At 40.5% G+C, this 99,767-nt stretch carries 83 protein-coding genes and 1 pseudogene (1 of these 84 only partly in view); 45 read left to right on the top strand and 39 right to left on the bottom strand.

Annotated elements, in window-relative coordinates; all coding sequences use genetic code 11:
* Positions 1 to 123: 123 nt before the first annotated feature.
* From H5201_RS03625 to H5201_RS03610, 4 genes and pseudogenes are all read left to right on the top strand, one after another.
* Positions 124 to 834 (top strand): annotated as a pseudogene (locus H5201_RS03625) (IS3 family transposase); the annotation flags it as partial.
* Positions 824 to 1,441 carry a hypothetical protein gene (locus tag H5201_RS03620; RefSeq protein ID WP_182761393.1) on the top strand — a complete coding sequence of 206 codons (618 nt, stop codon included), beginning with the start codon at positions 824 to 826 and terminating at the stop codon, positions 1,439 to 1,441. The pseudogene H5201_RS03625 and the gene H5201_RS03620, both read left to right, overlap by 11 nt.
* Positions 1,442 to 1,477: 36 nt before the next feature.
* On the top strand, positions 1,478 to 2,875 hold the full coding sequence (locus tag H5201_RS23440; RefSeq protein ID WP_182783741.1) for an RHS repeat-associated core domain-containing protein: 1,398 nt from the start codon (positions 1,478 to 1,480) through the stop codon (positions 2,873 to 2,875).
* A complete protein-coding gene (locus H5201_RS03610) occupies positions 2,872 to 3,366 on the top strand; it encodes a hypothetical protein (RefSeq protein ID WP_182761392.1) in 495 nt (164 codons plus the stop codon). The genes H5201_RS23440 and H5201_RS03610 overlap by 4 nt, the downstream gene beginning before the upstream one ends.
* A gap of 100 nt (positions 3,367 to 3,466) precedes the next feature.
* Here H5201_RS03610 and H5201_RS03605 read toward each other — a convergent pair whose 3' ends face one another.
* Genes H5201_RS03605 through H5201_RS03595 form a run of 3 tightly spaced genes read right to left on the bottom strand, consistent with a single transcriptional unit; the run spans position 3,467 to position 5,795 of the window.
* Complete coding sequence (locus H5201_RS03605) at positions 3,467 to 4,654, bottom strand: VWA domain-containing protein (RefSeq protein ID WP_182783739.1); 1,188 nt, start codon at positions 4,652 to 4,654, stop codon at positions 3,467 to 3,469.
* Position 4,655: 1 nt separating this feature from the next.
* The gene (locus H5201_RS03600; RefSeq protein WP_182761390.1) at positions 4,656 to 5,504 is read right to left on the bottom strand and encodes a MoxR family ATPase; all 849 of its coding nucleotides are present in this window, start codon (positions 5,502 to 5,504) and stop codon (positions 4,656 to 4,658) included.
* A 51-nt stretch (positions 5,505 to 5,555) separates the two neighbouring features.
* Positions 5,556 to 5,795, bottom strand: coding sequence for a DUF1653 domain-containing protein (locus H5201_RS03595; protein ID WP_182767256.1), 240 nt, complete (start codon positions 5,793 to 5,795; stop codon positions 5,556 to 5,558).
* Between the two features lie 60 nt (positions 5,796 to 5,855).
* Between H5201_RS03595 and H5201_RS03590 the strand changes: the two genes are divergently transcribed.
* The 11 genes from H5201_RS03590 to rpoS all read left to right on the top strand — a co-directional run bounded on the left by H5201_RS03590 (position 5,856) and on the right by rpoS (position 13,508).
* On the top strand, positions 5,856 to 6,338 hold the full coding sequence (locus H5201_RS03590; RefSeq protein WP_182761389.1) for a DUF2947 domain-containing protein: 483 nt from the start codon (positions 5,856 to 5,858) through the stop codon (positions 6,336 to 6,338).
* A gap of 90 nt (positions 6,339 to 6,428) precedes the next feature.
* On the top strand, positions 6,429 to 7,058 hold the full coding sequence (locus tag H5201_RS03585) for a hypothetical protein (RefSeq protein WP_182731534.1): 630 nt from the start codon (positions 6,429 to 6,431) through the stop codon (positions 7,056 to 7,058).
* A gap of 61 nt (positions 7,059 to 7,119) precedes the next feature.
* Positions 7,120 to 7,410, top strand: a complete 291-nt coding sequence (gene ftsB, locus H5201_RS03580) for a cell division protein FtsB (protein WP_145235264.1) — start codon at positions 7,120 to 7,122, stop codon at positions 7,408 to 7,410.
* Positions 7,400 to 8,101 (top strand): 2-C-methyl-D-erythritol 4-phosphate cytidylyltransferase, encoded by a 702-nt coding sequence (ispD, locus tag H5201_RS03575; RefSeq protein ID WP_182761388.1) that lies wholly within the window; start codon positions 7,400 to 7,402, stop codon positions 8,099 to 8,101. Before ftsB ends, ispD begins: the two co-directional genes overlap by 11 nt.
* Complete coding sequence (gene ispF / locus H5201_RS03570) at positions 8,098 to 8,580, top strand: 2-C-methyl-D-erythritol 2,4-cyclodiphosphate synthase (protein WP_182761387.1); 483 nt, start codon at positions 8,098 to 8,100, stop codon at positions 8,578 to 8,580. Before ispD ends, ispF begins: the two co-directional genes overlap by 4 nt.
* Positions 8,577 to 9,626, top strand: coding sequence for a tRNA pseudouridine(13) synthase TruD (gene truD, locus H5201_RS03565; RefSeq protein ID WP_182783737.1), 1,050 nt, complete (start codon positions 8,577 to 8,579; stop codon positions 9,624 to 9,626). The genes ispF and truD overlap by 4 nt, the downstream gene beginning before the upstream one ends.
* The gene (surE, locus tag H5201_RS03560; RefSeq protein ID WP_145235272.1) at positions 9,607 to 10,371 is read left to right on the top strand and encodes a 5'/3'-nucleotidase SurE; all 765 of its coding nucleotides are present in this window, start codon (positions 9,607 to 9,609) and stop codon (positions 10,369 to 10,371) included. The genes truD and surE overlap by 20 nt, the downstream gene beginning before the upstream one ends.
* Positions 10,361 to 10,999, top strand: coding sequence for a protein-L-isoaspartate(D-aspartate) O-methyltransferase (locus H5201_RS03555; protein ID WP_145235274.1), 639 nt, complete (start codon positions 10,361 to 10,363; stop codon positions 10,997 to 10,999). The genes surE and H5201_RS03555 overlap by 11 nt, the downstream gene beginning before the upstream one ends.
* 9 nt (positions 11,000 to 11,008) lie before the next feature.
* Positions 11,009 to 11,587, top strand: a complete 579-nt coding sequence (locus H5201_RS03550; protein WP_182761386.1) for a YqaA family protein — start codon at positions 11,009 to 11,011, stop codon at positions 11,585 to 11,587.
* Between the two features lie 40 nt (positions 11,588 to 11,627).
* Positions 11,628 to 12,452, top strand: a complete 825-nt coding sequence (locus H5201_RS03545) for a peptidoglycan DD-metalloendopeptidase family protein (protein WP_182761385.1) — start codon at positions 11,628 to 11,630, stop codon at positions 12,450 to 12,452.
* Positions 12,453 to 12,512: 60 nt separating this feature from the next.
* Positions 12,513 to 13,508, top strand: coding sequence for an RNA polymerase sigma factor RpoS (gene rpoS / locus H5201_RS03540; RefSeq protein ID WP_145235280.1), 996 nt, complete (start codon positions 12,513 to 12,515; stop codon positions 13,506 to 13,508).
* Between the two features lie 100 nt (positions 13,509 to 13,608).
* Here rpoS and mutS read toward each other — a convergent pair whose 3' ends face one another.
* A complete protein-coding gene (mutS, locus tag H5201_RS03535; RefSeq protein ID WP_182739731.1) occupies positions 13,609 to 16,179 on the bottom strand; it encodes a DNA mismatch repair protein MutS in 2,571 nt (856 codons plus the stop codon).
* A gap of 21 nt (positions 16,180 to 16,200) precedes the next feature.
* On the opposite strand from mutS, the gene H5201_RS03530 reads away from it, so the two are divergent.
* Together H5201_RS03530 and recA are read left to right on the top strand one after the other, a co-directional pair.
* Positions 16,201 to 16,689, top strand: coding sequence for a CinA family protein (locus H5201_RS03530; RefSeq protein ID WP_145235284.1), 489 nt, complete (start codon positions 16,201 to 16,203; stop codon positions 16,687 to 16,689).
* A gap of 68 nt (positions 16,690 to 16,757) precedes the next feature.
* Positions 16,758 to 17,804, top strand: coding sequence for a recombinase RecA (recA, locus tag H5201_RS03525; protein ID WP_145235287.1), 1,047 nt, complete (start codon positions 16,758 to 16,760; stop codon positions 17,802 to 17,804).
* Positions 17,805 to 18,002: 198 nt separating this feature from the next.
* Here recA and H5201_RS03520 read toward each other — a convergent pair whose 3' ends face one another.
* Positions 18,003 to 19,166 (bottom strand): DcaP family trimeric outer membrane transporter, encoded by a 1,164-nt coding sequence (locus H5201_RS03520; protein WP_145235291.1) that lies wholly within the window; start codon positions 19,164 to 19,166, stop codon positions 18,003 to 18,005.
* A 307-nt stretch (positions 19,167 to 19,473) separates the two neighbouring features.
* Between H5201_RS03520 and acs the strand changes: the two genes are divergently transcribed.
* Both acs and H5201_RS03510 read left to right on the top strand, forming a co-directional pair.
* Positions 19,474 to 21,414 carry an acetate--CoA ligase gene (gene acs / locus H5201_RS03515; RefSeq protein WP_182783735.1) on the top strand — a complete coding sequence of 647 codons (1,941 nt, stop codon included), beginning with the start codon at positions 19,474 to 19,476 and terminating at the stop codon, positions 21,412 to 21,414.
* 97 nt (positions 21,415 to 21,511) lie between these two features.
* The gene (locus tag H5201_RS03510; RefSeq protein WP_145235295.1) at positions 21,512 to 22,165 is read left to right on the top strand and encodes a response regulator transcription factor; all 654 of its coding nucleotides are present in this window, start codon (positions 21,512 to 21,514) and stop codon (positions 22,163 to 22,165) included.
* Positions 22,166 to 22,241: 76 nt separating this feature from the next.
* Here H5201_RS03510 and purU read toward each other — a convergent pair whose 3' ends face one another.
* A complete protein-coding gene (purU, locus tag H5201_RS03505) occupies positions 22,242 to 23,072 on the bottom strand; it encodes a formyltetrahydrofolate deformylase (protein ID WP_182783733.1) in 831 nt (276 codons plus the stop codon).
* Positions 23,073 to 23,301: 229 nt separating this feature from the next.
* Here purU and H5201_RS03500 point away from each other — a divergent pair, with 229 nt between their 5' ends.
* The 3 genes from H5201_RS03500 to H5201_RS22945 all read left to right on the top strand — a co-directional run bounded on the left by H5201_RS03500 (position 23,302) and on the right by H5201_RS22945 (position 28,177).
* Complete coding sequence (locus H5201_RS03500; RefSeq protein ID WP_182783731.1) at positions 23,302 to 26,199, top strand: PKD domain-containing protein; 2,898 nt, start codon at positions 23,302 to 23,304, stop codon at positions 26,197 to 26,199.
* A gap of 207 nt (positions 26,200 to 26,406) precedes the next feature.
* A complete protein-coding gene (locus H5201_RS03495; RefSeq protein ID WP_182783729.1) occupies positions 26,407 to 26,676 on the top strand; it encodes a hypothetical protein in 270 nt (89 codons plus the stop codon).
* A 148-nt stretch (positions 26,677 to 26,824) separates the two neighbouring features.
* A complete protein-coding gene (locus tag H5201_RS22945; RefSeq protein ID WP_220496034.1) occupies positions 26,825 to 28,177 on the top strand; it encodes a PQQ-binding-like beta-propeller repeat protein in 1,353 nt (450 codons plus the stop codon).
* A gap of 47 nt (positions 28,178 to 28,224) precedes the next feature.
* Here H5201_RS22945 and H5201_RS03485 read toward each other — a convergent pair whose 3' ends face one another.
* From H5201_RS03485 to H5201_RS03470, 4 genes are all read right to left on the bottom strand, one after another.
* Positions 28,225 to 31,449 carry a serine/threonine-protein kinase gene (locus H5201_RS03485; RefSeq protein ID WP_182783728.1) on the bottom strand — a complete coding sequence of 1,075 codons (3,225 nt, stop codon included), beginning with the start codon at positions 31,447 to 31,449 and terminating at the stop codon, positions 28,225 to 28,227.
* 8 nt (positions 31,450 to 31,457) lie between these two features.
* Complete coding sequence (locus H5201_RS03480) at positions 31,458 to 32,027, bottom strand: sigma-70 family RNA polymerase sigma factor (protein ID WP_145235307.1); 570 nt, start codon at positions 32,025 to 32,027, stop codon at positions 31,458 to 31,460.
* Between the two features lie 68 nt (positions 32,028 to 32,095).
* Entirely contained in the window at positions 32,096 to 33,121 is a 1,026-nt protein-coding gene (locus H5201_RS23435) for an AraC family transcriptional regulator (protein WP_182783726.1), read from the bottom strand.
* Positions 33,118 to 34,038 (bottom strand): GGDEF domain-containing protein, encoded by a 921-nt coding sequence (locus H5201_RS03470; protein WP_182731521.1) that lies wholly within the window; start codon positions 34,036 to 34,038, stop codon positions 33,118 to 33,120. The genes H5201_RS23435 and H5201_RS03470 overlap by 4 nt, the downstream gene beginning before the upstream one ends.
* Before the next feature lie 335 nt (positions 34,039 to 34,373).
* Between H5201_RS03470 and H5201_RS03465 the strand changes: the two genes are divergently transcribed.
* The 4 genes from H5201_RS03465 to H5201_RS03450 all read left to right on the top strand — a co-directional run bounded on the left by H5201_RS03465 (position 34,374) and on the right by H5201_RS03450 (position 42,842).
* Complete coding sequence (locus H5201_RS03465) at positions 34,374 to 37,145, top strand: TonB-dependent receptor (RefSeq protein ID WP_182783724.1); 2,772 nt, start codon at positions 34,374 to 34,376, stop codon at positions 37,143 to 37,145.
* Between the two features lie 48 nt (positions 37,146 to 37,193).
* A complete protein-coding gene (locus H5201_RS03460) occupies positions 37,194 to 38,516 on the top strand; it encodes a metallophosphoesterase (RefSeq protein WP_182717232.1) in 1,323 nt (440 codons plus the stop codon).
* A gap of 203 nt (positions 38,517 to 38,719) precedes the next feature.
* Positions 38,720 to 40,084, top strand: coding sequence for a hypothetical protein (locus H5201_RS03455; protein ID WP_182739729.1), 1,365 nt, complete (start codon positions 38,720 to 38,722; stop codon positions 40,082 to 40,084).
* A gap of 106 nt (positions 40,085 to 40,190) precedes the next feature.
* Positions 40,191 to 42,842: a DUF2339 domain-containing protein gene (locus H5201_RS03450; protein WP_182783722.1), complete on the top strand. Its 2,652-nt coding sequence runs from the start codon at positions 40,191 to 40,193 to the stop codon at positions 42,840 to 42,842.
* 97 nt (positions 42,843 to 42,939) lie between these two features.
* Here H5201_RS03450 and H5201_RS03445 read toward each other — a convergent pair whose 3' ends face one another.
* On the bottom strand, positions 42,940 to 46,380 hold the full coding sequence (locus tag H5201_RS03445) for a PAS-domain containing protein (RefSeq protein ID WP_182783720.1): 3,441 nt from the start codon (positions 46,378 to 46,380) through the stop codon (positions 42,940 to 42,942).
* A gap of 389 nt (positions 46,381 to 46,769) precedes the next feature.
* Between H5201_RS03445 and H5201_RS03440 the strand changes: the two genes are divergently transcribed.
* From H5201_RS03440 to H5201_RS03420, 5 genes are all read left to right on the top strand, one after another.
* Positions 46,770 to 47,033, top strand: a complete 264-nt coding sequence (locus H5201_RS03440; protein ID WP_004586074.1) for a DUF4212 domain-containing protein — start codon at positions 46,770 to 46,772, stop codon at positions 47,031 to 47,033.
* Positions 47,034 to 47,043: 10 nt separating this feature from the next.
* The gene (locus tag H5201_RS03435) at positions 47,044 to 48,768 is read left to right on the top strand and encodes a sodium:solute symporter family protein (protein WP_149982128.1); all 1,725 of its coding nucleotides are present in this window, start codon (positions 47,044 to 47,046) and stop codon (positions 48,766 to 48,768) included.
* Between the two features lie 119 nt (positions 48,769 to 48,887).
* Complete coding sequence (locus H5201_RS03430) at positions 48,888 to 50,726, top strand: DUF294 nucleotidyltransferase-like domain-containing protein (protein ID WP_182783718.1); 1,839 nt, start codon at positions 48,888 to 48,890, stop codon at positions 50,724 to 50,726.
* A gap of 35 nt (positions 50,727 to 50,761) precedes the next feature.
* Positions 50,762 to 51,385, top strand: coding sequence for a 3'-5' exonuclease (locus tag H5201_RS03425; protein WP_182783716.1), 624 nt, complete (start codon positions 50,762 to 50,764; stop codon positions 51,383 to 51,385).
* Positions 51,386 to 51,587: 202 nt separating this feature from the next.
* The gene (locus H5201_RS03420) at positions 51,588 to 51,848 is read left to right on the top strand and encodes a hypothetical protein (RefSeq protein ID WP_145235329.1); all 261 of its coding nucleotides are present in this window, start codon (positions 51,588 to 51,590) and stop codon (positions 51,846 to 51,848) included.
* Positions 51,849 to 51,896: 48 nt separating this feature from the next.
* Here H5201_RS03420 and H5201_RS03415 read toward each other — a convergent pair whose 3' ends face one another.
* From H5201_RS03415 to H5201_RS03375, 9 genes are all read right to left on the bottom strand, one after another.
* Positions 51,897 to 52,388, bottom strand: a complete 492-nt coding sequence (locus tag H5201_RS03415) for a PaaI family thioesterase (RefSeq protein WP_145235331.1) — start codon at positions 52,386 to 52,388, stop codon at positions 51,897 to 51,899.
* A 23-nt stretch (positions 52,389 to 52,411) separates the two neighbouring features.
* Complete coding sequence (locus H5201_RS03410; protein WP_182783714.1) at positions 52,412 to 53,659, bottom strand: phenylacetate--CoA ligase family protein; 1,248 nt, start codon at positions 53,657 to 53,659, stop codon at positions 52,412 to 52,414.
* Positions 53,660 to 53,704: 45 nt separating this feature from the next.
* Positions 53,705 to 54,526 (bottom strand): ABC transporter ATP-binding protein, encoded by an 822-nt coding sequence (locus tag H5201_RS03405; RefSeq protein WP_145235336.1) that lies wholly within the window; start codon positions 54,524 to 54,526, stop codon positions 53,705 to 53,707.
* Positions 54,527 to 54,608: 82 nt separating this feature from the next.
* Positions 54,609 to 55,859, bottom strand: a complete 1,251-nt coding sequence (locus H5201_RS03400) for an ABC transporter substrate-binding protein (RefSeq protein ID WP_145235338.1) — start codon at positions 55,857 to 55,859, stop codon at positions 54,609 to 54,611.
* A gap of 96 nt (positions 55,860 to 55,955) precedes the next feature.
* The gene (locus H5201_RS03395) at positions 55,956 to 57,029 is read right to left on the bottom strand and encodes a branched-chain amino acid ABC transporter permease (RefSeq protein WP_149982122.1); all 1,074 of its coding nucleotides are present in this window, start codon (positions 57,027 to 57,029) and stop codon (positions 55,956 to 55,958) included.
* 68 nt (positions 57,030 to 57,097) lie between these two features.
* A complete protein-coding gene (locus H5201_RS03390) occupies positions 57,098 to 57,991 on the bottom strand; it encodes a branched-chain amino acid ABC transporter permease (RefSeq protein ID WP_145235342.1) in 894 nt (297 codons plus the stop codon).
* A complete protein-coding gene (locus H5201_RS03385) occupies positions 57,988 to 59,949 on the bottom strand; it encodes a long-chain fatty acid--CoA ligase (RefSeq protein WP_182761374.1) in 1,962 nt (653 codons plus the stop codon). Before H5201_RS03385 ends, H5201_RS03390 begins: the two co-directional genes overlap by 4 nt.
* Positions 59,949 to 60,755, bottom strand: a complete 807-nt coding sequence (locus H5201_RS03380) for an ABC transporter ATP-binding protein (RefSeq protein WP_182717177.1) — start codon at positions 60,753 to 60,755, stop codon at positions 59,949 to 59,951. The genes H5201_RS03385 and H5201_RS03380 overlap by 1 nt, the downstream gene beginning before the upstream one ends.
* Positions 60,756 to 60,895: 140 nt before the next feature.
* Positions 60,896 to 61,936 (bottom strand): DcaP family trimeric outer membrane transporter, encoded by a 1,041-nt coding sequence (locus H5201_RS03375; protein ID WP_145235348.1) that lies wholly within the window; start codon positions 61,934 to 61,936, stop codon positions 60,896 to 60,898.
* Between the two features lie 181 nt (positions 61,937 to 62,117).
* Between H5201_RS03375 and H5201_RS03370 the strand changes: the two genes are divergently transcribed.
* Complete coding sequence (locus tag H5201_RS03370) at positions 62,118 to 65,657, top strand: PAS-domain containing protein (protein WP_182767248.1); 3,540 nt, start codon at positions 62,118 to 62,120, stop codon at positions 65,655 to 65,657.
* Here the strand turns inward: H5201_RS03370 and H5201_RS03365 are convergent.
* Positions 65,654 to 66,316, bottom strand: a complete 663-nt coding sequence (locus tag H5201_RS03365) for a response regulator transcription factor (RefSeq protein ID WP_145235355.1) — start codon at positions 66,314 to 66,316, stop codon at positions 65,654 to 65,656. The genes H5201_RS03370 and H5201_RS03365 overlap by 4 nt on opposite strands.
* A 646-nt stretch (positions 66,317 to 66,962) precedes the next feature.
* On the opposite strand from H5201_RS03365, the gene epd reads away from it, so the two are divergent.
* From epd to H5201_RS03335, 6 genes are all read left to right on the top strand, one after another.
* Entirely contained in the window at positions 66,963 to 67,979 is a 1,017-nt protein-coding gene (epd, locus tag H5201_RS03360) for an erythrose-4-phosphate dehydrogenase (protein WP_145235357.1), read from the top strand.
* Positions 67,980 to 68,048: 69 nt separating this feature from the next.
* On the top strand, positions 68,049 to 69,224 hold the full coding sequence (locus H5201_RS03355; RefSeq protein WP_145235359.1) for a phosphoglycerate kinase: 1,176 nt from the start codon (positions 68,049 to 68,051) through the stop codon (positions 69,222 to 69,224).
* Positions 69,225 to 69,454: 230 nt separating this feature from the next.
* Positions 69,455 to 70,519, top strand: coding sequence for a class II fructose-bisphosphate aldolase (gene fba / locus H5201_RS03350; protein ID WP_145235361.1), 1,065 nt, complete (start codon positions 69,455 to 69,457; stop codon positions 70,517 to 70,519).
* A 625-nt stretch (positions 70,520 to 71,144) separates the two neighbouring features.
* The gene (gene phoB, locus H5201_RS03345) at positions 71,145 to 71,834 is read left to right on the top strand and encodes a phosphate regulon transcriptional regulator PhoB (RefSeq protein WP_145235364.1); all 690 of its coding nucleotides are present in this window, start codon (positions 71,145 to 71,147) and stop codon (positions 71,832 to 71,834) included.
* A gap of 71 nt (positions 71,835 to 71,905) precedes the next feature.
* The gene (phoR, locus tag H5201_RS03340; protein ID WP_182739720.1) at positions 71,906 to 73,213 is read left to right on the top strand and encodes a phosphate regulon sensor histidine kinase PhoR; all 1,308 of its coding nucleotides are present in this window, start codon (positions 71,906 to 71,908) and stop codon (positions 73,211 to 73,213) included.
* Between the two features lie 111 nt (positions 73,214 to 73,324).
* Entirely contained in the window at positions 73,325 to 74,293 is a 969-nt protein-coding gene (locus H5201_RS03335; RefSeq protein ID WP_145235368.1) for a PstS family phosphate ABC transporter substrate-binding protein, read from the top strand.
* 78 nt (positions 74,294 to 74,371) lie between these two features.
* On the opposite strand, the gene mdoH is transcribed toward H5201_RS03335, so the two are convergent.
* From mdoH to sfsA, 10 genes are all read right to left on the bottom strand, one after another.
* Positions 74,372 to 76,333, bottom strand: a complete 1,962-nt coding sequence (gene mdoH, locus H5201_RS03330; protein ID WP_145235370.1) for a glucans biosynthesis glucosyltransferase MdoH — start codon at positions 76,331 to 76,333, stop codon at positions 74,372 to 74,374.
* On the bottom strand, positions 76,305 to 77,969 hold the full coding sequence (locus tag H5201_RS03325; protein WP_259399649.1) for a glucan biosynthesis protein: 1,665 nt from the start codon (positions 77,967 to 77,969) through the stop codon (positions 76,305 to 76,307). The genes mdoH and H5201_RS03325 overlap by 29 nt, the downstream gene beginning before the upstream one ends.
* A gap of 334 nt (positions 77,970 to 78,303) precedes the next feature.
* The gene (locus H5201_RS03320; RefSeq protein WP_182717174.1) at positions 78,304 to 78,543 is read right to left on the bottom strand and encodes a hypothetical protein; all 240 of its coding nucleotides are present in this window, start codon (positions 78,541 to 78,543) and stop codon (positions 78,304 to 78,306) included.
* Between the two features lie 17 nt (positions 78,544 to 78,560).
* Complete coding sequence (panC, locus tag H5201_RS03315; protein WP_182717173.1) at positions 78,561 to 79,412, bottom strand: pantoate--beta-alanine ligase; 852 nt, start codon at positions 79,410 to 79,412, stop codon at positions 78,561 to 78,563.
* A complete protein-coding gene (gene panB, locus H5201_RS03310; protein ID WP_182783712.1) occupies positions 79,412 to 80,206 on the bottom strand; it encodes a 3-methyl-2-oxobutanoate hydroxymethyltransferase in 795 nt (264 codons plus the stop codon). The genes panC and panB overlap by 1 nt, the downstream gene beginning before the upstream one ends.
* Positions 80,207 to 80,237: 31 nt before the next feature.
* The gene (folK, locus tag H5201_RS03305; RefSeq protein WP_182783710.1) at positions 80,238 to 80,723 is read right to left on the bottom strand and encodes a 2-amino-4-hydroxy-6-hydroxymethyldihydropteridine diphosphokinase; all 486 of its coding nucleotides are present in this window, start codon (positions 80,721 to 80,723) and stop codon (positions 80,238 to 80,240) included.
* Positions 80,724 to 80,725: 2 nt separating this feature from the next.
* The gene (pcnB, locus tag H5201_RS03300; protein WP_404936353.1) at positions 80,726 to 82,165 is read right to left on the bottom strand and encodes a polynucleotide adenylyltransferase PcnB; all 1,440 of its coding nucleotides are present in this window, start codon (positions 82,163 to 82,165) and stop codon (positions 80,726 to 80,728) included.
* Positions 82,166 to 82,472: 307 nt separating this feature from the next.
* Positions 82,473 to 83,417 (bottom strand): tRNA glutamyl-Q(34) synthetase GluQRS, encoded by a 945-nt coding sequence (gene gluQRS / locus H5201_RS03295; RefSeq protein WP_182783708.1) that lies wholly within the window; start codon positions 83,415 to 83,417, stop codon positions 82,473 to 82,475.
* A 17-nt stretch (positions 83,418 to 83,434) separates the two neighbouring features.
* Entirely contained in the window at positions 83,435 to 83,878 is a 444-nt protein-coding gene (dksA, locus tag H5201_RS03290) for an RNA polymerase-binding protein DksA (RefSeq protein WP_145235383.1), read from the bottom strand.
* A gap of 225 nt (positions 83,879 to 84,103) precedes the next feature.
* The gene (gene sfsA, locus H5201_RS03285; RefSeq protein WP_182783706.1) at positions 84,104 to 84,820 is read right to left on the bottom strand and encodes a DNA/RNA nuclease SfsA; all 717 of its coding nucleotides are present in this window, start codon (positions 84,818 to 84,820) and stop codon (positions 84,104 to 84,106) included.
* A gap of 90 nt (positions 84,821 to 84,910) precedes the next feature.
* On the opposite strand from sfsA, the gene pepB reads away from it, so the two are divergent.
* A complete protein-coding gene (pepB, locus tag H5201_RS03280; protein ID WP_145235388.1) occupies positions 84,911 to 86,206 on the top strand; it encodes an aminopeptidase PepB in 1,296 nt (431 codons plus the stop codon).
* A gap of 234 nt (positions 86,207 to 86,440) precedes the next feature.
* Positions 86,441 to 87,007: a phosphoribosyltransferase gene (locus tag H5201_RS03275; RefSeq protein WP_145235390.1), complete on the top strand. Its 567-nt coding sequence runs from the start codon at positions 86,441 to 86,443 to the stop codon at positions 87,005 to 87,007.
* 73 nt (positions 87,008 to 87,080) lie between these two features.
* On the opposite strand, the gene H5201_RS03270 is transcribed toward H5201_RS03275, so the two are convergent.
* From H5201_RS03270 to H5201_RS03260, 3 genes are all read right to left on the bottom strand, one after another.
* Entirely contained in the window at positions 87,081 to 89,237 is a 2,157-nt protein-coding gene (locus tag H5201_RS03270) for a YjbH domain-containing protein (protein WP_149982110.1), read from the bottom strand.
* Between the two features lie 154 nt (positions 89,238 to 89,391).
* Complete coding sequence (locus H5201_RS03265; protein ID WP_182717169.1) at positions 89,392 to 91,290, bottom strand: hypothetical protein; 1,899 nt, start codon at positions 91,288 to 91,290, stop codon at positions 89,392 to 89,394.
* Between the two features lie 355 nt (positions 91,291 to 91,645).
* Positions 91,646 to 92,302, bottom strand: a complete 657-nt coding sequence (locus H5201_RS03260) for a Crp/Fnr family transcriptional regulator (RefSeq protein ID WP_145235393.1) — start codon at positions 92,300 to 92,302, stop codon at positions 91,646 to 91,648.
* 268 nt (positions 92,303 to 92,570) lie between these two features.
* Between H5201_RS03260 and H5201_RS03255 the strand changes: the two genes are divergently transcribed.
* Positions 92,571 to 92,798, top strand: coding sequence for a YgjV family protein (locus tag H5201_RS03255; RefSeq protein ID WP_145235395.1), 228 nt, complete (start codon positions 92,571 to 92,573; stop codon positions 92,796 to 92,798).
* A gap of 9 nt (positions 92,799 to 92,807) precedes the next feature.
* Here H5201_RS03255 and H5201_RS03250 read toward each other — a convergent pair whose 3' ends face one another.
* The 5 genes from H5201_RS03250 to H5201_RS03230 form a co-directional block, all read right to left on the bottom strand.
* On the bottom strand, positions 92,808 to 94,472 hold the full coding sequence (locus tag H5201_RS03250; protein WP_182739827.1) for an amidohydrolase: 1,665 nt from the start codon (positions 94,470 to 94,472) through the stop codon (positions 92,808 to 92,810).
* A 120-nt stretch (positions 94,473 to 94,592) separates the two neighbouring features.
* Positions 94,593 to 94,829, bottom strand: coding sequence for an EF-hand domain-containing protein (locus tag H5201_RS03245; RefSeq protein WP_149982107.1), 237 nt, complete (start codon positions 94,827 to 94,829; stop codon positions 94,593 to 94,595).
* 12 nt (positions 94,830 to 94,841) lie between these two features.
* Positions 94,842 to 95,078, bottom strand: coding sequence for an EF-hand domain-containing protein (locus H5201_RS03240; protein WP_149982106.1), 237 nt, complete (start codon positions 95,076 to 95,078; stop codon positions 94,842 to 94,844).
* A 110-nt stretch (positions 95,079 to 95,188) separates the two neighbouring features.
* Positions 95,189 to 95,416, bottom strand: a complete 228-nt coding sequence (locus tag H5201_RS03235) for a hypothetical protein (protein ID WP_145235404.1) — start codon at positions 95,414 to 95,416, stop codon at positions 95,189 to 95,191.
* 22 nt (positions 95,417 to 95,438) lie between these two features.
* Positions 95,439 to 95,666 (bottom strand): EF-hand domain-containing protein, encoded by a 228-nt coding sequence (locus H5201_RS03230; RefSeq protein ID WP_145235406.1) that lies wholly within the window; start codon positions 95,664 to 95,666, stop codon positions 95,439 to 95,441.
* A gap of 315 nt (positions 95,667 to 95,981) precedes the next feature.
* Here H5201_RS03230 and H5201_RS03225 point away from each other — a divergent pair, with 315 nt between their 5' ends.
* The 4 genes in view from H5201_RS03225 to H5201_RS03210 are tightly spaced (at most 8 nt apart) and all read left to right on the top strand, a layout consistent with a single transcriptional unit that may run on beyond the window.
* Positions 95,982 to 97,451 carry a HAMP domain-containing sensor histidine kinase gene (locus tag H5201_RS03225; protein ID WP_182739833.1) on the top strand — a complete coding sequence of 490 codons (1,470 nt, stop codon included), beginning with the start codon at positions 95,982 to 95,984 and terminating at the stop codon, positions 97,449 to 97,451.
* 1 nt (position 97,452) lies between these two features.
* Positions 97,453 to 97,995: a hypothetical protein gene (locus H5201_RS03220; protein WP_182761366.1), complete on the top strand. Its 543-nt coding sequence runs from the start codon at positions 97,453 to 97,455 to the stop codon at positions 97,993 to 97,995.
* A 2-nt stretch (positions 97,996 to 97,997) separates the two neighbouring features.
* On the top strand, positions 97,998 to 99,347 hold the full coding sequence (locus tag H5201_RS03215) for a sigma 54-interacting transcriptional regulator (protein ID WP_182783704.1): 1,350 nt from the start codon (positions 97,998 to 98,000) through the stop codon (positions 99,345 to 99,347).
* Positions 99,348 to 99,355: 8 nt separating this feature from the next.
* Positions 99,356 to 99,767, top strand: partial view of a DUF1543 domain-containing protein gene (locus H5201_RS03210; protein WP_145235413.1) — the 5' portion only. The gene runs 89 nt beyond the window's last position; the window shows 412 of its 501 coding nt (coding positions 1–412); it begins with the start codon at positions 99,356 to 99,358; its stop codon lies off the right edge, out of view.

Raw genomic sequence — 99,767 nt, 5'->3', positions numbered from 1 at the left:
CGACGGCGAGATTATTTGGAAGGACTAGCCTATTTCGTACAGGTAGTAGTGCAAATCGATTGGAAAAATATGGATGTGAGTGATGTAATTGAAACTTAATAATTATTTTTGGGGATCCCTTAGGTCAAAAAGGCTTTTGACAACAGCAAAGGCCGTGATGGTTCAAGGCGCATCCAGAAAGAGCTGGCAGAGAACGGTGATAGCCGTAATGTTAAAACCATTGCCGCTAGTATGAAGCGTCAGGATTTAACGCCGAAAGCGGCACGTAAGTTTAGGTGCACTACGGATAGCAAACATAAAATGCCAGTTGCTCCGAACCTGCTGGCTCAGGATTTTAACGCGGAGGCTCCGAATCAAAAGTGGGCGGGAGACATCACCTATGTTGCGACAAGTGAAGGCTGGCTGTATTTGGCGGTAATTATTGACCTTTATTCAAGGCAAGTAGTCGGCTGGTCTATGGATACCAGAATGACCGCAACACTGGTCTGCGATGCATTATCAATGGCCTTGTTCCGTCGTGGGTTCCCTGAGCAGGTGATCGTTCATAGTGACCGAGGTAGTCAGTACTGCTCAAAAGATTATCGAGACATCATAACCGCTTATAATCTAAAGCAAAGTATGAGTAGGAAAGGAAACTGCTGGGATAATGCTTGTGTTGAGAGCTTCTTCCATTCAATGAAGGTTGAAGCGATCCAATATGAGCCGATCATGACGCGAGACGAGATGCGTCAAACGCTCTTTGAATACATCGAGGTTGATTATAATCGGACAAGAAGGCACAGTGCTCTCGGGTATCTAAGTCCAGTTAACTTTGAAAATAAAAATGTCGCTTAATGAAGTGTCCAGTCTGGCTGGAGCAGATCAAAATGGTGTCGGACAGTTAACTAAAGTTACTGATTCTACAGGAATTACAGAGTATTTTTATACACCACATGGTGAGATAAAAGAAACAAAACACCTACCAACTGGCACAGACTTTGTACAGATCGTTAAATATAACTATAACAATGTTGGTGATTTATCGCAGCAAACATACCCAAGTGGAATGATTGTAAATTATAGTTATAACTCTATAGGGAATATAATTAGCGTTACTGCTCAAAAAAATAACACAAGCAATATTATTGCAACTAATCTTGATTACTTACCTTATGGCCCTTTAAGTCATTTAGAGTACGGAAATAGCCTAACCCTAGAACAAGGCTATGATAATGCTTATCGGCTGACTAATAAAAAGGTGACTGATACATTTGATAAAAAATATATTTATAACTACCTTAATATTCAGTCAATTGATGACTTATTGCATTCGAGTTTATCGCAAAGTTATGAATATGATTTGATTGATAGGTTAACAAACGCACAAGGCCGCTACGGTGACTTAAGCTACACTTACGACAGTATTAGCAATCGCACAAACAAAGTAGTTAATTCGGTATAAATACCATACACCTACAGCGATGGCGTATTAAACAGCGTGAATGGCGTAAATAGATCATATGATGCTATAGGAAATACGCTTAATGATGGCACAAGAACCTATCAGCACAATCAAGCTGGGCGTTTAATAAAAACTAAATCCGGTACAGTTGAATATGACTACCAATATAATTTTCTTGGTCAACGAACTAACAAACAATGGCAAACAGCTAACTCAAATCAAAACGACCACTGCAAAGTAGTTGAAGTCATTAAAAATGTGAAGGTTCGGTCTGAGCCTGATAAAAACAGTACAAAAGTTGGCTATATAAAAGTCGGGCAAAAGTATGTTGAAACCGGCCTGCAAGGAAATTGGCGACGTATTTGGTATCAAAATGAGCAACGTTGGGTATACGGAAGAGGATATTTAGAGGGATCTATAGAGCAATGTTTTGAAATTGCAAATACTAGAACAGGCAATGTTAATGTCAGAGCAAGTAATACCAGTAGCTCTGAGAAAAGAGGTACAGCACCAGAGGGTTCTATGTGGGTTTTAGATAACTCTCAAGGTGATTGGCTTAGCTTTTGGTATGGTGCAGAGCTCAGTTTTGTTCATAGTAATTATGCTGTTATAGATGAAAAAAACAGTAGTAATCAACGTTATTATCAATATGATTCATCAGGTATGTTAATTGCGGAATTGGATGGCAGTGGTAAACCGTTAATTGAATATATCTATTTAAATGGTAAGCGTATCGCATTTGTAACAGCGGATGAAATTTATTACATCCATACTAACCATTTAGATGCGCCTGTTGCAATAACTAACAGTAATGGCGAACCTGTTTGGACTGGTTACTATACACCTTTTGGTAAGTTAGTTGAAACTAAAAATGAGCTCTCAGAAGAAATGGCATTACACTTCCCTGGTCAATATGCCGATGCTGAAGCCGGTTTATATTACAACTACTTTAGGGATTACGATCCCGAATTGGGGAGATACATTCAGTCTGACCCGATTGGTTTAGCGGGTGGCATTAATACTTACGAGTATGTTAGTGGTAATCCGGTGAGCTTTATAGATCCATTCGGTTTAGCAAAAATATGTACAAGACCGTTAAATGGATTTAAAGGCTTTAGAACTAGTGGCGTATCAAACACTAATATAGGAATTTTTCATGAGCAGATTTTGTATAAGGATGGAACCAATAGTGGCTTTTCTGGTGATGGGTTGTTCGCTGATGGGTTCGCTTATACAGACTCTGAGACAAGTGCATATTCTTGCAAAAGCAAAGAATATGATGATGCTTTAATGAAAAAAGCAGAAGCTCGCGCTCAAATTTCATTTGACATGAAAAACTATAATGTTGTAGCTAATAACTGTCAGGATTACGTTGATGAAGTAATAAAACAATATTACAACGTGCTCGCTGATAAACAGAGAATGCAACGGTGAAAATAAAATATATTACACCAATATTGATTTTGTTGTTAATAATGGTACATCCTTTAAATATATATGCCAAATGGCATTTAAAAACATTTTCTGGTGGTTTTGTTTATACACTATTAAACTTAACTTATGTTCCGTATGACTATTATCGGCAAATAGGGGAAGTTTGGGTTGATACAGATGAAAGTAGAACCGAGTATTTAAATCTAAAGCATCGCTATAAAGGAAATTATGGAGTTTATATCGCTAGTGAAGCCGTTCGAAATAAAAATCATACTTTTTCGGCAACAATGAATTGTTTAGATAAAGCAATTGAGCTGGAATCTAGTTTTAGTAATCTTACTGATTTAAATAGAGAAAAAGCTACTTCACTATTAATTGGAATGTATAGCGTAGGTGATGAATTTTCTAGTGAAATTAAATGCTCAATATCAATTAGCGAGAAAACACAGGGCCAGTTTTTTGTCTTTGTTAAGAAGTTGATACATTACTAATAAAAGAAAAGTTGTTTGAATCTAAAGCCTCACTAGCCGACGCTGTTAGGCAAATTAACAATAGAAAGATTAAACTTCTCAGGATTGAGCCACATTAGTTTCAACTCAGCTCTTTAATCGCATTACTTATGCCATCTAAACTCAGTGGGTACATGCGGTTGTTCATTAGCTGCTTTATAAAATCAATTGATTGATAGTAACGCCAGTGTTCAACCGGTTGTGGGTTGAGCCAGGCGACTTTATCAAAGTGATTAGTGATACGGGCAAGCCAAACACTGCCGGGCTCTTCGTTGTAGTGTTCCACTGAGCCGCCGGGGTAGGCAATTTCATACGGGCCCATAGTGGCGTCGCCAACAAAGATCACTTTATAGTCACTAGTGAATTTGTTGATCAGCGTCATAGTGTCGATGACGTTGGAATGGCGGCGCTGATTATCTTGCCATACGTGTTCGTATAAACAGTTATGGAAGTAGTAAAATTCTAAGTGTTTAAACTCGCTATGCGCGGCGCTAAATAATTCTTCACAGGTGTGAATATAGTCATCCATTGAGCCGCCAATATCAAACAGCATCAATACTTTTACCGCGTTGTGGCGCTCTGGTGCCATTTTTACATCCAGCATGCCGCCTTGTTTGGCGGTAGCACGAATGGTCTCGTTTAAATCGAGGGTGTCACTGGCGCCAGTGCGAGCAAACTTGCGCAGTTTTTTAAGGGCGAGCTTAATAGTGCGTGAGCCAATTTCACGATCGGAATCTAGGTTACGGTATTCGCGTTTATCCCATACTTTTACTGCTTGGCGATTGCGGTTGCCGTCTTGACCAATGCGCACGCCCTCAGGGTTATAGCCATACGCGCCAAATGGCGATGTACCACCCGTGCCCACCCATTTATTGCCACCAGCGTGGCGTTTTTGTTGTTCTTCTAGGCGCTCTTTGAGGGTTTTCATTAGCTCATCAAGGCCGCCCATGGCTTTAAGTTGGGCTTTTTCTTCATCGGTTAGGTGTTTTTCAAACTCTTTGCGCAGCCAATCTTCAGGTAAGTTGTGCTGCTGTTTTAAGCTCTCGAGTAAGTCGATATCGGCAATGCCGCTAAAGTAATCAGCAAACGCTTTATCAAACCTGTCAAAGTGGGTTTCGTCTTTAACCATTATGGTAAGGGCTAAATAATAAAATCCGTCAACATCGGCAAATACCGCGCCTTTTTTTAGCGCGTTGATCAAATCAAGCAGCTCGCGCAAACTAACAGGTAAACGGTATTCACGCAGTTTGAAGAAAAACGCAACCAACATCTTAACGGCGACTCATAAAGGCAAGTTTTTCAATTAAGCTGATATCTTGTTCATTTTTAAGTAGTGCGCCAAACATTGGCATTAAACCGCCTTTTTGAGTTTTGTCATGCAGAGTTTTTGCATCGATGTCTTCAGCCATAAGCAGTTTTAACCAATCAAGTAACTCGCTGGTGGAAGGCTTTTTCTTAATGCCGTTGACTTCACGTAGATTAAAAAATACTTCTAGCGCTTGGCGAACTAAATCTTGTTTTACGTGTGGGTGGTGAACATCGATAATTTGCTGCATTTCGTCACTAGATGGAAAATCAATGTAATGGAAAAAACAACGGCGTAAAAAGGCATCGGGCAGTTCTTTTTCGTTGTTTGAGGTGATGATCACAATAGGGCGTTGTTTTGCGATTACACGCTCACCGGTTTCATAAACATGAAATTCCATTTTATCGAGTTCTAATAGTAAGTCGTTCGGGAATTCGATGTCGGCTTTGTCTATTTCATCAATTAATAATACCGGACATTTGTTATGTTCTTCACCATAGGTAAATGCCTGCCACAACTTGCCTTTAATAATATAGTTGCCAATGTCGTTTACCCGGGCATCACCTAATTGGCTGTCGCGTAGGCGTGATACCGCATCGTATTCATATAAGCCTTGCTGCGCTTTAGTGGTCGATTTGATATGCCATTGGATAAGTGTGGTGTCTAAGCTTTTAGCCAACTCCTCAGCCAGCATGGTTTTACCTGTGCCGGGCTCGCCTTTGATCAAAAGTGGCTTTTCCAGCAAAATAGCCGCATTAACCGCTTGTTTTAACGCTGAACTTGCGATGTAGTTATCAGTAGAATTAAATTGCACGTAAATACCTATCTGGTCTGAGCAGTAAACAATATGCCTATCATGCCATAGTTAATCGGCTTCACCAAGGTAGCTAAAGCGTGGAATAATTTGGCCGTCTTTTTCAATCGTTTCGCTAAACATACTAAGCGGTCTTGCCCAAATGCCAAACTCACCATACAAGGCTTGGTAAATAACTAATTGTTCGTCTGTTTCACTGTGAGTGGCGACGTACAGAACTTTGTACTTTGGGCCTTTGTAGTGTTGGTATATGCCTGATTTGAGGGTATGTGGTTTTATTGCTGTAGTCATGTTTTGATCTCTTGTATAATTTGTCTTTGCACTTTTAATGCTAACTAATTTGCCAATACTATGAACTATATTTCGTTAGATGATTACAAAAAAGCGTGGGTTTTTCGTCATAAAGATGCGCCAGTAACAGAACAAGACCTTGCCTTAATTAAACCTATGAGCCATGAGCGTGCCGCTGTTTTATGGAGCACCATGGTGAGCCGTGAACATGACCATCCTGATTTTTTTGAAAAAACAGACTGGTGTGGTAACGAAGACAATTTCTCGCAAATTATTCACTGGGAAGCAGCATGGGAAGCCGGCGCTGAGCAACTGCCAGCTGAGATCCTTGCGCACTTAGGTTGGCAGGCTAATACTACAGTGTATTTTTGTATCGCCCGCGATAATATTATCGAAACCAGCTTTGATGTGTTTAAACGCAATTGGCAAAATTTTATGTTTTTAGCTGATGGTAGTCTGTTATTAGGTAAGAAACGTGATGAAGTAGTGCAGTTTTTAGAAACTGGCGATGCTAAATTAGGTATAAAGTCACAAGTTAAGTAACCTGAGCTTTGCTTTTGTAAAGAGCAGAGCTTAAAAAGCAGTCAATACTGTGCTATAAAACAAGCAACTAGATGTTTTAGAGTATGATCGTTGGCTGCAAGCGACCCCTTTCAACAAGTCGATATTTGGCAATCAGATACACAACGTGTGCTATATGCACAGTTGTGCAATGCTTTTTATGCGCGGGAAATAGGTCAATTAGTTGTTGAAGTTAATGAACAGCGTTTACGCAAGCGATTAAAAAGTCTTCCTTATTATATAGAACGCGCAGCAACGGCCGTGGTAAATGGTCAAGTTCCTTTTCAGTTAGATCCGCACAATGGCTGTTGGCTTGATAAGCAAAAAGCTCAGCCTCCCAACGCAAAAAATAATGATGATTTTTATCAAACACATAAAAATGTAGGTTTAATTGTTCCGCTTTTACTCAATAGCGCAAATCAAACCCGTGTTGCAATAGACAGCATCGACCAAGTAAGCGACAATAAACTTCATTGTAATGAGCATGGTTGGTTTGACTGCCAAGGTCAGCCGCTTGAAGGGCAGTCGGTGGTGTTATTAAAGCCCACAAAGGCAACAATGGCCGCTGCTTGTTGTGGCCATCAGTGGTCTTTTGATAAACGCACTACACCGCGAACGTTATCACTGAGAGAAATGCTGCTAGCAGGCAATATCAATTGGCGTAATTTAAAACGTCCCCATGTTCGAGTTAAAAAAATATAATACCAGTAGCCTTAATCGCATTATAAATTTGTACTGGTAGAGTAAAATCAAGGAGTGTTTAATGCGACTGTTTCAATTCACGCTGCTGTGCTTAGCGTTATTTGTACAATATCGATTATGGTTTGGCCACAACGGTGTACAAGATTATAGTCGTTTAAAAGCTGCTGTTACTTCACATCACGATACTAATGCTCAATTGATCAAACGTAATAAAGTGCTTAAAGCCGATATTGAAGATTTAAAGCTTGGTCAAGAAGGTGTGGAAGAGCGCGCTCGAAATGAATTAGGGATGATCAAACCCGGCGAAACATTTATTCGTGTTTTACCTGGGCAGCAACAAAATGACAACTAATTATACCCTTGCAGCCATAGTCCCAGCCGCTGGCGTGGGAAGCCGAATGCAACATAGCGCACCGAAGCAATACATTCGCTTGGCTGGTAAAACAATTCTTGAACATACACTTGCTAAACTAGCGCAACTCAAACAGTTAACGACTATTGTAGTAGCCGTCAGCGATGATGATCCTTATTTTGCTGCGCTGGAGTTTATTGATCAGCGCATTGTCCGTGCAAGTGGCGGCAAAGAGCGAGCAGACTCGGTACTTAATGGCTTATTAGCGCTTGCAGATAACCCGCCTGATTGGGTGTTAGTGCATGATGCGGCAAGGCCACTGGTTACGCTGGCTGATATTGAGTGCTTACTTAGTGAATGTATTAACGCTGATGAGGGCGGTATATTAGCAAGCAAAGTGAAAGATACCATTAAGCGCGGTGCAACTCATAGCCAACAAACAGTGCCACGGGATGACTTATGGCAGGCGTTGACCCCGCAATTATTTAAGTACCACGATTTAACGCAGGCATTGCAAACTGCGCTTGCTCAGCAGGTTACGATCACCGACGAAGCATCGGCAATAGAATGGGCGAATAAGCCCGTAAAGCTAGTGGCTGGGCGTAGCGATAATATTAAAATAACCACTCCAGAAGATTTAGATTTAGCCAACTTTTTACTCCAAAAACAACACAGTGAGAATGCATCATGATTCGTATAGGCCATGGCTTCGATGTCCATAAATTTGGTGGCGAAGGCCCGTTAACTATTTGTGGTGAAAAGATTGCTTACCCACAAGGCTTTTTAGCGCACTCTGATGGTGATGTTGCGATCCATGCACTATGCGATGCTATTTTAGGCTCATTAGCAATGGGCGATATTGGCAAGCACTTTCCTGATACCGCCATTGAATATGAGAATATAGATAGCCGTATTTTATTACGCCATGTTGTTGATTTAGCTAAGCAGCAAGGCTATGTACTGGGTAATGCGGATGTAACGATAGTAGCGCAAGCGCCAAAAATGCTGCCGCATATTCAAGCCATGCGTAAGAATTTAGCCGCTGATTTAAATGCTGAACTGGACCAGGTAAATGTCAAAGCAACAACCACTGAAAAGCTCGGTTTTGAAGGGCGAAAAGAAGGTATTTCAAGTCATGCAGTGGTTATCATGAGCAAGCAATCACTATGAGCGAGTTAAATTATTTATACGGTGCACCACTATCTAAAGCTGATTTTAAAACCTGCGCTGAAGATTTTATGGTGGACGAAGACTTAGGCATCGAATTTACCGGCAGTGGTGAACACGTCTGTTTACAGGTCGTTAAAAAAGGCGAAAATACCCAATACGTTGCTAAATTACTTGCCCAAAAAGCGGGGATTTCGCCACGTGATGTCAGCTTCGCTGGTATGAAAGATCGCCACGGAGTATGTAGTCAGTGGTTTAGTGTGCCAGTACCCATTAAAAAAGACATTGATTTTACTGAGCTAAACAGTGAATCACTGTTTATCATTGCTCAGCAACGGCATAATCGTAAGCTGCGGACTGGCTGCCACAAAGGTAATAAATTCAGCATTATTCTGCGTAATGTAACTCATCCGTTAGACATTCTTTGTCGTATCAACGCGGTACGCGCCGGGGTGCCTAACTATTTTGGCGAACAACGCTTTGGTCACGATGGTCATAATTTAGTGATGGCTAAAAAGATGTTTGCCGGTGAGCGCATTCGTGACAAAAAACTACGTGGTTTAATTATCTCTGCTGCACGTTCTTATGTGTTTAATCAAATAGTGAATTTGCGTGTTGCTGAGCACGGCTTAGCTAAAACCATGCACCGTGAAGTGTTTATGCTCAGTGGTAGCAATGCATTTTTTGAAGATGCCATTAGCGATGAAAATATCGCTCGTCTTGCCTCTGGCGATATTATGATGTCTGCGCCATTGGTCGGCACTAGCGAAAAAGGTCTCACCGAACAAGAAAAAATATGGCTAGAGCCGTATCAAGATTGGTGTGAAGGGCTTGGTAAGTTAGGGCTGAAAAATGAGCGCAGAATGTTGCGTTTGATCCCACAAGATTTAACCGTTGAAACGATTGATGAAACTACCATTAAATTGAGCTTTGGTTTACCCAAAGGCACCTTTGCCACGGCATTGTTACGTGAGCTGGTGGATTACACAGATGCAAGCCCACGAGTACATAAAGAACAGGACGCTGAAAATGAAAATTCTTCTAAGTAACGATGATGGTGTTAATGCAAAAGGTATTGCAGTGTTGTATCAGGCATTGACGCAAATTGCAGACGTAACGTTAGTTGCACCTGATCGCAATTGCAGTGGCGCAAGTAACTCACTGACGCTACTTAATCCACTGCGTGCTACCACGCTAGATAACGGGTTTATTTCGGTCAATGGTACGCCCACTGATTGTGTACATTTGGGCGTGAATGAATTACTTAATGAAAAGCCCGATTTAGTTGTGGCTGGCATTAATCATGGCGCGAATTTAGGTGACGATACTTTGTACTCAGGGACTGTTGCAGCAGCAACCGAAGGACGTCATTTAGGCTTGCCCGCAGTGGCGGTGTCTTTGTGCTCAAAAGAAGGCAATCATTTTGAAACGGCAGCAGCGGTGACTGTCAGCATAATTAAAGAGCTGGCGTCACATCCATTGCCAAAAGATCAAATCATCAACATTAATGTGCCAGATATTCCGTTATCTGAGCTAAAAGGCGTGCAAGTAACGCGTTTAGGTGCGCGTCATAAAGCAGAAACCATGACTAAACAACAAGATCCATGGGGACGAGACATTTATTGGTATGGGGTTTTAGGTGCCGAAAGTGATGCCGGAGAAGGTACAGACTTTTATGCTATCAATAATGGCTATGCATCGGTTACGCCACTAAGTGTTGATATGACTGCGAAAGATAGTTTGGCTGCGGTTGGTGAGTGGCTTAAAACAATGGAGATCAACGGTGCTGGCTAATTATACTCGAAGTGCCCGTGCGCTCGCTGACCTATTACAGCGTGAAGGTGTTGAAGATAAATTGGTACTCAGCGCTATTGCTGATATTCCACGTCATGTATTTGTTGATGATGTACTTAAGCATAAAGCGTATCAAAATACGGCGTTGCCAATAGGTCAAGGACAAACAATTTCACAGCCATATATTGTTGCCCGTATGACCGAGTTACTGCGTTTGGCTGGCGTGCGCGATAAAGTACTTGAGATAGGCACGGGTTCAGGCTATCAAACAGCGGTGCTGGCGAAAACCTTTTCAAAAGTATTTTCGGTAGAACGAATTAAAGCGTTACAATGGCAGGCTAAGCGCCGTTTACATAACCTAGACTTATACAACGTTTCCATGAAACATGGCGATGGTTGGCAAGGCTGGCAGTCACAAGCGCCGTTTGATGGCATCATTGTAACCGCCGCTGCATCGCAAGTCCCGCAGGCATTACTTGATCAACTCAGTGATGGTGGGGTGATGATTGCGCCAATCGGTAATGAAGATCAACAACTGGTTATGGTTGTGCGCGAAGGCGAAAAATTTACTCAACATGTTATTGCGCCAGTTAGATTTGTACCTTTAGTCCCTGGCGACATTGAATAGGAAGTCACTTTGAAATTGTTTACTAAGTTATACGATATGGCATTAGTGTGGGCAAAACATCGCCACGCAGAGCGTTATTTAGCTGGGATGAGTTTTGCTGAATCGGTTATTTTTCCTATTCCACCCGATGTAATGCTCGCGCCGATGTCGCTTGCACAACCGAGCAAAGCATGGCGCTATGCTACTTTTGCTACAGTTGCTTCGGTGCTTGGCGGTATTTTAGGTTATTTGCTCGGATTTTGGTTGTTTGAACCTGTAGTAGAGCCATTAATAGCGCAAATGGGTTGGCAAGAAAAGTTTAATACCGCTTTAAGCTGGTTTAAAGATTATGGCGTATGGGTGGTGTTTTTAGCCGGTTTTTCGCCAATACCCTATAAAGTATTTACTATTGGTGCTGGGCTTTTGCACATGGCGTTTTTACCTTTTTTATTAGCTTCTGCTGTCGGGCGTGGTGCGCGATTCTTTTTAGTTTCAGCGCTAATGAAGTGGGGCGGAGTAAAAATGGAGCAAAAATTACGTCAATATATTGAGGTACTTGGCTGGGGGGTAGTGATTTTAGTGGTGGTTGCATACTTTTTATTACGTTAAGCATCTAAATAACTACTTTTAGCACAAGGAGCAAAACACCATGAATAAACAGTACGTCTTCTATGTTACTTTATTTACAAGTGTTTTGCTCAGTGCCTGCTCATCTCGACATGCCCCCGCTCCGGTCAGTAGTTTAAATACCAGTGTTAAACCTTATACTAGTAAAGTAAATATTAATGGTGACCGCTACACGGTTAAAAAAGGTGATACGTTATACTCGATAGCCTTTAGCGCCCAGCAAGATTTCCGCACGTTGGCAAAAAATAATGGCATACCAGCCCCTTACATAATCCAACCGGGGCAAACAATTTCTTTTAAAAATGTACCTGAAAAAATAAAAAAGCATAAAAAATATACGAAACCGAGTAAAAAGTCTACAAGTGACATACAAAAAAATAACAAAAAATTAAAGAAAGAGCTTGATCAGCCAAAACAACGAGAGTATGTTCAAAAACAAGCCAATAGGAAAATTAGTAAAAATAACAGTTTGTCCTCGACCCAAGTTAAGTGGTCGTGGCCAGCTAAAGGAACAGTAACTCAGCGTTTTTCAACCAAGGAAAGCGGTTATAAAGGGTTACAAATTACTAATAAAAAAGGTGTCGCTGTTTTTGCCGCAGCACAAGGGACTGTAGTTTATGCGGGTAATGCACTTAGAGGATACGGTAATTTAATTATTTTGAAACATAATGATGATTATCTTAGTGCCTATGCACATAACTCTAAGTTGCTAGTTAAAGAAAAACAGGATGTGAAAGCTGGGCAAAAAATAGCCGAGATTGGCAGTTCAGACTCTGAAGTGACGGCATTGCGTTTTGAAATCCGTTACCGAGGACAAGCTGTTAATCCTGAGAAGTATTTGCCTTAGCTATCGGTCGGGTATTGATCATAGTGATATAAGATCACTTGTTTGCTTGAGGGTACGCTCATGGGTAACACAGCAAAAATAGAAAAAACGAAAGATGCGATTGATGATAAATTTGATGATATAGCTGTCGCTGATACAGACTCTGAATTATTAGATGACGTCGATAAAGATGATGATAAAGAAGATGAAATATTTGCCAAAGAGGAAATCACTAAGAATTTAGATGCGACTCAGCTGTATTTAGGTGAAATTGGTTTTTCGCCATTATTAAGTGCTGAAGAAGAAGTCTTTTTTGCTCGCAAAGCATTAAAAGGCTGTAGCGCTTCTCGTAAACGAATGATTGAAAGTAATTTACGTTTAGTTGTTAAAATCGCCCGCCGTTATAATAATCGTGGCCTTGCGTTACTTGATTTAATTGAAGAAGGTAATCTTGGTTTGATCCGCGCCGTTGAAAAATTTGATCCTGAACGTGGTTTTAGATTTTCGACCTATGCGACTTGGTGGATCCGTCAAACAATTGAACGCGCCATCATGAATCAAACCCGCACAATTCGCTTACCAATCCATGTAGTGAAAGAACTTAACGTTTATTTACGCACCGCACGTGAACTAACGCAAAAGCTGGACCATGAGCCCACTGCCGAAGAAATTGCAGCGTGTTTAGACCGACCAGTTGAAGACGTAACTAAAATGCTGCGTTTAAACGAGAAAATCACCTCTGTAGATACACCTATTGGTGGTGAAAACGATAAAGCATTGTTAGATATTATTGCCGATGAAAAAGGCTTTGGCCCGGAAGGCGAAGTACAAAATAATGATATCAATAAGCACATTGTAGACTGGTTAGGTGAGCTTAATCCTAAGCAACGTGAAGTGCTTGCACGTCGTTTTGGTTTGTTAGGTTATGAGCCATCAACGCTTGAAGATGTGGGTCGTGAAATCGGTTTAACGCGTGAACGAGTAAGACAAATTCAAGTAGAAGCACTGCGCCGCTTAAAAGATATTTTGCAGCATGAAGGATTAAGTACTGATAGCTTGTTTGATCAGTTTTCATAATATTGATACAGCAATAGACGCAGCAACACAAACACACACAGAAAATAATTATTAAAAGCTGAGGAGCTAACTCTTCAGCTTTTTTTGTGCTTAAAGCATGCTACAGCAGCGATTTTAGCTTATATAGTAAATCTTGAGCTTGGCGTGGGCTTAAGTTATCTAGGTCAACCTCAGCGAGTTGTGCTTCTACCTGTGATGGTTCAGCTGCAAACAATGATGGCTGTACTGCATTGATATCAGCAGTGACTGGCTGATGATTCTCCAGCATTTTAAGCTTTTGTTTTGCCTGCTTTATAACTGCTTTTGGCACCCCAGCTAAGGCCGCTACTTGCAAGCCAAAACTTTTACTTGCGGCACCATCAAGTACGGTATGCATAAAGGCGATTGTGTCGTTGTGCTCTATCGCATCTAAGTGAACATTCACCAGCCCCGCTTGTTGCTCGGCTAGTTCGGTAAGTTCAAAATAATGGGTTGCGAATAAAGTTTTAGCGGATATTTTTGATGCTAAATGATCCGCTGTTGCATAAGCTAATGATAGACCATCGTAGGTACTCGTCCCTCGGCCAATTTCATCCATTAATACCAGTGACTGCGCGGTAGCATTGTTTAAAATAGTGGCTGTTTCGGTCATTTCGACCATGAAGGTTGAGCGACCTGATGCTAAGTCATCACTGGCGCCAATACGTGTAAATATACGGTCGATATTACCAATCTTAGCGCTGTCTGCTGGTACAAAGCTACCAATGTGTGCCATTAACACAATCAGTGCAGTTTGGCGCATATAGGTTGATTTACCGCCCATATTTGGCCCCGTAATGATCAGCATTTTACGCTGAGCATTAAGCTCTACAGGATTGGCAATGAAAGGGTCTTTCATTACTTGTTCAACAACTGGGTGGCGACCTTGCTTAATACTAATGTCATCGTTATCGCACAGTAGCGGTTTTGCATAGTTCAATGCAATTGCACGCTCGGCAAGGTTATTTAGCACATCTAAATCTGCCAGTGCTGCCGCCATTATTTGTAGCTGTTCAATGTGCGGGGCAATAAATTCAAACAGTTGTTCGTAAAGTTGCTTTTCAAGCGCCAGAGCTTTTGATTGGCTACCTAACACTTTATCTTCATGCTCTTTAAGCTCTGGAATTATATAACGTTCGTTATTTTTAAGCGTTTGGCGACGAATATAATCAGCGGGCACTAAATGTGCGTTGGCACGACTTACTTCAATAAAAAAGCCATGCACACGGTTATAACCGATTTTAAGGGTGCTAATACCGGTGCGTTCACGCTCGCGCTGTTCGAGTTGTTCAAGAATGTCGGTAGCACCTTGGCTGAGTGAACGCCATTCATCGAGTTCACGGTTGTAACCCGGTGCAATTACGCCACCATCACGAATAAGTACCGGTGGGTTTTCAATCACTGCTTGCTCAAGTAATTGCTGTAAATCAGGTAATTCAGGAGATTGCGCGATGATCTGACTAATGCGAGGATCGCTGGCATCGGTTAATAGCTCGTGCAGTGGAGCTAGGGCTTGTAGTGCGCTACGCAGACGGGTTAAATCGCGCGGACGAGCGGTCCACAATGCTAAACGAGCAATAACACGCTCAATATCACCTATTTGTTTTAACGACTCATGTAGCTCACCACACAGCTGTACACCGATAATGGCACTAATCGCATTAAGGCGAGCGTTAAGCTCAGGTTTAGAACGTATTGGTGTATGAATACGACGCTTTAATAGCCGTGAGCCCATCGCTGTTGCTGTTTTATCAAGTACTTGTGCTAAGGTGTTTTCAAAGCCACCAGAGAGGTTAACGGTCAACTCTAAATTTTTACGGGTGGCAGCATCTAAGATTACTGCATGTTCGTTATGTTCTAATGTGATGGCGCGAATATGGGGTAGAGCAATACGTTGCGTGTCTTTCACATATTGCATAAGGCAACCGGCGGCAACTAATGCAGCAGTTGCTTTATTAACCCCAAAACCGACTAAATCTTTGGTGCCAAACTGCTCGCATAACAAATGTTGTGCAGTGTCTAAGTCAAACTCCCATTCAGGACGACGGCGAATACCTTTGATATGCTCAATCAAATGAAAGTTGGCAAAGTCTTCGCTATAGAGTAACTCTGCTGGTGCTAAGCGTTGTAAAGTTGAACTAAATGCTTCTTCAGTATTTACTTCAACAATATTAAAACGGCCTGAGTTAATATCTAAGTAAGCAATGCCATACACGCCTTTTTTACTTTGCCAAACGCTGGTCAGTAAATTATCTTGGCGCTCTTGTAATAGTGCTTCATCAGAAATGGTGCCAGGGGTAACAATGCGTACAACTTTGCGCTCAACAGGTCCTTTGCTGGTTGCAGGGTCGCCTATTTGCTCACAAATAGCGACGGATTCACCCATTTGTACCAAACGAGCTAAATAGTTCTCTACCGCATGATAAGGGACGCCTGCCATAGGAATAGGATCGCCGCCGGCTTTACCACGGTGAGTTTGTGAAATATCAAGCAGTTGTGCTGCACGTTTTGCATCATCAAAAAATAGCTCGTAAAAATCGCCCATGCGATAAAACAGTAAAATATCACGATGCTCAGATTTTATTTTTAGATACTGCTGCATCATCGGAGTTTGTTGACTTATATTGTGCGGTGCATAAAGATCGAACGACATGTATTTACCCAAAGGCTGAATATGGAATTACATCAAGAGATTAAAACACTTGCTGCGCAGTTAGGCGCTATTTTAACGGATAAACGCTTATGGATCACTAGTGCTGAATCATGTACTGGTGGTGGAGTGAGTTATGCGTTAACAGATACCCCTGGCAGCTCGGCTTATATTGACCGTGCATTTGTAACATACAGTAATCAAGCTAAGCAGGATTTACTAGGGGTTACAGAGCAAACCTTAACTTTATACGGCGCAGTGAGTGAGCAAACTGTTTTGCAAATGGCCGCGGGTGCGTGTAAGGCCGCAGGGGCAGATATTTCGGTTGCAGTATCGGGTATTGCAGGTCCAGGTGGTGGCAGTACGGAAAAACCAGTAGGTTTAGTATGGTTTTGTATTCAAATTGGCGAGAAACAGTATCCGAGCCAACAGATATTCGCAGGCGATAGAGCGCAAGTTAGGTTGCAAGCTATTGTTTACTCATTAAAAACCATTATAGAAAAGATAAATTAATAAAATTAGCTTGATACTGTGATTTCATACAGTATACTTGTCTGCATTAGCCGGATTTGGAGAGTAAAATGAACGATAACAAACAAAAAGCGTTGGACGCTGCTTTATCTCAAATTGAACGTCAATTTGGTAAAGGCTCAATAATGAAATTGGGTGACAATAAAGCGTTAGATATTGATGCTATATCAACAGGCTCTCTGGGCATTGATATCGCATTAGGCATAGGTGGTTTACCTATGGGGCGTATTGTTGAGATATATGGCCCTGAATCATCAGGTAAAACAACGCTAACATTACAAGTTATTGCTGAAGCACAAAAAGAAGGTAAAACCTGTGCTTTCGTTGATGCTGAGCATGCACTTGATCCAATTTATGCCCAAAAATTGGGTGTAAATATTGATGAGTTATTAGTTTCACAACCTGATACAGGTGAACAAGCACTTGAAATTTGTGACATGTTAGTACGCTCAAGCGCTGTTGATGTGGTTGTTGTCGATTCGGTTGCGGCATTAACACCGAAAGCTGAAATTGAAGGCGACATGGGTGATTCACACATGGGCCTACAAGCACGTTTAATGTCACAAGCATTACGTAAGCTAACTGGTAATATCAAACGTTCAAACACTTTATGTATTTTCATTAACCAAATCCGTATGAAAATTGGTGTTATGTTTGGTAACCCAGAAACCACTACTGGTGGTAACGCACTTAAATTCTACGCGTCAGTACGTTTAGATATTCGTCGTATCGGTTCTGTTAAAGAGGGCGACGAAGTGGTGGGTAACGAAACCCGCGTTAAAGTGGTGAAAAACAAAGTTGCTCCTCCGTTTAAGCAAGCTGAATTTATCATCATGTATGGTGAAGGCATCTCTAAGCATGGCGAGCTAATTGACTTAGGTGTTAAGCATAAGCTAGTTGAAAAAGCAGGTGCTTGGTATAGCTACAATGGTAGTAAAGTTGGTCAAGGTAAATCAAACTCAATTAAGTTCTTGAAAGAGAACCCTGAGATCTCTAATGAGATTGAAGGTAAGTTACGTGATATGTTGCTATTAAAAGCAACAATTAAGCCTGACGATGTTGAAGATACAGTGTTAGCAGATGATGCTGAGCTTTAAAAGTATTTAATAAGCGCGATTTGACCCGCACTTAACATTAAAAAAGCCGCTAAATAATATTTAGCGGCTTTTTTGTATTTGTAACAGCCAATACCTTAAGCCAATTGGGTGTAGATAATTTAACTTTGATAAGGTATATCACAGGCATAAAAAAGCGGCCAAAGCCGCTTAAGGAAGTAATATAATTTTAGTTTTAGCTTAGAACGCGTATTTAACTGAGAACTGCAGGCGATCTAAATCACCATCAACGCCACTTTCTGTTTCACGTTCTGCATGCTTTAACTCAGCACCAAACGTTAAACGTTTAACTGGTGAGTATAAAATATTAGCGCTATAGCTTTGGCTAGATTCAGTTGGGTCACCGGTAATCGTAAGCAAATCAGTGTTATTGTCTGCTGAGAAGAACGAGTAAAGGAATGTTGAGCGCCATTGGTTATTCCAATTGTGCTGGTAAGCGATAAACCCTGATGTAGAGTCAATTGCATCTAGCTCATCACCATTAAGCACTGCACCATGCGCAACATTTAAGCCAACGTAACGACCTAAGCCTTTACCTTGGGTAAGCATAAATTTAACGTTGTCTTGGCCAACTTTAAACATACCTGATGCACTAATACCAATTGATGTTTCATCAGCGTCAAGGCCGCCCACTTTATAAGTAAGTTGACGAGCAAGCGCTGCAACCACTAAGTTACCCCAATCAGCAGTATGTGTGTAACGTGCTGTGAAATCCGGTAATGATGCATCATCGGTTACAGCCATACCATTTGAAGTTGTAATTGTACTTTCAGGGTTTTCTAACGAGAAAGACCATGCGCCAGTTGTGTATTTAACTTGTGCTTGGCGAACAAATACCGTGCCTTCAGCTGGACCTACAAAATCAAGAGTTTCAGGCAGTGCACCAACATTTTGGAAGTTTGACCATGTTTGACCAAATAACCAGCCGTCGTAAGAAATAAATGCGTGGCGAATACGTGGCGCGTATGAGTTAGATACGCGCTCATTACCGCCAGCAGCAGATGCTAAAAAGTCTATTTCGATTTTACTACTTATGGTTTTGCCGTTGTCTAGGAGTGTTGATGTGCCAAAATTAAAACGAGACTGACGTGCGTGCATATCAAATACAGCATCAGAGTTGTTGTCGGCACCGACTGTTAATGTACTTGGTACATAAAAGTCACGCCCTACATTTGTTCCTGCAGGCGCGCCAGCTGAATAATCACTCCACATTGCATCGAGTTTTATATAACCGCCATAAGTCACATCAGTGCCACCGATGGTTGCGGCTTGTGCTGTAGCTGAAAGCGCGCACAATACGGCTGTGGCAGTAAGTGTTTTTAATACTGTTGATTTTGTTGTCATAGTCAAAGTCCTATTCGGGGCTGCTTGTTGCATTATTATACTTGTGTTGTGATACCACTTTTGATTAAGTATGCTTTTTACTCAATTACCTATTGGTCTATTAGACTAAGGTGGCAAGCTTGCCATCTCAGTATAAACATATCATTAACATTTTGTATTGATAGCGTAAAATGATGAAATTTTAAAACAATTTGAGCGTACAGTGAAATAAATCAAAGATAATACAACTAAGGTCTAATACTTTCGCCCGCTATGCTGGGTGATCCTTAAGATAGGCCTTAGGCAAGTAATTAAAATGGAGACGACTATGTCACAAAGTATCTATCCAGTTCCTGCACATATCAAGAATGCAGCCTTAGTTGATAACGATAAATATAATACACTTTACAAGCAATCTATTGATGATCCAGAAGGTTTTTGGGCAGAGCACGGTAAACGTCTCGATTGGTCAACACCTTTTACTAAAGTAAAAAACACCTCGTTTGATAAAGGCCATATCAGTATTAAATGGTATGAAGATGGTGAGCTTAATGCTTCGTATAACTGTATTGACCGCCATCTGGCAACTAAAGCAGATAAAACGGCATTGATCTGGGAAGGCGACGATCCTTCGCAAAGTGAACATATTTCTTATCAACAGCTGCATGACGAAGTGGCAAAATTTGCCAACGGTTTGAAAAAACTCGGTGTTAAAAAAGGCGATCGTATTGCTATTTACATGCCTATGTCACCGCAAGCTGTTTATGCAATGCAAGCATGTGCGCGTTTAGGTGCAATTCACTCGGTAGTCTTTGGTGGTTTCTCACCATCAGCAATTGCTGATCGTATTAAAGATTCTGGTGCTAAAATTGTTATTACTTCTGATGAAGGGCGTCGTGCAGGCAATACAGTGCCGCTGAAAGCAAATGTTGATGAAGCCGTTGCACAACAGTCGGTCACTACCATCGAACACGTTGTTGTACATCAGTTAACGGGTGGCGAGGTACAATGGCATGAACATGATGTATGGTGGCATGATTTAGTTGCTGATCAAGCCCCAGACTGTGCACCAGAACCGATGAATGCAGAAGATCCACTCTTTATTCTTTACACTTCAGGTTCAACAGGTCAGCCTAAAGGGGTGGTTCATACGACTGGTGGTTATTTAGTATATGCATCGATGACTCACGAATATGTATTTGATCTAAAAGAAGATGATATCTTTTGGTGTAGCGCCGATGTGGGCTGGATCACAGGTCACAGTTACATTGCTTACGGCCCATTAGTTAATGGTTGTACGCAAGTCTTATTTGAAGGTGTACCCACTTACCCAACCGCAGGACGTATGGGTGAAGTAGTCGATAAGCATAATGTTACAATTTTATACACAGCGCCAACGGCAATTCGTGCACTGATGGCCAAAGGCGATGAACCAACAGCGACTTCAAACCGCGATAGCCTACGTATTTTGGGCTCGGTGGGTGAGCCAATCAACCCAGAAGCATGGACTTGGTATTACGAAAACATGGGTAAAAGTAACTGCCCAATTGTTGATACTTGGTGGCAAACTGAAACTGGTGGCATCATGATCACACCTTTACCAGGTGCAATTGATATGAAACCTGGTTCTGCAACCCGTCCATTCTTTGGTATTGCGCCAGCATTATTTGATGCTGAAGGTAATGCTCTGGAAGGCGCAGTTGATGGTAACTTAGTTATTCTTGATAGCTGGCCATCACAAGCTCGTACAGTTTACGGCGATCATGAACGTTTTGAACAAACTTACTTCTCAGCTTATCCGGGTGTATACTTTACTGGAGACGGTTGTCGTCGTGATGAAGATGGTTACTACTGGATCACCGGCCGTGTTGATGACGTATTAAACGTATCAGGACATCGCTTAGGTACTGCCGAGATTGAAAGTGCACTGGTTGCTCACCCTGCGGTTGCCGAAGCTGCTGTAGTAGGTTACCCGCACGATATTAAAGGCCAAGGTATTTATGTTTACCTAACGCCAAACGAAGGTATAACGGTCAGTGACGAATTAACCAAAGAAGTTCGTAACTGGGTTCGTAAAGAGCTTAGCCCAATTGCATCGCCAGATATGATCCAATGGTCACCAGGTTTACCTAAAACCCGCTCAGGTAAGATCATGCGTCGTATTTTACGTAAGATCGCTGCAAATGAGCACGAGCAATTAGGTGATACCTCAACACTTGCAGACCCTGGTGTGGTTGATGAATTAATCGAGAACCGATTAAATCGTTAAATATGCGTTAAAAACTTGATTAGAAGTTGATTCTAAACGTAGTATATCGGCTGTCAGCTATTTGATAGATGGCAGCCGAATTCATTAGGAGTGAACCATGAGTCAGTTTTTAATAGCGGATGACCACCCGTTATTTCGCGAAGCACTAAAAGGGGCATTAACGGCAAAGTTTGATGGTTTAGAGGTTTTTGAATCTGAAAATTTTGAAACTACATTGCAAGTGCTTAGTGAACAAGAAGATTTAGATATCTTACTACTAGACCTACATATGCCCGGCAGTGGCGATTTATATGGCCTAATTCGCATTCGTGAAGATTATCCAAGCTTGCCAATTGCTGTTGTCTCTGGCAGTGAAGATATCAATATTGTTTCAAAAGTTATGAGCTACGGGGCGATGGGATTCATTCCTAAGTCATCATCATCAGATGATATTGCCGGAGCAATTAATCAAATACTCGATGGCGATGTATGGCTACCACCTGAGCTTAAAGACAAAGTAGCGAGCGTTACCAATGAAGATAAAGAAATCGCCGCTCAAGTAGCCTCCCTTACCCCACAGCAATATAAAGTGCTGCAGTACTTGCACGAAGGTTTGTTGAATAAACAGATCGCTTATGAACTACATATTTCAGAAGCGACGATCAAAGCGCACATCACCGCGATATTCCGTAAGCTTGGCGTGTATAACCGTACGCAAGCGGTGTTAATAGCTGCAAAATTACAACTCGAACCCATCGAGCAAACACACTAAGTACAGTATAAAAGTAGTCAATAATAAAAAAAATAAAGAGGCGTTGAGCCTCTTCATTCTACTCTATTTCTAGAACCTAGCTAAATACGACGGTTCGATTACCATTAATAAATAGCTTATGTTCTGATGCTAATTGCAGTGCTTTACAAAACACTGTTTTCTCTACATCTTTGCCCATTTTAGCCATCATTTCAGCGGTGTTTGCATGGTTTACATGGGTGACGTCTTGCATAATAATCGGCCCTTCATCAAGCTCATTATTAACAAAATGCGCCGTCGCACCAATGATCTTCACACCCCGTTCAAATGCCTGATGATACGGTTTTGCACCGATAAAAGCAGGTAAAAATGAATGATGAATATTGATAATTTTACCGTCAAAACGGCCTACAAATTCAGGGCTTAAAATCCGCATATATTTGGCAAGGCCAATGATATCGGGATTGTAGCTGGCAATTAAGTCACCCACTTGCAGGTCGTGTTCAGCGCGTGATAACCCTTCATGGCTGACCACATGAAACGGCACATCAAAGCCCTTCGCCAATGGCGCTAAGTCAGGGTAATTAGCAATCACAGCCAATACTTCAATATTCAGTGCTTGCTCAAATTGCTTTAGCAATACGCCCCCTAAGCAGTGGGCTTCTTTAGTCGCTAGTAACACCACTTTAGTTTTCTCGTCAGTGTGCAGTGCTAATTGCGCGCCATCGGGTAACAAAGCTTGTAATTGATTTAAAAAATCTGGATGTGGTTGGCCCGTTAGTTCAGTGCGCATAAAAAAGCGCTGAGCATCTTTATCTACAAATTCATTATTGCGGGTAATATTTAAATTATGCTGATGACAAAGCCCGGTGATTTTCGCTATTAAGCCGACATCATCGGCACATTGCGTGGTTAGTATCGTGTTCATTTTTCCTCATTCTAATCCCGTGAACAGTGGCTCCATTATTTGTTAATTTGTCACAATAGCAAGGGCTTTATTGAGAAATTCAGTATTACCTAAATTGCTATAAGTGGAAAATAAAAAAATATTTTAATTTTGTGAGAAATTATTATACAGATTTCGTTATGGGTTATTTATTGTTCATTATCTTATTATCGTCAGGTAGACAAAATATAACAACGAAAGGGATAATTTTATGAATCTAATTAAATCAATGCTTGCGGCATCTATTTCGCTGGCTTTATTGTCTGGCTGTGAATCTGATTTTGTTGATCACCCTGATGAGCCTATAAATACCGCACCAGTTATTAGCGTAAGCGATACAGCAGTAGTTGAAAAACAAGCTATTTCAATCAGTGCCACAGTGCAAGATGAAGGCCCCGTTACTTATCTTTGGAGCCAAAATGCAGGGTTGTCAGTTGCATTAGAGAACACCAATACAGGGACTGTTAGCTTTATTGCGCCAAGTGTTAGCGAAGATAAAAAAATATCTTTAAATTTAACTGTTACAGACAGTGAAGGTTTAACGAGTGAAAAAAATGTTGTAGTTGATATTCAACAGCAGCTGGTTAAATTATCACTGGAAGGCATAGCAACAGATTCCCCCTTAATTGACGCGGCTATAAAAGCCAAAATAGGATCGCAAGAGTTCACGACAACGACAAATAGCGATGGTTATTATAGCTTAGAGTTAGCACTTGACGATGATGCTGATATGAGTCAATTGGTGACAATTGAAGTACAGGGTAAAGAGCAACAACAAGCCGCTTTGTTGCAGTCACGACTAATGAGCTTTGCAAGCTTAAAAACGAAAGCGGGCGATGACGCTGTACTTACTAATGACGAAGACTTTTCGGTAAATATTACTAATCTAACCACAGCAAAGTCGGCGCTTTTGGCGCGAGAAAATTTATTCGTAGACATTAAAAGCGAGCAAGACTTGAAACGCTTGTCGAATGAGATTAGTGCTGATGAGCTCGTTAAGGTTGCTACGACTATAAAAGTTATTTTGGACAAATCAACGAGCAATGAATTATTTGCTTTACCCGAGGGAGTAAATAATGTTTTAGAGCTGGCTTTAGATAATGAAAAAATGACTCAGTATATTAAAAAAGTGGAGCAAACGCCCGAGTTTAGCCAGGCCCAAGAAGAAATGCTAGCTGATGAGAAGGTTGTTCAGTCTACAAAGACTAATAACATTAAAACTTTTTACTATAATCGTGGCAATTTATCTATTAATCAAGTTATTGAATTAGATAACGACGGCACTGGTCGTTACCTTCTTCAAAATTATGATGGTCGCTTCGACTGGATATATCAAAACGATGTGTATACCTTAAATAATCCTGAAGGTTTTTATGCTTATCAGACTACTGCTGATATTGAAATTGGTGGTGAAACAAAGCGGGTTCGCCAAGAGGTTACTACTTATAAAGCAGAGCTAAAGTTAATTGCGGCAACTGAAAATGGTTTTTTAGTCAAAGAAACTGAGTATAAAAATGTAGAGTACCCAGATGGTGAGTTAGAAAATTATCAACTCACTAACGAGTCTATCCTTAAAGTATTCACTCAAAATGAGCAAGTTGATTTTACCTTCGCGCAAACTCAAAACCCTATTGCATTGCCTGCACCGCATATTTTCGTTGATCAAGTATCTCTTGGTGCGATTACGTTAATGTTAAATGACGATGGAACAGGTGCTGTTTCAGAGCTTGGAAATACGCCTATTACTTGGCGAATGATAGAAGATAATAACAAACAGTCATTACATATCACACTGAGTGATTACGATAATGAAACAATACTATTTAGGCAATTAACAAGTGATGGTGATATTGCAACGTTTGCTGCATTTAGTGAATTTGACGGAATTAAAAATGCGAGTGTAGGTACTGGCAGCATTATCGACGAATCAGAGACATTCAATATTGCAACAATCCCTGGAATATATAGCTACAACTTTGATGGTAAGAGTTTAGATGAGTTTTGGTTTGAGCTTTGGCCTGATGGCAAAGCTATTTCGATGAGTGTGTACGACAGCAATGAGGATGGGCAATTATCAGTTGCTGAAAGTCGAATTTATGCTGGTAACTGGCATCTTGATGATGACATTCTTACAATAACGCGAAACCTAAATGGACGAGATGATTGTTACTACGTTGAGCAAGATCCTAATTGCTGGTTGTGGAATACTCGGCAATGGAAGCTAATTGAACAGATCGAAGATACTATTTATGTAAATAACATGCATCAATTTACCTATAGCCAAGGTGAGGAACCAAGAGAGAAAACGTTCGATAATCGCAAGTTTAATCGAGCAACTGAGCGGCCTATTTCGTCTCCACTACCTGATGAAATTTTACAACAGATAGGCTATCAGCCCCCTGTTTCTTTGACTGGCCTAATTAGCCCTAATAACTACTTGGGTAAGCGTTTGTATTTTACAGATCATGATTATAAAGTGGAAGGCGAGCTTGGTTATTTTCAATTTGATGACAATAACTCATTTCAATATTATCAAGATAACAACCTATCAACAGGGACTTACCAGATATTTTCTGATAATCAATTAATATTACGCGATGGTTCATCATTAATGTATGGGGCTAATTATAGTTTATTAATTGGCTCGAGTAATGTGGTAATTGCTACTTTTGAAGAGCATATTTGGCCGCATTTTACTAGCGAAAACGATGCCAAAGAATACATGAGTATTGTTGCCGACAATAAACCAGTAAGTAACGTCGAACATTTAATCGGGCGCGATATATATATGGTCGACCGAGATCGAGATGATCAGTGGGTGGTTAGTTATTTGAAGTTTGATGAAGATAAAATCACAATTTATAGTGATGAAAGTTTCACAACCATTAATACAGAGCTTGATTACAGTGTTGATGACACAGGCATGATTAGCTTCCCGGATGATCAAAATACAATGTACTTATCGTTAGTGACTGATGAGTTTAATATTATTATTACTAATGATGTAGGAAATAGCAGTAAAGATTTTAACTATTTCTTATTTGATCAGCAAAAAGCAAAAGATTTTGTTAACAACACAAATGCATTAAGAGAAAGCGCACAGCGTTAACTCCACTTACAATCTTTTAGTTTTAACAAAAATAAAGCGCGATAATTTTTATCGCGCTTTTATTCGTTTTAGTGGCCTGCAAAATTACCGTCGCAGAGATTTTATATCACGTAAAATGTGTAAATGTTAGGTTATAAGGCCGACGCGGGGTAAACCCTTAAAAGAACGGGGGTAAACCCGCTGTTATGGTGTTGTATGGAGGTGATTGTGGCTCGTTTAATTTTTTGTTGTTTGATGGTTGGTGTTTTACCAGGGTGCGCGATGAGTGACCCATCTGCAGAGATTGATAAAAATCAGTATGTATATCCTTATAAATGTACACATAAAGGAGAGGTTGAATATCATTCAATCACGGCACGTGAGCCTTTAAGTAAAGCGTTTTTAGCTAAAATGCAAAATGCATTGCACGAGGGCTTTGAGCTAGATCCTAATAGTTGCGTGCCTGTAGAGGCAATACCAGACGCTAAGAATAAGTAATTCGTCTCAACGATTTAGTAACGCCATTAAGACAGATAAAAATATTTTAAATTTATGAGAAAAATTTAACTGCTATTCGTGTCTGTCATTGTTGTGATTTCTTCGTAAAATTTATTTAGCTATAAATAATAACTATCTAAGGAATTACATGAAGTTACAGTTTGAATCACCTAAAGTTAAAACATCAATTTTATTCACGTTCAGTCTTCTTCTATCTGCTTGTGGAGGTGGTAGCGATGACTCACAAACTACAAAATCTGATGCAGATAAACAGCCAGATAAAGTAGAAGCGTCGCGCTTAGTGTGGGAAAAATTATTACCAACAACAAGCTTTGCTTATTACTCGTCACCGGCACTTAGTGCTGATGAGCAAACAATTTATATAGGCACAGCTAAGAATGTACGCAATGACCCCGCAGGCAGTGATTTGATGGTAGCTTATAACCGCAATGGCAGTGAAAAGTGGCGTTACACTTTGCCTAATGGTGAAGAAGTGCGTTCAAGCCCTGTTGTACATAATGAAAATATTTATTTCACTGTTGATAAGCGAGTAGGTGAGTTTGAAAAAGCATATCGCGATTTAGTAGCTCTAAATAGTAGCGGCGAGCAAATGTGGCGTCAACGCGTATCTGATTATGGCTTTCAAACAGGTTCTGGTTTAACCAAGGTTGCGGCTTTTGAAGGCCAAGTTATATATACCGGTTTAGATATCCGCGCTTTTAATGCGCAAACGGGTGAGAGCTTGTTTGAGCGTTTATGTAACTGTGTAGAGCGACAAGACCGATTTGTAAATGGAGCGGTAAATCACAATGGAGAATTGGTATTTTATGATGAAGGGCGCGTACTTAAGCTTGATTTAAATAGTTATGAGTTAGTTGGCGAATTCAAAGATATAGACACCTTTGAAGGTGACTTGGTTTACTCTACTCCAGCTATTGATTCTAACAATAATATTTACTTTGGGTCTGAAGCCGGAGTTTTATACAGCTTTGATGATAATTTGGATCTTCGTTGGCAGTTTGAGTTAACAAACCCGCAGGTGTTCGAGGCGCCATACATTCGCTCATCGGTAGCGATAGATGAGTCGCGTAGTACGATTTATTTTGGTACAAAAAATAATGATGATAGTGAGTTTTACGCACTCGATATCAATGATAAAAGTATAAAATGGCAAGTGGCAATTACCGGTGATGTTTATGTGTCTCCTACCATTGGCGATAATGGTAATGTGTACTTTTCTTCAGAAAGTAATTTACTTTATACATATAAACCAGATGGCACGCTTGCATGGCAATATGATTTAAAAGCAAATGTAACTTGGTCTTCTCCAGCTATCGATAGTCAGGGGGTTTTATACATAGGTACTTTATCTGAAAGTAATGTATCGGCCGCAAGTGCAACAGGTAAGCTTGTGGCTATTCAAACCGACAGCACAGGTTTAATGCCTAATACTTGGTCTAAAATTCACCGGGATAATCAAAATAGTGGCGTGGTTAAGTAAAGTTAAAGTAAAGCAGTCGCACTAGTGTGCGATTGCTTTAACTAAAATTACAACGGGTTTACCACTGAGAACCGTTTATCAGAAACACTCCAGTAACCCAGATCAGAGACGATTAAAATTTTATAATTGTTACCTCGGCCATTAAAGAGTGCAGGGTCTAAGTTAAACTCTCCTGTATTTGGCAGTTCTTCAGCGAACTGGTACCAGCGCCTATTATTCACGATATTTAAATCCACTTGTTGCTTATCGCCAATTCCGCGAGAGTCATCATGCAGAACATACATAGCAACGGTTTGTCCGTAGAGTTTATTGGCGTTCCAGGTTATCGTTTTTTGCTGACCTACAGGGTAAATATCAAGGGCTTTAGGTGTGATAATAGTTGTAACCAATTTGTCTTTTAGTAAAAAGTGCTCTAAACCGTTATCAACAGTTTTACCTGAAGCAATACTAAAGAAACCATCAGATAGGCTCCAATAGCCTAAATCGCTGATGAGCATAAGTTTAAAGCGATTTGTGCCATTGGCCATAAAATGATAAGGGTCAATTTGGGCTGTTCCCGTGTTTTTTAAATTAGTTGCCGCTGGGTGCCAATCAATTTTCTTCAAATTATTAAAATCATCAAAGCTGTTAACTTTATAGTTGACGGTATGATTGACTAATACACTTATCGTATTGCCAATTAATCGTTTGCTATCCCATTCAATCGTAAATTCAGAGCCTATTTTTAGTTGGCTTGCATGTTTAGGGGCCGTGATCGAGCTAACTCGCTTTGTTTCACTTATCGCGTTGATATCTCTGGCAGGGCTAAATTGGTTCTTTGTGGAGTGTGATATATGGTTTTGCTTTTCGAGTTGTGCTAACCACTGTGTGTGTGGATTATTGTTTAGCTTATTAATAGTCGCTATTAATTCAAATGCCAAGGGAGAGTTTGATTTAGCATAAACAATGAGCTGCTGCATTTGCTGTGAAGTTAAAGTATTAAACATATTTGTTTTTATCACAAGCTCTAACCATTGAACTTGCTGTTGCTTGCTTAGTTGTGTTAGGTCAATATCAAATAATGCTGTTTTATTCAGTGTATTTTGTTCATATTGCGCCGTGTATTTTGCTAAGGTGATATCGTAATATTGGCTTGATTGTTGTGTACCATTGGCAAGCCATAGCTCTGCATTCTTTAAGGTTTGTGAGTACTTACGCAAACTTAAACCTAGCATGGTACTTTCATAACGCCCCTTCATGCATTTTTGATCACTTGTCGAACAATGTAGTAGCTGTTTATTTAAAAAGTTATTTGCTTGCAAATAATCACGTTCTTTTAGGTAATATTGATATTGCTCATATAGTACAGTACTAAGTTCATGTTCAAAGTTTGGGAGTAGCTGTTGATAGATAAACATGGCTTTATTCAGGGCTTGTTCTTGCGCAAGTTGTGCACCTGCTTGAGCATATAAATTTGCCGCAAAATGGTTTAATTTTGCGAGCTCACAATGTAGTGGGTGGTAGTTATTCGCAGCATTTTTTAATGTTGAGTCTAGTAACTTAATTGCTTGGTCTATTTGATTATCTTCTATCAGTAGGCTGCTTTTCATTAACGATTGCCATGCTTTTTGCGAGGCAGACGTTGCTGTCGTATTTTCATTCTCGAGAATTAATTGACGGCTGAGTATAGGGTGATTATCACGATGAGTAAAAATATGTATTAATAATTCCAGTTTTAGTTCGGATGCATCGCTATTTTGAAAAGCTATTTTGATCTGCTTTATGTCACCAGCTAAATAGCTATCTTTAGTAAGCCAACCAAGCAATTTAATGTTGCTGTTTTGAGGGTTTTGCTGCGATAGTTTTTGCCAAAGAATTCGTGCTTTTTGTTGTTGATTTAATTTAATTAAACTTTTAATTTTTAATATTTGCATGTCAATCGAACTATCGCACAACGCCAATATATCTAAAGCTGCTGTAAAATTTCCATGCAAGTATAAGCTTTGGGCAACGGTTAAGAGTACGCTTTGTTGGTTTTTTGGGCTTAATTGACTCTGCATTACTTGTTCAACACCAGCAAGTAACAAGGCCGATACCGACAGTTTTGCACCTTGCGGCGCTAGCGGTGTGCTGCTAATTAGTAAGTTTTGATAAAAGTTGAGCAGTTCATACTGTTGCTTTACGGCTTGCTTTTGTTTATCTTGATAAAGAAATAAGCTAATACAGGCGACACCCAAAAAAGCGATAGTTGAGGTTATTAGAGCAGCAGTAAGAGGGGAGCGTCTTATAAACTTACCTAATATATATGTTTTTGAGTGTTTAAACCAAAGTAATGGACGATGCGCCAGATAAGCGGCGATATTTTGTTTTAATGTATCTGCTGATGCAAAGCGTTGCTGTGGTAGTGGCGCCAGTGATTTATTGATGATTTCTTGAAGCTCTGTACTAATAGGTTGTATAAGTAGTTTTTCTAAAATACGCCCAAGGCTATAGATATCAGCTTGGGTTGTTAAGCTTTCACCAGCCAGTTGCTCTGGGCTTGCAAACTCGTGACTAAGCGCTTTTATATATGCGTTATGTAATGGTATTTCATGATTCATGGAACTGGAACGCGCAACCCCAAAATCAACAAGTTTAGGTTCACCATTGTTATCTACTAGGATATTTGAAGGCTTTAAATCTGCATGGATCACCCTATTTTGGTGAGCATACTCAACGGCATCACATACTTTTTGAAATACCTCTAACCTTGCTTTTTGCGAAAGGTTTTTTGCGTAGTTAATTAATGTATCACCGGCTATATATTGAATGATGATGTAAGTGCCAATACTGCATTTACCGACATCTAATACGCTAGCTATATTGGGATGTGATAATTTGGCAAGATATTGCGCTTCTTGTAAAACATGTTTTTGTCCATGTAATTGTACAATGGATGGATAAAATAACTTAATCGCTACCTTTTGATTTAACTGGCCATCATTTCTAGTCGCCAAGTAAACTGCACCCATTCCCCCATAGCCAATTAATTGCTCTAACCTAAAGTGACTTATTTCGCCGCCTTGCAGTTGTAAAAGCTGATGATCATTAGTAAGTAAATTTAATTGGCCATGTAATAAGTCATTAAACAATGAGCTTTGATCATTACTTGTATGTGCATTTATTAATTGCTTCACTTCAATGATGAATTGTTCATCAGATAGTTGTAATTGCAGCAATCCTGAGGTTAAGTTGTTGGCATGGTGTGTAAGTAAGTGTTCAAAACACGAAAGCGCGTCTTTAAATTGATTCATTAATTATCTTAATTTGTTTGAATACGCACTTTTATAAACGCTTTAGCAGCATCTAATTCGCGATAAATAGTAGCAAGTGAGACCTTGAATTGTTTAGCTAGCACTTTAGTATCTAGGCCCAAAAAGTAATGTTGAGAGAATATTTGAGCTTTTTGCGGATGATTTTTTTCTAGATGATTTAGGGCGCTATCTAATGCTAAAAAATCCTCTTGGTGTTTTAGTTGATCGTTTTGTTGCTGGATTTTTTCTGCGTTAGGAGTGCGTTTGAGAGTTTGAAACTTGCGAATTTCATCGCGTAAAATATTACGGATAAATACACTTAAATAAGTATTAAATTGTGTTTGGTGATTAATGCTTTGTTGTGGCGGGATTAATTCAATAAGTGACTGATGTAGTAGCGATCCAGTATGCGGTAAGTGCTGCAATACATAGGTTGAATCGATTTCATTACGGTAACCTTCTAAATGTACATGACAAACTTGTTTCAGGTGGTAGTAAAGCCGAGCTTTAAGTTCATCAGCACTTTGCGGGCAACCATTTTGCCAGCCATTGATTAGATCTTCTAATGATGCCTGCATCGATCTTCCTTATTTCGATATTTCAATTAATAAGGTACATTTGCGGGACTTTAATTACAAGTGTTAACTTAATGTTCGTTAATCAATTCTCTCAGCTGTGAGGGAGTCGTCCCAGTCCAGCGTTTAAATGCGCGGCGAAAGTTAGTTAAGTCGCTAAAGTTAAGTTCGCCTGCTAGGGTTTCGTTACTTTGCGCTAAAGTGGCGATATTAAACACCGCGGTTTGGCGATTGATACAATCTTGCAAGGCGCTAAAACGAGTATGATGTTGTTTTAGTTTTCGCTTAAAAGTGGCGGGGCTCATAGCGAAATGCTGGGCAACTGTTTCGAGGTTTTGTTGTGGTTGAGCGCCAATATGATTGCGCACTAATTGCAGCCAAGATGCCGCAGGTAAAGGGTGCTGCTTTATGGTTGCTAATGATTGCTGCAGCAGGCTCGGACAGCTATCTATTAAGTGTTTGTTATAAAGTTCATCACTAATACTGACCATAAATAATTGTTGTGAAAACTTGCAGTTGGCTTGTAGGTTAGTTTGATATTGCTCTATGTGTGAGGGCTGCGCATAGGGAAACGAAAAACATAAATCACTGTTATTACCTATTCGCCATTTACATGTTGCAGCGATAAAACTGGCAAATAATTCGCAGCAAAATTGTTCTACGGCTGCATTTATTGCCCCGAAGCTGAGGTTGATAATGAAGTAATGTCGGCCTTGATGGTATTTATGTTCGGCATTAAATAAGTTAAAGCCATGCAAAGGAGTGCGTGTGAGTAGTTTTTGCAGTGTGCGTAAACTTTCTGCTTGAGAAAATGCGCTATATAACGGATTGTGATTAAGTAGTTTTCGCCCTAGTAAAAAACTGAGTTGGTGTTGATTATCAAATTGACGACAGTTTTCTTGTAATCGATAAAATTGCTCAACACTGATCGAAGCCGTTCCAGCTGCAAAATCTTGATAAAATAATCGAGTTCCTTTGAGTAACTTATCAGGGTGTACCCCTCGGTGTTTGGCTAAATCAACTAATTGCGCTGCCCATGACTGTAAACCTTGATAAGGAGAGTCGATATAACTGCTGTTACTAAGGCTTGCACTCACGCAGTATGTCCATGTAAGTTTTTGTTCGTTAGTAATTTTTGATGCAATTGACTGAGTAAACCAGAGGTCGAATCACGGTGCGTTGCGGCTACTAAACTGGTGTGTACTTTTTGTTTGTAGCTCACTGCTTTGTCGCTGCTATTAAACGAAAACGCTTCTAAAGCACTGACTAACGATACGCTTAGCTGCTCTGCGACAGCGAGTTCGGTATTGGGCAACATGACAATAAAGCAATCACTGGCGTAACGGCAGACTAAATCTTGTTCACGTACATTCAAGGTGATCACTTGAGCAAACTCTTGTAACAGCTTATCGCCTTCTGCATCACCAAATTGACGATTAAACCGATCAAACTGAGCAATATCTAACATCAGTAATGAAAATCCATGCAGGCTATGGTGGAGCAAATTTAGCTCGCGGCTGATCTGGCTTTTCATATAATCGGCGCTAGCTAGTCCGCTGATAGCATCACTGAGTTGATGCTCTCGATAAAAGCGCTCGCGATTACGTAATTGTTGATTAATGGTCATTTGCTCTTGGTGCCAATGATACAAAGCCATGGTCATTAAAATCATCCCAAATGGTGCAGGAATGGATTCAATAGTACTGAGCCATGCTTGTTCATTGCTGTAATATACAAATTCATCAATAAAATCGAGGGTCATCGATAGATTCATAATCGCAAGGCCTGAGAATAATAAGTTAGTTACTCGTCCCTTTGGCCTACTTAATAGAATAAAAAAGATCCACAGCAGGGTCATGGCAGTAATACCGCCTTCGCCACCTACATCAAACCAATCGATCTGGCTATGGCCTTTATAGTGACCGTAGCTAAGTGTCAGGGTTAATACGCTGGTTAACATCACCACTAAGATAAGCAGTAATGAGCGATGTAATTTTAAAAACGATAAATTCATTGTCAGCTCAATAGGTATATTTGATAGCCAGAATAAGCAAACAGCTTAAACACCACTAGGGTCAGATTAGCTCACAGTGATGACATATTTTTTACGTTGGCAACTTTTCAAACGGATTATTGTTGATTTTTGAATTAAAAAACCATAAAAACAGGGGGTCAAATCAGCTCATTTTGCCGTATTTAACTACTTAAAATGCCCTTACAATGGCTAATTATCAAGGACGTAACGGGTACTGACATATTTCTTTCATGATTGCCCCTTAGGGTGTTGCTGCGAGCCAAGCATGGCCAAGTAAACAATCAAAATCATTAGCAGCAACCAAGAGAACAATTATGAACCCTTTTATCAAATCGAGTATTGCATTAGCGTGTTGTGGTATTTTATATGCGACCCCAGCCTTAGCGGATGGTCGTGTGCAAGGTCGCATCACTGATGCCAGCCAAAGTGTGTATTTTGGCGGCGCGAAAGTATCGGTTAAAGAGTTAAACTTAAATACGGTAAGTAACCGCGATGGTTCTTTTTCATTTAATAAGTTGCCAGCGGGTGATTACACCCTAGTGGTTGATTACATTGGTGCACCATCGGTAGAACAAAAAATTACGGTGGTTGATTCACAAGTTTTTACACAACAAATTATTATTGGTGAGCAACAAGAAGCCATCGACAATATCATTGTTTATGGCCAAAGTGCTGGCCAAGCAGGCGCAATTAACCGTCAAAAAAACGCAACTAATTTAAAATCGGTAGTCAGTGCAGACTCGATTGGCCAGTTCCCTGATCAAAACGCAGCAGAAGCATTACAGCGTTTACCGGGTATTTTTATCGCTCGCGACCAAGGTGAAGGGCGATTTGTTGGTATTCGCGGTATTGATCCAAATTTAAACAACGTTACGGTTAATGGCTTAAATGTGCCGTCGCCTGAGGCCGGTGTTCGCTCTGTGGCGATGGATGTATTGCCAAGTGAACTAATTCAAAGTTTAGAAGTAAGTAAAACTGTTACCCCAGACATGGATGCCAGTGCTATTGGTGGCTCTATCGAAGTAAAAAGCTTAAGTGCCTTTGATAAAGCAGGTGAAAGCTATAGTTTTACTGCGCAGGGCTCATATAACGAATTAGAGTCAAAAACTAGCCCGAAGCTTTCAGGTAGTTACACTAATGTTTATGAGCTTGATGGTGGTCTTGATCTAGGTGTAGCAACAGCTATTTCGTGGTTTAAGCGTGATTTTGGTTCACGTAATATGGAGACCGACGGTGGTTGGAGTGAATTTGATGTTGAAGATGCAGCAACTGGCGACAAGGTCTCATTATTTGGCGCTGAAGAAATTGAGCAACGCCAGTATCAAATTACCCGTGAGCGTTTAGGTGCAGCACTTAATTTAGATTTACACAGCGGCGCCACTGATAAATATTATTTACGCACACTATATAGTGACTTTTCTGATGATGAGTATCGCCAACGTAATGAGTATAAGTTTAGCGATGGCAAACTATTAGATAGCAACGAGAGCGGTGCAAACTTTAGTGGTGCAGAAATGGACCGCGATACCAAAGACCGTTATGAAGAACAAAGTATTCTTTCACTGGTACTTGGTGGTGAAAATCAATTAGATAATTGGTTTGTTGAATATAATGTTGGTTATTCTAAATCAGAAGAAAAAGAGCCAAACCGCTTAGATGTGACCTTTGCTGGTAAAGATATTGATATGGGCTACATTGCGCGCGTTGATACTCCATTATTAAGCCAATCGACTAATGCCCACGATTTAAGCCTGTTTGAGATGGATAAAATTGAAGCGGCCAATAACCTTAGTGAAGACGAAGAGCTTAGCTTTAAACTCGACTTCAGCCGTGATTTTGTGTGGCAAAATAATAATGGTGAATTTAAGTTTGGTTTTAAACATCAAAATCGCGAAAAGCGTAATGATGTAAAGGTTGCTATTTATGATGGCGACTTTTTAGATGCTCTTGGTAGCGACTTTGCCGCGCCTGCACCTGACTTTGATTTGGGAAGTTTTGGACCGGGCCTTGATCGCGGCGCGATTCAAGCCTTTGTGAGAAAAAATAAAGAGGCGTTTGCTTTCAATAGTAATGAGTCACAAGTTGAATCTGATGGTCAAAGTTATGTAAGTAATGAAGATATTACCGCCGCTTATGCGATGGTTAGCATGGATATTGATAAGTTACATGTTGTCGCGGGCGTGCGTTATGAAGGTACTAAGTTTGAAACGCAAGGTAACCAAGTTGACTTAGTAGTCGATAAAGTAAGTGATACAGAAACTGTTACCACCACGCCTTGGCAAGTAAATAAAGATTATGACTACTTTTTACCAAGCTTAAATTTACGCTATAACATCAGCGATAAACTAGTGACCCGTTTTGCTTACACCAATACTATCGCGCGGCCAACCTTTAGCGATTCGGCCGCTTACCAATTAATTGAAACTGAAACAGTTGAAGATGAAGGTGTAATGGTTACAGAGCGTAAAGCTGAAGTCGGTAATCCAGCTCTCGACCCTTATGAATCAATGAACTTAGACGCATCAATCGAATATTATCCTGGTTCCATTGGGGTGTTATCTGCAGGTGTTTTCTATAAAGACATCGACAACTTTATTATTCAACAAGAAGTACAAGATAACGGTGATTGGGATGGTTTTGACGAAGTAGTGCAAATGGTTAATGGCGGTAAAGCGTCATTAACGGGGATCGAGCTAAACTGGAACAAAACCTTTAAATCAGGATTTGTGCTTGGTGCAAACGGAACCTTTATTGATGCGGATGAAAAATTACCAAATCAAGCAGACACAGTGGCAAATATCATTGTGGGCTTTGAAAATCATGCTATTAGCACTCGTTTAAGCGCATCATATAAGAGTGAGAGTTTTCAGTTTGATGATGCTGATATGGCGGTTTATGAAGATAGCCACATGCAATTGGATTTCAGCAGTAAATATTACTTAAACGATAATATGAACTTGTATTTCAATGCCACCAACCTAACAGATGAGCCAATGTACTTGTATCACGGCGAAAAACGTTACAACTACCAGTACGAATCTTACGGTCGTACATTTGAGCTAGGTTTTACGTTTTCTTCTTTGTAAGGTGAACATATGAGCCTGCTTAACAGTAGGCTCATTGTTGAGGATATTATGATTAATAAAACTATTTTGTATATTGCACTAACCGCATGTTTAGCAACGGTGGGTTGCACAGCTCAAAGTAACAAACAAAGCAGTACTGACGTCGCAAGTACCAGTAAAAAAGCCTCCGACAAGATTGAGTTTTTAGCTTTTGGTGATGGTGGTTATCATGTTGACTATCCAAAAACTAAACACATAACCAACCCTAAAAACAAGCAACAGTTTATAGCCGCAGAGCTTGCTGATTGGTTAGAAGATTATCGCCCTCGCGATGAATTTGACCATGCACCAATATATATTTATCCAGGCACTGAGATTGCTACAGAGCAAGGGGGCGCTCAGGCTGTGGGGATCGCAATGGCAAAATTGTGTGAAACAAAAGCGTGCCAATTTGCTATTCAGCTCGGTGATAACGTATACCCTGATGGTGCCGATGCTAATGATGGTAAAGACGACCAAAAACGTTTACAAGACTTAGTGTATGCGCCGCTTGAGCCATTATTTAAAGCTGAGCCTAATTTAGTGGTGTATTCCGCATTAGGTAATCATGATTGGAAAAGCTCGCGCAAAGGCGTAGCGGTACAAACGCAATGGATGGCAGAGCAAGCGAACTTTCACCTAGACGAAAAAGGCTACTATAGCTACAAAATGGGTGAGCCGGGTAACGATGTAGAGTTTTTTGTACTCGATACCAATATGTTACTGGCAGGGCAAAGTTATTATGATGTGCCGCTAAACCCAGATGGCAGCGAAGCAGATGAGCAACAAGCAATACGTGATGGCCGCGCAGATCTTGAAGTACACGACCCCCATGAAGGGCCACAAAATGATGAAGACCTAGCTCAGCTTATATGGCTTGAACAAGGCATTGCAAACTCGACTGCTAAATGGAAACTGGTTTATGGGCATCATATTTTATGGTCAATTGGGGGCACTAAATATAGTGAAGGCCACGTACTGCGTAAATTACTAATGCCAACTCTTTGCAAATATGCAGATGGTTATATTGCCGGCCACGAGCATGACTTAGAGTTACTAACCGATGATTGCTCAAAGTTTGATACCGGTAATAGCGTTGGCAAATTGCCGCTGATCATTTCTGGCGCTGCGTCTAAAATGCGTGGTAAACATACCCCGTTTGCACAGTTTCAAGAACGCCAATATCCTGAATATGATTTGCTTTGGTCAAAAAGCTTTGTATGGGGGTTTAGCCACATCAGTCTGGATAATCAAGCCAATAAGCTTGATGTGAGCTTTTATACCACGCCACGAGATTTAACGGGCAGTATTATTGATGAAGGTAGTTTTAGTTTTTCTAAACGCACTCGATAAACTTATATTTTGCATAAAAGCCAGTGTAACTACGCTGGTTTTTTGTTGTTTTAATGTGTTAAATTGTGCATTTTTTTGCATGTTTGTACATTTATTTACGGTTGCGTAAATATTTGTAAGTGGAGGTAATGCTTTGTAAATCATGGAATTATTGCTTTTGTTAATGGTCAAATTCAAACTATTAACAATAAGGAATTGATTACATGCGTGGCCCGTTATTTAAAACTGCACTAACAACCTCTTTACTTGCAACCCTAACTGCGTGCTCTGGCGATGACTCAAGCTCGAGTAAAAGTGGTTATATCCAATTATACAATGGCTCTTATAATAGCCCGTACACCCGTTTATTTATCGAAGATGCTGAACGCTCAGGCACTGATTTTGGTGGCGTTACCACTCGTCATAATTACAGTGCTAATAACTATGATGTGAGCTTTAAGTACCTTGATGCAAACGACAGTTATATAACGATCAGTGAAAAAGCAGTTTCGGTAAAAGACGACATGACCCAATTATGGGTGATGAATGGCGATTTTTCAGAGCCAACATTCAGTGAGTTAAGTTTACCAACCGGCAGTGATGAAGGGGCTATTAATTTAGGCTTCTTTAATATTGCCGGAGAAAATATTAGTTTTGATGTGTATTTAGCAAATGATGATGGCTTATTTGAAACCGCTGAGTTAATTGCATCACCACGGTATTTAAACGAACTGGCACTGCAAAGCTTTGATGAAGGATATTACACACTGTATTTAACTCAAAGCGGCAGTACTGATGTGCTATTTGAGTCTGCTTCGATTTACCTAAATGATGATGCCAGTTATGTTGCGATGATCAGATCAAGTTACGCCACTGAAGAACATGGTATTACGCTAGATCTCGTTACTTCAAGCAATACCGTAACCACGCTCAAACATCAAAATGCCCAAGGGCAATTGCGTTTTATCAATACTATTGATGATTACCCGCAAACTAGCTTTAGTGCAACGCGGGGGAGCGCAAGCAGCACTTCGCAAGTAACCGCTAATGACAGCTACTCAAACTACATTGAGCTTGCTCCAAACAGTTACAGTATTGCTATGTTAGATGAGCAAGGAAATGCAATTGTTGATAACTTTTTACTAACCCTTGAGCGCGAGCAAAGTAATGTTGGTGTTTTTTATAAAGATAAAGATTACGGCCCGCGAATGATGACAGTAAAAGAAACCTTAACGCCTAGTAGCTACAGTCATAAGGTGACAGTCGTTAATTTAATTGATAGTTACGCGGGGCAAAATATTACTGACGTTGATGTGGTATTTACCCTCAATGGTGAAACCGTAGATGATGCTAAAAATATTATTGATGGCATCGATCAGTATGATCAAGAAGATCAGGTTGTCGATAATGAAATTTACACCACTTATGTGCTTTATGAAGATAATGGCCAGCAAATTGTACTCATGCAACAAGGCGATATGGACTTTAGCCAAGAAGGTAACTACATATTAATTCTTGAGCATGATGAAACAACCAGCACTGGCTATAAAATGACGCTAGAGCGAACGGTTACTGATTCGGTAGAGTAATCTTACTTTAATTTCAGCCTCGTAATAGCGAGGCTGAGATTTTTGGGTATATTTTCAATACACTTTACGTTATAAGGGAATATTAAAAGCAGTCAAGGATTGAAAAATGGACGATATTTTAGGGCTCATAGTCATTTTATCGTTAGTTGTAGTCGCAGGCTCTGTTGCCGGTCTTATTGCTTTAATGCAAATAAGTACGTTAAAGCAAGATATTGCGATATTAAAAAAACAACTGCGTGGAGTCATGGTAGACAATACCGAGCAGCATCAAGTGCCGCGAGACATTGCTGCTAATATAACTGAGCCGCAAGTAGAGCATCCGGTTACGCTAGAACGATCATCCCAAGCTGAGGCAATTTTACATCAGCAACCACCGGTAAAAAAATACGTAAACACCGCACCGACTATAATAACAACTTCTCGCCAGAAACAAGCTTCTCCCTCAGTTATTGATATATTCTTTAGTAAATTAAAAACACAGTTCCAAGAAAATTGGATGACCTGGATTGGCGGCGTCGCGCTGGCCTTTGGGGGGATATTTTTAGCAAAATACAGTCTTGATGCCGGCTTATTATCACCAAGCTTACGACTCACCTTAGGGGGCTTATTTGGTGTCGCATTAATTGCCGGTGCCGAGTATTTACATAGAAAAGGTATTGTCTTCGAAGGCTTTAATAATTACGTGCCTGCAGCACTTGCAGGTGGCGGGTTTATTAGCTGCTTTGCATTAACGTTATTAGCTTATTCAAGCTATGCCATGTTAAGCCCAACCGTGGCGTTTGTGATGCTGGCAGTAATTGCACTGGCTGCAAGCTCTATGGCGCTGCGTTTAGGGCCTTTATTGGCCGTGCTTGGCATAGTTGGCGCTTACAGCGTGCCGATTTGGGTTAATACTGGCAGTGGTAACTTAATGGCGTTATTGATGTACATTGGCTTTGTTACTTTTGCTGCGGTATTAGTGGCGCAAAAAGTAAAACGTAATTGGTTGTGGTATTTACTATGGGCTGGGCATATAGGTTGGTATTGGGTGGCACTGAGTGTAATCAATACGCAGCAATATTGGATTGTTGGTGGTTTTGCACTGCTCTCTATTATTGGTTTAATTGCCATTGCACGATTAGGTTTAACTTTGCGTTTATTAGAATATCGCCCACATAGTTTACAGCGATTATTAAAATTACAGCCGGATCATCCGTTATTGCTAGCGATAGTAATTCCTTTATTGCTGACGATAATGGCAGAGGCAGTGAGCTTACAATGGCAAATTGTGATGGTGTGTTTAATCGTCATGCTGTTATTTTTAGTGCTGCAAAATAGTCGTTGGGATCTTTGGCAAGGTGTGGCGTTAGTGGTTGCGATGTTATTAGTCTTTAGCCAACAACGTTATAGTGTCGATAGCAATGATCATTTGTTTGTATTTAGGGAAATGTATGGCGTAGGGTTATTACTTGCGGTTGGGCTTTGTCTATACGGGCTTTATTTTGGCGCGCGTTACTATAAACGTTTAACGTTTCATTTAGTGGCTGCGTTTAGTGTGTTTACCTTGATTGCAACGCTCTATACCATAACACCCGAGCAAGGCTTAGGCGTTGCGTATCCGCTATGGACTGTATTGTTGCTAGTAACGAGTGGTGTATTAATTAAACGCGCACAAACAGCTCACACTCAATGGCAGCAGTTTAGTTATTGGGTTGGCGCTAATGCTAATATAACTCTTTGTTTAACTATGTTATTAGCCGATAGCGGGTTAACCCTCGCACTGGCTGCTCAAGTGTTGGTTATTAGCTATCTGGTGAAACGCCATGATGTGCCTATGCCGTATTGGCCTATTAAAGTGCTGGTGGCTGTGGTGCTGGCAAGGCTAACCTTTGCACCGTGGACGGCACATTATTTTGATCTAACCATATTTTCAATACATTGGAGCGCAATTGTGTATCCATCAGCGGTTGGGTTATTTTGGTTTGCCGCAAAACAGTGGCAACAAACAGATATGAAAATTTGGCTCGAAGGGGCTGCATTACATTGCTTAGCATTATTTATCACTACCGAGACCAGCTATCAATTAGTCGGGCATTATCCACAGCTTACTTCTTTAAGCTTTTATGAGCAGGTATTACTCAGTTGTAATTGGTTAGTACTTGGCTGCGTTTATTTGCATCGGTCACACAGCGCAGGGCAACTGGGTAAACTTTATCGCATTGCAGGGCTTGCACTTGCGGGACTCGCTGGCTTGTTGTTGATAAGTACAGCATTATATGAAAATCCACTATTTATACGCCTTTACGTTGGTGAAATGCCATTATTTAATTGGCTGTTATTAACCTGGCTCGTACCAAGTATTCTTACACTGTGGTTGGCTAAATTAGTTAAACCACTTAATGCTAAGTTTAGTCAAATAGTACTAGGTGCATCAGGCTTATTAGCAGTGTTAGCTATCAACACATTGATCCGCCAATATTGGCAAGGCGGGTTCATTTATCTTGATAAAGCGACCAGTGACGCCGAGCTATACAGCTATTCGATCATTTGGTTATTACTTGGCGCGTTGGTGGTCATTACCGGGCATTTAAAACAACAGTTGCTACTACAAAAAGTCGGCTTAGGCATTCTCGGCGCGGTTATCGTGAAGGTATTCTTAATTGATATGGCAAGCCTGACCGGCTTGCTCAAAGCTGTATCATTTATTGGTTTAGGCCTGTCGCTCGTTGGCCTAAGCTGGCTGTTTCAAAAGCTCAGGAGTAAAGCACCAGCGGGGTAATTTAACTCAAGCAGTACACCCAATAAGATTGTTGGGTGTACTTAGTTATGTTGTTTAACGCCAATCTGTTCTAACCTTTTGCCTAGCCCCTTTAACTTCACGCACTATGATTCAGCAGTGCTTTTAATTTCCCTGGCTTGATTGGTTTAGACAAATAATGAATATCAGCGGCTTTAGTCGCTTGTTTTAGCTCTACGTCGCGTACTGCGGTGATTAAAATTGCCGGCACATTGGTTTGCCAAATTTCCCGCAGGGCTTTAATTAATGTAATACCATCGTGTTCATGGCCTAACTGATAATCCATTAATATCACATCCGGTGCGCTGTGTTCATTTGCGTATGCGAGTACGCCTTCAACTTGATCAAACAACTGATAATTAGCTTGCCACTTTTGTAATAAACTGGCCATGGCGTTTAGGTTTTCAGGGTCGTCATCAACGGCAACGATATTCATTGCAGTGCGCTCTTCAAACAAGCTATTGGTAACGTGTTTTTGCTGAACAAATTGGCTTTCGCCATAAGGGACTTCAATACTAAAGCAGCTACCTCTTTGCGGGGTTGAGCGCACATCTAAGCGAATCGACAGTAAATCTACCATACGCTTTACTACGCTAAGGCCAAGGCCAACGCCTTTATTGTCAGAGGCCTCTACGCGGTAGAAGTCGTTAAATATTTTTGCTTGCTCTACCTCGCTAATGCCAGGGCCGGTGTCCCACACTTCAATGCGCAGGTGATGTTTGCGTTTACGACAGGCTACTAATACTTTGCCCATATTGGTGTATTTAACTGCATTTGATACTAAGTTCTGCACAATTCGCCGTAGATAGGTGATATCACTGTGGACAATATGCTGTCCGCTGCGCACTGTGAGCTTGAGGCCTTTTTCGCTTGTTAAAATGGCGTATTCATTGCGCAGTGGTGCGAGGATATCATCAATACTAAAATGGCGAGGGGTGGGGGTCATCGCACCTTGTTCAAGTTTGGCAATTTCTAATAGGGCTGACATTAAATGCACTGTTGAATCGAGGCTGGCACCGAGCTTTTCGAAGTTATTGATATTATTATCAGCGAGGGATTTTTCATCTATCGCAGCAAGGTATAAACGGGCGGCGTTGAGCGGTTGCAAAATATCGTGACTTGCTAAAGCTAAAAAGCGGGTTTTACTGTCATTGGCTTGCTCTGCTTCTCGTTTTGCTAAAGTGAGTGCTTGCTCTGTTTGTACGCGGCTTTCTATTTGTGCTTCGAGATCTTTATTGATAGTTCGAATTTCTTGGGTACGCGCTTCAATACGATTTTCCAAATCCATATTCACTTCTTCAAGTGCATTTTGTGTGGCAATGTGAGTGGTAATATCTGAAAAGCTAGTAACAAAGCCGCCATCAGGCAGTGGGTTACCGATCATTTCGTACACTAGGCCGTTACGACGGTGACGGATAAAGTGATGCGAACTACCATTTTTTAAATGTTGCACGCGCTTTTCTACTTGGCGTTCTATTTCACCAGGGCCACATTCGCCGCGCTCGGCATTGTAACGAATAATTTGCTCAATCGGTTGACCTACTTCTAAAAATCCTTCGGGGTAATTAAACATCTCTGCGTAGCGCTTATTCCACGCAACAAGATTAAGCTCTTTATCAACAACTGAAATACCATGACTGAGATTCTCTAAAGAGGTGAACAACAGGTTTTGGTTAAACTGTAGTGCTTGCGTTGTTTCATCAAAAAAGTTAACCACTTCTTCAAATGCCATTCGCTTGCCCGATGCTACCGTGTGGATCAAAGCTTGCGCTGAAGAGGCGCCTAATACACCAGTCAAGGCGCGTTCGCAGTAAGCTATAAACTCAGGATCGGGGTGAGTGTTATTGTCTCCGAGTTGGTGAGTTAGTGAAAAATGCGTCAATACTTGTTGGCTACGCTGGACTCCTAAAAAGGTTTGTAACAGTACTTTAAAATCGTATACCGTGGCTTTTACGTTTTTGTTTAAACGTCTTGCAAGTACTGCTTGCTCCTTGGGATTAACGAATGCTGCTGCTTGAATTTTATCAATTAACCGCTCATCAGCTCCCAGTGAAAAACTAATATAACAGCCAATATTGGCAAATAAAGCGATCAGTGTGCCGCGGGTAATAAGGGTTTGTTGTAGTTCGGTGTCAAGTGTATTACCTGCATCTAAAATAGGTAACATTAAAAATAATATCCAACAAATCAATCCTGCTAATAAACCAGCATAAACACCGTAGGCATGACCTTTGCGCCAGTATAGGCCGCCCACAATGGCCGGTAATAATTGCGTTACCAAAGAAAATGCCACTAATCCCATGCTGGCAAGTGCTTTGCCGTGACCAAACCATTGCTGATAAAAATACGATAAGATCAAAATACCGGCGATGGTAAAACGCCTTACCAGTAATATTTGTGGCTTATAACTGCTGGTGATCAGGTTGCGTTTGAATTTACGTCGCAGCATCAGCGGTAATACCACATCATTTGAGATCATAGTACTTAGGGTCAAAGTGGCAACCACAATCATCGCAGTCGCCGCAGATATTCCGCCAATAAACACAAACGTGGTAAGCAATGCATTGTCATTCATTAATGGCAGTGCCAATACAAAACTATCAGGAGAGAAGCTATTGCCGATCTGTGGATGAATAGCTGCGGTGGCTATTGGTAAAATCATTGCTGCCGTCAGCAGTAAATACAGTGGAAATGCCCAACGAGCGGTAAATAGGTGACGTTTGTCTTGGTTATCAACCACAGTAACGTGAAATTGTCGTGGCAAACAGATGATTGCAGCAGCGGCCATCAGTGATTGGCCAATAAAGTTAAAGCTTAAAAAGTTAAAATTATTCCAATGTTGCCATAAAGATTCTTTTATTTGTCCTTCATTAGCAGTGGGTAAATTATACAAAGTGTACACCGCCAAAGCCGCCACTGCTACTAATGCCAGTAGTTTTATCATTGATTCAAATGCGACTGCGAGCATTAATCCTGAACGGTATTCGGTTACATCAACTTTACGGGTGCCAAAAAATATTGCGAACATTGCCATGATCAGGGTGGCAGAAAGCGCGACCATTGAACCCGATATTTTATTGTCACTTTGTAGTAGTAAGAAGCTGTTGCTCAGTGCCTTTAACTGTAAGGCGATATAAGGAATAGTTGCTAGTAGCGCAATCATAGTCACCATAATGGCGGTGGTTTGACGCTTACCATAACGGGCAGAGATAAAATCGGCTATGGTGGTGATATTTTGTTTTTTACTCACTAGTACCAGTTTGCGCAAAAATCCTTGTCCGAAAAAAAACAACAGTGCAGGACCAAGTAGAATGGGTAAATAACTCCAACTGCTGGTAGCTGCAGTACCAACAGAGCCGTAATAAGTCCACGAAGTACAGTAAATACCCAGCGAAAAGGAGTAAACAAAAGGGTGATGGCTAATTCGTTTTGCCAGCGGTGTGGTTTTATCGCCCCAGTTTGCTAGCCAAAACAATATGCCAATGTACGCTAAAGCGACAAAAATTAGTGCAGCAGTCATGTTTTTATTCAATTTTTATTATGTTATTGCACACCATACCAGAAGTTTTCACTATTTTGAGCTGTCAATTTTTGTGAGTATTCTGAAAATAAACATATTTATTTGATATATATGAGAAATTTAATGTTTTATTGATGTATTAGACTAATGTCGCAAGTGTGCAATATAACCTGGATGAATAGTTAAAATCACCGAGTGGAAAGACTTAACATTATGATAGAAAACGTTTTTTACTTTTTTGTAACAAGCGCTTCAGTACAGTTTACGTAAACGTTAACTTGTTGTTACGACTATGGTCTCAATTCAATATTGTTCAGGCATTGCTAAGTTTATAGCCGAGAATAAATCGAACACATCACTTTTTACAGATGTTAAAGAGGAAATAAAAAATGGCTTTTAAAGATGAAGAACAAGCAAAAGCTTATTGGGCGGAAAACATTTCACTGCTGTTTAAATTATTAGCAGTTTGGTTTGTCGTGTCGTTTGGCTTTGGCATATTACTGGTTGATGTACTTAATGAAGTGCGTTTCTTTGGGTTTAAACTTGGCTTCTGGTTCTCCCAGCAAGGCGCGATTTACACCTTTGTGGCTTTGATTTTTGTGTACGTTTTCAAAATGAATACGTTAGATAAAAAATACGGCGTAGACGAATAGGAGCTAAGCAATGGATGTTCAAACACTCACGTTTATAATTGTCGGGTTGAGCTTCGCGCTTTATATCGGCATTGCAATTTGGGCCCGAGCAGGCTCAACAAAAGAGTTTTATGTAGCAGGTGGTGGTGTTCCGCCTCTGGCTAATGGTATGGCAACAGCCGCTGACTGGATGAGTGCTGCGTCATTTATCTCAATGGCGGGTATCATCTCTTTTGCAGGGTATGATGGCGGCGTTTACTTAATGGGGTGGACCGGTGGTTATGTACTACTTGCTATGTGTTTAGCACCTTACTTACGTAAATTCGGCAAGTTTACTGTGCCAGACTTTATCGGCGACCGTTACTATTCACGCACCGCGCGTTTAGTGGCAATCTTATGTGCCATCTTCATTTGTTTTACGTACATTGCAGGGCAAATGCGTGGTGTAGGCGTTGTATTCTCACGTTTCTTAGAAGTTGAAATTGAAACTGGCGTTTACATTGGTATGGTTATTGTCTTCTTCTATGCGGTACTCGGTGGTATGAAGGGCATTACTTATACCCAAGTAGCACAGTACTGTGTACTGGTATTTGCTTACTTAGTTCCTGCAATCTTTATTTCGATGATGATGACAGGCCACTTCTTCCCACAAACAGGCTTTGGCGCTACATTAATCGGCAGCGATGGCGTATACGTACTTGATAAACTTGATGGCTTAAGTGCTGAGCTCGGTTTTGCACAATACACTGAAGGCTCAAAGAGCATGATTGATGTGTTTGCTATCACTGGTGCCTTAATGGTGGGTACTGCGGGTCTTCCTCATGTAATCGTACGCTTTTTCACTGTACCTCGCGTTAAAGATACGCGTATTTCAGCGGCATGGACATTAGTGTTCATTGCTATTGTTTATACAACAGCACCAGCGGTTGCAGCATTTGCCCGTGTTAACATGATTGATACCATAAATGGTAAAGACGGAAGTGGTACTGAATACGCTGAAGCACCAGTATGGGTAAAAAATTGGGAAAGAACGGGCTTAATCACTTTTAATGATAAAAACGGTGATGGCAAAATGTTCTACACAGCAGGTAAAATTGATGATCCAAACAGCGCTAACGAAGTTAACGTTGACCGCGACATCATGGTACTTGCTAACCCTGAAATTGCTAACTTACCAGCATGGGTCGTGGCACTTGTGGCCGCCGGTGGTATTGCTGCGGCACTATCAACAACAGCAGGGTTACTGTTAGTTATTTCGACTTCGGTATCGCATGATTTACTTAAGCGGACCTTAAAACCAGACATTAGCGATAAACAAGAGTTACTCGCAGCGAGGTTGGCAGCCATGGTTGCGATTGTTATCTCCGCTTACTTTGGTATTAATCCGCCTGGATTCGTGGCGTCGGTGGTGGCATTTGCATTCGGCTTGGCCGCAGCAAGTTTCTTCCCGGCGATCATTATGGGTATCTTCTCTAAGAAGATGAATAAAGAAGGTGCGGTTCTAGGTATGGTTACAGGTATTACCTTTACTGCGGCATATATCATCTTCTTCAAGTTCATCAGCCCAGAACTAAATAGCCCTGAGCATTGGTTCTTAGGTATTTCACCAGAAGGTATTGGTCTAGTTGGTATGCTTATTAACTTTGCAGTTGCTGCAATCGTGGTTAAGTTTACCGCTGATACACCGCTTGAAATTCAAGAAATGGTTGAAGGCATTCGTAATCCTAAAGGGTCTAGTGAAGCTCACGCTCACTAACAACGCTGATACTCTATTAATTAATATTGATAGATCCAAAAGCCCGACTTAAGTCGGGCTTTTTATTTACCGTTGATAGCAGTACAGTGATCGTACGATTGTTTTTTGCGAGTAGACAAATGAATAATGAGCAACAGGAAGTCGCCCAGTTTGTGCTAGCACAAATGCCATTTAGCGACCTTGATAGCAGCGCAACAGATTACTTTGTAAAACATCTCGATGTTATTTATCTAACCCGTGAAAACCAAACGCAATGGCTGCAATCAGCCTCACCTAAGCTGTTTTTAATTCGCTCTGGTTTGTATGACTTAGTGGATGCAAAAGGCGATGTGATCACTCGTTTAGCACAAGGCGATTATTTTGGCTTTCCTTCACTGCTGACCGGCGAGGCAATTCAAAACCGTTTAGAAGTGCAAAAAGAGGGCATAGTTTATATGCTCAACCAAGATGCTTTCGACTACTTACGCCGTGAATATAAAACGTTTGAGCAGTATTTTGTGCGTGCGCATGCAAATCGGCTGCTTTCTTCACATTATAAAAGCCAAAACGATAGTTGGTCTGAACGTAAAATATCTGAACTGATGTCACGTAAAGCGGTCACATTATCGCCCGATGCAAGTATTCGTCAAGCAGCTAAAAAAATGAAAGAGCACGGCGTGTCTTCGATTATGGTGACAGAATTTGAACGCTTAGTTGGTGTGGTTACAGATCGCGATTTACGTAACCGAGTATTGGCAGATGAAATCGATCCCAAACAAGCGGTTAGCATTATCATGAGTGTCAAACCCAAGTTTATTTTTGAAAATAACCGTGTTTTTTCAGCTCTGCATTTAATGCTCAAACATAACATTCATCATTTACCAGTGTTGGATGAACACCATAAAGCGTTGGGTATGATCACCAGCACAGACTTATTACGTCAGCAAAAGAGCGACCCCGTACAATTGATTGGCCGTATTTATAAAGCTCGCAGTGTCGCCGATTTAAAGCGTTATGCGGCAGAAGTACCAGAATTACTGCGTAGTTTTTCTCATAATATTGATGATATATCTTTAATAGGTAAATTACTCAGTGGCTTAACTGATGCGTTAACCTCACGACTAATATATTTATTCCAAGAAGAGTGCGGTGCCGCTCCTACTAGCTTTAGTTTTATTTGTTTTGGCTCTCAAGCGCGTGAAGAGCAAACCTTACATTCTGATCAAGATAACGGCTTATTACTACCTGATGACTTAAGCGAGCAACATCAAGATTACTATCGCCGCATGGGGGAGTTTGTTTGCGAACAGTTGGTTGAGTGCGGTATTAAACGCTGCCCAGGTAATATTATGGCAAGCAGCGAATTATGCAGAATGAGTATATCGGATTGGTGTGAGCGCTTTTTTAACTGGATCAAAAGCCCGACACCTGAAGCAATGCTCAACTGTAAAATATTTTTTGATTTACGTTTTATTGAAGGCTCAACGGCACTTTACACTGCATTTTGTGAGCAACTAACCCGAATTTCTCGCAACGAATTATTTTACGCCGCAATGGCAACCGATATTAAATCTAACTCAGTACCAATTGGTTTATTTAATCAGTTTAAACTCGAAAAAGATGCGAAACAGCACAAATACATCGATTTGAAAAAACGTGGCGTGGTGATCATTAACGATATTGTTCGTCTATATGCGTTAAAAGCAGGCATACGCCGAGCGAACACCCAAGAGCGCTTAGATGCATTACTGAAACATTCATTGTTAAGTAATCACGATGTATATAATTTGAAAGACTGCTGGCGATTTTTAACTCAGTTACGTTTGCGCACGCAAATAAACGAAGAAGGGCTACCGAGTAACTGTATTAACCCAGATAAACTAAACTCCCTTGAACGTCATCAATTAAAAGAAGCCTTCTATTTACTCAAGCTCGCACAACAAGCTGCGGCATTTAAGTTTGCTCGTGGAAGTTTATAAATATGTGTTTTGCTATGAATAAGGTGACAAGCTAAGTGGTTAAACGTTGGTTGAGTCACTATTTTGCGCGTAGGCAATTACTTGCTGAAAATGCATTAACGCAGCGCTATATAGTGATTGATTTAGAGTTGACTGGACTGGATCCAAAACTGCATGAAATCGTCTCGATTGCGTGGGTGTTGATAGAAAAGCAATGCATTAAATTGAGCCAAGCTCAGCACGCCATAAATAAAGAAGTGCTGCGCCTTGAGCAAAGTCCTGTTTATCATGGAATTGCCCAGCAAGATGTCGCTAATGGAAAAAGCTTAGCGGCTATTTTAGCTAAGCTAAGCGCTCATTTTTCGGATGCTATTTTGGTGTTTCATAATGCTACTTTAGATTGGGGATTTTTAAAGCAGGCATTTCAAGCACATAATATTGATGTGCAGCCTTTATTGATTATTGATACTTTTCAGATTGAAAAAAAGCGCCTGCACCAACAAGGCTATGAAATAGGCTTAGACGATTTAACTCTCAGTGCCTGCAGGGCGCGGTATGAGCTACCTCATTATGGTTGCCATCATGCACTTACCGATGCCATGGCTACCGCTGAATTACTGTTAGCACAATGCCATCAAATTAGCCGTGGCAATGAACTAAAGTTGGCTGAGTTGGTTTAAACCTAACGCTGATTAATTACACTCTACCGTTCTCATTATTATTAATATATATCCTAGCTGAACAACTGTTTTAATTGTTAACTATATCGCGCCGTAAGTATTAATTTTTATTCTTAAAAACAGGCTTTTATCGTAATCTTTTTAGGTACTTTATTTGCTATTGTAGAGCACTAACATTTACTTTCTCGTTTGGTTTTTATCTATGAAAAATAATTTACTGCCATCTTTAGCTGGCGTTTTAGTGAGCTTGTTCGCCGTATGGTGGTTACATGGGTTTTTATTGGTTGACCGCTGTTTAGATAGTGGTGGGGCTATTAATCATAAAACAAACTTATGCGTGGGCGCAAACGAGCAAATAATAGAACTTGCTACACCGTCAGGTATGTTAGTTATTTATGGTGTGGTGATTATGGCTTTGTCGCTATCAGTCAGTGTACTGCTGAAAAAGCTAGGTAAGCGCTAAGTTTTGAATTGAAGAGCGAACACGGCAGTTCGCTCTTAACTTTGAATGCTAACTGATAAAGCTCGCTGGCATTTTCACAGCAATTACGCTGCCTTTAACACAGATCACGTTGTTCGCTGATAGCGTGATGTCGACAATCACTTTGTTGGGTTTTACTTCAATGAAGCTACCTATTAGCTGCAGCTCTACCCCCATTGGAGTCGGCGCTAAAAAGTTAACATTTAAAGCCCCTGTAACAAAACGAAATGCAGGTTGAGTCCCCATCTCTCGCTCTGCATATCGATAAGCTATAGCAGCGGCACTGCCTGTACCATGGCAGTCAATCAGGGACGCAAGCAGCCCACCATAAACAAAGCCAGGGATTGCTGTATGGCAAGGTTGCGGCGTAAAGTGGGCGATAGTTTTATCGATATTGCCTTGATTTTGCTCATCCTGATACCAATAACTTTTTAATTGGTGACCCTGCTCATTGTTTTTGCCACAGCCATAACAATGGCTGAGCTCATCGGGGTAATAATCTTGAAAGGCTATATTGTTCATTAAAACTCCTAGTTCTAATTGGGTTATCCGATGACTCGTTGATCATCAATCACTTTGCCATCATCAGCTAAGCTGCCTAGCTCGACCAACTCAACACTGCCATTTAATTTTGTGTATTGTTTTAAGTTATCTAGCAATAATCCGGTGAGTTCCAGTTTAGTTAGCTCTGATTGGTCTTGATCGTATTCACACAATAGCTGCATTTTGTCTTGATGATCTTGTAGCTTGACCACTAAGCGCATTTTCTTTATCCCCTTAACACTGAGCCTAATTCGCTCTATTTGTTGAGGATGAACAAACATACCTTTTATTTTCGTGGTTTGATCGGCTCTACCTAACCAACCTTGAATGCGCATGTTAGTGCGACCACACGCACTTTGCCCAGGCTTGATAGCCGATAAGTCACCGGTTGCAAAACGGATTAACGGATAATCAGTATTGAAACTGGTAATAACCACTTCACCAATCTCACCATCTGCGACTGGAGTGAGGCTGCCTGGGCGCACAATTTCGACAATTAAATCTTCAGCGATAATTAACCCATCGTCAGCAATGGTTTCATAGCCAATTAAGCCTACATCGGCACTTGCGTAAGCCTGTAAGGTGTTGATACCTTGTTGTTTAAACGACTCGCGCAGTTCATGAGATAATGCCTCTCCAGTCACCAGTGCTTTTTTGAGGCTGCTAACGTCACGTTTAGTTGCCTGCGCTTTATCCAGTAATATTTTTAAAAAAGAGGGAGTGCCACAATAACCTTGCGGGTGTAAATCTTCTATTACGTCAAGTTGTTGATCTGTTTGCCCTGGGCCTGCGGGTATAACCACACAGCCACACGCACGCGCCCCTGAATCAAGAATAAAACCGCCAGGAGTCAAATGGTATGACAAACAATTTTGTACTAACTCACCTGCTCTAAACCCCGCAGCATGAAAGGCTTGGCCCATTCGCCACCAATCTTGCTGGCAATTTTCAGGGTCATAAATAGGCCCCGGTGATTGAAAAATTCGATTTATATGGCCACTTTTAGCTGCGAGACCGCCAAGCGGAGGCTGTTGCTTTTGTATGTCTAAAAGGTCAGATTTTCTGGTGATCGGCAAAGTCGCTAGTTGTGAGCGAGTAGTGATATTCGTGGCATCAATGTTCGCTAATATAGCCTGATAATAGGGGCTGTTATTTTTTGCATAGGTAATAAAGTCAGCTAAACGGGACAATAAATTTTGTTCTCTGGTTTCAGAGTGTTGATGTTCATTGGCATGATAAAAATGGCTCATAATAGCTCCAGTAACATAGAAAAAGTAGAGAGATAGATAGGTTGATTACAACCAGCGTTTGCGACGTTTATATGACTTAAGATCTTTAAAGCTTTTACGTTCTTCGTTACCTCCACCGAGGTAAAACTCTTTTACATCTTCGTTGTTTAAAAGCTGCTCTTGTGTGCCATCTAATACAACTTTCCCTGATTCAATAATGTAACCATAATTAGCCGCTCTCAGTGCATAGTTGGCATTTTGTTCTACCAACAGCATAGTAATACCTTGATCTTGGTTAATCTTTTTTATGATTCCGAACACTTCTTTAACCAATAATGGCGATAACCCCATCGATGGCTCATCGAGGCAAATCATCTTTGGACGTGCCATTAATGCACGGCCAATTGCCAGCATTTGTTGTTCGCCACCTGATAAATATCCAGCTAAGCCTGTGCGTTCTTTTAAGCGAGGGAAATAGTGGTACACCATTTCAATGTCTTGATTTATTTGTGCGTCTTTGCGGGTAAAGGCGCCGAGTTTTAAGTTTTCTAGAGAGGTCATATCTTCGATGATACGACGCCCTTCCATAACCTGAAACAATCCACTGCGCACCACATCTTCGGCATTTTTATTGTCTATTCGTTCGCCCATAAAGGTAATGTCGCCTTTAGTGACTTCGCCATTTTCAGTTTTTAATAAGCCAGAAATGGCTTTTAAGGTGGTTGATTTTCCTGCGCCATTTGGCCCAAGTAGGGTGACTATTTCACCCTCTGGCACATCTAAACTAACACCACGTAAAACTTGGATGACTTCATCGTAAACAACTTCAATATTGTTAACGCTTAGAATTGGTGATGCAGGTTGTATTTTTATAGCTGCTTGTGACATAGCTAACTCCGTGAAAAATTAATAATTTATCAGCGGATGAAAATAACGAGATGCTTCATCCGCTGCTATGTTTAACGAGCTATTAAAAACCTAACCACGCATCACGGCGCTCAATGGTTACCAGTGATAACTCTTCAACGACGACATTGCCTTCGTTATAGTTGCCTTTGTAAATGTAAACTTGGTTAGTGCCACGGTGATCTTGTTCACTCCAGTTGCCCGCAAGGCATACGCCTTCAAGTCCTGCTGGTACCCAATCTTTACGGGCATACATGGCTTTTTTAATATTTTCACCGGTTATTCCGCCGTTATCTTTTGCCCATTCCATAGCCTCTTTCATAAAGAATGTTGAGCACACGCCACGAATGTAATGATGAACACGCTCTTCTTGGCCTGAAGGGTCTGATTGTTTTGAAATCTCCCTAACGAGTTTCATGCCAGGTACTTGATCAGTCCAAAACGGCGTCATAGCTGGAAATACATAATCTTTAATGCCTTCGCCCGCAGCTTGGAATATTTTTTTATCGCCCCCCCATATATTCGACATAAACTGAATATCGGTACCAACGGTGTTACATGATTTAACTAAAGACAATACTGAACCACCTAGATTGCCTATATATCCGTAATTTGAGCCTGAGCTTTTTAAGCTTAAACATTGCGCTTTAAAATCACCTGGTTTCATCGAAATAACAACCGCAGGTTGTACATCAAAGCCTAATTCGGTGGCGTACTCTGCACAGGCTTCTTTCGGTGCATTAGGGAAGGGGTGATTTGCACCAATATGAGTAAACTTAGGTTTGCCTTTGCCCCCCTTTTTTTGCCAGTCCTCAGCTGCCCACTGGACTAAACCGCGGCACGCATCTGAATAGGATGCGCCGTAAAAAAAGTTATAAGGAGCTGGTTTCTTTGTATGTGGGTTTTTACCCATAGGATCCGTTAAGTGGCCAGAGTAAGACGCTGAAAATACTGGTAGTTTATCTTTGGCTACAAATGAGATCAGTGCTTCGGTATCAGCGGTGCCCCAGCCTTGCATGGCAACCATGTTTTTACGCGAATGCCACTTTTTATAAGCGGCAATCGCTTGCGGCACTTTGTAAGCGTAATCAATTGTTTCATATTCGAGTTTAGTGCCATTGATGCCACCATTTTCGTTAATGTAAGCTAGGGAATCACGCACGCCGTCAGCGTAATTTTTACCAACAAAAGCTGTCGGGCCACTCATATCAGCTAGATGACCAACAAAGACTGAGTCTTCAGCGAATGTTTGTTGGCTGGTGCACAGCGCGCTTACTATTAATAGAGACGTTAATTTTGCCTTATGATTGTGCATAACTATTTCCTTTTTCTTTTTATGGCTAGATTGCCAATTATTTACGCATTAATGATGCTCATGTGTGTTGTATATGCTTAAGTTAGTGTCTATTGATTAGTACGAGAACGGGTAAAACTTCCAATAGTTTTTAATTTGTGCCCAGCGGTGTGCCATGCCTTGCGGCTCAAAAATAAGGAATAAGATAATCACTAAGCCAATGGCCATTTCTTTGATATAGGCCAGGCCATCAACCACCATTGGAATATTGCCCCAGTCGGTCATTTTCATTAAACCTACGCCGCTTTCGAGTACTTCTGGTAGAAACACCATAAACACCACACCCATTAAGGTGCCTTTAATTGAGCCTAAACCGCCGATGATGATCATGGCTAAGAATTGGATCGACATAAATAAAGTGAACCCTTCAGCAGACACATAGCCTAAGTAATGGGCATATAAGGCACCGCCAATACCGGCATAAAAAGACGATATACCAAAAGAGAGTAAGCGATATTTATTGAGCTTGATGCCCATGATCTCAGCTGATAGATAATGGTCACGTACTGCAACAAAGGCGCGACCATCACGACTGCGCATCAGATTACAGCCCCAAATATACATAATAACTAAGGCTGCTAAGGCGATATAAAAGAAACTTTCATCGCTATTAAAAACAAAGCCAAATATACTAATTGGGTCGGCAGATGAGCCAGCAGAACCACCAGAAAACCAGTCAGCACGGGCAAAGAAGTCTTCTAAAATAAACTGCGCAGCCAGTGTGGCTATAGCTAAGTACAAGCCTTTAATTCTTGAGGCCGGTAAACCAAACATCATGCCTACAGCCATTGTTAAAAAACCAGCCAGTGGAATACACAGCAATACAGGAATACCAAAGGAGATATTGAGCCATGCTGATGCAAAAGCACCAAAGCCAAAAAATGCGCCATGACCTAATGAAATTTGTCCGGTGTAACCGACCAAAATATTGAGCCCTAGTGCGGCTATCCCTAAATATGAAATTTGAATAAATAGGGTTAGGTAATATGCATCGACTAAGTATGGCGCTGCACATAATAGGGCAATTGCGAAAATTGCCACATTTTTGATGGTTGTTGTTTCAAAAATTGTATTATCTTGTTTATAACTGGTGCGGAAATCGCCGCAGGGTCTCATGGTTAAACTGGACATAATAAACTCCTAAAATTTACCTTTATCTGCACTTGTTAGGCGCTATTGATGCACCTAAATTGGCTTGATTAAATACGTTCAATATCTTTTGTGCCGAACAAACCGTATGGTTTGAACCAAAGGATGACGAGCAACACGTAAAATGGTGCGATGTCATACATATTGCCAACATGCAGATATTGGCTGTCGAAAAACTCAGCGACATTCTCTAATACACCAATGATCAAACCACCGACAATAGCGCCGATGATAGAATCTAAACCGCCAAGAATAACTGCAGGGAAAACTTTGATGCCAATTAATGACAGTGAATTTGAAACCCCGTTTACCATGCCAATAACAATGCCAGCTGTGGCTGAAACCGTAGCAGCAATACCCCAGCTCATAGCAAAAACTTGTTTTACCGAAATACCTAAGCTTTGTGCAATCTGTTGATCAAAGGCTGTGGCTCGCATTGCTAAACCGTATTTTGAATGTTTAAAGAATAGATAGAAGGCAACCATAATTATTAAGGCGATTACGGTGCTCATTAAGTAAGCGGCTTCAATGTTCAAGCCAAATATTTGGATGCTATTAGTGGTAAATACTTGCGGGTAACTTTGCGCTGAAACACCAAAAATCCATTTCATCAAGGCTTGAAAAAAGATTGATAAGCCAATGGTGATCATGATCACTGAGATAATAGGTTCACCTATCATCGGGCGTAAAACAATCATTTGCAGCAGCACACCAAAGATTGCCATAAAGGCCATTGTCAGTAAAAAGCCCACTACAAAAGGCAGCTCTAAATAAATCAGTACTGCCCAGCATACCCAGGCACCCACTAATAAAAACTCACCTTGGGCAAAGTTTACAATTTGCGTTGATTTGTACACTAATACAAAGCACATCCCAACGACGCCATAGAGTAAGCCGACAATTAAACCATTGACGATTAGTTGAATTAGCAATTCAAAATTCATGAGACTCTCCGTGTTATGTTGATAGTGTTATCAGCAGCCGTGCAGGCTGTTTCGATCAGCGAAGTGACTTTAAGCTGGGTTTGAATACGGGTTTTAGTACCATCTTGAAATACCACCATGGTATCAATATCAACATTTTCCTTGTTGTCATAAATGGATGAAATAATGTCGCCATATTTATCCGCAATAACACTACGGCGAACTTTACGGGTTCGTGTTAATTCGCCATCATCGGCATCAAGTTCTTTGTAAAGTAATAAAAATTTATGGATTTTTTGTGATTCAGGAAGTGACTCATTGACGCGCATTATTTCTTCGCCAATTTTTTCGTACACTTCAGGCAGGGTTGATAAGTTGGTGTAGTTGGTAAACGACAGCCCTTGTTGCTCAGCCCATTTCGCAACAATACTAAAACGAATACAAATGATGGCTGATAGATAAGGCTTTGCTTTACCTAAAATAACGGCTTCGCCAATAAATGAAGAAAACTTAAGTTTGTTTTCTATATATTGAGGAGAATATTGTGCGCCGTCGCTGGTGCAAGCGAGATCTTTGATCCGATCAATCACCACTAAATGGCCAGACGGTTTAAAGTAACCGGCATCACCTGTTTGCATCCAGCCGTCAATCACGTCTTCATCATAGGCTTGTTGATTATTAAGGTAGCCACTAAACATTCCGACTGTTTTAGCAATAACTTCGCCAATACCGGCTTTATCGGGATTAATGACTTTAATTTGTGCATTATCAAACGCGACGCCAACACTGTCGTAGTCAACATCGGCTTCATGATGGATGGTGTAAGCTCCGCACATTTCTGTTTGGCCGTAGAGTTGGCGTAAAGGCACACCAATGGTTTGGAAAAACTTAAAGGTGTCAGGCCCCATCGCAGCTCCGCCGGTGGCAGCCGATTTTAAGAATGAAAAACCGAGTCGATCACGAAGTGCTTTTAGCAGTAGAATTTCAGCTAGCCATGATTTTTTGCCTGTTACTTGGCTTTGCTCAGCCAGCTTCATGGCAAAATTAAATAGCTTTCTTTTAAAAGGTGTTGAATCCATCATACGGGTTTGTACGTCAGCTAAAATGCCTTCCCATACCCGTGGTGCTAATAGTACAAAGCTGGGGCCAATTTCTCGTAGGTCAGCCATGAGTGTTTCTTGTTCTTCAACAAAATTTACAATTTGACGGGCGATCAGTGCTTGGCCAATTGCATAGACTTGCTCCATGATCCAAGGTAAGGGCAATACAGATACATAGTTGTCGCCAGCTTGACGCGGGTCAGCACGTAAATATGAACTACAGTGCTTAATAAAATTGCCACCATTGAGTAGGGCAATTTTGGGTTTTGATGTGGTACCTGAAGTGGTGCAGTAAATAGCAATGTCGTCAGGGGCTGAGGCATCTATCATGGCTTGATAACGATCAGGGTATGCTTGTTCGAGTTCTTGGCCCAGTATGTATAGGGTATTGATATCTATAAGTCGCGAGTCGTTGTATTTGCGCATACCTCTTGGGTCGCAATAAACAATGAATTTTACTTGCTCTATGCCATCACCTAAATCAAGTAATTTATCGCATTGCTCTTCGTTTTCAGCAATCACAACGGTTGCGCCACTGCTAGCGAGTAAATAGATTACTTCGTCATGCATTGAATCTTGATAAATACCTAATGAATGGCAACGTAAAGCGTGAGCAGCAATTTCGCCCCATATCCATTCTGGGCGGTTATCACCAAGTAAGGCAATGGTATCATCTGTATTCACGCCTTTGTTACTCAACGCGAGCGACAACCACTTTACTTTATTGTTATATTCGGCCCAGCTGAACTCGTTCCAAATACCAAACTCTTTTTCTCGCATCGCCACCATATCAGGCCAATGCGTGGCATTGTGTTGTAGAATTTTGGGGAAGGTATTCAGTTCACCCATCTCAAAATCTTGATTGATTTGGCTAGTCATTAACTTACCTCCTCTAAGGTGGCTGGCTCTGCGTCGTCTTCAAGACCAAGGTAGGCACGTTTAACATAGGGGTCAGCCATGACTTCGTGTGGTAAACCAGAAATTAATTTTTTACCAAAATCCAGCACCATAACTTCATGAGAAATATCCATTACAACTCCCATATCATGTTCAATCATAACGACCGTAATACCGAATTCTTCATTTAAATCGAGGATGTATCTGGCCATGTCTTCTTTTTCTTCCAGATTCATTCCAGCCATTGGTTCGTCAAGTAAAATCAGTTTTGGGTTTAGAGCCATTGCACGAGCTAATTCAACGCGTTTACGAAGCCCGTAAGACAAGGTGCCAGCGATGGATTTTCTGATATGAGAGATCTCAAGGAAGTCGATCACTTCTTCTACTTTTCTACGGTGAGCGAGTTCTTCTTTTTGCGCCCCAGAAGCCCAATATAACGGCCCTGTTAACCAATTGTTTTTTAATAAGTGATGGCGACCAACCATAATATTATCGAGCACTGACATATGGCCAAATAAGGCTAAGTTTTGAAAAGTACGGCCCATACCTAAGTCTGCGCGGTCATTGGGTTTTAAGTGGGTAACATCTTGATCTGCAAAGGTGATTTTTCCACTGTTAGGTTGATAGCGGCCAGAAATGCAATTGAGCATTGATGTTTTACCAGCCCCATTTGGGCCAATAATTGAAAATACAGAGCCTTTAGTCACCGAAAAACTAACATCTGTTAAGGCTTTAACACCACCAAAGGCTAGCGATATTTGCTCTATATTGAGTATCGATGTTGTCATACTCATACTCCTAAATTTAACTGAGAATAAAAATGAATAACGAATGCGTTGAAAAATAAGAGGGGGTGAACCCTCTTTAAAATGTATTAACGGTTGGGGTCGTTATTACACACAACAAACATTAGAAAGTGTTCTGTCAGCTAGAGGATGTATCTCATTGTGGCTTGTAGGTAATTTGAATCTTTATCTAACTCATCAATTGAAAAGTTACCGACTTCAATACCCACTTCGAGTTCTTTAGTTAAGTTTTGAAAGAGGTTTATACCCCATTGCGTACGCTCACGATTGGATACATCTCCATCAACTTTGCCGTACAGCACGCTTGAACGCAGTGAATCATTCCAAAAATGACGATAGGCAACTAATACAGAGGTAATATCTTCAACTTCTTCACCATAGAGATCTTTAACAGCCGCAGCCCCTACATAGCGGCCTAAATCACCTTTATGAATTTGTAGGCGTAAGTCATCTTTTCCTGTTGTTTTAATTCGTGCCGCAACAGATGCGCCAAAGGCGCTTTCAGTGTTACCTGATAAGGTATGTAATTGCCGTGCTAAGCCAGAAATAGAGACATTGCCCCAATCACCTTTGATGTTATAGCGTGCGATTAAATCAGGAATATTATCGTTTGCGGTATCGCCCCCCCAGCTCTCAGGATTTTCAATGGATACTTGGAAGTTGCCCATGTTATAACGTACTTGTCCTTGACGAATAAATACTAGACCTGTTGTTGCGCCAGCAAAATCGGCAGTTTCAGGAATTGCGCTAGTATTCATAAAGGTTGACCAAGTTTGGCCAACAGTGAGATCTTTGTAGTTTATAAAAGCATGTCGGATGCGCGGGTTAGCTGAGTTAGAGACAATTTCATTACCGCCGCCGCCCCAAAAATCCATTTCGATGAAGCCTGTTATCTCGCCGTGTTGGTATTTAGTATTGAAACGGGTTTCGTTAGCAAAGATACGAAACTGGGATGCGTCTTCTTCTAAAGCAATGCCATCACCAATCCAGTAATCACGATAGGCAATGTCACCGTCAACGTATCGTGCATCAATTTTAATGTAGCCACCGAAGGTTAATTTATCGTTTTCAGTTATGTTGATCTCGTAGCCTGCCAGTGCGGATGTACTGGCAGTAAGAAAAGCAGATGTAAGCAGTAATTTTTTATATTGTGTGTTGAACATCGACCAAATTCCTTTGTTATTATGTGTGATTCATACTAGGTGAGTCGAAAAAATCAACAATTGTAAATAAGGGCTAGTACCTTGCGCTTAGTCCTTTAGTCCAATGTTATATGCTGTGTTTTACGGGCAAAGTAAGCATTGAAAATAATAATAAATACAATTTGATACAAAGAAGAGCGCGATGTTTTCTAATTGGTTGTTGGTTAGTGTAAGTATTGGTTACATTAGTTTGTTATTTCTAATTGCCCACCTTGGGGGCAAGTATCGACATAAGCTAGTTGCCAAACAGCATGCTATTATTTATGCCTTATCATTAGGGGTTTACTGTACGTCTTGGGGGTTTCTAGGTACTTCAGCGCAGGCGGCAAATAGCTCTTTTTCTTATATTTCGGTTTATTTAGCCCCTATTTTATTATTTATATTTGCTTGGCCTTTTATTCAGCGGATCATAAAAACCTGCCTCAAACTCAAAAGTACTTCCATTGCTGATTTACTTTCGGCTCGGTTTGGTAAATCACAAAGCTTAGCCTTGTTGGTAACGTTAGTGGCCATGATTGGCACCTTGCCTTATATTGCTTTGCAGCTTAAAGCGATTGTTTACTCTTATAAAATTTTACAGCAAAGCCAAGATTTTCCGATTTGGCAATTAGGTTTAATCGTTAGCCTGATTTTAGCTGGATTCACCATTATCTTTGGCATTCGAACTATCGATGTAACAGAGCGTCATCCCGGCGTCATGATAGCGATTGCCTTTGAATCGTTAGTTAAACTGATCGCTTTTTTACTTGTTGGCTTATTTGTATCATTTGTTATTTATGATTCCCCCGCTGATATTTGGCAAAAGTCACAAGATTACGTGTCCTTATCGCAGCAGTTTGAAAGCTATAACCTAGTAGGTATGGTGGGTTTATTGATCATCGTTATGTCAGCTTTTTTATGTTTACCAAGGCAATTTCAAGTTATGTTTGTTGAAATTAAAGAGCAAAAAACCAGTAATTTAGCACGTTGGTTATTGCCTATTTATATCTTGGTATTCGCATTTTTTGCAGGCCCTATAGGCCTTGCTGGCACATTAAATTATGGACACTCTTTAGACCCTGACGCGTATGTTTTATTTTTGCCCGCTTATAACGGCCAAGAGTGGTTGTCGCTATTTGCATTTTTAGGAGCGGTTTCTGCGGCAAGTTCAATGGTAATTGTATCGACCATTGCTTTGAGTACTATGCTCAGTAATGAAATTGTTTTTCCATTAATTTTTAAATTAGCACCTCGTAAGCACCACGACTTTTTACACTTTCAATCCCGATTATTATTGATCCGAAAAATATTAGTGGTGGTGGTTATTGCACTTAGTTATTGCATGTTACTGGTATCTCCCCCTGATACGCTGGCATCACTTGGGGAGGTTGCGTTTGGCGCGATTGCGCAAATAGGGCCTGCATTGGTTGCTGCTTTTTTTTGGCGAAGAGCAACTCAAAAGGGCGTTTTTTGGGGCATGTTTTGTGGTTTCTCTATTTGGGCACTGTTTAATTTATTACCACAGCTTGGGTTTTATGCACACCCGTTAAGCAATACAAATTGGCCTGCTACAACGGTGGCTACCTTGTTTGGCTTGGCTATTAACCTTATTGTGCTGTTTATTGTTTCACAGCTTACTCGGCAAAATATTCGCGAAGAAATGCAGAGTAAATATTTCTATGAAACCGATAATAAACAAGATTCACATCTGCCTAAACAACCAAAAATAGATCGTCAGGAACTCGAGCTGTTAATTGCTCGCTTTATTGGTCAAGACAAAGCAGCCGAGTGCTTTGCTGAATTTAATCAATCACATAAAATTAAAAAGCATAAAACCTATAATGAGGCTTTATTACTGCATGCAGAGCAGACATTAGCGAGTGTAATGGGCTCGGCATCAGCCAAATTGGTGATTTCTTTTGCTTTGGCTGGTCGTGATATCGCATTTGATCAAGTTGCTAAAATTGTTGAGGATAACTCTACTCAACAACTTGAATTTAGTCGTTCAGTATTGCAAGGAGCGATTGAAAATACCAGTGAAGGGATCTCTGTGATAGATGCTAATTTGAATTTAGTAGCATGGAATAAGCAGTATCTAGATATTTTTAATTACCCTAAAAATTTAATCTATATTGGTTGCCCAATTAGCCAGTTGATCCGCTTCAACCTTAGCAATCAAAATCGCTATATACATAATATTGAGGGGCAGGTTAATAAACGTCTTGAGTACTTAAAAGCCGGTAGTAAGCATAAATCAGAGCGAAAGTTAGCCAATGGTAAGGTGCTGTTAATTGAAGGGAACCCAATACCTGGTGGAGGATTTGTGATGATTTTCTCAGATATTACGGAGTTTCGCCGAGCAGAAAATTATTTAAAAGAAGAAAACACCGATCTTGAAAGTCGTGTTCTTGCGCGCACGACAGAATTAGAACTAGCAAACTTAGAGCTTGAAAAAGCCAATCGAGAACTCGCTGATGCAAGGTTAAAAGCAGAGCAGGCTCATTTGAAAAAGAGTCAATATTTAAGAGCCTGTAGTCATGATCTTTTGCAACCATTGTCGGCTGCTCGGTTGTTTTCTTCTGCGGTATGTTTGAGCCCTAGAGTGTCAATACAAGAGCGTGAGCAAATTAAGAAAATTGATAATTCGTTAGAGATAGCAAATAACCTATTACTTGATTTAAATGAAATTGCGCGGATTGAAAGTGGCAATATCACCCCTGTTTTCAATGACATTGCACTGGAGCGGGTATTTAGTATGTTGCATTCGGAGTTTTCTGCCTTGAGTAAAGATTATAAAATTGATTTTCGCTGTCACTCAAGTCAATTATTTATCCGCACAGATCTAACTTTGCTAACGCGGATTGTGCAAAACTTTTTAAGTAATGCATTTCGCTATGCAAATAACGGTAAAGTATTGCTGGGTTGTCGTCGTAAGGGCAATTACTTAAGTATTCAAGTAATTGATAACGGACCTGGCATCCCCGAAGATAAGCAGCAAGAAGTATTTGAACAATTTACACAATTATCGACGCAAATGATTGGCCCTAAAGGCTTGGGGTTGGGTTTAAATATTGCACAAAGCCTGGCTAATATTCTTGAGCATAAGGTTGGCTTGGTATCAGAGCCTGAGCATGGCTGCTTGTTTAGCGTTGAAGTACCGATTGTAAACCGTGTACAGCAAACAAAGCCGACACTTGCCCCTAAGAATATGACTTTGCAAGGAGTTGGGGTGCTATGTATTGATAACGAAAAAGATGTTATTGCAGGTATGACCGAGCTTTTAACAGCCTGGAAATGTCGTGTATTTACCGCGACAACCGCAGCTGAGGCGTCTGCACTTTATAAAACACATGAAGATGAAATTGATATTCTCTTAGTTGATTATCAACTTAGTGCTGAACCAATGTTCCCCGCTAACCCTTTGCATATTGTAACAGTAGACTACTCTGAGCGTCAGGAGCAAAAGCCTCACTCGGAGCATCTTGATGGCTGTAATGGCATTGAATTAATCAAGCGTATTCGAGCAATCAGCCAGTATCCATTACCTGCGATTTTAATCACCGCAACAACTGATGAGTTAGTGCAAGTACAGGCAAAGCAAGCCGATATTGGCTATTTGCGGAAAATCATCAAGCCCGTCGCATTACGGGCGTTGATGAGTGCTTTATTAACTAAACAGCTAGAAAAAAATTATAATAGTTAATGGCGATGAAAAGGTGAAAGTGATGCTTGTGCCAGTTGCTGCTCGTTTAATAAAATCACGGCTTGAGTTCGACTTTTTACCCCAAGTTTTAAGTATATTGTGCTGGCATGGCTTTTGATTGTAGATTCAGACAAGCTAAGTTCGTAGGCGATTTGTTTATTTAACAAACCATCGGCAAACATGTGTAATATTTTATGCTGTTGGGGCGTTAATGTTGCTAACTTTTCTGCTTGCTGTTGCTCTGGCGTATTTTTATTGTGATCATCGGTGGGTGTCCATAGTTTGCCTTGTAGCACATCTTCTATTGCTTTTATCATCTCAGGGACGGGAGTTGATTTAGGTATAAAGCCTGCTGCACCCAGGCTCATCGCTTTGCGTATGGTATCAGGCTCTTCAAAACCTGATACTACAATCACCCCTATTTCAGGATACAGCTCACGTATATTACTCAGCGTATTAAAACCCTGTGCACCCGGAATATCAAGATCGAGTAAGATCAGATCAACATCTGTGGTGTTTGCTAATTTGTGCTCTAATTCGGGAATTGTTTCGGCTTCAAGTAGGCAAGCATTATTAAAGCTTGATTCCAGCATAAGTAATAGTGCTTGTCGAAACAGCGGGTGATCATCTGCAATTAAGATTTTTGTGTGTGTTGTCATTTTATTTCTAACCTAATGTTTAGATTAATGATCTTTTAGTTTCATCAATTGTTTTTTGATTGAATAGTGTTCGTTGTCTTGAATAAAGTAACGCTATTATAAAATAATTCAATAATAATAAACCTAAATAGCATAAATTGACTAAAATTCACTCGTGAAAATGAACCTATAAGCGCTGTTTTATTCTATGTTATGAGTAGATATCAGGAAGAAAGGAGAGGGAGTAAACATTTATTTAATCTTGCCTTTTATATTCAGATTAAAGGTCGATTACCAAAATTGCAGCATCAAAAGCAGGCTTAACACATTTATTTAACTTTCCCTCTTATAATCAAGACAAAGGTCGATTACCAAAATTGCAGCATCAAAAGCGGGCTTAAAACATTTATTTAACTTTCCCTCTTATAATCAAGACAAAGGTCGATTACCAAAATTGCAGCATCAAAAGCAGGCTTAAAACATTTATTTAACTTTCCCTCTTATAATCAAGACAAAGGTCGATTACCAAAATTGCAGCATCAAAAGCGGGCTTAAAACATTTATTTAACTTTCCCTCTTATAATCAAGACAAAGGTCGATTACAATACGCGCATCTAAAAGGCAGGTTGCCTTTATCTGCAAGCAACTAGAGTGGATTTTCTTCTTCATGGCAATCAAACTTGCAATCAATGGTTTTGGTCGAATTGGTCGAAATATTGTTCGCGCTCTTTATGAATCGGGCTTAAGCGACGAGATCAAAATTGTTGCGATTAATGAACTTGCTGATCCTCAAGGGATCGCTCATCTTCTTAAATATGATACGTCTCATGGCCGTTTTGCGTTTCCAGTTACTTTAGGTGAAGACACCTTATCGGTAGCGGGCGATACAATTGCTTTATTTGCAGAACAAAACCCGCGTGAATTACCTTGGCAGTTACTTGATGTTGATGTGGTTTTAGAATGTACTGGTGTGTATCACTCTCGTGAACATGCGCAGTTACATCTTGATGCTGGCGCAAAGAAAGTCTTATTTTCTCAGCCCGCAGATGCGGATGTTGATGCCACTATTGTTTATGGTATCAATGATGATGAACTACTCGCTGAGCATACGATTGTCTCTAATGGATCATGTACCACAAACTGTATAGTACCGGTGATTAAAGTACTTGATGATGCCTTTGGTATAGAATCAGGGGCGATTACGACTATTCATGCGTCGATGAATGATCAGCAAGTAATTGATGCTTATCATCATGATTTACGTCGTACCCGCGCTGCGAGTCAGTCGATTATTCCCGTTGATACTAAATTAGCTCGCGGTATTGAGCGTATTTTACCTAAGTTCCATGGCCGCTTTGAAGCTATTTCGGTGCGAGTACCTACTATCAATGTTACTGCGATGGATTTGAGTGTGACTGTCAACGCCGATGTTGATTTAAAAGCGGTGAATAAGGTATTAAAAGCAGCAGCGAGAGACCGCCTAGAAGGTATTTTAAGTTATACCGAAGAGCCATTGGTCTCGGTTGATTTTAATCATGACCCACATTCTTGTATTATAGATGGCACACAGACACGAGTCAGTCATAAACGACTGATAAAGTTGTTAGTGTGGTGTGATAATGAGTGGGGGTTTGCTAATAGAATGCTCGATACAGCACGAGTGATGATGGCAGCAAGTAATTAATATAAAAGTTCAAACCTAAAAATAAAACCTATATATTTCAAGTCAGTATCGTTAACTAAGGAGAAGTCCATGTCGGTCATAAATATGGCGGATTTAGATTTAAACGGCAAACGCGTGTTAATTCGTGAAGATTTAAATGTACCAGTAAAAGCAGGTAAAGTGACCTCAGATGCACGTATTCGTGCTGCATTACCGAGTATTAAATTAGCCCTTGAAAAAGGCGCTAAAGTAATGGTTATGTCACACCTAGGCCGCCCTACGGAAGGGGAATATGATGAAGCGTTTTCTTTAGCGCCAGTTGTTGATTACCTTAATGAAGCACTTGAACAAAATGTACGTCTTGAAAAAGATTACTTAAATGGCGTTGAAATTGCTGATAATGAAGTGGTCGTTTTTGAAAACGTACGCTTTAATGTTGGCGAAAGCAAAGATGACGAAGCGTTATCTAAAAAGCTTGCTGCATTATGTGATGTGTATGTAATGGATGCATTTGGTACCGCCCATCGTGCTCAAGCGTCTACCCATGGCGTTGGTTTATTTGCAGATGTTGCTTGTGCAGGCCCACTATTGGCGGCTGAATTAGAGGCATTAGGTAAAGCACTTGATAACCCAGCTCGTCCATTAGTGGCGATTGTGGGCGGCTCTAAAGTATCAACTAAACTAACAGTACTTGATTCACTTTCAACGATTGTTGATCAATTAGTCACTGGTGGCGGTATTGCAAATACCTTTATTGCTGCGGCAGGCTACCCGGTTGGTAAGTCATTATACGAAGCTGACCTAATTGATGAAGCAAATAAGCTAAGTGCGGCTGCTAAAAGTAATAATGGTGAAATACCAGTACCTACTGATGTGGTTGTTGGCAATGAGTTTTCAGAATCAGCCGTTGCAACATTAAAAGATGTTAGCGAAGTAACAGACACAGATATGATTTTTGATATTGGCCCAGATACAGCGAGCAAACTTGCAAAAATTATTGCTAATGCAGGTACTGTTGTATGGAATGGTCCGGTAGGTGTATTTGAATTTGACCAGTTTGGTAATGGCACCCGTGCTATTGCTCAAGCAATCGCTAATTCAAATGCGTTCTCAATAGCTGGTGGCGGTGATACGTTAGCAGCGATTGATAAATACGGCATTGCCGATAAAATTTCGTATATTTCAACTGGCGGTGGTGCTTTCCTTGAGTTTTTAGAAGGGAAAAAATTACCAGCAGTTGCTATGCTTGAACAACGCGCTAAGTAATTAGCGTTTACTCAATGTAGTTAGCAATCGTTAGTTTAGGCTGCTAACTACACTGAGTGTGATCAGATATTAAATACCTCTCACCCTTATTTAATAGCTGGTTTTGTATAACGGTAGATTTGGCAAGAGCCAATACTATCGAGGTGCAGTGATTGCACCGAACTCAACTATTCCGTTCGAACTAGGTAGTTTTGCGCGTGCGCAGCTATCGACAATTTGGAGAATACCAAATGGCTTTAATCAGTATGCGACAACTTCTTGATCATGCAGCTGAACATGGTTATGGCGTACCAGCATTTAACGTTAATAACCAAGAGCAGATCCGCGCTATTATGATGGCGGCTGACAAAACTAACAGCCCAGTAATTGTACAAGGTTCAGCTGGCGCTCGTGCCTATGCTGGTGCCCCATTTATACGTCATATGATTTTAGCTGCGATTGAAGAGTGGCCACATATTCCAGTGGTAATGCATCAAGATCACGGTACCTCACCTGGCGTTTGCCAACGTTCAATTCAATTAGGTTTTTCATCAGTGATGATGGATGGCTCGTTAATGAGCGATGGTAAAACACCATCATCATATGAGTATAACGTTGATGTAACGCGTAAAACTGTTGAACTTGCACACTCTTGTGGTGTGTCTGTTGAAGGCGAGTTAGGTGTGCTAGGCTCACTTGAAACTGGCGAAGCTGGCGAAGAAGATGGCGTTGGTGCTGAAGGTAAACTAACCACAGATCAAATGCTAACTGATCCAGAAGAAGCGGCCGATTTTGTAAGTAAAACCCATGTTGATGCCTTAGCGATTGCGTGTGGTACTTCACACGGCGCGTATAAATTTACACGTCCGCCAACGGATGATATTTTGGCGATTGATCGTATTAAAGCGATCCACGCACGAATTCCTAACACTCACTTAGTTATGCACGGTTCATCATCAGTGCCGCAAGAATGGCTTGAGATCATCAACCAATATGGTGGTGAGATCCCAGAAACCTATGGTGTGCCAGTTGAGCAGATCGTTGAGGGAATTAAGTTTGGTGTGCGTAAAGTAAATATCGATACAGACTTACGATTAGCATCTACAGGGGCTATTCGTCGCCATCTTGCGCTTAATCCAGCAAACTTTGATCCACGTAAGTATTTAGCTGAAGCGACAAAAGCAATGACAGAGATCTGTGTTGCACGTTATGAGTCATTTGGTACAGCGGGTCAAGCAGGTAAGATCAAACCAATCTCACTTGATGAGATGCACCTTAAATATTTAACGGGTGAATTAGATCCGAAAATTAAATAATTTAATTTATTAAGTTATAAAACAGCCAGTAGTGTTAAAGCTACTGGCTTTTTTATGCCTGATCGTAAAAGATCATTATTTTACCAAGCAGGGGCTTTGGGATCATTACTTTACTAACTGTGCTTTGTTGAGATCAGATTTTTACTAAGGATCAGCTTGATTGGCAGAGGTTTTGTTATAAAAATAGCCATTTCAAAGCTTTGTTGTATAAATGATCAACAACTTATGGCTTTGGCTAGGTAAAACACTGATCCCAGATCTAACTCGGTTGGTAAACGAATGATCCCTGAAATGAAACTTGGTAGGATTTTGATCTCTGTTAATGATCACCGATGTTAATAGGCGTTTTAATTGAGTTAGAGTGTGAAGATGCTTTCGTGGCTTACATCGTGATACTGTATAGTTGATTATTGAAAGGGGAATTTAATACAAAGTAGTAATGTAGCAATTATAAAGTATGATTTTTAAATGTGAAATTTGATAATGTATGCTAATTTTGTACCTTAAAAGGGTTTATTTTGCATTTTTTACCCCGCATTTCGATTTACACGTTACACTTTCATAAAAATGTCATACTTAGTCATAATAATGAAAACTAGTTCGATAACGAAAGAGATAAATTGGAATGTCACGTAAAGTACTTGTCGTCGATGACGAAGCACCGATCAGAGAGATGCTGGTTTTTGTATTAGAGCAAAATGGTTTTCAAGCGATTGAAGCGGAAGATTACGATTCAGCCATTGCAGCGATGGTAGAGCCTTATCCAGATATGGTGTTATTAGATTGGATGCTACCAGGTGGTAGTGGAATTCAAATTGCTAAAAAGTTTAAGCAAAGTGAATATACTCGCCAAATTCCTATTATTATGCTGACTGCTCGCGGCGAAGAAGAAGATAAAGTTCGCGGTCTTGAAGTCGGTGCTGATGATTATGTTACTAAACCATTTTCACCAAAAGAATTAATGGCGCGTATTAAAGCCGTTATTCGTCGTGTGTCGCCTACTTCATTGGAAGAAGCGATTGATGTACATGGTTTACGTCTTGATCCTATTTCACACCGTGTTACCTCTGAAGGTAGCGAGTTGGATATGGGACCGACAGAATTTCGCTTATTGCATTTCTTTATGACTCACCCTGAACGTGTTTATAGCCGTGAACAGCTACTAGATAACGTATGGGGGACTAATGTCTATGTTGAAGATAGAACCGTAGACGTGCATATTCGTCGCTTACGCAAAGCGATTGCACCGCTTGGTCATGACCGTTTAGTACAAACTGTACGTGGTGCAGGCTATCGTTTTTCCAGTAAATTATAAGTGTCATGGAGATGACCAAGCCAATAATTAATTTTGGCTTAAATTTACTTACTCTAAGGTAAAGTGAGTGTATGTATCGAGTTGTTAATAAGCAGGCGTTAGCAAAGCGTCTGTTTATCTATTTCCTACCTTTATTATTAATTGGCGTGCTTATTGGTGCGCCATTTTTGCTTTTATTTTTAGGATCTTTTTCACTGCTTGTTTGGCATTATCATCAACTCTATCGGCTCAGTGATTGGCTATTGAATCAACGTAGTTTTAATCCACCTGAAGGCGAGGGGGCATGGGAGCAAGTATTTGAAGGGATCTACCATTTACAACATCGCAACCGTAAAAAACGTAATGAATTAGCTGATTTGATCCGTCGTTTTCGCGATGGCGCAGAAGCAGTGCCTGATGCGGTTATTGTTCTACAACGTGATTTAAGTATTGTTTGGTGTAATCAACTAGCTTTGAAAGTGCTTGGATTACAGTGGCCAGCGGATCATGGTCAACGGCTTGACAACCTTATTCGCGATCCTAAATTTGCAAAATACATGCAAACGGAATTGTTTGATGAAGCATTAGAACTTGAAAGTGGTCACAGTGTTGAGCAAGTTTTAGAGTTTCGGGTAATGCCATATGCCAGCTCACAATTAATGGTTGTTGTGCGTGATGTCACGCGACTGAAGCAACTTGAGCAAATGCGCAAAGACTTTGTTGCCAATGTATCTCATGAGCTACGTACGCCATTAACCGTTGTTACTGGTTACTTAGAAATGTTTGATGGCGATATGGTGCCACCACCGGCAATGTGGAATAAAGCACAAGGTACTATGCTTGAACAGTGTAAACGCATGGATAGCTTGGTAAATCAGCTATTGTCGTTATCACGTATTGAAGGCGCTCGACGTCAAGATAATGATAAAGCGATCAATGTACCGCAGTTACTTAGCTATATTAGGACTGAAGCACAATCATTGAATCAAGACAAAGGGCATGAGTTGATATTTGATATTGATGCTAACGTCGATATAAAAGGCGCTGAAGAGGAGCTGCGCAGTGCCTTCTCTAATTTAGTGTTTAATGCTATTCATTATACCAAGGCGGGCGGTAAAATAACCGTAAGCTGGAAGCTAAAAGATAATCAAGCGTACTTTTCAGTAGTTGATAATGGCGATGGTATTGCACCAGAGCATATTAATCGTTTAACTGAGCGTTTTTATCGGGTTGATAAAGCACGTAGTCGTACCACCGGTGGCTCAGGGCTGGGTTTAGCCATCACCAAACATGTATTAACTCGTCACGATAGCCAATTGATAATTAAAAGTAAATTAGGCGAAGGATCATGTTTTTCGTTTGCTTTTAGTCGTGAAAAAACAGTGCTATTAAATAATTGAGCCAAAAAGCCAAAGTCATAAAAGTGTCATTTTAGAGTAATCTAACTGTCATCTATTCTCTTTAGAGTAGACGACAGTTAAGAAATGGACGAACAAAATCGGAGCAACCTAATGAGATTTAAAAACCTAGTAGCCGCAATGGGTGTGGCAGTAACAACATTTGTATCTGCACAAGCAATGGCAGTAGATACAGTTATTCCTGAGTATCAAAAAACCAGTGGTATTTCAGGTAATTTTTCATCTGTGGGCTCTGATACTTTAGCCAACATGATGACCTTTTGGGCTGAAGAATATAAACGTATTTACCCAAATGTGAACATCCAAATTCAAGCGGCTGGTTCATCTACTGCGCCACCGGCATTGACAGAAGGCACTGCAAACTTTGGCCCGATGAGCCGCAGAATGAAATCAAAAGAAATCGAAGCGTTTGAAAAACGTTACGGTTATAAACCTACTGAAGTACGTGTAGCGATTGATGCATTGGCAGTATTTGTTCATAAAGACAATCCAATTGAAGGTTTACGTATCGACCAAATCGATGCGATTTTCTCTTCAACTCGTAAATGTGGTGCTGATGCAGATGTGACTCGTTGGAGTGATGTAGGTTTAACGGGGAATTGGGCTGCAAAAGACATTCAGCTTTATGGCCGTAATTCTGTATCTGGTACTTACGGATACTTTAAAAACAAAGCGCTATGTAAAGGTGACTTCCGTAACAACGTGAACGAGCAACCAGGTTCAGCATCGGTAGTGCAATCAATTTCTTCATCAGTGAATGCAATTGGTTACTCAGGTATCGGTTATAAAACATCAGGCGTACGTACTGTACCACTGGCGAAAAAAGGCGATAACTTTGTTGATGCAACACTTGAAAATGTAGCAACAGGTAAATACCCACTGTCGCGCTTTTTATATGTTTATGTGAATAAACACCCGAATAAACCGCTTGCACCTATTGAAGCAGAGTTCTTAAAAATGGTGTTATCACAAGATGGCCAAAAAATTGTAGAGAAAGATGGTTATGTACCACTTTCTGGCAAGATGGCAATGGGCGAACTTAAGAAGCTAGGTCTTCTTTAAACTTAACGCCAACTATGAATTAATAAAAAAACCGCGCAATGTAAATTGCGCGGTTTTTTTATATCAACTAGGTTCAGGTTAGTTAAATAGCTTCTTTTTGAGCTGTTGATGGGCATTTAAAACGCGTTTACGTTTACTTAAACCTTGGCGCTTAAAGCTCTGAATTGGCATTACGCTAGGTTGCTCTTGCCCCAATGTAGGGATTGTAAAGTTAGCAACATCATCATTCGGTAATGCTATTTCTTGCTCATGTACACGTAAGGCTGCAAGGGTGTCGTTATTATCAACTTCACTCGGGCAAATAAATATGCCCATTTTACGTAATTTAACCCCTAAGCCTATGCTACTTGAATATCGTACAATTGGGGCTGCTAAGATCAATCCAACTAAGATCGGCGATAACCACCAAAAGAATACAGGCGTAAAGTAATAAGCAATACCGCCCCAAGCTAAGGCGATTAAGGTTGATAGTAATGTGTAACCTATCGCTTCTTGCCACGGAACCATGCGGCCTGATCGAGGCTGGGCGTCCCACGTTACTTTTTTACCTAAAAATACACACACCACAAAGTAGCTATGAAAAACCATCATCAGCGGGGCGATAATAATGGCAAACACGGTTTCAATGATTGAGCCTAAAATTAATTTAAATGAGCCGCCAAATTGTTTATTACGATGGATCAGTGTGACAATAATCCCCATTAATTTCGGTAATAATAACAACACAATTGTGACAAAAAGCAACGAGTTAATTAATTCTGTTTTTGCTATTTGCCAAGTCGGAAATAATTGATACGCCTGATTAAAATAAACATTACTGTTTAGTGCGCGGGTGACCGCATCTATGGTACTTAGCACTAACATTGATAACCAAATTAATGATGAAATATATGCCGTTGCACCTAATAAAAAGTGCAGCTTGCTGATTATTTTTAAACCCGACGCAGGTAACAAACCTAAATGTTGAATGTTGCCTTGCACCCAACGCCTGTCGCGAATAGCGTAATCTAAAATATTACTCGGTACTTCTTCGTAGCTACCTTGTATATCACTGAGTAATAATACATCCCAGCCAGAACGATGCAGCAACGATGCTTCGACAAAGTCATGGCTTAAAATTTCGCCGCCGAAAGGGGCATTACCTTTGAGCACCGGTAAACCGCAGCAATCAATAAACGCTTTAACCCGAATGACGGCATTGTGTCCCCAGTAATTAGCGTGATTAGTCTGCCAAAAAGCTGAACCGGTTGCTAGCATTGGACTATAAAGTACTGACGCAAACTGTAGAAAGCGACCAAAGAAGGTATCTTGCCTAACAGGGATCGGAATCGTTTGAATAAGCCCAGCTTGTGGATTGTTGATCATGCTGCTGGTGAGCTCAAGCATACACTGACCCGTCATGATACTATCTGCATCAAGTACAATCATGTGCTCGTATTTACTGCCCCAACGCTCGCAAAAGTCAGTTAAGTTACCTACTTTACGGTGTTTGTTATCTTCACGGCGGCGGTAAAAAGTTTGTTTGGCAAAATCACCTAGGCGTTCGGTCAAGGCATGCCACGCTTTTAGCTCATTGTTAGCTATTTCTTTATCTTGTGTATCACTTAATAAGTAGAAATCAAAATGCGCAAATTGGCCTGTTTTTATCAGTGAACGTAAGCTCACTTCAAAACCTGCGATAACTCGCTGTGTATCTTCATTGTAGATAGGCATAACGACAGCAGTTCTGGTTTTACTCAATGCTTGCTGATCAATTTCGATTGCTTTTTGGCGCGTCAGTGTCAGCGGGTCAATTCTAAATAATTGTAAAATAAATCCCATACAGCCACTGCAAAATGCGGTCACAATCCAAGTAAAGGTAATTGAAAACAGCGCAAGTAATGCATACTCTAGCGGGGTCATGCCATTTGAATTTAAAATATCAAACATGATCCACATACCATAAGCTGAGATGGCTAACACTAACAGTGAAAAAAGCCATACACGAGTCTTTTTAAAAGGCATTGTACTGTTACTCGACGTCATTTGGATACCAGACATAACTCCATACCTCGCTAACTTCTTTGTCACGTAGTGTTAATGATAAGCGCATGTCTACAGGCTTACCGCCCTCTGGCGCGACTTTAAAAGCAACACGCCATCCTTCATTATTTGGTAATTGTTGAACTGTTTTATCGCTTATTTCACCTGAATTTAGGGTCAAATTAGCAAGCAATTTTAGTTTGGCTGACAAGTTGTTAATATTGTCACCAGTGAAGTCAACCGTAAATTGGCGATGACTTTTTGGTGGTGGATTTTCTTCACCGGGTAATGCAGCACTGCCAATGCGAGTGCGTAAAACTCGGGCTTTATCTTGGCTTGCAAGCGCCGCGTTAAATGTTGACAATTTATAACTAAAACTAAGTGTTTCACCTGCTTTAAGTGGTTGCTCTGGTACCCAATAGCTAACGATATTGTCATTGGTCTCGGTATCAGTCGGTATTTCTACTAACTCAACTCGACCATTTCCCCATTGTCCTTGTGGTTCAATCCACAGGCTTGGGCGGGCATGATAATGTGCCTCAGTATCGAGATAGTTATTAAACTCACGGTCGCGCTGTGCTAGTCCAAAACCTTTTGGATTGTCATAACCAAATGACGTTACACTAAGCTGTTTAGGGTTATTTAGCGGACGCCACACCCATTTATTGTCTTGTGATTGCATTAGTAAACCATCAGAGTCATGTACTTCTGGTCGGTAATCATCAAAGAATTTAGTGCTATTTTCGCCGTGGTAAAACATGCTTGTAAGCGGTGCTATACCTAGTTTTTTGATATCTTCTCGGGCGAATATTTGCATTTTAGTTGTTACTTCCGTTGCTGTTGATGGACTGATCTCAAAACGATATGCGCCAGTAACAGAAGGACTATCAAGTAGTGCATATAACACAATGTGAGTGTCTTCAGGTTTTGGCTTAACTAACCAAAACTCTTTAAATACTGGAAACTCTTCACCAGAGCTGAGTGCTGTATCAATCGCCAGGCCGCGTGCTGAAATACCATACACTTGGTCAGGGCCCACTATGCGAAAATATGAAGCGCCTTGAAATACCGCTACCTCATCTTTGTACTCATTATTATTGAGTGGAAAATGTACTCTAAAACCAGCATGCCCTAACTGAGTGGTGCCTAAAGCTGTGGTAATTTCCTGCTCAAGTGGTGCTGCGGTGCCATCATAGCGGTAGTAATCAGTTTTAAATGGTAGATTTTTTACCTTCGCATCAGCATCAACTGTGTTAATCGCGATAGGGTTTTTATAGAGAAAACCTGGATGGAATAACTGTACCTCATATAAACTTTCATCTTTCCAGATCGCATGATCTTGACGAAAACGAATCGCTCGATAGTCCTGATAATTAATATTATTTAACGCATCAACAGCAATTACGGGAGCTGCTACGTAGTCTTTTGCAGCCAGTTGTTTGGCTCTAGCTGTTACCACCGCAAATAATTTTTCAGAAGGGATTGTAAGCAAAGTTGGCTGTGTAGTTGGTACAGCATCAGCAGTATCCGCATCAGATTTTGTTATTGGTTGTTCTGCCGCACTGACATTACATGCACACAAGGCTAATAATGCACTTAATAATGCCCTCTTTTTAAATGATGGATACAGAGCTGCCCGCGTTATCGTTTCCATGAGGTTTTTTCCTTTAGCCGTTATCTGGTTAATTTTAAAATGCTTTAGTTAGTTGAATTCAAGTTTGCAAAAAACGAACCTAAAATAAACTTATATATTTCAATGACTTTGTGTTTATTAGTATCGTAGAGGGTGTACTTTCTTTGTGTAAGCTGGAAATAATTACACGCAATGTATGACTACTTCTTACTAATATAAGTAGATATTACTAAACTAAACCTTGCTCTAAGGTGAATGGCAGAAAAATCACGATGGTTGGATGTAGAAAGTTTGCCTAAAGTAGGCGCAGGGGGAGGAAACTTGCCAATCATGATAATTGGCAAGTTAATATCAGTTATTGCACATTACCTAATGCTTGGGCATTTGCTTTGCATTGGTTGTAGGCTTCAATACATTTGGTACTACATACTTTATATGCCATGCCTTCGCCGGTACTTTGCTGTTCACAGTTCACTTCACATTGATAATTCTGTTGTGCGCATTGCTGCATTTCTGGGTTTTCTATTTGGTTTTGACACCCAGCTAATATGCCTATACACAGCGAAATGCTTGATAATTTTAATAATGAATTCATGCTTATTCCAATTATTGTTATGTAATATCAACGAGCAGATTGTCTATTAGCCTTACTGGCCCTAAGAAGGCTGCCGCCAAAATCACTAGTTGACTATCATTGAGTGTAGCTTTTTTTAAGGTATCGCGCTGAGCTATTTCAAAGTAGTCAATTTTGAGCCCTGCTTGCTCTAGTTGCTGCTTTGCTTGTCGGCATATGTCGTCAAAATCACGTTGTCCCGAGTTTAACTGTTCTGCGCTCCAATTAAGGGTTTTAAATAGCACTGTCGCTGTTTCTTTTTGAGCTTCTGATAAGTAGCCATTGCGAGAGCTCATCGCCAACCCTGACACTTCACGGCTGGTTGCAACGCCAATAATTTCTACTGGAATTGACAGGTCATGAGCCATGGTTTTAATCACTTGCAACTGTTGATAGTCTTTTTCACCAAAGCACGCATAGTCAGGCTGTACTAAGTTAAATAATTTAGTAACCACCGTTGCTACACCGCGAAAATGACCTGGACGTGATCCGCCGCAATAACCCATTGATATATTTGGTACATCGACAAAGCTTTGCGCATCTAAACCGTTAGGGTAAATGGCTTCCACACTTGGGGTAAATACAATATCAGTATCAAGCTCTGCCAGTCCTTGTTTATCCGCAATGAGGGTGCGCGGGTAGTTATCAAGATCTTCGTTGACACCAAATTGCATTGGGTTTACAAAAATACTAACCACGACTTTATCAGCCATGTTTTTGGCTTTCTCAACGAGTGAAAAATGCCCTTGATGTAGATTACCCATAGTTGGCACTAGTGCTACACTAAGCCCAGCTTGGCGCCATGCTTTAATTTGACTACGTAATGATTTTATTTCAGTGATCGACTGCATTATTTAAACTCATGTTCCGTGCTTGGAAAAGCACCACTTTTAACGTCGCTACAATATTTTTTAACCGCATCCGGCATATTGCCTGTTTCGAGTAAAAAGTTTTTAGAAAATTTAGGGATGTAACCTGCTGAAATGCCAACTAAGTCATGCATGACTAGAATTTGGCCATCAGTTTGATTACCTGCACCAATACCAATGGTAGGAATATTAACCGCGTCAGTAATTAATTTGGCAAGTTCAGATGGAATACATTCAAGAACCAGCATTTGTGCGCCTGCCGCGGCAAGCGCCTGAGCATCGCTAATCATTTTTTGTGCTTGTTGTTCACTACGGCCTTGGATTTTAAAACCACCAAACACATGTACTGATTGCGGTGTTAAGCCTAAATGTCCACATACCGGTATACCTTGTTGAGTCAGCGCAACAACTGAGTCATACAGCCATTCGCCCCCCTCAAGTTTGACCATGTTAGCGCCAGCTCGCATTAACTCTGCTGCATTTTTACAGCTCTCGGCTGGGCTTGAATAGGTCATAAATGGCATATCTGCAATGACGAATAAATCAGGGCTCCCGGCGCGTACGCTGCGAGTATGATAGGCAATATCTTGATTGGTAACAGCCAGGGTATCGTCGCCGCCTTGTAACACCATGCCTAACGAATCACCGACTAAAATAACGTCTACGCCGTTATCGTGAAATAACTTTGCAAAGCTGGCATCGTAGGCCGTTAATGCCGTAATTTTTTGTTGGTCTGCTTTCATTTTATTGAGCGTAGAAACGGTTATTTTAGACATAGTATCCTCGTAGGCAACAGCCTGAAATTAATTACAGAGGTAATTGTTGTAATTCGTTTAGTGCCAAATTAGTGCTAATACTGTGAAGTAATGTACCATTTGGCAGCGTAATATTTGGGGCTATTTCAAGTAGCGGGTAAACCACAAACTCGCGTTCAGTTAGACCATAATGTGGCACAATTAAACGCTCGCTATTAATGACTTGATCACCAAATAATAAAATATCAATATCTAAGGTGCGCGGCCCCCAGCGCTGTGCTTTTCGTACTCGGCCGTGTTCAAGTTCTATCTGTTGTGTTAAATCAAGCAACTGCTCAGGTAATAGCGTGGTTTTTAGCGCTGCAACAGCGTTAACGTAGTCAGGTTGATCTTGCGGGCCCATCGGTTTACTCGCGTAATAATGCGATACACCAATAAACTCGCAATCAGCCAATGCACGCAGTGCTGCAATGGCATGATCTAGCTGAGTACGTGGGGCGTTTAAATTAGCCCCTAAACCAAGGTAGACGGTTTCCATGATCATTCAGCCGCTGGTTTTGGGCTGCGTCGGCGAGTACGACGACGGCCTTTTGTTGCGCCTTGCGTACCTAACGCTTTAACTAGCTCTTTTTGACCATCGATGTCTTGTTTTAAATAGTCAGTCCACCAGTTAACTAATTGCTGATGCTGTTTTTCACCGGCCTGTACGCGCAAGAGTAAAAAGTCATACGCAGCTTTAAAACGTGGTTGCTGTGTAAGGCGATATGCACGTTGTCCTGAGCGTTTATCTAAGCGGTGTTGAATATGCCAGATATCACGAGCGCCAAGAGTAAAGCGTTTTGGTACGGCAATATGTTGGGCATTATCACTGAGTACTTTGTTCATACCTTGAGCGAAGGCATCGTATTCAGATAGTTGCTCTTGTTCTTGCAGTGCTTTAGTGATCTGCAATAATGGGAACCATAACAATGCAGCAAAAATAAATGCTGGAGTTACTTTTTTCTCCGCATTAATACGTTCATCTGTATTACGGAACATCTGTTGAATTAAAGCGAACTCTAAGCCATCAGGATTACTATCTAAAATACTATCAAGAGCTGGAAATAATGATTTAAAAAGGCCATATTTACGTAGCATTAAAAAGTTTGCTTCGGCCTTGCCATTTAAAAACAGTTTCAGTGTTTCTTCAAATAACCGCGCTGCAGGTATATTATCTAACAGGCTTGCTAATTCATTTAAAGGTTGCTCGGTTGCCGGTGCAATCGACATATCGAGTTTGGTTGCAAAGCGAACTGCGCGTAGCATACGCACAGGATCTTCGCGGTAACGGGTTGCTGGATCACCAATCATCTCGATTTGTCGAGCGTTAATAGCGGCTAAGCCATTAGCATAATCATGGATTGAAAAATCATTAATTGAATAATATAACGCATTGATTGAAAAATCGCGGCGTTCAGCATCTTCTTCAATACTACCAAAAACGTTATCGCGCAGCAGTTGTCCTTGGTCACTCGATTGGCTAATTTGGTTTTTATCTTCAGGCGCTTCGTGATGACCACGCATGGTGGCCACTTCGATTATTTCACGACCAAAAACAATGTGTGCTAAACGAAAACGACGGCCAATTAAGCGGCAATTACGAAATAGCTTTTTAACCTGATCAGGAGTGGCATTGGTGACCACATCAAAATCTTTTGGTTGTTGACCTAACAAAATATCACGAATGCAACCACCAACAAGGTAGGCATCAAAGCCTCCGTCTTTCAGGCGATATAATACCTTGATTGCATTTGGGCTAAATTGTTTGCGAGAAATACCATGCTCATTGCGTCCAACTATTAAAGGCTGCGCAGAGACTTGGGTATGTTCGGCTGTTACAGAGGCGGTTGGGCCAATAATTTGCCGACAAAATTGAAAAAGCTTGGAAATAATAATCTGTCTCCTACAGAATTCGGTTATTTGATGGACGCCATCAAAAATCAAACCAAGTATAGCCTCACTTTACTATTAACTGCACATGTGTTGCGTTTACTTGGTAATACCTATGGTATTAGAGTCTTGTTTATTCTAGTCAGTTAAACAGTCATTGCTAGGGTTAAAATTTTCTAGCATCACGATGCTGGAAATTATTATCCTGTTATTGGGCTACTTGACTGCTGAATCGTGTACAACCTTAACGCAATTGGTATTAATTAAATGAATTGCACATTTAAGGTGGGCTATCATATACCAGCACAGCTTAAAAATTAAGTTGAAGGCCTTAAAATTAGCCTTTTTTAGTGAATTTTTATTTGTTTAAATGCGTAAAGGCGATTGTATGGCTGTGCGGGTTTTGCGAAATTTGAATTTGTGTCATTTTAGGGACGTTTTGCAAGTTGTAATTGTCTACTGCCCAAGCTAGCATTTGCTCGATATTTAGTTCAAGTAATTCATCTTTGGGCGCCAATCCTAAAAATTCGAATGCACTCAGCAAAGCCGGTTTGGGGTTACTTTTGCTAATAGCTGGGGCATAGTTTTGTTTTGATAATTTAAACCCAGGTTTAGCGACTGCTAATGGTAAATGTGCGTAATGGGGGGCCGTGGCAGCTAATTGTTTAAATAAACTCAATTGGCGTGCGGTTGGTTCAAGCAAGTCTGCGCCGCGTACGACATGAGTGATACCTTGGGCAATATCGTCTGCGACCACCACTAGTTGATAAGCAAATAGCCCATCACTGCGCTTTATTAAGTAATCTTCGTGGGCGAGATCATGAGCTACATTTATCTCACCTTGAATGAGATCATGGTATTGGCATGTAGCATGTTGCTGAATTAACCGTAGTGCGCTGCTGTTCTGACTATGCTTTAAATGACGACAATGGCCTTGATAAATACCGCCAAGCGCTTTAATTTCTTTGCGCGAGCAGTGGCAAGCATAAATTAGGTGCTGGTTATTTAGATTATTAATGGTATGCGCATACAAGTCATGGCGTTGAGTTTGATAGACTACGTCTTCATCCCAGTACAAACCATAGGCTTCTAAGGTATTGAGAATATCCTTAGTGGCGCCGTCTACAACACGTGTGGTGTCGATATCTTCAATACGGACTAACCAAGTGCCTTGGTTGCTTTTCGCGTCAAGGTAGCTGCCCACAGCCGCCACAAGAGAACCAAAATGAAGTGGTCCAGAAGGTGACGGCGCAAAGCGACCGCGATAGTTGCGCATAGGCGCAGTAACGGCTGTGGTAGACATTGATTAATTACTAGTAACTAACCACGTCCAGATTGTTTTTCTTTGATTTCCGCAAGCGTTTTACAGTCTACGCATAAGTCAGCTGTAGGACGTGCTTCTAAACGGCGGATACCAATTTCAATCCCGCACGAATCACAAAAACCAAAATCATCTTCTTTGATTAATTGGATCGTTTTTTCAATTTTTTTGATCAGTTTACGTTCACGGTCACGAGTACGAAGTTCTAAAGAGAACTCTTCTTCTTGTGCTGCGCGGTCAACTGGATCAGGGAAGTTAGCTGCTTCGTCTTGCATATGCGATTTAGTACGGTCAACTTCATTGCGTAAATCGTTGCGCCATGCTTCCAAAATAGTTTTGAAATGAGTGCGTTGTGCATCATTCATATACTCTTCGCCCGGCTTTTCCTGGTATGGTTCTAATCCGGCCTGAGCCAATAACCCTAATTTTTTTTGGTCTGGCATAACTTTCTCCTAAATCCTTAATATAATGCCCAGCATGAGCCGGCGGCTATAAATAACAGAATCCTATGGCCTAGGCAAATTTATTTTTCATTAATTAGTCTTACTTAAACCGCATCAATAAAATTAAAAAAGGTACGATAAGTGGTTTTTACACCGATTACTTTTAAATAAGTGCTTAAAAACTTGCCTTGTTATATGGGCGAAAACCTTAAAAACAAGTCGCTTTTAATTAAAAGTAAGCTTTTCTGTTAGTGTAATTTCAGCGCTCGAAATATCGGCTTTATAAGCAACTACTTCGACACCTTTAGTTATTGCTAAATCAACTAGTTGGGCGTACTTTTCGTCAATGTGGCGCGCCGCACTAACTTGCTTAATCCCTTGATGTAATACAGCAAACAGCAGCACTGCACGGTGGCCTTGTGCAACCATTTCAATTAATTCACGAATATGTTTTTGACCGCGAAGAGTTTCGGCATCAGGGAAGTAACCTTGGCCACTTTGTGGATCATTTTGACTGAGTAAAGTGACAGATTTTACTTCTACATAGCAGTCTGGGCGTTGGGGAGCTGTCAGTAAAAAATCGATACGGCTATTTTCATCACCATATTTAACCTCTGGCTGTATTTTAATGTAGCCGCTAAGCTCGCTGATTAGCGCTGCGTGCAGTGCTTCTGCAACGATTTTATTCGCGATTGCCGTATTGACACAGATCAGATGGCCAAACTGGTTTTGCGTCAATTCTAATGAATGAGGATATTTTCTTTTTTGATTGTTACTGGTGGAATAAAAGGCTGCAAAATCAGGCTCCGCGCAACCAGTCATTTTACCTGTGTTGGCACAATGGGCGGTAAACTCTGAGCCATCGCTAAGGCGTAAATCGGCTAAAAAACGTTTGTAGCGTTTGATCAAAGTAGCGTGTTGGAGTGGTGTTGTATATTTCATTATTTTAGTTATTTGGTCTCAAGCAGTTGGGAAGTTGTTGTGGCTATAGTAAACTCATCGTCACAATTTTAGCGCAAAGAGTATTCTAACATGTCTGAAAAATTTGTTGTTCAATTAAGCGAGCAGGGTGCTGCATCGCATTGGGGCGAAACCGCCACGTTATCTTTTAATGAGCACGGTGCAACGGTTCATTTATCTGAACAAGAAACATTAGTAAATGTACAAAAAGCCGCGCGCAGTATTGCCAATCAAGGCGTTAAAAATGTCGTGCTAGCTGGTGATTGCTGGTGTACAGAAACACAGTGGGCTTTTTATCAAGGGTTTGTATCGCCTAAGTCATTACACGGTGTTGAATTTGCTGAAAATGCTAAAACAGATAGCCAAGAGCTTGCTTCATTACTTCGTTCTGCTACTTGGGCGCGTGAAATGATCAATGGCACGGCGGATGACATTTTCCCTGAAAGTTTAGCTGGTAAAGCTGCTGAATTTATTCAATCACTAGCTCCTGAACACGTGAGCTATCAAATCATCAAAGGTGATGCGCTACTTGAGCAGCAGTGGATTGGTATCCATGCTGTTGGTCGCGGTAGTGAGCGCCCGCCTGTATTACTTGCACTTGATTACAATCCAACTGGCGATGAAAATGCGCCTGTGGATGCAGCGCTTGTTGGTAAGGGGATTACTTTTGACTCTGGCGGTTATTCAATTAAAGCCAGCGAAGGTATGTTAGGTATGAAGTGCGACATGGGCGGTGCTGCAACGGTTACCGCAGGTTTGGCATTGGCTATTAGTCGCGGTATTAATAAACGTATTAAACTGTTTTTATGCTGTGCTGAGAACCTTATTTCAGGCCATGCATATAAGCTGGGTGATATCCTTACCTATAAAAACGGCACGACAGTTGAGATTGTTAACACTGACGCTGAAGGACGCTTAGTACTTGCTGATGGCTTAATGGCTGCAGCTGAAACAGGTGCTCCTTTAATTATTGATGCGGCGACACTAACAGGCGCTGCGCTAGTTGCTGTTGGTCAAGAGTACAATGCCTTATTTGGACTTGATAAAGAGTTTGTACGTGAAGTTGAAGGCTTTGCTGGACAAGAAATGGAAGGCGCGTGGCCACTACCACTTGAAAAGTGGCATCAACAAAACTGTCCTTCACCATACGCTGATACAGCTAACAGCCGTGCCCAAAAAGGCGGTGGTTATGGTGGTGCATCAAATGCTGCTGGTTTCTTGTCACGCTTTGTACCAAACGACGGCAAAGGCTGGGTGCATATGGATTTAGCGGCAGCGTTTAATATGGGTAGCACGAGTCAATGGGCTGCGGGCGCGACAACAGTCGGGATGCGCACAGTTGCACGTACTTTACTAGAAAAAGCGTAATCTTGAATATGTTTAAAAAAGCGCCGTTTTAGGCGCTTTTTTGTTGGCTATAAAAATGTAATTACAAACAGAAACAAGCTTTTTTAGTTTATTTGCGCTAAAATCTCGCCCCACTTTTGCATTTCAAGTGATTAAGGTTTGAAGTTATATTTCTTACATTAAAAGCGCTGCTTTTATTTAAGTCTTATTCATAAACTATACTTGAATGATCAACTCACACTGGGAATTCTAATTATGTCAGATAAGTGCTACATCACAGCGCAACAATTGCTTGAAGATTCATTTCGCGTTGCGGCGCAAGTATACCAAGATGGTTTTCGTCCTGATTTTATTATTGGTATTTGGCGTGGTGGTGCCCCAATTGGGATTGCAGTGCAAGAGTATTATGATTATAAGGGCATAGAGACAGATCATATCGCGGTGCGAACTTCATCATATTACGGTATTAATAAGCAGTCGAAAGAAATTAAAGTACATGGCTTACACTACATTATTGAAAATGCTAACGCAGGTGACTCGTTATTGATTGTTGATGATGTATTTGATTCAGGGCGTAGTATTTTTGCACTGAAAGAAAAGCTTTCGGAATTGATGCGTTTAAACTTACCTAAAGATATCCGCATTGCATGCCCGTATTACAAACCAAAAAATTCTAAAGTAGATATGAAGCCTGACTACTACATTCATGAATCAGAAGAGTGGTTAGTATTCCCGCATGAATTATCGGGTTTAACACCTGATGAGATCATCGCTGGTAAGACAGATTTAGTAAAAATACACGATATTTTATTAGCAAAATAAATCTATCGAGTAAAAATAAAAAAGGCCTTAACTAGGCCTTTTTTTATTTATCAATTAGCTGTCTAAACTAATATTATTTATAGATTTCAAACGCTTCTTTTAATCGTGCTAAATGAGCATATACGTAACTGCTTGACATACGATCTTGGTTTAAGAAAGTATTATCGAGGTCGATTGACGATTTGAGTATTGTCGCACTACTGGTGTTTATCAAATTTACTTTTTGATTAATTATAGTATTTACGCTATGTGTCCAGCTTTTAGTCCCTGTAACTTGCCAATTACCTGCATCCATATCTTTGCGTGGTGATAATGGAATACTAAAACCAATCCCCACTTTCTCTACGTCAGTGTCGCTATACATTACGGTTATATTTGCATCACCAAACCAGAACTTAGTTTCAAGTTTATAGCCGGTATCTTCATTCCAGAATTGTCCACCAGAGATATGGAAAGAGACATCCTTTTCAGCCCATAAATAACGGTATGAATAAACCGAGTAGTCGCGTTTATCAGTGTCATAATCTTTATACTCAAAGTAGCCTAACTTTGCTTGTATCTTGTGGCGGCCTGCGGGGCTTTGCCATGCAGTTTCGTTGGTAATACCTGTATAATCAAAGTAATCTTGGAATAAACCGACTTGAGTCTGGTTATATATGTTAAACGGTAAAGCGAATGTTTGATATACAACGGCACGTTTAATCCCCGTTTCTTGGCGTGAATTACTAAATACACTACCTTTTTCAAAGTGATCTGTATTAGCTACATTAACTTGCCCAGTAATATTTACACCTGCACCTTGCCATAATGGTACATGTAAATCGGCTTGTAGAGCTAACGAGTAATCATAAACACCTAATTCAGTTGCATATCGTGATGATAACGATGGTGAAAATGAAACTCTAGGTACAAAATAAGGGCTCGTGCTTTGGGTATTTCCGGCCCATTTTACACCCACAGCATCTTTATCACTAAATTGAGTGCTGACCATTAAATCAGGAGTGATATTTTCATCAATAAAGCGACGGTAATTATCTAAATACCCATTGACTTGTAACAGTGGGATATCTTGTTTTGCCAAGCGAACAATAAATTCATTATTGCCAGTAGCAAAGCTTTCAGTTATGCGGCCTAAAACAAGCCCCAACGCATCAATTTCATTACGATTAAATACTGAGTTTTCAAATTCAACAATGATTTGTTTGCTCTCGCTAATACCAACACGGATATTTTCAAAACCATCGTTAACTAAGCTGCTTTTTAAGCTGTGAATTTGTTGATTGTTATTTTGTGCAGTGGAAACTTGTTGATTTTGTTTGGTCGCTGTTAATACTTTTACTGGTTCCGCAGATACTACTCGACTAACAGACTCTTCCGTTTGATTTGGGGATGTAGCAAGAGTTGCTCTCGTACGCTGATTTGAACTCTTAGATAACTTTGCCGCTGCAACTGGTTGAGGTGCTGGTTTTAGATTGTGGTAGTTATCTTGTGCTTCATCACTGAGCGGCATGCTAATATTGACACCCCAATAAGTATCATCACTAGCAAGTTCTGTATTTGAGTAAAAGCGGCTATTAAATGAAACCGTGGCAATATCATAAAGCCACTCTTTTGGAACTGTAATACGGGCGCCTAAATTAAATGCTTCTGCATCATGCTCAGCGAGTACTGAAAGCCAAGTGTAAGGTTGATATTCAATACCAGCAAACGCGCCGTCTAGTTGCCCTGTAAGCGTGTCAGATGCGCCAATACCGGCACTAAAGCGAAAATCCCACCACTGTTTAGAAGCAACAGCATAAAACGCTTCATACTGATTGGCTGCGCCACCGAAATCTTTAGCGCCAACAGCGACACTAAACCAGTCTTTTGGAATGAATGGAATTTGGTATTTGGCATTAAATGATAAGTCGCGGATTTGGCCTTTATTTTCATAGCTAAATGTTATGTCGTGCATCGACGATGAGGTAATCCTACCACTGACTTCTAAACCTTCAAAAAGTCCAGCTGAAAATGTAAAGTTATGACCGTCGGTGTACTTTCCTCTAGCTTCTAGCTGGTTACTGTAACCTATATCAATATTACCTTTGTCGATTACAACAGCGGTAGGAGTGTTGAAAATACCGGTAAATCCATTATATGCAATACCATGATTAATGTTTTGATCAGCAAAAACGGAGGTACTGGCACTGAGTGCGCAAAGTGTCGCGAGGGTTGTTTTATTATAAGTCACGTGATTAACCAATTTAGATTAGAGTTAGGTTTTAAACTTTTAAAACCCGATAATTATTTTTGCTATAAATACTATAAACCAAAAATAACTTAATAACGAGATAAACAAAAGCCGCGCAAATGCGCGGCTTTAGGAAGTACAGTTCTACCTCAGATTAAGAACCAGAACCAGAACCAGAACCAGATACTGGTACAGTATCAACTTCACACACTACTGGGATATCAAATGTAGCTGCAGTTGTGTTTGCCGCTACTGGAGTAGATGTCCACACATTAGTGTTGTAGTTAAGGTAACTAGCAGAGTAAGTGCCACCTTGCTCTAAGTTCAGGTTGAAAGTACCTTTCGAGTAAATAGTTTGCTTGAAGTTGCCATCTTTAAACAATCTGACTAGCGCAGGTGTTGCAACCGGTGGAGTACCTATTTCAAAATCTCCGGTATTGCTACACACTAGCTGTGTTGTTATTTTTTTAGTTACAATTGTTGGCGGAGCAATTGTAAGTGTTAGATCTTTATCATTTAAGTCACAGATATTGCTTACAGATAATGCCGATGCAGTGCTATCAGTGTCAGTTGACAAGCCATCTAAAACGTTAACACCATTGCGCAATACTTTAACTTTAACCGGGAAACCTGGAGGGTTGTTAAACGTTGCTGATCCATAATTACCGTTACGGCTAGTGAAAGATCTTCTATAGCCATTAATTTCAAGTAAAATAGTTGTTTCAGCTATATTAGCGTCACCATTTCTATCTAAAATATCAAATTTTACACTTGAACATTTATTGTTGTTGAAGTAATCAAGGTTCCAGTAAGATAGGTGATTTACATCTACTGATACATCAAATGTTGATGCATTACCGCTATCAGTTACTTCACCGTAGCTTTCGAATCCCCATTTACCAGCTTCTTCATCGTAACTCCAAACTGGGAAGATATCACCAACCGCAATTTTACGAGCTACAGGAGCTGCAACAGTACATACACCATTTTTGAAGCCATTTGCTTCGGCGTATGCTTTGATATCAGTAGTACCGGCAGGTAAAGTTACAGGACAAGGGTTTGAAGTCTTTTTGTCGACCTGCATTGCAACAGTGATTGAATTGCCTGCACCAAAAGATTTCACTTTATTACCAGCATCATCAACTAGCTCGATAGCAACAAAGCCACCTGAAGTAAATGAACCTTGCACTTGATCAGTACTGTTAGGATCAGAAGCTACAGATAGAGCTAAACCTCCAGGGAACGCATCTAATGACGACGAGGTTGCAGCTGCAGTTTCGGCTTCTTCATCATTACGTGTTGCTTCATTCGCAAAGTAGGCAACAGTCATTTTTGGAACTGTCGTTAACGGTTGATTATCTTTATCTAAAAATTGCGTGCCGCTTTTGATTTTAACGGTTGAACCGCCAACAGCAACACCTGCTTTGTTAATTGCTTGTGGTAATGTAATCTCTGTTTTATCGCCAGAAATTGATAACCCTGAAGCTGGGTCATACGACACAGTGGTATTTTCACCTTCAGGTACTAATGCAGTTAATTCTTTGGTGTCAGCAACAATCGCTACATCAGAATCTGCAAGTGTACGTGGTGTTAAACGAACTTCTTGTGCTACAACGTTATCAGTTGGTGATAACGTTAAAGTACCAGAGTTGTTTAAATATCCAGCAGCAGAAATAACATAGTCATAGCTAACACCATTAGCTGGGATAGAGTCTACTGTGTATGCAAACGAACTAGCTGTTGATGATTTGTCGGTATCAGCTAAAGCGTTGCCTGCAGCTGTTAAAAGGCCGTCTTCAGAAGAAGTAAAGCTAATCGTTGCTGTAACCGTATCAGCTAAAGCAGCACCCTTTACATCTACGATATTAACAGTAACTGAACCTGCTTGAGCTTCAATTGCTACTGGTGGTACAGCAACATCAACGGTTGGTTCAGGTGGAACTGGTGGCTTTACATAATCATTGTTGTCGTTATCGCTAAAACAGCCACTTAAAGTTGCTGTCAGACCAAGTGCAAGAGCTAGCTTGGTGAGCTTGAATTTATTATTTCCCATAATCGTTACCTTTCTTTCCTTTCTCTTTAAAGTAAACAGACTTAATTGCAGTTCTATAAATGTACCGAAGCGCGCACCAGGTCAGGCTTGCACCTATAATACAATAATTTGTTCATCAAGGATAAGCGCACATTATATATACGTCAAGTGAACATTATATATACTTTTATTAATTAAATAAGAAAATTGTTACCCTGTTATGTAATAAATCTCTTATTTAATTTTTACGGATTTAGCGCAGCTTCGTTATTAGCTTACTATGCTAAAGTAGTAGGCTGCGGTTGTAAATGTAAATAGTTGCATTTTAGGCAGTTAAACGTTGTTTTTTTCGGCTGAATTTTAATGTGAGTCAACTTCATAGCTGCGAAAAACTATCCACGTAATCGCTAAGTTTATCTAAATCAACCGCTTTGAGTCCATCATTTGAGCGTGCGACTAAACCTCTTTCCACCAGTTCCGATACTACGCGGCGATAGGCTCGCTCTGTGGTGGCAAAACGCTCAGCTTCAGCATTTACCGTTGGGTATGCGCGCAGCAGGGTGGGGTTATTATTTTCGGCACGTAATAAACAGTCTTTGGCGATATTGTAACCCAATGGCAACAATAGTTTATCTAAATTAATTTTTTGGTTTTCTTGAAACTTAGCGGCAATAGTTTGTGCTGTGTATAAACTCAGTTCTGGCTTTTCAAGTAACAGGGCACGCCAGTGCTTTAGCTCTATTAGGTTGTAGCTAACGTCACTGAAGCAGGTAACTGTATAAATGCAGGGATTATTGTTTAGCGCTTCAATTTCACCAATTAAGGTGTTGTTGCAATCAAGTTGGCCCAGCAGTAAGCGGCGGCCATTACCGACATCATAACTAAACGATACGGTGCCGCTTCTGACTAACACTAATTTTGTAAGAGGTTGATCTTGGTGGATCAGTACTTCTTTTTTAGATTGTTGATAACGGCTGCCAGCAAAGGTTAGTAGCTGGTCGACGAGATAACTAGAAAAATGATATTGAAACATCAACAATGCCCTTCGGACAATTGTCCTATTTATTACACCTTAATGACGTTAGCATTAAGATTCTAAGAATTTACGCTAACTTACTAGCTTAGTTAACTCGGTTAATTAAGCTTAATACCTGATATCCCGTGTAATGATTATTAAAGTGTGCTTTTAGCAGCTTTGGGTTTTTAGTAAGTTAGCTTTTTTATACTATTGCTATATTGTGGAATAACTTTGCCTAAACTACAACATTTGCAATGCTAACCTAAAGTACCGGAGAGAACAAATGAGTTGGGAATATTTGGGGTATTTTGCCTCAGCTTTACTTATTGCCTCTTTAACTATGAGTGATGTGAGCAAACTTCGTTGGTTTAACCTTGCCGGTTGTATTGCTTTCACAGCCTACGGTATTGCGATTGCTGCATGGCCTGTGGCTATCACTAATGGTTTGCTAACCTTCGTAAATATTTATCATTTAATTAAGCTCAAACGTCAACAACAAAAACCGCAATAATAGCGTGGTTTATTGTGCCTTACTCTGTGTATCAATTTGCGCTTTTTGGTAGCGTAATTCACCGCCAATCCATGTTTGATTTACGACAATGGTAAAAATTTCTTGTACTGGCACTTTAAAATAGTCTTTGTCGATTAAAATAAAGTCAGCCCACTTTCCTTGCTCTAAACTACCTAATTTAAATTCTTGATGTGCGGCATACGCGGCACCTAACGTGAATGCTCTGAGTGCATCTTCTCTGCTCAGTGCTTCAGTGACTCGCCAGCCATTAGCGGGTAATTGATTGTGATCTTGGCGAGTAATTGCTGAATACAAACCGTCAAAGGGGTTGGCCAGTTCAACTGGATAATCTGAGCCTGCAGCTACTACTGAGCCTTGCTTTAAAAACGTTTGCCAAGCATATGCACCTTGTAATTGTGTATCGCTAAGGCGCTGCTCTGCCATATGCATATCAGAAGTTGCATGCACCGGTTGCATTGATGGAATGATTTTAAGTGCTTTGAAGCGAGGAATATCTGCTGGATCAACTATCTGTGCGTGCTCTATACGGTTACGTAGTAAAATCCCGCCGGTTTTTTTAAATACATTTTGATAGGCATCTAACACAATATGATTTGCTTTATCACCGATGGCATGGGTATTGGCGCTAAAACCATGGTTAAAGCTCAATGTGTACAGCTGCTCTAGTTTTTGTTGAGTTTCGAGCATTAAACCTTGGTGATTCTTTCTATCTGCGTAATCGGCCTGTAGTGCGGCGCCACGGCTACCTAGCGCACCATCAGCATATATTTTTACACTACGAATAGACATGAAATCGTTAAGATCTTTATAGCGACCGGCTCTGAGCATATCTTCAAGGGACGGATCTGTTGCACTTAGCATTGCAACTATGCGCAGCGGTAAGGTGCCTTGTTCAGCTCTTTGCTTGTAAACTTGCCATGTTTGTTTATCAATCCCAGCATCGTGGGTTGAGGTTATACCTAAGCTGAGCAGATGTTGGCCAGCTTGATTTAAGGCATTATTTACGTTTTGATCAGATGGCGTTGGAATATGTGCAGTAATTAAACTTTCGGCTTTATCGACAAAAATACCGCTAGGCTGACCTGCTTGGTTGCGAATAATTTCACCACCTGCTGGTGACTGTACTGTGGGTGTTAATTTGGCTAACTCCATCGCTTTGCTATTAACCCAAATCGCGTGGCTATCGACACGAGAAAGCACCACCGGAACATCTTTGACAACTTTATCTAAGTCAGCAGCAGTAGGAAATTGCTTATTAGGCCACAGTTCTTGATTCCAACCGCGGCCAATAATCCAGCCCTGGTTATTTTTAGCAAATACAGCAAGTTTTTTTTGTATTTCTGCAATCGACATACTGCCACGTAAATCGAGTTGCGCTAAATTATTACCAAGTCCTATCACATGACCGTGGGCGTCAATTAAACCAGGTAATAAGGTTTGTTGCTCGGCATCAAATACTGCAGCATTAGGGAAACTCGCTTTTAGTTTATCGTCTCCTACTTTTACTACTTTGCCATCTTTAATAACCAGTGTAGAAAATTGCTGTAATTGGCCACTGTAAGTTGGAGTGTAACCGTTAGCATTGTAGATCACCGTGGTATCAGCTAGCACAGGTAAAGATAAAGTGATTAAACAGGCGAGTAAGCATTTCATTGTTAGAATTCTTTTTCTGCTTTTGTTAGTTAAACAGTAACAGAGAATACTGAGTCTGCAAATTAAATATAATAAATTATTTATCGTTGTGCATTTCAACTATGCTGATGAATTAGCTATTCATTTATTTGCATATAGAGTAAATTCAGACAGTGATAATCTACCATCTTTATCGCTGTCATAGTTTTTAAAACGAGACCACAGGGCAGGATCTTTTGCTGACTCTGAACGCGTGATAAGACCGTCTTTATCGCGGTCTAAGTTTTTGAATTGTTCTGCTATATTATCAGTTGTTGCAAAACTGCAACAGCTACTGACAAATAACAAACTTAGTCCCAGTTGTGTACAAAATTTCATTGGGGAAACTCGTTAATCTAGATTATTAGTTAAAAAACGCTTAAATTCAGATAGGGAAATTTTATTGTCTTGGTTTTTGTCCCAACGTTTAAAGTTACTCAACAATTGTGGTTGTGGTTCAAGCTCATTATGCGTTAAATAGCCATCTTTATTGCTATCTAAATGATCAAAACGTTGTTTTACATCCAGTGCCATTGCGCTAAAACTGGTGGCTAGCGACACACTTAATATTATTAATATGCTTTTCATTATTTACATCCTACCAACAAAAAGAATAAAGCATTTGCCATAATTTAAATCCCAACATTAAATCCGTTTACACATTCCCTCCGGGATTATGGCAAATACTTTAAAGCCTTTTAAAATTTAAACTTTGCGAACTCTTGCTCAGATAACTGCTCGTCGTTATTATCATCAAGATCAGTAAACTGCTTTAATAGCGTGTTGTTTTGCTTGGCTTCAAGCAATGAAATTTGTCCGTCAGAGTCGGTATCTAATTGCGCAAACTTAACGTTTAATTGTGATGCTAAAACAGTGGCGCTAATGACTAAAAACATCAGTGAAAAAGCGGCGATAAGTTGTTTCATAGCAGTGTTTCCTTTGGGAAAATTATTGCAAAAATTGTTTAAACTCAGCAAATGAAATTTGACCATTTTGATCTTTGTCAATTTGCTCAAAACTTTCGTGTAATACCGCATCTTCAGATGCTTCTGCTTCACTCAATGTGCCATTACTGTCTTTATCAAGTTCTGCGAAGGTGGCCTCGACATCAATGGCAAAGCTGTTAAAGCTAAGCAGTAGGCTGATGCATAAGCACAGCGGTGTTAATATTTTCATATTATTTCCTTATAAACAGTCGTTGATACGGATGTTACAAGAACGATGCCAATTTTTTTATTGTAAAAATATCAGTGACTTAATGTTTTGGCATGATAATAAGTGGGAAAAAATGACTGGGCAGTGTGTCTTTTTTGCAACAACTTTTAACGGGTATTGATTAAGTTTTTAAAAAACAGTTGGTTAAGTTGTTTCAATTTAGCGTCAGTCGCTTTATATAGCGCTACACAGTTCGCCTTATTCATTATTCTTATTGATTCAGCTAGTGTATAAGTAACACCTTCCATAATCAGACATTTAACTAAAGGAGTAGCGATAATGGCCTCATTCGCTAAAAAGTACAGTGCATTACTTAGTTGGCGACCCAATTTAATAGGCCAGTTTTTGTTTAGTACTTTGTTATCGCTGCTGCCATTATCACTGGTAGTGATTGTATTTTTAAATGCGCTGAATAAACAGCTAGCAGTAACTCAACAAATCGTCAGTGAAAATTATCAAATTACCAAGTCATTTAATAATCTTAAGCAAGACCTCAATAGCTTAGAGCGTGCAACGCGACAAAACTGGGTGCTGAAAAGCGAATCACTCGATGAATTGATTGTTGATAAGTGGCAATCATCACTACAAAGCATTGATGAACTAACTTTTATAAGTTCTACGGGGGAGTATATTAAGCAATGGCAGCAACTCGCACAGGTATTGCAATTAGCGCATACTCAACTCGTTACTGAAGGACAACAAGATGCGCAATTGTTTATTCCTGTGAGTGAATTAATTGCGCGTCAAACGGTGTGGCTAAGAGATCAAAATGAGCTGCAAATAACTAAAAATCAGCAACAGTTAAAAGCTTTGCAAAGCTCATTTATCAATTGGTTAATAGCACTTATCCCATTAACTTTACTAGTAGGTGGTGGTTTTTTATGGCGTATAAGTGGTCGCTTAAAAGGATTAACGTCGGTTATTGATAAGCTTGGGCAAGGTCATTGGCAACAAAAAATAGCTGTACAAGGCTCTGCTGAGTTGGTTGAACTAGGAAATAAATTACAATGGGTGCAAGAGCAGTTGCATCAATTAGAGCAACAAAAAGATACTTTTTTACGCCATGTTACCCATGAATTGAAAACTCCATTAGCGTCAATGGTTGAGGGCACTGACTTACTTGCCGATGAAATCGTTGGGCCAATTAACAAAGAGCAGCAAGCGGTGTTGGCGTTAATTACCCAGAGCATGGTGCGTTTGCGCGCTATGATCGATAGTTTACTTAGTTACAATGCGATTCGCAGCAGCAAAGAAGACTTAAGTGAGCTGGAATTCTCGCAATTAATAACCAAGATAAACAGCCATTTTGAACATCGTTTAGTGGCGCGTAAGCAAAGCTTATGTTGGCATTGTGAGTTACCCGAGCAACCACTGGAAATTGCTGCAGAGCTTGTTGAAATGATCTTAATTCAGTTGATCTCTAATGGCTTAAAGTTTTCACCAGCAGGACAGGCGGTCAATATTGCTCTGTCATTAGCTGGTCGTACTTTGACTATGAGCGTTAGCGATCAAGGCACCGGTATTAAAGAGCAAGAGAAATCACATATATTCAGTGCCTTTTATCAAGGTAAGAATGCTAAAGATATAACCGCTCAAGGTAGTGGTTTAGGGCTCACCATTGTAAAAGAGTCTGTTGAGCAATTGATGGGTACTTTACACGTTGAGCATAATGAGCCACAAGGCTGTCGTTTTATAATTCAAATCCCAATCATCCCTCCAACCAATAAAAACCAAGGAGTTAATTAGCATGGGCGTGCGTTTAAATGCCATTTTAGTAGTTTGCATTACAACCTTAGGGCTCGCAGGGTGTGAGTTAACTGAGCAGCCAGTAAATAAAAGCAACCCTGAAGCTGAACAAGCGGGTAAGGTGACTACACCACAAGGGGATAGTTTACCAAATCCGAAACCTAGGCCGAAAACCGATCCTATGTATGCACCTGCCGAAACGGTTATTGGTTGGCATGCAAAGTCGTGCGGTGGTTTTCAAGTGGCAGCGAGTAAAACGGTTTATATTGGTGCTAAAGAGCTTCAGCATTATTTTGATTTTAGTTGCAAAAATAATGTATTAGCACCGGAAAAAGTATTAACGCAGCTGCTAAAACTGGATCAAGCTTATTATTGGCCAGATGATATAAAACAGTATTTATGGCTGCAAAAACAACAAATAAAACAGCAGATCAACGCTAAAAAACAGCAGCAAGCGCTGAATAATAAAATGCAAGAAACCCTGTCATCACTGGCAGCCATCGAGCAGCAACTATTACTACGCGAAGAAACTAAGGAGCAGTAATTATGTCAACAGAGCAAAACCAAGGCGCGCGAATTTTACTGGTCGATGATGATGCAAGTTTATTAAAACTATTGGCTATTCGCATAGAATCTAAAGGCTATCAAGTGACTACCTGCGAAAGTGGTATCGCTGCGCTACAGTTATTAAAAAATAATGTGTTTGATGCTGTGGTTACAGACTTACGCATGGATGAAATGGATGGTATGGCATTACACCGTCAGTTACAAAATCGCTACCCAGCGCTGCCAGTGTTGATGATGACAGCTCATGGGTCTATTCCTGATGCTGTTGAAGCGACGAAGCAAGGTATTTTTGCCTTTATTACTAAACCGGTAGATAAAGATGAGTTATTTGATAGTTTAGCAAAAGCGATTGAAATTCATGGTCTCAGTGCCGATGAAAGTGCATCAAACAGCAATATCGTGACCCGCAGTGGTGCTATGCTGCATTTACTTGAGCAAGTTAAATTACTAGGTCCGACTCAGGTCAATGTGTTGATCTCGGGGGCCAGTGGTACAGGTAAAGAGTTACTAGCTAATGCTATTCATCAACATAGCCATGTTAGTGAAGGTCCGTTTGTTGCAATAAACTGTGGTGCGGTACCGGGTGAATTACTCGAATCAGAACTTTTCGGTCACAAAAAAGGGGCTTTTACGGGCGCGATTAAAGACCACCAAGGGTTATTTCAGCAAGCGCAAGGCGGTACTTTATTTTTAGATGAAATTGGTGATATGCCACTTAATTTACAAGTTAAGTTACTGCGCGTATTACAAGAAAAAACTATTCGCCCTGTGGGCTTTGAAGAAGAAATTCCAATTGATGTGCGGATTGTATCAGCAACTCATAAAAACTTGCCTGATGCGATTGCTAATCAGCAATTTCGCGAAGATTTATATTACCGCTTAAATGTTGTGAATCTTAAATTGCCACCACTGTGTGAGCGCAGAGAAGACGTTAGTTTATTAGCACAGTATTTTAGCGCTACCATCGCTAAACGTATGAATCAAAAAGAAAAGCGTTTCGCCAATGATGCAATGCATGCATTAGTACGTCACGATTGGCCGGGTAATATTCGCCAGTTACAAAATGTAGTAGAGCAGGTTGTCGCACTTACCCCAGGTGAAGTAATATCAGCACAGCTGGTTGAAAGTGCGCTTAATAGTAATACCAACAATGTTGAGCCGCTTTCACTTAACGATGCTAAAAAAGAATTTGAGCGAGATTATGTGATTAATGCTTTAAAGATGGCTGGCGGTAACGTGGCTGAAGGGGCAAAACTAGCTAAGCGAAATCGCTCAGATTTTTATAAGTTGATCAAAAAACACAACATTGACGTTGATACTATTTGTTAGGAGAGAAAATGCAGTTATTTATGGTGTATTTAGGTGGGCGTATTCAGGGCTGCCATATTGAAATGCATGATGTTCGTTTTGTTGTTGGGGAATCGATTGAACAAACTTACTCAAAATTAAAAGCGCAGTGGGTCGGTGATAAAAGTAGCGTGCACATGGACAGCTATATGGCGGTAAATCACATTGATGGCTTTGCAGTAACCGTGGTTGATGAACCCGTGGCCCAATCGCAGCAGTTATACTTTGTAAATTTAGGAGCGTATCGTGCTGATAGCTTAGCTGAGCAGCATGACTTTGCGTTATATGTAGCAAGTAGTAGCGACGAAGCTAAACAAAGAGCAAAAGAGGATTTACTAGCAGGTTTAAGTCATATTCATAAAGATGACTTACATGATGTAGATGATTGCTTTGCAATTGACT

This window comes from Pseudoalteromonas sp. SG43-6, from assembly GCF_014164365.1.
Lineage (GTDB): Bacteria > Pseudomonadota > Gammaproteobacteria > Enterobacterales > Alteromonadaceae > Pseudoalteromonas > Pseudoalteromonas rhizosphaerae.
Note: the sequence above shows the minus strand (reverse complement) of the source record. Positions and strands in the feature narration are given on the sequence as shown.

Bases quoted from the DNA above. Each gene is read 5' to 3' on its own strand.
- mutS (WP_182739731.1), bottom strand. From the start codon at position 16,179: ATGTCGTTCGATCTTTATGCACCGCACAATATAAGTCAACAAACTCCG.
- H5201_RS03390 (WP_145235342.1), bottom strand. From the start codon at position 57,991: ATGAATTTTGAATTGCTAATTCAACTAATCGTCAATGGTTTAATTGTC.
- purU (WP_182783733.1), bottom strand. From the start codon at position 23,072: ATGAACACGATACTAACCACGCAATGTGCCGATGATGTCGGCTTAATA.
- H5201_RS03415 (WP_145235331.1), bottom strand. From the start codon at position 52,388: ATGAACAATATAGCCTTTCAAGATTATTACCCCGATGAGCTCAGCCAT.
- H5201_RS03595 (WP_182767256.1), bottom strand. From the start codon at position 5,795: ATGACTACAGCAATAAAACCACATACCCTCAAATCAGGCATATACCAA.
- H5201_RS03405 (WP_145235336.1), bottom strand. From the start codon at position 54,526: ATGTCACAAGCAGCTATAAAAATACAACCTGCATCACCAATTCTAAGC.
- panC (WP_182717173.1), bottom strand. From the start codon at position 79,412: ATGCAGTCGATCACTGAAATAAAATCATTACGTAGTCAAATTAAAGCA.
- fba (WP_145235361.1), top strand. From the start codon at position 69,455: ATGGCTTTAATCAGTATGCGACAACTTCTTGATCATGCAGCTGAACAT.
- H5201_RS03335 (WP_145235368.1), top strand. From the start codon at position 73,325: ATGAGATTTAAAAACCTAGTAGCCGCAATGGGTGTGGCAGTAACAACA.
- phoB (WP_145235364.1), top strand. From the start codon at position 71,145: ATGTCACGTAAAGTACTTGTCGTCGATGACGAAGCACCGATCAGAGAG.
- H5201_RS03385 (WP_182761374.1), bottom strand. From the start codon at position 59,949: ATGACTAGCCAAATCAATCAAGATTTTGAGATGGGTGAACTGAATACC.
- H5201_RS03455 (WP_182739729.1), top strand. From the start codon at position 38,720: ATGCGTGGCCCGTTATTTAAAACTGCACTAACAACCTCTTTACTTGCA.
- H5201_RS03590 (WP_182761389.1), top strand. From the start codon at position 5,856: ATGAACTATATTTCGTTAGATGATTACAAAAAAGCGTGGGTTTTTCGT.
- H5201_RS03500 (WP_182783731.1), top strand. From the start codon at position 23,302: ATGAATCTAATTAAATCAATGCTTGCGGCATCTATTTCGCTGGCTTTA.
- epd (WP_145235357.1), top strand. From the start codon at position 66,963: ATGGCAATCAAACTTGCAATCAATGGTTTTGGTCGAATTGGTCGAAAT.
- H5201_RS03470 (WP_182731521.1), bottom strand. From the start codon at position 34,038: ATGAATTTATCGTTTTTAAAATTACATCGCTCATTACTGCTTATCTTA.
- dksA (WP_145235383.1), bottom strand. From the start codon at position 83,878: ATGCCAGACCAAAAAAAATTAGGGTTATTGGCTCAGGCCGGATTAGAA.
- folK (WP_182783710.1), bottom strand. From the start codon at position 80,723: ATGGAAACCGTCTACCTTGGTTTAGGGGCTAATTTAAACGCCCCACGT.
- H5201_RS03325 (WP_259399649.1), bottom strand. From the start codon at position 77,969: ATGGAAACGATAACGCGGGCAGCTCTGTATCCATCATTTAAAAAGAGG.
- H5201_RS03215 (WP_182783704.1), top strand. From the start codon at position 97,998: ATGTCAACAGAGCAAAACCAAGGCGCGCGAATTTTACTGGTCGATGAT.
- H5201_RS03480 (WP_145235307.1), bottom strand. From the start codon at position 32,027: ATGCAGGCATCATTAGAAGATCTAATCAATGGCTGGCAAAATGGTTGC.
- H5201_RS03545 (WP_182761385.1), top strand. From the start codon at position 11,628: ATGAATAAACAGTACGTCTTCTATGTTACTTTATTTACAAGTGTTTTG.
- H5201_RS03465 (WP_182783724.1), top strand. From the start codon at position 34,374: ATGAACCCTTTTATCAAATCGAGTATTGCATTAGCGTGTTGTGGTATT.
- H5201_RS22945 (WP_220496034.1), top strand. From the start codon at position 26,825: ATGAAGTTACAGTTTGAATCACCTAAAGTTAAAACATCAATTTTATTC.
- acs (WP_182783735.1), top strand. From the start codon at position 19,474: ATGTCACAAAGTATCTATCCAGTTCCTGCACATATCAAGAATGCAGCC.
- H5201_RS03370 (WP_182767248.1), top strand. From the start codon at position 62,118: ATGTTTTCTAATTGGTTGTTGGTTAGTGTAAGTATTGGTTACATTAGT.
- H5201_RS03440 (WP_004586074.1), top strand. From the start codon at position 46,770: ATGGCTTTTAAAGATGAAGAACAAGCAAAAGCTTATTGGGCGGAAAAC.
- H5201_RS03230 (WP_145235406.1), bottom strand. From the start codon at position 95,666: ATGAAAATATTAACACCGCTGTGCTTATGCATCAGCCTACTGCTTAGC.
- recA (WP_145235287.1), top strand. From the start codon at position 16,758: ATGAACGATAACAAACAAAAAGCGTTGGACGCTGCTTTATCTCAAATT.
- H5201_RS03275 (WP_145235390.1), top strand. From the start codon at position 86,441: ATGTCAGATAAGTGCTACATCACAGCGCAACAATTGCTTGAAGATTCA.
- H5201_RS03430 (WP_182783718.1), top strand. From the start codon at position 48,888: ATGAATAATGAGCAACAGGAAGTCGCCCAGTTTGTGCTAGCACAAATG.
- ispF (WP_182761387.1), top strand. From the start codon at position 8,098: ATGATTCGTATAGGCCATGGCTTCGATGTCCATAAATTTGGTGGCGAA.
- rpoS (WP_145235280.1), top strand. From the start codon at position 12,513: ATGGGTAACACAGCAAAAATAGAAAAAACGAAAGATGCGATTGATGAT.
- H5201_RS03410 (WP_182783714.1), bottom strand. From the start codon at position 53,659: ATGAGCCATTTTTATCATGCCAATGAACATCAACACTCTGAAACCAGA.
- H5201_RS03485 (WP_182783728.1), bottom strand. From the start codon at position 31,449: ATGAATCAATTTAAAGACGCGCTTTCGTGTTTTGAACACTTACTTACA.
- H5201_RS03460 (WP_182717232.1), top strand. From the start codon at position 37,194: ATGATTAATAAAACTATTTTGTATATTGCACTAACCGCATGTTTAGCA.
- ispD (WP_182761388.1), top strand. From the start codon at position 7,400: ATGACAACTAATTATACCCTTGCAGCCATAGTCCCAGCCGCTGGCGTG.
- H5201_RS03235 (WP_145235404.1), bottom strand. From the start codon at position 95,416: ATGAAACAACTTATCGCCGCTTTTTCACTGATGTTTTTAGTCATTAGC.
- H5201_RS03445 (WP_182783720.1), bottom strand. From the start codon at position 46,380: ATGACTGCTGCACTAATTTTTGTCGCTTTAGCGTACATTGGCATATTG.
- pepB (WP_145235388.1), top strand. From the start codon at position 84,911: ATGTCTGAAAAATTTGTTGTTCAATTAAGCGAGCAGGGTGCTGCATCG.
- H5201_RS03365 (WP_145235355.1), bottom strand. From the start codon at position 66,316: ATGACAACACACACAAAAATCTTAATTGCAGATGATCACCCGCTGTTT.
- H5201_RS03605 (WP_182783739.1), bottom strand. From the start codon at position 4,654: ATGTTGGTTGCGTTTTTCTTCAAACTGCGTGAATACCGTTTACCTGTT.
- H5201_RS03530 (WP_145235284.1), top strand. From the start codon at position 16,201: ATGGAATTACATCAAGAGATTAAAACACTTGCTGCGCAGTTAGGCGCT.
- H5201_RS03380 (WP_182717177.1), bottom strand. From the start codon at position 60,755: ATGACAACATCGATACTCAATATAGAGCAAATATCGCTAGCCTTTGGT.
- surE (WP_145235272.1), top strand. From the start codon at position 9,607: ATGAAAATTCTTCTAAGTAACGATGATGGTGTTAATGCAAAAGGTATT.
- panB (WP_182783712.1), bottom strand. From the start codon at position 80,206: ATGTCTAAAATAACCGTTTCTACGCTCAATAAAATGAAAGCAGACCAA.
- H5201_RS03250 (WP_182739827.1), bottom strand. From the start codon at position 94,472: ATGAAATGCTTACTCGCCTGTTTAATCACTTTATCTTTACCTGTGCTA.
- H5201_RS03620 (WP_182761393.1), top strand. From the start codon at position 824: ATGTCGCTTAATGAAGTGTCCAGTCTGGCTGGAGCAGATCAAAATGGT.
- H5201_RS03265 (WP_182717169.1), bottom strand. From the start codon at position 91,290: ATGGGAAATAATAAATTCAAGCTCACCAAGCTAGCTCTTGCACTTGGT.
- H5201_RS03320 (WP_182717174.1), bottom strand. From the start codon at position 78,543: ATGAATTCATTATTAAAATTATCAAGCATTTCGCTGTGTATAGGCATA.
- H5201_RS03400 (WP_145235338.1), bottom strand. From the start codon at position 55,859: ATGCACAATCATAAGGCAAAATTAACGTCTCTATTAATAGTAAGCGCG.
- H5201_RS03395 (WP_149982122.1), bottom strand. From the start codon at position 57,029: ATGTCCAGTTTAACCATGAGACCCTGCGGCGATTTCCGCACCAGTTAT.
- H5201_RS03255 (WP_145235395.1), top strand. From the start codon at position 92,571: ATGAGTTGGGAATATTTGGGGTATTTTGCCTCAGCTTTACTTATTGCC.
- H5201_RS03450 (WP_182783722.1), top strand. From the start codon at position 40,191: ATGGACGATATTTTAGGGCTCATAGTCATTTTATCGTTAGTTGTAGTC.
- H5201_RS03220 (WP_182761366.1), top strand. From the start codon at position 97,453: ATGGGCGTGCGTTTAAATGCCATTTTAGTAGTTTGCATTACAACCTTA.
- gluQRS (WP_182783708.1), bottom strand. From the start codon at position 83,417: ATGTCTACCACAGCCGTTACTGCGCCTATGCGCAACTATCGCGGTCGC.
- H5201_RS03420 (WP_145235329.1), top strand. From the start codon at position 51,588: ATGAAAAATAATTTACTGCCATCTTTAGCTGGCGTTTTAGTGAGCTTG.
- H5201_RS03435 (WP_149982128.1), top strand. From the start codon at position 47,044: ATGGATGTTCAAACACTCACGTTTATAATTGTCGGGTTGAGCTTCGCG.
- H5201_RS03520 (WP_145235291.1), bottom strand. From the start codon at position 19,166: ATGACAACAAAATCAACAGTATTAAAAACACTTACTGCCACAGCCGTA.
- ftsB (WP_145235264.1), top strand. From the start codon at position 7,120: ATGCGACTGTTTCAATTCACGCTGCTGTGCTTAGCGTTATTTGTACAA.
- mdoH (WP_145235370.1), bottom strand. From the start codon at position 76,333: ATGTCTGGTATCCAAATGACGTCGAGTAACAGTACAATGCCTTTTAAA.
- H5201_RS03375 (WP_145235348.1), bottom strand. From the start codon at position 61,936: ATGTTCAACACACAATATAAAAAATTACTGCTTACATCTGCTTTTCTT.
- sfsA (WP_182783706.1), bottom strand. From the start codon at position 84,820: ATGAAATATACAACACCACTCCAACACGCTACTTTGATCAAACGCTAC.
- H5201_RS03355 (WP_145235359.1), top strand. From the start codon at position 68,049: ATGTCGGTCATAAATATGGCGGATTTAGATTTAAACGGCAAACGCGTG.
- phoR (WP_182739720.1), top strand. From the start codon at position 71,906: ATGTATCGAGTTGTTAATAAGCAGGCGTTAGCAAAGCGTCTGTTTATC.
- H5201_RS03245 (WP_149982107.1), bottom strand. From the start codon at position 94,829: ATGAAATTTTGTACACAACTGGGACTAAGTTTGTTATTTGTCAGTAGC.
- H5201_RS03510 (WP_145235295.1), top strand. From the start codon at position 21,512: ATGAGTCAGTTTTTAATAGCGGATGACCACCCGTTATTTCGCGAAGCA.
- truD (WP_182783737.1), top strand. From the start codon at position 8,577: ATGAGCGAGTTAAATTATTTATACGGTGCACCACTATCTAAAGCTGAT.
- H5201_RS03260 (WP_145235393.1), bottom strand. From the start codon at position 92,302: ATGTTTCAATATCATTTTTCTAGTTATCTCGTCGACCAGCTACTAACC.
- H5201_RS03240 (WP_149982106.1), bottom strand. From the start codon at position 95,078: ATGAAAAGCATATTAATAATATTAAGTGTGTCGCTAGCCACCAGTTTT.